General features: G+C 70.1%; 115 protein-coding genes and 2 tRNA genes (2 of these 117 cut by a window edge). 54 read left to right on the forward strand and 63 right to left on the reverse strand.

Going from position 1 to position 110,506, the window contains the following annotated elements; genetic code table 11:
- Positions 1-519 carry the 5' end (the start) of a serine/threonine-protein kinase gene (locus ACIBG4_RS26395; RefSeq protein ID WP_397204091.1) on the reverse strand. It extends 1,074 nt beyond the left edge of the window, so the window shows 519 of its 1,593 coding nt (coding positions 1-519); the start codon lies at positions 517-519; its stop codon lies off the left edge, out of view.
- Between the two features lie 102 nt (positions 520-621).
- On the opposite strand from ACIBG4_RS26395, the gene ACIBG4_RS26400 reads away from it, so the two are divergent.
- Both ACIBG4_RS26400 and ACIBG4_RS26405 read left to right on the forward strand, forming a co-directional pair.
- Complete coding sequence (locus ACIBG4_RS26400; protein ID WP_397204092.1) at positions 622-1,215, forward strand: matrixin family metalloprotease; 594 nt, start codon at positions 622-624, stop codon at positions 1,213-1,215.
- Between the two features lie 9 nt (positions 1,216-1,224).
- Positions 1,225-2,133: a hypothetical protein gene (locus ACIBG4_RS26405; RefSeq protein WP_397204093.1), complete on the forward strand. Its 909-nt coding sequence runs from the start codon at positions 1,225-1,227 to the stop codon at positions 2,131-2,133.
- Positions 2,134-2,179: 46 nt separating this feature from the next.
- Here ACIBG4_RS26405 and ACIBG4_RS26410 read toward each other — a convergent pair whose 3' ends face one another.
- The 6 genes from ACIBG4_RS26410 to ACIBG4_RS26435 all read right to left on the reverse strand — a co-directional run bounded on the left by ACIBG4_RS26410 (position 2,180) and on the right by ACIBG4_RS26435 (position 9,668).
- Positions 2,180-3,193: an NAD(P)-dependent alcohol dehydrogenase gene (locus tag ACIBG4_RS26410; RefSeq protein WP_397204094.1), complete on the reverse strand. Its 1,014-nt coding sequence runs from the start codon at positions 3,191-3,193 to the stop codon at positions 2,180-2,182.
- A gap of 132 nt (positions 3,194-3,325) precedes the next feature.
- Positions 3,326-4,498, reverse strand: coding sequence for an FAD-dependent monooxygenase (locus ACIBG4_RS26415; protein ID WP_397204095.1), 1,173 nt, complete (start codon positions 4,496-4,498; stop codon positions 3,326-3,328).
- 61 nt (positions 4,499-4,559) lie between these two features.
- Positions 4,560-7,652, reverse strand: a complete 3,093-nt coding sequence (locus tag ACIBG4_RS26420) for a BTAD domain-containing putative transcriptional regulator (RefSeq protein WP_397204096.1) — start codon at positions 7,650-7,652, stop codon at positions 4,560-4,562.
- A 69-nt stretch (positions 7,653-7,721) separates the two neighbouring features.
- Positions 7,722-8,657: an alpha/beta fold hydrolase gene (locus tag ACIBG4_RS26425; RefSeq protein WP_397204097.1), complete on the reverse strand. Its 936-nt coding sequence runs from the start codon at positions 8,655-8,657 to the stop codon at positions 7,722-7,724.
- A gap of 61 nt (positions 8,658-8,718) precedes the next feature.
- Complete coding sequence (locus tag ACIBG4_RS26430; protein WP_355434603.1) at positions 8,719-9,207, reverse strand: sigma-70 family RNA polymerase sigma factor; 489 nt, start codon at positions 9,205-9,207, stop codon at positions 8,719-8,721.
- A complete protein-coding gene (locus tag ACIBG4_RS26435; protein ID WP_397204099.1) occupies positions 9,204-9,668 on the reverse strand; it encodes a hypothetical protein in 465 nt (154 codons plus the stop codon). The genes ACIBG4_RS26430 and ACIBG4_RS26435 overlap by 4 nt, the downstream gene beginning before the upstream one ends.
- Positions 9,669-9,740: 72 nt before the next feature.
- On the opposite strand from ACIBG4_RS26435, the gene ACIBG4_RS26440 reads away from it, so the two are divergent.
- The gene (locus tag ACIBG4_RS26440) at positions 9,741-10,214 is read left to right on the forward strand and encodes a hypothetical protein (RefSeq protein WP_397204100.1); all 474 of its coding nucleotides are present in this window, start codon (positions 9,741-9,743) and stop codon (positions 10,212-10,214) included.
- Here ACIBG4_RS26440 and ACIBG4_RS26445 read toward each other — a convergent pair.
- Positions 10,202-12,061, reverse strand: coding sequence for an asparagine synthase-related protein (locus tag ACIBG4_RS26445; protein WP_397204101.1), 1,860 nt, complete (start codon positions 12,059-12,061; stop codon positions 10,202-10,204). The genes ACIBG4_RS26440 and ACIBG4_RS26445 overlap by 13 nt on opposite strands.
- Before the next feature lie 238 nt (positions 12,062-12,299).
- Positions 12,300-12,968: a macro domain-containing protein gene (locus tag ACIBG4_RS26450; protein ID WP_397204102.1), complete on the reverse strand. Its 669-nt coding sequence runs from the start codon at positions 12,966-12,968 to the stop codon at positions 12,300-12,302.
- A gap of 172 nt (positions 12,969-13,140) precedes the next feature.
- Between ACIBG4_RS26450 and ACIBG4_RS26455 the strand changes: the two genes are divergently transcribed.
- Positions 13,141-14,766 carry an ADP-ribosyltransferase domain-containing protein gene (locus ACIBG4_RS26455; RefSeq protein WP_397204103.1) on the forward strand — a complete coding sequence of 542 codons (1,626 nt, stop codon included), beginning with the start codon at positions 13,141-13,143 and terminating at the stop codon, positions 14,764-14,766.
- A 46-nt stretch (positions 14,767-14,812) separates the two neighbouring features.
- Here ACIBG4_RS26455 and ACIBG4_RS26460 read toward each other — a convergent pair whose 3' ends face one another.
- Together ACIBG4_RS26460 and ACIBG4_RS26465 are read right to left on the reverse strand one after the other, a co-directional pair.
- Positions 14,813-15,763, reverse strand: coding sequence for an alpha/beta hydrolase (locus tag ACIBG4_RS26460; RefSeq protein ID WP_397204104.1), 951 nt, complete (start codon positions 15,761-15,763; stop codon positions 14,813-14,815).
- Positions 15,764-15,829: 66 nt separating this feature from the next.
- Entirely contained in the window at positions 15,830-16,459 is a 630-nt protein-coding gene (locus tag ACIBG4_RS26465; RefSeq protein ID WP_397204105.1) for a hypothetical protein, read from the reverse strand.
- A gap of 260 nt (positions 16,460-16,719) precedes the next feature.
- On the opposite strand from ACIBG4_RS26465, the gene ACIBG4_RS26470 reads away from it, so the two are divergent.
- A complete protein-coding gene (locus tag ACIBG4_RS26470) occupies positions 16,720-17,358 on the forward strand; it encodes a hypothetical protein (protein ID WP_397204106.1) in 639 nt (212 codons plus the stop codon).
- On the opposite strand, the gene ACIBG4_RS26475 is transcribed toward ACIBG4_RS26470, so the two are convergent.
- A complete protein-coding gene (locus ACIBG4_RS26475) occupies positions 17,352-18,125 on the reverse strand; it encodes a helix-turn-helix domain-containing protein (protein ID WP_397204248.1) in 774 nt (257 codons plus the stop codon). The two genes, ACIBG4_RS26470 and ACIBG4_RS26475, sit on opposite strands and share 7 nt — an antisense overlap.
- Positions 18,126-18,381: 256 nt before the next feature.
- Between ACIBG4_RS26475 and ACIBG4_RS26480 the strand changes: the two genes are divergently transcribed.
- Positions 18,382-19,047 (forward strand): DUF4097 family beta strand repeat-containing protein, encoded by a 666-nt coding sequence (locus ACIBG4_RS26480; RefSeq protein ID WP_397204107.1) that lies wholly within the window; start codon positions 18,382-18,384, stop codon positions 19,045-19,047.
- Positions 19,048-19,397: 350 nt separating this feature from the next.
- On the opposite strand, the gene ACIBG4_RS26485 is transcribed toward ACIBG4_RS26480, so the two are convergent.
- The 4 genes from ACIBG4_RS26485 to ACIBG4_RS26500 all read right to left on the reverse strand — a co-directional run bounded on the left by ACIBG4_RS26485 (position 19,398) and on the right by ACIBG4_RS26500 (position 22,312).
- Positions 19,398-19,892, reverse strand: a complete 495-nt coding sequence (locus ACIBG4_RS26485) for a hypothetical protein (protein ID WP_397204108.1) — start codon at positions 19,890-19,892, stop codon at positions 19,398-19,400.
- A gap of 219 nt (positions 19,893-20,111) precedes the next feature.
- Positions 20,112-20,612 (reverse strand): MarR family transcriptional regulator, encoded by a 501-nt coding sequence (locus ACIBG4_RS26490; RefSeq protein WP_355434566.1) that lies wholly within the window; start codon positions 20,610-20,612, stop codon positions 20,112-20,114.
- Positions 20,599-21,516 carry an N-acyl homoserine lactonase family protein gene (locus tag ACIBG4_RS26495; RefSeq protein ID WP_397204109.1) on the reverse strand — a complete coding sequence of 306 codons (918 nt, stop codon included), beginning with the start codon at positions 21,514-21,516 and terminating at the stop codon, positions 20,599-20,601. The genes ACIBG4_RS26490 and ACIBG4_RS26495 overlap by 14 nt, the downstream gene beginning before the upstream one ends.
- A gap of 280 nt (positions 21,517-21,796) precedes the next feature.
- Complete coding sequence (locus tag ACIBG4_RS26500) at positions 21,797-22,312, reverse strand: hypothetical protein (protein ID WP_397204110.1); 516 nt, start codon at positions 22,310-22,312, stop codon at positions 21,797-21,799.
- 370 nt (positions 22,313-22,682) lie between these two features.
- On the opposite strand from ACIBG4_RS26500, the gene ACIBG4_RS26505 reads away from it, so the two are divergent.
- The 3 genes from ACIBG4_RS26505 (at position 22,683) to ACIBG4_RS26515 (ending at position 26,210) form a co-directional block, all read left to right on the forward strand.
- Positions 22,683-23,246, forward strand: a complete 564-nt coding sequence (locus ACIBG4_RS26505; RefSeq protein ID WP_397204111.1) for a dihydrofolate reductase family protein — start codon at positions 22,683-22,685, stop codon at positions 23,244-23,246.
- Between the two features lie 859 nt (positions 23,247-24,105).
- The gene (locus tag ACIBG4_RS26510; RefSeq protein WP_397204112.1) at positions 24,106-25,365 is read left to right on the forward strand and encodes an MFS transporter; all 1,260 of its coding nucleotides are present in this window, start codon (positions 24,106-24,108) and stop codon (positions 25,363-25,365) included.
- Positions 25,362-26,210 (forward strand): methyltransferase domain-containing protein, encoded by an 849-nt coding sequence (locus ACIBG4_RS26515; RefSeq protein ID WP_397204113.1) that lies wholly within the window; start codon positions 25,362-25,364, stop codon positions 26,208-26,210. The genes ACIBG4_RS26510 and ACIBG4_RS26515 overlap by 4 nt, the downstream gene beginning before the upstream one ends.
- 224 nt (positions 26,211-26,434) lie before the next feature.
- On the opposite strand, the gene ACIBG4_RS26520 is transcribed toward ACIBG4_RS26515, so the two are convergent.
- Both ACIBG4_RS26520 and ACIBG4_RS26525 read right to left on the reverse strand, forming a co-directional pair.
- Positions 26,435-26,523 (reverse strand) — tRNA-Ser (locus ACIBG4_RS26520).
- 154 nt (positions 26,524-26,677) lie between these two features.
- Positions 26,678-27,238: a YceI family protein gene (locus ACIBG4_RS26525; protein WP_310707479.1), complete on the reverse strand. Its 561-nt coding sequence runs from the start codon at positions 27,236-27,238 to the stop codon at positions 26,678-26,680.
- A 101-nt stretch (positions 27,239-27,339) separates the two neighbouring features.
- Between ACIBG4_RS26525 and ACIBG4_RS26530 the strand changes: the two genes are divergently transcribed.
- Positions 27,340-27,828, forward strand: a complete 489-nt coding sequence (locus ACIBG4_RS26530; RefSeq protein WP_355434536.1) for a MarR family transcriptional regulator — start codon at positions 27,340-27,342, stop codon at positions 27,826-27,828.
- On the opposite strand, the gene ACIBG4_RS26535 is transcribed toward ACIBG4_RS26530, so the two are convergent.
- The gene (locus ACIBG4_RS26535; RefSeq protein ID WP_310707477.1) at positions 27,785-28,321 is read right to left on the reverse strand and encodes a SigE family RNA polymerase sigma factor; all 537 of its coding nucleotides are present in this window, start codon (positions 28,319-28,321) and stop codon (positions 27,785-27,787) included. The genes ACIBG4_RS26530 and ACIBG4_RS26535 overlap by 44 nt on opposite strands.
- Positions 28,322-28,538: 217 nt before the next feature.
- Between ACIBG4_RS26535 and ACIBG4_RS26540 the strand changes: the two genes are divergently transcribed.
- Entirely contained in the window at positions 28,539-29,486 is a 948-nt protein-coding gene (locus ACIBG4_RS26540) for a hypothetical protein (RefSeq protein WP_397204114.1), read from the forward strand.
- A 5-nt stretch (positions 29,487-29,491) separates the two neighbouring features.
- Positions 29,492-30,283 carry a MauE/DoxX family redox-associated membrane protein gene (locus ACIBG4_RS26545; protein WP_397204115.1) on the forward strand — a complete coding sequence of 264 codons (792 nt, stop codon included), beginning with the start codon at positions 29,492-29,494 and terminating at the stop codon, positions 30,281-30,283.
- A 100-nt stretch (positions 30,284-30,383) separates the two neighbouring features.
- Here ACIBG4_RS26545 and ACIBG4_RS26550 read toward each other — a convergent pair whose 3' ends face one another.
- On the reverse strand, positions 30,384-31,565 hold the full coding sequence (locus ACIBG4_RS26550; RefSeq protein ID WP_310707474.1) for an ATP-binding protein: 1,182 nt from the start codon (positions 31,563-31,565) through the stop codon (positions 30,384-30,386).
- A gap of 298 nt (positions 31,566-31,863) precedes the next feature.
- On the opposite strand from ACIBG4_RS26550, the gene ACIBG4_RS26555 reads away from it, so the two are divergent.
- Positions 31,864-32,322: a MaoC family dehydratase gene (locus tag ACIBG4_RS26555; RefSeq protein ID WP_310707473.1), complete on the forward strand. Its 459-nt coding sequence runs from the start codon at positions 31,864-31,866 to the stop codon at positions 32,320-32,322.
- 3 nt (positions 32,323-32,325) lie between these two features.
- Here the strand turns inward: ACIBG4_RS26555 and ACIBG4_RS26560 are convergent, their stop codons facing one another.
- From ACIBG4_RS26560 to ACIBG4_RS26580, 5 genes are all read right to left on the reverse strand, one after another.
- Positions 32,326-32,601: a hypothetical protein gene (locus tag ACIBG4_RS26560; RefSeq protein WP_397204116.1), complete on the reverse strand. Its 276-nt coding sequence runs from the start codon at positions 32,599-32,601 to the stop codon at positions 32,326-32,328.
- On the reverse strand, positions 32,598-34,151 hold the full coding sequence (locus ACIBG4_RS26565; RefSeq protein WP_397204117.1) for a radical SAM protein: 1,554 nt from the start codon (positions 34,149-34,151) through the stop codon (positions 32,598-32,600). The genes ACIBG4_RS26560 and ACIBG4_RS26565 overlap by 4 nt, the downstream gene beginning before the upstream one ends.
- Positions 34,148-34,879, reverse strand: a complete 732-nt coding sequence (locus tag ACIBG4_RS26570) for a prolipoprotein diacylglyceryl transferase (protein ID WP_397204118.1) — start codon at positions 34,877-34,879, stop codon at positions 34,148-34,150. The genes ACIBG4_RS26565 and ACIBG4_RS26570 overlap by 4 nt, the downstream gene beginning before the upstream one ends.
- Before the next feature lies 1 nt (position 34,880).
- Complete coding sequence (locus ACIBG4_RS26575; protein ID WP_397204119.1) at positions 34,881-35,141, reverse strand: hypothetical protein; 261 nt, start codon at positions 35,139-35,141, stop codon at positions 34,881-34,883.
- Between the two features lie 171 nt (positions 35,142-35,312).
- Positions 35,313-35,642, reverse strand: a complete 330-nt coding sequence (locus tag ACIBG4_RS26580) for a hypothetical protein (protein ID WP_397204120.1) — start codon at positions 35,640-35,642, stop codon at positions 35,313-35,315.
- A gap of 153 nt (positions 35,643-35,795) precedes the next feature.
- On the opposite strand from ACIBG4_RS26580, the gene ACIBG4_RS26585 reads away from it, so the two are divergent.
- Positions 35,796-36,266, forward strand: coding sequence for a hypothetical protein (locus ACIBG4_RS26585; protein ID WP_397204121.1), 471 nt, complete (start codon positions 35,796-35,798; stop codon positions 36,264-36,266).
- A 126-nt stretch (positions 36,267-36,392) separates the two neighbouring features.
- Here the strand turns inward: ACIBG4_RS26585 and ACIBG4_RS26590 are convergent, their stop codons facing one another.
- The 3 genes from ACIBG4_RS26590 to ACIBG4_RS26600 are packed head-to-tail and all read right to left on the reverse strand — an operon-like array spanning position 36,393 to position 38,388.
- A complete protein-coding gene (locus tag ACIBG4_RS26590) occupies positions 36,393-37,037 on the reverse strand; it encodes a response regulator (protein WP_397204122.1) in 645 nt (214 codons plus the stop codon).
- Positions 37,034-37,189 carry a hypothetical protein gene (locus ACIBG4_RS26595; RefSeq protein ID WP_397204123.1) on the reverse strand — a complete coding sequence of 52 codons (156 nt, stop codon included), beginning with the start codon at positions 37,187-37,189 and terminating at the stop codon, positions 37,034-37,036. The genes ACIBG4_RS26590 and ACIBG4_RS26595 overlap by 4 nt, the downstream gene beginning before the upstream one ends.
- Complete coding sequence (locus ACIBG4_RS26600; protein ID WP_397204124.1) at positions 37,186-38,388, reverse strand: sensor histidine kinase; 1,203 nt, start codon at positions 38,386-38,388, stop codon at positions 37,186-37,188. Before ACIBG4_RS26600 ends, ACIBG4_RS26595 begins: the two co-directional genes overlap by 4 nt.
- Before the next feature lie 320 nt (positions 38,389-38,708).
- Here ACIBG4_RS26600 and ACIBG4_RS26605 point away from each other — a divergent pair, with 320 nt between their 5' ends.
- Together ACIBG4_RS26605 and ACIBG4_RS26610 are read left to right on the forward strand one after the other, a co-directional pair.
- The gene (locus ACIBG4_RS26605; protein ID WP_397204125.1) at positions 38,709-39,254 is read left to right on the forward strand and encodes a hypothetical protein; all 546 of its coding nucleotides are present in this window, start codon (positions 38,709-38,711) and stop codon (positions 39,252-39,254) included.
- Positions 39,255-39,310: 56 nt separating this feature from the next.
- Positions 39,311-39,383: transfer RNA gene (locus ACIBG4_RS26610), tRNA-Arg, on the forward strand.
- Positions 39,384-39,537: 154 nt separating this feature from the next.
- On the opposite strand, the gene ACIBG4_RS26615 is transcribed toward ACIBG4_RS26610, so the two are convergent.
- From ACIBG4_RS26615 to ACIBG4_RS26660, 10 genes are all read right to left on the reverse strand, one after another.
- Complete coding sequence (locus ACIBG4_RS26615; RefSeq protein ID WP_397204126.1) at positions 39,538-40,206, reverse strand: hypothetical protein; 669 nt, start codon at positions 40,204-40,206, stop codon at positions 39,538-39,540.
- A 311-nt stretch (positions 40,207-40,517) separates the two neighbouring features.
- A complete protein-coding gene (xerC, locus tag ACIBG4_RS26620; protein ID WP_397204127.1) occupies positions 40,518-41,759 on the reverse strand; it encodes a tyrosine recombinase XerC in 1,242 nt (413 codons plus the stop codon).
- Positions 41,759-41,941 carry a helix-turn-helix domain-containing protein gene (locus tag ACIBG4_RS26625; protein WP_253769824.1) on the reverse strand — a complete coding sequence of 61 codons (183 nt, stop codon included), beginning with the start codon at positions 41,939-41,941 and terminating at the stop codon, positions 41,759-41,761. The genes xerC and ACIBG4_RS26625 overlap by 1 nt, the downstream gene beginning before the upstream one ends.
- The gene (locus ACIBG4_RS26630; RefSeq protein ID WP_397204249.1) at positions 41,931-43,271 is read right to left on the reverse strand and encodes a replication initiator; all 1,341 of its coding nucleotides are present in this window, start codon (positions 43,269-43,271) and stop codon (positions 41,931-41,933) included. The genes ACIBG4_RS26625 and ACIBG4_RS26630 overlap by 11 nt, the downstream gene beginning before the upstream one ends.
- Positions 43,272-43,404: 133 nt before the next feature.
- Positions 43,405-43,533, reverse strand: coding sequence for a hypothetical protein (locus ACIBG4_RS26635; RefSeq protein WP_397204128.1), 129 nt, complete (start codon positions 43,531-43,533; stop codon positions 43,405-43,407).
- Positions 43,534-43,538: 5 nt separating this feature from the next.
- Positions 43,539-43,700 carry a hypothetical protein gene (locus ACIBG4_RS26640; RefSeq protein WP_397204129.1) on the reverse strand — a complete coding sequence of 54 codons (162 nt, stop codon included), beginning with the start codon at positions 43,698-43,700 and terminating at the stop codon, positions 43,539-43,541.
- A gap of 22 nt (positions 43,701-43,722) precedes the next feature.
- Complete coding sequence (locus ACIBG4_RS26645; RefSeq protein ID WP_397204130.1) at positions 43,723-44,058, reverse strand: hypothetical protein; 336 nt, start codon at positions 44,056-44,058, stop codon at positions 43,723-43,725.
- Between the two features lie 18 nt (positions 44,059-44,076).
- Positions 44,077-44,736 (reverse strand): DUF2637 domain-containing protein, encoded by a 660-nt coding sequence (locus tag ACIBG4_RS26650; RefSeq protein WP_397204131.1) that lies wholly within the window; start codon positions 44,734-44,736, stop codon positions 44,077-44,079.
- A 19-nt stretch (positions 44,737-44,755) separates the two neighbouring features.
- Complete coding sequence (locus ACIBG4_RS26655; protein ID WP_397204133.1) at positions 44,756-46,090, reverse strand: FtsK/SpoIIIE domain-containing protein; 1,335 nt, start codon at positions 46,088-46,090, stop codon at positions 44,756-44,758.
- On the reverse strand, positions 46,083-46,412 hold the full coding sequence (locus ACIBG4_RS26660) for a hypothetical protein (protein WP_185083445.1): 330 nt from the start codon (positions 46,410-46,412) through the stop codon (positions 46,083-46,085). The genes ACIBG4_RS26655 and ACIBG4_RS26660 overlap by 8 nt, the downstream gene beginning before the upstream one ends.
- Before the next feature lie 99 nt (positions 46,413-46,511).
- Between ACIBG4_RS26660 and ACIBG4_RS26665 the strand changes: the two genes are divergently transcribed.
- Positions 46,512-46,880 (forward strand): GntR family transcriptional regulator, encoded by a 369-nt coding sequence (locus ACIBG4_RS26665; protein WP_397204134.1) that lies wholly within the window; start codon positions 46,512-46,514, stop codon positions 46,878-46,880.
- Here ACIBG4_RS26665 and ACIBG4_RS26670 read toward each other — a convergent pair.
- Together ACIBG4_RS26670 and ACIBG4_RS26675 are read right to left on the reverse strand one after the other, a co-directional pair.
- Positions 46,840-47,031, reverse strand: a complete 192-nt coding sequence (locus ACIBG4_RS26670) for a hypothetical protein (RefSeq protein WP_397204135.1) — start codon at positions 47,029-47,031, stop codon at positions 46,840-46,842. The genes ACIBG4_RS26665 and ACIBG4_RS26670 overlap by 41 nt on opposite strands.
- Positions 47,028-47,240, reverse strand: coding sequence for a hypothetical protein (locus ACIBG4_RS26675; protein WP_397204136.1), 213 nt, complete (start codon positions 47,238-47,240; stop codon positions 47,028-47,030). Before ACIBG4_RS26675 ends, ACIBG4_RS26670 begins: the two co-directional genes overlap by 4 nt.
- Before the next feature lie 154 nt (positions 47,241-47,394).
- Here ACIBG4_RS26675 and ACIBG4_RS26680 point away from each other — a divergent pair, with 154 nt between their 5' ends.
- Entirely contained in the window at positions 47,395-48,135 is a 741-nt protein-coding gene (locus tag ACIBG4_RS26680) for an XRE family transcriptional regulator (protein WP_397204137.1), read from the forward strand.
- 2 nt (positions 48,136-48,137) lie between these two features.
- Positions 48,138-48,614, forward strand: coding sequence for an NUDIX hydrolase (locus tag ACIBG4_RS26685; RefSeq protein ID WP_397204138.1), 477 nt, complete (start codon positions 48,138-48,140; stop codon positions 48,612-48,614).
- Here the strand turns inward: ACIBG4_RS26685 and ACIBG4_RS26690 are convergent.
- From ACIBG4_RS26690 to ACIBG4_RS26705, 4 genes are all read right to left on the reverse strand, one after another.
- Positions 48,611-49,270, reverse strand: a complete 660-nt coding sequence (locus ACIBG4_RS26690; protein WP_397204139.1) for a DUF6000 family protein — start codon at positions 49,268-49,270, stop codon at positions 48,611-48,613. The two genes, ACIBG4_RS26685 and ACIBG4_RS26690, sit on opposite strands and share 4 nt — an antisense overlap.
- A 22-nt stretch (positions 49,271-49,292) precedes the next feature.
- Positions 49,293-49,859, reverse strand: a complete 567-nt coding sequence (locus tag ACIBG4_RS26695) for an HD domain-containing protein (protein WP_397204140.1) — start codon at positions 49,857-49,859, stop codon at positions 49,293-49,295.
- A 67-nt stretch (positions 49,860-49,926) separates the two neighbouring features.
- Positions 49,927-50,427, reverse strand: coding sequence for a GntR family transcriptional regulator (locus tag ACIBG4_RS26700; protein ID WP_397204141.1), 501 nt, complete (start codon positions 50,425-50,427; stop codon positions 49,927-49,929).
- The gene (locus tag ACIBG4_RS26705) at positions 50,411-50,764 is read right to left on the reverse strand and encodes a hypothetical protein (protein WP_397204142.1); all 354 of its coding nucleotides are present in this window, start codon (positions 50,762-50,764) and stop codon (positions 50,411-50,413) included. Before ACIBG4_RS26705 ends, ACIBG4_RS26700 begins: the two co-directional genes overlap by 17 nt.
- Positions 50,765-50,912: 148 nt before the next feature.
- Between ACIBG4_RS26705 and ACIBG4_RS26710 the strand changes: the two genes are divergently transcribed.
- Positions 50,913-51,647, forward strand: coding sequence for a helix-turn-helix transcriptional regulator (locus tag ACIBG4_RS26710; RefSeq protein WP_397204143.1), 735 nt, complete (start codon positions 50,913-50,915; stop codon positions 51,645-51,647).
- 263 nt (positions 51,648-51,910) lie between these two features.
- Here the strand turns inward: ACIBG4_RS26710 and ACIBG4_RS26715 are convergent, their stop codons facing one another.
- Positions 51,911-53,635 (reverse strand): AIPR family protein, encoded by a 1,725-nt coding sequence (locus ACIBG4_RS26715; RefSeq protein WP_397204144.1) that lies wholly within the window; start codon positions 53,633-53,635, stop codon positions 51,911-51,913.
- A 686-nt stretch (positions 53,636-54,321) separates the two neighbouring features.
- Between ACIBG4_RS26715 and ACIBG4_RS26720 the strand changes: the two genes are divergently transcribed.
- Positions 54,322-55,296, forward strand: a complete 975-nt coding sequence (locus ACIBG4_RS26720; RefSeq protein ID WP_397204145.1) for a DUF4365 domain-containing protein — start codon at positions 54,322-54,324, stop codon at positions 55,294-55,296.
- Positions 55,297-56,167: 871 nt separating this feature from the next.
- On the opposite strand, the gene ACIBG4_RS26725 is transcribed toward ACIBG4_RS26720, so the two are convergent.
- From ACIBG4_RS26725 to ACIBG4_RS26745, 5 genes are all read right to left on the reverse strand, one after another.
- Positions 56,168-56,926: a hypothetical protein gene (locus tag ACIBG4_RS26725; protein ID WP_397204146.1), complete on the reverse strand. Its 759-nt coding sequence runs from the start codon at positions 56,924-56,926 to the stop codon at positions 56,168-56,170.
- 788 nt (positions 56,927-57,714) lie between these two features.
- Positions 57,715-58,404: a site-specific integrase gene (locus tag ACIBG4_RS26730; protein WP_397204147.1), complete on the reverse strand. Its 690-nt coding sequence runs from the start codon at positions 58,402-58,404 to the stop codon at positions 57,715-57,717.
- 288 nt (positions 58,405-58,692) lie between these two features.
- Positions 58,693-59,259 carry a hypothetical protein gene (locus ACIBG4_RS26735; protein WP_397204148.1) on the reverse strand — a complete coding sequence of 189 codons (567 nt, stop codon included), beginning with the start codon at positions 59,257-59,259 and terminating at the stop codon, positions 58,693-58,695.
- A 587-nt stretch (positions 59,260-59,846) separates the two neighbouring features.
- Positions 59,847-60,440 (reverse strand): hypothetical protein, encoded by a 594-nt coding sequence (locus ACIBG4_RS26740; RefSeq protein WP_397204149.1) that lies wholly within the window; start codon positions 60,438-60,440, stop codon positions 59,847-59,849.
- A gap of 146 nt (positions 60,441-60,586) precedes the next feature.
- Positions 60,587-60,721, reverse strand: a complete 135-nt coding sequence (locus ACIBG4_RS26745) for a hypothetical protein (RefSeq protein WP_397204150.1) — start codon at positions 60,719-60,721, stop codon at positions 60,587-60,589.
- Between the two features lie 410 nt (positions 60,722-61,131).
- Here ACIBG4_RS26745 and ACIBG4_RS26750 point away from each other — a divergent pair, with 410 nt between their 5' ends.
- The 15 genes from ACIBG4_RS26750 (at position 61,132) to ACIBG4_RS26820 (ending at position 78,142) form a co-directional block, all read left to right on the forward strand.
- Positions 61,132-63,087 (forward strand): glycoside hydrolase family 127 protein, encoded by a 1,956-nt coding sequence (locus ACIBG4_RS26750; protein WP_397204151.1) that lies wholly within the window; start codon positions 61,132-61,134, stop codon positions 63,085-63,087.
- Positions 63,088-63,143: 56 nt separating this feature from the next.
- Positions 63,144-64,826: an ABC transporter substrate-binding protein gene (locus ACIBG4_RS26755; RefSeq protein WP_397204152.1), complete on the forward strand. Its 1,683-nt coding sequence runs from the start codon at positions 63,144-63,146 to the stop codon at positions 64,824-64,826.
- A gap of 7 nt (positions 64,827-64,833) precedes the next feature.
- Positions 64,834-65,790 carry an ABC transporter permease gene (locus tag ACIBG4_RS26760; protein ID WP_355434470.1) on the forward strand — a complete coding sequence of 319 codons (957 nt, stop codon included), beginning with the start codon at positions 64,834-64,836 and terminating at the stop codon, positions 65,788-65,790.
- Positions 65,790-66,779, forward strand: a complete 990-nt coding sequence (locus ACIBG4_RS26765; RefSeq protein WP_397204153.1) for an ABC transporter permease — start codon at positions 65,790-65,792, stop codon at positions 66,777-66,779. Before ACIBG4_RS26760 ends, ACIBG4_RS26765 begins: the two co-directional genes overlap by 1 nt.
- Entirely contained in the window at positions 66,776-67,576 is an 801-nt protein-coding gene (locus ACIBG4_RS26770; protein ID WP_310707452.1) for an ABC transporter ATP-binding protein, read from the forward strand. Before ACIBG4_RS26765 ends, ACIBG4_RS26770 begins: the two co-directional genes overlap by 4 nt.
- Complete coding sequence (locus tag ACIBG4_RS26775; protein WP_310707451.1) at positions 67,573-68,391, forward strand: ATP-binding cassette domain-containing protein; 819 nt, start codon at positions 67,573-67,575, stop codon at positions 68,389-68,391. Before ACIBG4_RS26770 ends, ACIBG4_RS26775 begins: the two co-directional genes overlap by 4 nt.
- Positions 68,388-69,680, forward strand: a complete 1,293-nt coding sequence (locus ACIBG4_RS26780; protein ID WP_397204154.1) for an alpha/beta fold hydrolase — start codon at positions 68,388-68,390, stop codon at positions 69,678-69,680. Before ACIBG4_RS26775 ends, ACIBG4_RS26780 begins: the two co-directional genes overlap by 4 nt.
- Positions 69,673-71,007: an aminopeptidase P family protein gene (locus ACIBG4_RS26785; RefSeq protein WP_397204155.1), complete on the forward strand. Its 1,335-nt coding sequence runs from the start codon at positions 69,673-69,675 to the stop codon at positions 71,005-71,007. The genes ACIBG4_RS26780 and ACIBG4_RS26785 overlap by 8 nt, the downstream gene beginning before the upstream one ends.
- Before the next feature lie 66 nt (positions 71,008-71,073).
- A complete protein-coding gene (locus ACIBG4_RS26790) occupies positions 71,074-71,979 on the forward strand; it encodes a dihydrodipicolinate synthase family protein (protein WP_397204156.1) in 906 nt (301 codons plus the stop codon).
- Positions 71,980-72,023: 44 nt separating this feature from the next.
- Positions 72,024-72,977 carry a proline racemase family protein gene (locus tag ACIBG4_RS26795; protein ID WP_397204250.1) on the forward strand — a complete coding sequence of 318 codons (954 nt, stop codon included), beginning with the start codon at positions 72,024-72,026 and terminating at the stop codon, positions 72,975-72,977.
- Complete coding sequence (locus ACIBG4_RS26800; protein WP_310707446.1) at positions 72,974-73,657, forward strand: GntR family transcriptional regulator; 684 nt, start codon at positions 72,974-72,976, stop codon at positions 73,655-73,657. The genes ACIBG4_RS26795 and ACIBG4_RS26800 overlap by 4 nt, the downstream gene beginning before the upstream one ends.
- Positions 73,654-74,829, forward strand: coding sequence for an NAD(P)/FAD-dependent oxidoreductase (locus tag ACIBG4_RS26805; protein ID WP_397204157.1), 1,176 nt, complete (start codon positions 73,654-73,656; stop codon positions 74,827-74,829). Before ACIBG4_RS26800 ends, ACIBG4_RS26805 begins: the two co-directional genes overlap by 4 nt.
- Entirely contained in the window at positions 74,826-75,110 is a 285-nt protein-coding gene (locus tag ACIBG4_RS26810) for a (2Fe-2S)-binding protein (protein ID WP_397204158.1), read from the forward strand. Before ACIBG4_RS26805 ends, ACIBG4_RS26810 begins: the two co-directional genes overlap by 4 nt.
- On the forward strand, positions 75,094-76,599 hold the full coding sequence (locus tag ACIBG4_RS26815; RefSeq protein ID WP_397204159.1) for an NAD(P)/FAD-dependent oxidoreductase: 1,506 nt from the start codon (positions 75,094-75,096) through the stop codon (positions 76,597-76,599). Before ACIBG4_RS26810 ends, ACIBG4_RS26815 begins: the two co-directional genes overlap by 17 nt.
- 1 nt (position 76,600) lies before the next feature.
- Entirely contained in the window at positions 76,601-78,142 is a 1,542-nt protein-coding gene (locus ACIBG4_RS26820) for an aldehyde dehydrogenase (NADP(+)) (RefSeq protein WP_397204160.1), read from the forward strand.
- A 15-nt stretch (positions 78,143-78,157) separates the two neighbouring features.
- Here the strand turns inward: ACIBG4_RS26820 and ACIBG4_RS26825 are convergent, their stop codons facing one another.
- Positions 78,158-78,352 (reverse strand): alpha/beta hydrolase, encoded by a 195-nt coding sequence (locus ACIBG4_RS26825; RefSeq protein WP_397204161.1) that lies wholly within the window; start codon positions 78,350-78,352, stop codon positions 78,158-78,160.
- Positions 78,353-78,577: 225 nt separating this feature from the next.
- Here ACIBG4_RS26825 and ACIBG4_RS26830 point away from each other — a divergent pair, with 225 nt between their 5' ends.
- The 7 genes from ACIBG4_RS26830 to ACIBG4_RS26860 all read left to right on the forward strand — a co-directional run bounded on the left by ACIBG4_RS26830 (position 78,578) and on the right by ACIBG4_RS26860 (position 86,039).
- The gene (locus ACIBG4_RS26830) at positions 78,578-79,657 is read left to right on the forward strand and encodes a dihydrodipicolinate reductase (protein ID WP_397204162.1); all 1,080 of its coding nucleotides are present in this window, start codon (positions 78,578-78,580) and stop codon (positions 79,655-79,657) included.
- A complete protein-coding gene (locus ACIBG4_RS26835) occupies positions 79,654-80,157 on the forward strand; it encodes a carboxymuconolactone decarboxylase family protein (RefSeq protein WP_310707440.1) in 504 nt (167 codons plus the stop codon). Before ACIBG4_RS26830 ends, ACIBG4_RS26835 begins: the two co-directional genes overlap by 4 nt.
- 70 nt (positions 80,158-80,227) lie before the next feature.
- Positions 80,228-81,850 carry a GMC oxidoreductase gene (locus tag ACIBG4_RS26840; protein WP_397204163.1) on the forward strand — a complete coding sequence of 541 codons (1,623 nt, stop codon included), beginning with the start codon at positions 80,228-80,230 and terminating at the stop codon, positions 81,848-81,850.
- 124 nt (positions 81,851-81,974) lie between these two features.
- Positions 81,975-82,673, forward strand: coding sequence for a DUF4328 domain-containing protein (locus ACIBG4_RS26845; protein ID WP_397204164.1), 699 nt, complete (start codon positions 81,975-81,977; stop codon positions 82,671-82,673).
- A gap of 36 nt (positions 82,674-82,709) precedes the next feature.
- Entirely contained in the window at positions 82,710-83,339 is a 630-nt protein-coding gene (locus ACIBG4_RS26850; protein ID WP_397204165.1) for a TetR/AcrR family transcriptional regulator, read from the forward strand.
- Between the two features lie 120 nt (positions 83,340-83,459).
- Entirely contained in the window at positions 83,460-84,869 is a 1,410-nt protein-coding gene (locus tag ACIBG4_RS26855) for an amino acid permease (protein WP_397204166.1), read from the forward strand.
- Between the two features lie 57 nt (positions 84,870-84,926).
- Positions 84,927-86,039, forward strand: a complete 1,113-nt coding sequence (locus ACIBG4_RS26860) for a hypothetical protein (RefSeq protein WP_397204167.1) — start codon at positions 84,927-84,929, stop codon at positions 86,037-86,039.
- Between the two features lie 10 nt (positions 86,040-86,049).
- On the opposite strand, the gene ACIBG4_RS26865 is transcribed toward ACIBG4_RS26860, so the two are convergent.
- Complete coding sequence (locus ACIBG4_RS26865; RefSeq protein ID WP_397204168.1) at positions 86,050-86,508, reverse strand: MarR family winged helix-turn-helix transcriptional regulator; 459 nt, start codon at positions 86,506-86,508, stop codon at positions 86,050-86,052.
- Between the two features lie 22 nt (positions 86,509-86,530).
- Positions 86,531-86,902, reverse strand: coding sequence for a winged helix-turn-helix transcriptional regulator (locus ACIBG4_RS26870; protein ID WP_397204169.1), 372 nt, complete (start codon positions 86,900-86,902; stop codon positions 86,531-86,533).
- Positions 86,903-87,008: 106 nt separating this feature from the next.
- Here ACIBG4_RS26870 and ACIBG4_RS26875 point away from each other — a divergent pair, with 106 nt between their 5' ends.
- From ACIBG4_RS26875 to ACIBG4_RS26885, 3 genes are all read left to right on the forward strand, one after another.
- Positions 87,009-87,584, forward strand: coding sequence for an NADPH-dependent FMN reductase (locus ACIBG4_RS26875; RefSeq protein ID WP_397204170.1), 576 nt, complete (start codon positions 87,009-87,011; stop codon positions 87,582-87,584).
- A 114-nt stretch (positions 87,585-87,698) separates the two neighbouring features.
- On the forward strand, positions 87,699-88,190 hold the full coding sequence (locus ACIBG4_RS26880; protein WP_397204171.1) for an RNA polymerase sigma factor: 492 nt from the start codon (positions 87,699-87,701) through the stop codon (positions 88,188-88,190).
- Complete coding sequence (locus ACIBG4_RS26885; protein WP_397204172.1) at positions 88,187-89,335, forward strand: CU044_5270 family protein; 1,149 nt, start codon at positions 88,187-88,189, stop codon at positions 89,333-89,335. Before ACIBG4_RS26880 ends, ACIBG4_RS26885 begins: the two co-directional genes overlap by 4 nt.
- Before the next feature lie 64 nt (positions 89,336-89,399).
- Here the strand turns inward: ACIBG4_RS26885 and ACIBG4_RS26890 are convergent, their stop codons facing one another.
- The 3 genes from ACIBG4_RS26890 to ACIBG4_RS26900 all read right to left on the reverse strand — a co-directional run bounded on the left by ACIBG4_RS26890 (position 89,400) and on the right by ACIBG4_RS26900 (position 93,637).
- Entirely contained in the window at positions 89,400-92,597 is a 3,198-nt protein-coding gene (locus ACIBG4_RS26890) for a S8 family serine peptidase (RefSeq protein WP_397204173.1), read from the reverse strand.
- A gap of 147 nt (positions 92,598-92,744) precedes the next feature.
- Entirely contained in the window at positions 92,745-92,990 is a 246-nt protein-coding gene (locus ACIBG4_RS26895) for a hypothetical protein (protein WP_397204174.1), read from the reverse strand.
- Between the two features lie 137 nt (positions 92,991-93,127).
- Positions 93,128-93,637, reverse strand: a complete 510-nt coding sequence (locus ACIBG4_RS26900; RefSeq protein ID WP_397204175.1) for a VOC family protein — start codon at positions 93,635-93,637, stop codon at positions 93,128-93,130.
- 60 nt (positions 93,638-93,697) lie between these two features.
- On the opposite strand from ACIBG4_RS26900, the gene ACIBG4_RS26905 reads away from it, so the two are divergent.
- From ACIBG4_RS26905 to xylB, 3 genes are all read left to right on the forward strand, one after another.
- Positions 93,698-94,147, forward strand: coding sequence for a MarR family winged helix-turn-helix transcriptional regulator (locus tag ACIBG4_RS26905; protein WP_397204176.1), 450 nt, complete (start codon positions 93,698-93,700; stop codon positions 94,145-94,147).
- A 150-nt stretch (positions 94,148-94,297) separates the two neighbouring features.
- Entirely contained in the window at positions 94,298-94,477 is a 180-nt protein-coding gene (locus ACIBG4_RS26910) for a hypothetical protein (RefSeq protein ID WP_397204177.1), read from the forward strand.
- A 269-nt stretch (positions 94,478-94,746) separates the two neighbouring features.
- Complete coding sequence (gene xylB, locus ACIBG4_RS26915) at positions 94,747-96,237, forward strand: xylulokinase (RefSeq protein ID WP_397204178.1); 1,491 nt, start codon at positions 94,747-94,749, stop codon at positions 96,235-96,237.
- 112 nt (positions 96,238-96,349) lie between these two features.
- On the opposite strand, the gene ACIBG4_RS26920 is transcribed toward xylB, so the two are convergent.
- Positions 96,350-97,300 carry an alpha/beta hydrolase gene (locus tag ACIBG4_RS26920; RefSeq protein ID WP_397204179.1) on the reverse strand — a complete coding sequence of 317 codons (951 nt, stop codon included), beginning with the start codon at positions 97,298-97,300 and terminating at the stop codon, positions 96,350-96,352.
- 189 nt (positions 97,301-97,489) lie between these two features.
- Here ACIBG4_RS26920 and ACIBG4_RS26925 point away from each other — a divergent pair, with 189 nt between their 5' ends.
- The 3 genes from ACIBG4_RS26925 (at position 97,490) to ACIBG4_RS26935 (ending at position 100,994) form a co-directional block, all read left to right on the forward strand.
- Complete coding sequence (locus ACIBG4_RS26925) at positions 97,490-98,260, forward strand: DUF998 domain-containing protein (protein WP_397204180.1); 771 nt, start codon at positions 97,490-97,492, stop codon at positions 98,258-98,260.
- 62 nt (positions 98,261-98,322) lie between these two features.
- Entirely contained in the window at positions 98,323-100,623 is a 2,301-nt protein-coding gene (locus ACIBG4_RS26930; RefSeq protein WP_397204181.1) for a nitrate- and nitrite sensing domain-containing protein, read from the forward strand.
- Positions 100,620-100,994, forward strand: a complete 375-nt coding sequence (locus ACIBG4_RS26935; protein ID WP_397204182.1) for a DUF742 domain-containing protein — start codon at positions 100,620-100,622, stop codon at positions 100,992-100,994. Before ACIBG4_RS26930 ends, ACIBG4_RS26935 begins: the two co-directional genes overlap by 4 nt.
- Positions 100,995-101,044: 50 nt before the next feature.
- On the opposite strand, the gene ACIBG4_RS26940 is transcribed toward ACIBG4_RS26935, so the two are convergent.
- The 4 genes from ACIBG4_RS26940 to ACIBG4_RS26955 are packed head-to-tail and all read right to left on the reverse strand — an operon-like array spanning position 101,045 to position 104,532.
- Positions 101,045-101,617, reverse strand: coding sequence for an ATP/GTP-binding protein (locus tag ACIBG4_RS26940; RefSeq protein ID WP_310707420.1), 573 nt, complete (start codon positions 101,615-101,617; stop codon positions 101,045-101,047).
- Positions 101,598-101,972, reverse strand: a complete 375-nt coding sequence (locus ACIBG4_RS26945) for a DUF742 domain-containing protein (RefSeq protein WP_397204183.1) — start codon at positions 101,970-101,972, stop codon at positions 101,598-101,600. The genes ACIBG4_RS26940 and ACIBG4_RS26945 overlap by 20 nt, the downstream gene beginning before the upstream one ends.
- Positions 101,969-102,376 (reverse strand): roadblock/LC7 domain-containing protein, encoded by a 408-nt coding sequence (locus ACIBG4_RS26950; RefSeq protein ID WP_310707418.1) that lies wholly within the window; start codon positions 102,374-102,376, stop codon positions 101,969-101,971. Before ACIBG4_RS26950 ends, ACIBG4_RS26945 begins: the two co-directional genes overlap by 4 nt.
- Positions 102,373-104,532 (reverse strand): nitrate- and nitrite sensing domain-containing protein, encoded by a 2,160-nt coding sequence (locus tag ACIBG4_RS26955; RefSeq protein WP_397204184.1) that lies wholly within the window; start codon positions 104,530-104,532, stop codon positions 102,373-102,375. The genes ACIBG4_RS26950 and ACIBG4_RS26955 overlap by 4 nt, the downstream gene beginning before the upstream one ends.
- Before the next feature lie 153 nt (positions 104,533-104,685).
- Between ACIBG4_RS26955 and ACIBG4_RS26960 the strand changes: the two genes are divergently transcribed.
- Positions 104,686-105,486: an SDR family NAD(P)-dependent oxidoreductase gene (locus tag ACIBG4_RS26960; RefSeq protein WP_397204185.1), complete on the forward strand. Its 801-nt coding sequence runs from the start codon at positions 104,686-104,688 to the stop codon at positions 105,484-105,486.
- Here ACIBG4_RS26960 and ACIBG4_RS26965 read toward each other — a convergent pair.
- Positions 105,467-107,434: an NAD(P)-binding protein gene (locus tag ACIBG4_RS26965; RefSeq protein ID WP_397204186.1), complete on the reverse strand. Its 1,968-nt coding sequence runs from the start codon at positions 107,432-107,434 to the stop codon at positions 105,467-105,469. The two genes, ACIBG4_RS26960 and ACIBG4_RS26965, sit on opposite strands and share 20 nt — an antisense overlap.
- 388 nt (positions 107,435-107,822) lie before the next feature.
- On the opposite strand from ACIBG4_RS26965, the gene ACIBG4_RS26970 reads away from it, so the two are divergent.
- The gene (locus ACIBG4_RS26970) at positions 107,823-108,467 is read left to right on the forward strand and encodes a hypothetical protein (RefSeq protein ID WP_310707414.1); all 645 of its coding nucleotides are present in this window, start codon (positions 107,823-107,825) and stop codon (positions 108,465-108,467) included.
- 77 nt (positions 108,468-108,544) lie between these two features.
- Here ACIBG4_RS26970 and ACIBG4_RS26975 read toward each other — a convergent pair whose 3' ends face one another.
- Positions 108,545-110,506, reverse strand: partial view of a glycosyltransferase gene (locus tag ACIBG4_RS26975; protein WP_397204187.1) — the 3' portion only. The gene runs 75 nt beyond the window's last position; 1,962 of the gene's 2,037 nt are visible here — the last part of the coding sequence; its start codon lies beyond the right edge, outside the window; its stop codon occupies positions 108,545-108,547.

Genomic DNA, 110,506 nt, shown 5'->3' on the forward strand with positions numbered 1-110,506 from the left:
CGTGAGTCCGGGGGAGTCGAGCATGGCCGCGATGCCGAAGTCGGTCAGCACCGGGCTGCCGTCGGGACGCAGCAGGACGTTCGCCGGTTTCACGTCGCGATGGCGGATCCCCGCCTCGTGGGCGGTGCGTAACGCGGCCAGGATCCCGCGCCCCAGCCACGCCGCCTCGGCGGCCGTCATCGGCCCCTGGGCCAGCCGGTCGGCCAGTGACCGGCCGCGTACCAGCTCCATGACGATCCACGGGTGCGCCAGGGCCGGCGTGTCCACGATGTGGTGGATGGTCACCACGTTCGGATGGTCGAGCCGGGCCAGGGCCCGAGCCTCGCGCAGCACCCGTTCGCGCATCATGCGGGCCCGGCTGGAGTCCGGGTCGGGGGAGTCGGACGGGCGGACCTCCTTGAGCGCGACCTCGCGTTGCAGGGCCAGGTCGTAGGCACGCCACACCGTGCCCATGCCGCCGCTGCCCAACCGCCCGACCAGCTCGAAGCGGCCGTCGATGACCGTACGCCCGGATGTCACAGCGCACAGCCTAGGGCCGACAAAGGGGGATACACCGGTTTGATCCCCTCTTATGCACCCGGCAAGATAGCGGACACCCTTCTCCTCCAATTTCTGGATCACATGTCATACCGAAAGCTCCTCCCAGCGATCATCCTCGCGGCCGCGGTCACCACCGTCGCCGCGTCCCCGGCCAGCGCGAACGGCTTCGGCTCCGCCAACGGCTGCTGTCCCTTCGCCGACAACGGCAAGCACTGGTACAACTACGCGTCCCTGGAGACCCGCACCCGCACCGCGGTGAAGGCCGCCCTGCTGAACCTGGACGCCCAGACCGACATGACCGTGGCGGCCGACACCACGCCCGACCCGAGCACCGACGTCGAGTCGTTCGACCGCTACTACGTCGACGCCTGGGACCTCGACTGGGACGGCTCCAGCACGGGCTACAACCTGTTCGCGTACTCGAAGTGCGTCAAGACCATCGCCCCGGCCACCAGCGGCCAGCCGTGGCGCTGCGACCAGTACGAGGTCCGCTACGACCTGCGTGACATCGACTGGATGACCGCGACCCAGCGCCAGGCCCTGGCGTGCCACGAGATCGGGCACACGGTCGGCCTCGACCACTCCACCGAGTCGACGTCCTGCCTGAAGACCGGCGCGCACAAGATCCTCAAGTACAGCGCGCACGACGTCGCCCACATCAACGGCCGCTACTAGGAGACCAGGATGCGAAACCTCAAGCTCCTCACCACCGTCGCAGCCGTCGCCGTCGCCTCCACCGCCGGATGCGCGGCCCAGCAGAGCGCCGCCCAGCGGCAGCCCGAGCGGTCCTTCTGGTCCCAGCTCCACACCGACGCCGGCGGGACAGGTCAGTACCTGTTCGACTCGCTCGACGACATCACGCCCGGCGCCCGGCCGTCCGGCACGTTCCGCCCGGCCGCCGCGCTGGTGGAGGGCACGGTCGTCGGCGTCGAGCCCGGCATCGCCTACGCCTCGGGCGACGACTCGCCGACGCCTCGGGTCGTGCCGTACGAGAGCGCGGAGGCGGCGATCCGCTGGGCCAGCGTCGTGGTCAAGGTCGACAAGGTCCTCGCCGGCAAGCTCGGCCGCGGCTACACCGGCGGGCAGATCCGGCTGCGGGTCGAGCAGCCCACCGGCACCACGCTCGACGGCCTCCGCCAGTCGATCGGCACGGCCGGCCGCGGGCTGTTCTACGTGGACAGCGCCCTGTCCCGGGCCAAGCGCCGGGCCGCGTCGCCGCAGGCGCAGGCGTACCAGGCGTCCGTGCACATCCCGATCGGGCAGGGTGTGTTCATCGAGGAGAAGCCGGGCGCGGCGCTGGTCGCCCCGCTCACGGACGAGAACCGCGCCGCCCAGCTCCTCGGGGACGGCGGCGAGCAGACCGCGCAACCCACGCCCACGTCCACGCCGACGTCCACGTCGCCCACGCCCACGAGCACGGGTGCCTCGCCCTCCGGCCGGCCCAGCTCGACGGCGGCCACGCCGCGGTCCACGGCCACGGGCGCCGCCCCGCAGCTCAGGTCCGCCGGCGACTCGCCGCTGGCCCGGCTCCGCGGCCGCGTCCAGCGCTCCGCCTGCGAGACGGGCACGGCCACGGACCGCTCCGCCTGCTGACGAGCGCATCCGCTGACGAGCTCACGGCTGGGAGCCCCGGTGGCTCTCAGCCGTGGCTGATGACGACCTTGCCGAAGCCGCCGCCCGCCTCGCAGTAGCGGTACGCCTCGTGGACGTCCTCGAACGGGAACACCCGGTCGATCACGGGACGCAGCCGGTGCGTGGCCACCGCGCGACCGACCTGGAGGAAGTGGGCCCGGCTGCCCGTCGCCACCCCGCGCAGCACCGCGCCCGCCCCGAACAGCAGCGCCGGGTCGACCGGCCTGGCCCCCTCGGCGCCGGACAGCCGGTAGCCGACGAACGCCACCTCGCCGCCGAACGCCACCGACTTCAACGACTGCTCCAGCGGCCCCGCCGGATCCACGACGCGGTCGGCGCCCAGGCCGCCGGTGAGCGCGCGGACCTCCTCCGACCACGAGGGGTTCGCCCGGTAGTCGATCACCTCGTCGGCGCCGAGCTTCCGCAGCCGCTCCGCCTTGTCCGGGCCGGACGTCGTCACGATCACCCGGGCGCCGGCCAGCTTGGCGAACATCAGCGTGAACAGCGACACCCCGCCCGAGCCGAGCGTCAGCACGGTCTGGCCCGGCCGCGGGGCGCCGCCGGAGTTCAGCGCGTTCCACGCGGTCACGGCCGCCAGCGGCAGCGCCGCCGCCTCCTCGTACGACAGGTGCTCGGGGACGGGCACCACGCCGTCCTCGCCCAGCACCGCGTACTCGGTCAGCACTCCGTCGGTCATGGTGCCGAGCTGGGCGGCGTTCTCCATCTGGAACGGCCCGTCCAGCCAGCGCGGGAACACGGTGGCCGCCACCCGGTCGCCCGGCCTGACCCGGGTCACGTCCTCGCCGACAGCCACGACGTCGCCCACGCCCTCGCAGCCGGGCACGACGCCGGGAGTGATCGGCAGCGGGTAGTCGTTCGCCAGCACCAACAGGTCGCGGAAGCCCAGCCCGTTCGCGCGGATCCTGACCACGACCTGCCCGCGTCCCGGCGCGGGCTCGTCCCGCTCCTCGATGGTCAGCCCGGCGAGACCGCGTCCCGGCCGCAGGTGATAGCTCCTCATGGCACGTCCTTCCGCAAGCTTCGGCTACGTGGCGATCGTCCCGGCGAGCCATGACATCGGGCAATTCCCCACAGGGAATGGCGGGAGCCCAAAGATCGGAAAAGTCACCATTCGCCGCCCTCGCGGCGCCGGTCACCCGGTCACGTCGCTGAGCAGCGACGAGTAGTCCTTCAGGGTGATGTTCCCGGCGAAGTCGTCCGTCATCTTCATCATGAGCTTGAGCATGAAGCCCACCTTGAACGTCCAGTTGCGCATCCGGATGCGGGCGTTCGACGGGGGCGCCAGCCACGGACCGGCGTTGCCCTTCTCGGAGACCTTGGCGTACTCGCGGAAGCCCTCCTCGTAGCGCCGGAACGCCACCCGATGGTCGCCGCCGGCCACCGCCAGCTCGCCCGCCAGCACGTACGCCCCCACCAGCGCCAGCCCGGACCCGAACCCGCCCAGCGTGTTGGCGTAGGCCGCGTCGCCCAGCAACGCCACCCGTCCCTGGGAGTAGCGGTCGATCTTCACCCGGCTGATCGAGTCGAGGTAGAAGTCGCCGGTGCGGCGCACCGCGTCCAGGACCTCGGGCGTCCGCCAGCCCATCCCGGCGTAGGCGTCGAGGACGATCCGCTTCATCGCCTCGGTGTCGTAGCGGTCGTAGTCGAGGCGCGGAGAGGAGAAGACGAAGAAGGCCGACGCCTTGGGGCCGCCGGCGGCGACCATCCTGCCCGGCTCGTTGTAGATCTGCGCCTCCGCGCCGAACCGCTCGGGCACCTCGGCCAATGCGTAGTAGTGGCCGAGGAACTCGACGTAGTCCGACTCGGGGCCGAAGACCAGGCGCCGGACGTTCGAGTGGATGCCGTCGGCCCCGATCACCAGGTCGAACGTGCGCGGAGCCGAGCGCTCGAACGTGACGTGCACCCCGCCGGGGGTCTCGGTGAGCGAGGTGATCGAGTCGCCGAAGACGTACGCGCAGCCTGCCTCGACGCTCCTGTCGTAGACCAGGCGAGCCAGGTCGCCGCGGGCGATCTCCAGCTCGCCGCCGCTGAACTCGCCGGGCATCACCCCGAGCGCCCGGCCGCGCCTGTCGACGAAGGTCTGGTCGGTGCCGCCGGTCTGCAGGCGGCGCACGTCGTCCAGGATGCCCATGCGGCGCAGGACCGTCAGGTGGACGTCGCCCTTGAAGTCGACGGCCTGGCCGCCGGGGCGCAGGACGGGGGCCTTCTCGACGATCGTGACGCGGAAGCCGTAGCGGGCGAGCCAGTAGCCGAGGGCGGGGCCGCCGATGCTGGCACCGGAGATGAGGACGTTCGTGTTCTGCATGTCCACGACTCTCGCGGAGCGCGCTGACACCCCGGGGACAACCGGCTGACAGTACGACCCCTCAGCCCACGAGGGCTGACAGCGCCTCCTCGCCGCTCAGCGCGGCGCCCTTGGCGAAGTGCGCGGCGAACGCGTCCGCGCCCAGCCGCTCGGTCGCCCCCGCGGCGACCCTGGCGACGTCCCGATCGCCTGTGACGGTCGTTCCGCGCAGCGCCGCACCCACCCCCAGCAGGTACGCCGCCCGCTCGGCCGCACCTTCGAGCAGCGCCAGCCCCGCGTTGCCCTCGGCGATCTCGGCCGCGTCCGCCGGCACCACCGTGCGCGCCAGCTCCAGCGCCTCGCCGTGCCTGCGCCTGACCTCGGCGCGGTCCTCCTCGACCTCGGCCAGCCGGCCGAGCGCGGTGCACGCGAACGGCCTGAGGCCCTCGGTCACGTACGAACCGGGAACGGCGGCCTCCAGCACGGCGGTGTAGCGGGCCCGTGCCTCGTCGTGCTCACCCGAGAACCGGGCCAGGTCGCCCCACGCCAGGTCCAGCGCCGGCACCGCGCGCGACGTGCCCGTCCGGCGGGCCAGCTCGGTGGCGCGTTCGAGGTCGGCGCGGGCCCCGTCCAGGTCGCCCTCCCGCATCAGCCCCGCCGACCTGCGGCAGAGCACGTCCACCAGCTCCTCCGCCGCGCCGAGCTGCTCGTGCAGGTCGACGGCCTGACCCCAGAGCCGCCTGGCGCCCGCCCAGTCGCCGCGCCGGCTCACGATCAGCGCCAGCCATTCGAGGGCCTGCGCCATCCCCCAGCGCTCACCGGCGGCGCGGAAGCGGGCCAGCGTCTCCTCCAGCAGGTGCTCGCTCTCGGCCACCCGGCCGCCGAGCAGGAGGATCAGCGCCTCTCCCAGCATGGACACGGCCTGGCTCCACGGGTCGGAGCCGAGCAGCCGTCCGCGCCGCCGGGTGGTCTCCGCCTCGGCCGGGCCCGCCGTCATCCCCCAGAGCGCGGCCAGGAACGGGTGGCGCAGCTCGCCGTCCACCGTCGTCATGATGTCCGTGGCCCGCGCCCACTGCTCGGGGGACACGTCCGGCACGGCCTGCAGCACGCACAGGACGTACTCCTCCTCCAGCCCCGCGACGGGCTCGCCGCCGATCCGGCCGAGCAGCCGCGCCGCGGACGAGGTGATCTGCCCGCGCCGCCCGCTCAGCCACGAGTACGCCGCCAGGGCCGCGACCAGCCGCGACGCCGTCTCCGGATCGTCCTCGACGGTGTGCCGGAGCGCGGTCCGCAGGTTGTCGTACTCCGCGGAGAGCCTGGCCAGCCAGTCGAGCTGCTCGGCCCGTCGCAGCCACGGGTCGGCCTCCCGGGCCAGGGCGAGGAACCAGGCGGCGTGCGCGTCGCGGGTCCGCCGCTGCTCTCCCGCCTCGGCCAGCCGCTCGGCGCAGAACAGGCGGATGGTGTCGAACATCCGATACCGTCCGCCGTCGGCCTCGACGAGCGACTTGTCGACCAGGTCGGCCAGCACGTCGCCGTCACCGCAGACGGACTCGGCCGCCTCCAGCGACGCGCCCCCCGCGAACACCGAGAACCGCCTCGCCACCTCCTGCTCCTCCGGGGTGAGCAGGCTCCAGCTCCACTCGACCACGGCGTGCAGGGTGCGGTGCCTGGCCGCCGCCGTCCGGTCGCCGCGGGAGAGCAGCGTGAAGCGGCCGTGCTCGTTCAGCCGGGCGGCGATCTCCGCCGGGGTGAACGTGCGCAGCCGCGCCGCCGCCAGCTCGATGGCCAGCGGCAGGCCGTCCAGGGTGGCGCAGATCTCGGCGCAGGCGGCCGCGACCTCGGGGCCGGCCGCGAACCCGGGCCGGACGGCGGCGGCCCGCTCGGCGAACAGCCGTACGGCCGGGTAGGCGAAGGCGTCGGCGGGATCGGTGCCCGGCGGCGGCACGGCGAGCGGCGCGAGGGGGACCAGCATCTCGCCGGTGAGGCCGAGCGGCTCCTGGCTGGTCGCCATGACCGCGACGCCGGGGCAGGCGTCCAGCAGCCGCCGGACCAGCTCGGCGGCCGCGGCCACCACGTGCTCGCAGTTGTCGAGCACGAGCAGCAGCGACTGGTCGGCGAGGGCGGCGACGAGGCGGTCCGCCGGGTCCGGACGGTCCAGTGCGGGCGCCTGCAGCCCGGCCTCGCGCAGCCCGAGCGCGCCCAGCACGGCCGGGGCCACCTGCAGCTCGTCGTCGACCGACGACAGATCGGCGAACACCGCCTCCCGACCCGGAGCCGCCCGGTGGACGGCCTCGACGGCGAGCCGCGTCTTGCCCGTGCCGCCGGGGCCGACGACGGTGACCAGCCTGGCGTCGCCGAGCGCGGCGATCCTGGCCAGCTCCTCCTCCCGGCCGATGAGCCGGTTGAGCGGGGCGGGCACTCGCCGCCGGGGAGTCTGCTCCTTCCGGCCCTCGCCGCGCAGGATCGCCAGGTGCAGCGCCGCCAGCTCCGGCGCCGGGTCGGTCCCCAGCTCGTCGGCCAGCAGCCGGCGTACCTCGTCGTAGACCGCCAGCGCGGCGGCCTGCTGCCCGGACGCGTGCAGCGCCCGCATGAGCTGACCGCGCAGCCGCTCGCGCAGCGGGTGGGCCGCCACCAGCTCGCGCAGCTCGGCGACCGAGGTCCCGCCGGGCAGGGCCAGCTCGGCCTCCGCCAGGTCCTCCCTGGCCGCCAGCCGCGCCTCCTCCAGCCGCGCCGCCTGCGGCGGGGCGAACGGCGCGTCGGCCACGTCGGCCAGCGCGGGCCCGCGCCACAGGGCCAGCGCCTCCTTCAGCACCCGGGCGGCCGGCTCGTGCTGCCCCGCGGCCAGCAGCCTCCGCCCGTCCCTGGCCAGCCGCTCGAACCGGTGCGCGTCCACGTCCTCCGGCTCCACCGCCAGCCGGTACCCGGCGCCGTGGAACTCCACCAGCCCGGCCGGCAGGTTCCGGCGCAGCCGGGAGACGTGGGCCTGGATGGCGTTGGCCGCCCCGGCGGGCGGGTCGTCGCCGTACTGGCCGTCGATGAGCCGCTCCACGCCGACCAGCCGCCCGGCGTCGAGCAGCAGCAACGCGAGCAGCGCCCGAGGGCGCGGCCCACCCACGGCGACCGCCTCACCGGTGGCCGTCCGCACCTCAAGCGACCCGAGGATTCCGAACTGCACGGCACCGATTCTGTCCCATCCGCCCGGTGTGTTCCGACGGAGAGCCGGGTCGCCGCCCCGCGAACGCCCTCACATGGAGGCCAGGAAGTCCGCCAGGAGCCGGTTGACCTGCCGGGGGCAGTCGGTGGTGAGGGCGTGTCCGCAACCGTCCAGCTCGTGGACCCGGGCGCCGGGCATGAGCCGGCGGAACTCGCGCGCCTGGCCGACGGGGTTGACCGTGTCCTGCCGGCCCCAGACCACCAGGGCGGGCGTGGTCGTGCGGGGCATGGCGGCGATGGTCTCGCGCCAGTCGAGGCCGCGTTCGAGCAGGTACTGGCTCTCCAGGTTGTCGTCCAGGGTGCCGGGCGCCCAGAAGGCGTCCACGTCCTCCTTCGTCACCTGGTCCTGGTGGACGTGGATGCGCTTGAGCGCTTCCAGCGAGCTCGACCTGTCCGCGTAGAACCAGTTGTTCCACAGCTCCCCGATGACGGGATATTTCATGATCTCGTAGACCCAGGTGTCGCGGGTGGCCGCGCCCGAGGGCGCCAGCAGGAGCAGGCCGGCCACGCACCCGGGATGCCGCTGCGCGTAGGCCAGCGCCCACCCGCCGCTCCACGACAGACCGCCCAGCGCCGGGCGCTCGATGCCCGCCGCGTCGAGGAAGGCGCCGATCGCCTCGGTCATCCCGTCCAGGTCCCAGGTGAAGCCGCGGTCCTTCAGGGTGGTGAAGCCCTGACCCGGCAGATCCACCACGTAGACGGTGTGCTCGCGGGCCAGCTCGGGCAGTTGCCGGCGCCAGCCGTACACCCAGGAGGCCCCGGGGGACAGCAGCACCACCGGCGATCCGGTGCCCTGCTTGACGTAGTGGAACCGGGCCAGCGGCGTCTCCAGGAACTGCGCGTGCTCGGGGTAGGCGGGCCGGTACCCGCTCTGCCGCGCCGGGCGGTAGCCGTAGGCGCCGTACAGGGCCGCGCAGACGAGCAGCGTGAGAGTCGTGGCCAGGACCACGAGGGTGCGGGTTCGCATCGGTGCCCTCCAATCGGTGGATGTCCGACCGGAAGAGGACGGCGGACCCGCCGAGGTTCCCTCACGACTGCCAGGCCCTGCGGAAGCTCAGCCGGGCCCGCGCCAGCCGGGACTTGACCGTGCCCACCGGCACCTCCAGCAGCCTGGCCGCGGTGGCCTCGTCGAGCCCTTCGACATCGCGGAGCACCAGCACGGCGCGGTGCTCGGGCGTGAGCCGTTCCAGGACGTCGCGGATGTCCACCGCATGCTCCACGTCCTGGCGCGACGGCAGGTCGCCCGGCTCCGCGGGGCCGATCCGGTTGTCGCGCCTGGCGATCCTGACGGCCTCTCTTACGGCTATCGCCCGCGCCCAGCCGTACAGCGCGTCGGGCTCGCGCAGCGCGCGCAGGTTGCGGAAGACGGCGATCAACGCCTCCTGCACCGCGTCCTGCCCGCTGTCCAGCGCGATCGGGCCGCAGATCCGGCCGAGGTACGGCGTCAGCTCGCTGAGCAGGTCGTTCATCGCCATCGCGTCCCCGCGCTGAGCGGCCAGGACGAGCGCCGCGGTCATCGGGCACGCTCGGCGATCCGCGCGGCCAGCCGGGCGAGGGCCTTCTCCCCGGCCGCCCTGACGCCCAGGGGCACCAGCGCGGCACGTCCCGGCACGCGGACGCCGCCGGTCTGCGCCACCAGCGTGCCTTCCGGAACGGCGGTCGCGGCCAGGCCGACGAGCAGGAACCTGCTCTGCATCCAGCACCAGCCGGGCCGCAGGTCCACGTCGAAGCGGGCACGCATGCCGTACCTGCTGCGGGCCTCGGCCACCAGCCGCCCGCCTCCGTCGTCCGCGACGATCCGCAGCCGCCGCATGTCGGGCTCGAAGGTGCCGAACTCGCGTTCCAGGTCGCTCACCACCTCCCAGACCAGCTCGAAGGGGGCGGGAAGCATCCGCTCGGCGACACGCGCGCCGGGGACGCCGGCGGCGAGCACGCGCAGCCGGCGCACCGGGTCCAGGTCGGCAACAGGCCAGTTCATGTCCTTCCAGAGGCGGCGCGGGGGCAGAAGGTTCCATGGAACCATCGGGAAGTTCGCCGCCTCCTGGAGGGCATGAACATCTCACGTCCCGGCGCGTTCGCGGCCGCCGTCCTGCTTCTCGACGCACTGGTCCACCTGTTCTGGCTGATCCGGCCCGTCGCCGACCCCCGCGCGCTGTCGCTGGCCGTCCTCGACGTCGAGGTGCCCTTCACCGCCCGGGTGCTGCTGCCGCTCGTCCTCCTGCTGAGCTTGGCGGCCCTGTCGGTGGCGGCGGCCTCCGGCGGCCGGGGCGGGTGGGTGGCCAGGGCGGTGACGCTGGCCGTGGGCGCCGGTGTGCTGGTGCGCGGGGAGCTCGGGCTGGCATGGGCCTTCGGCCTCGGCACGGACACCGCGAGCGCGTTCCACCGGCTGAACCTGTTCCTCTACACCCCTGTCTGCCTGGCCACGGCGCTCGCGGTCGGCGTCGTCCTGGTGCGCGCACGTCCGGGGCTGGTGCGGGCCCGTCCGGGCCTGGTGGGGGCACGTCCCGGCCGTCACGACCGGTGACGCTCGGGCGGGGAGCCCGGCACGGGAACGTGCACAAGGGGAAGATCGGGAGGAGCGGGCGTGGAGAAGGCGTCCGTCAGCATCACCGAGACCGTGTACAGATGCCACAGGACGTCCATCCGGGACTCCGGCAGCCGCGCCACGGCGTCCTCGTCGACGACGCTCGCGAGCCCGTCGCCCTTCAGCGCTCCACGCGCGTCGAGGATGCCCGCGGACATCAGGTCGACCAGCTCCTGAGAGGGCTTCGTCCGCCAGTTCCAGGGCTTGCCGGCCGGGGCGGGACCGCCGGCCGGCACGGCCTGGGCTCTCGGCGGCCGGAGCCGGTCCATCAGGCCGCGGCGCGGCGCCTCCTCGGTCGTGAACCGCCACGGCCTGCCCTCCACGGGGACGTCCCGTAACCGGGGTGCGAAGGCGCCGATCACCCCGTGGATGAGCGCCTCGGAACGCCGCCACAGCGGATCCATGCTCAGCGCGGTCCGTACGACCAGGTTGTCGAGGAACGGCGGGACGGGGTTCTGGCCGCGCAGCAACGACGCGCGGGACGCGGCGTGCCACCGGCCCACGCGGTACGTCAGGTACAGCCGGTCCAGCACGCTCGCGCCGTCCTCCCGGCAGCGGTCCAGCCACGGGGACGCCAGGGCGCGGCCGTGCTCCCTGGCCTCCCTGGTCAGCAGGTCGGCGTTCCTGCCGAAGAGGCCGTCCACCCTGCGCCTGACGGCCTTGGCGTCCAGGTCCGCCTGGTTCTGCAGGAAGCCGCCCCGCAGGATCTCCCCGCCGTGGCCGGACATCCGGGGCGTGGGGTCGAACCGCGTGCCGCCGGGGATGTTCTCGTACGCCGAGATCAGGCCCTCGCAGGCGAACAGCGCGTTGTGCGTGCGAACGCGGGGATGCGGGACGATCAGCTCCGTGCCGCCCTCGGACCGTTTCGGCCGGGTGACGCGGTGCTGGACGCCGAGCACCTCCGCGACGTGCCCGGCGATCACCACATCGGGGTGGTCGTCGTGCCCCGAGGTCGATGTCACGAACGGGATGTCCGCCTTGTGCAGCAGCGCGGCGAGGAGACGGCTGTCGCGGCCCCCGGTGAGCGACAGACGTACCGGCTCGGTGGTGTTGCGCAGCGGCCGCACGGCGGCGAGCAGCGCGTCGGCGAGCTCGTCGACCTGGGCGCGCGTCGCCCGCCTGGAGGCGGGTGCCGGGCGTGCCTCGGGGAGCGGCGCCTCGGTGACGGCACGGCGACCGGCGGTGATCCTGATCTCGGCGGCGGGCGGCAGCGCGCCGACCCCGTGGAACGGCGTCTCGTCGGACAGGAAGTACCCGGCGCGGACCATCGACTCCAACGCCGGCAGATCCCAGGCGATCTCCGGCCGGCTCGACGCCGTCTCGGCCGCCCTGGCCACCAGGTGGACGAGCAGCGCCCGGCTGCCGACGACATGGACGTCCGAGGTCTCGGCGTAGAAGACGGGGCACGCCCGGGTGAGTCCCGTGGCCGCGCCCACCTCCCCCTCGCCGGCCCGGAAGACCGAGAAGACGCCGCCGGTACGGACCGCCGCCTCCCCCAGCCGGGGAGCGGCCAGCAGCCGCTCCACCTCGGCGGGCTCGGCCAGATGCCCGGTGAGGCCCATCAGCCGGCCGCCGCCCGAGCACACGAGCGGCAGCCCGTGCCCCTCCGGCTCGTTGGACCAGGACAGCAACGCCGTGTCACCGGCGGCCGACCGCCATCCGGCCGACCTGACGGTCTCGGCCGGCACCGGGAAGGCACGCGTGATCGCCTCCCGCGCCGCTTCGAGAGCCACGGACGGCACCGGGACACCCGCGCGCTTGGCCGCGAGCACTAGATGGACGCGCAACCCGGCCTCCCCGCCCGATCCGGCTGCCCGGTGGCCGCTCCGGCAGGAGGCGGAGCCGTTCGACGGGCACGGAATGGTGGGATGGAAGGTTCCGGTGGGGCGGTCATGCGGCGGGTGTCCCTTCGACGGCGTACACCCTTACTCCGCCGAAGCCCGCTTTCGGATTCACGGACGGGGCCGTGCCGAGGGGGCCGCGCCTCAGGACGGCCGGGCGGTCGGACCGCCCGGTCTCACAGCGTCAGCCGCGGGATCGGGGCGGCTCGATCCGCACCCGCTCCTCCTCGGGGCGGCTCTCGATGTCGTCGAGCTGCTCGCGGATCGTCTTACGCAGGTCGTCGAAGTCCTGGAAGGAATAGTCGTTGAACAGGGTGTAGCCCGTCCACATCAGGTTGGCGCACACCCTCGCCGGCACCCGGCCCGTCGCCGCGCCCATGCCGACCAGCGCCACCGACGCGATGCTGCCCGGCTCCTTCTCGTTCTGCATGTGGATGGCCTGGAACGCGGCGGCGCACGCCAGAGCCACGTTCAGCGTCTCACTCACGTCCTGCGACGACTCCTCCATGGTCGGCGTCGAGATCAGGAACTTGGGGTTGACCGCCCCCGACGGAACGCAGACGGCGCTGCCGACCGGCAGGGACCCCCCGAACCGGTCGCGGATCGCCCGCTGGACGCGCAGCTGGATCCCCGCCCCGAGGTACTTCTTGATGACCGCGTCGACCCCGCCGTCCATCCGACCGCGGGAGTTCGTCGGGCTGACCCAGGCGTCGACGTGCTGGTCGAGGATCGATCCCTGGAGGATCTGGATCTCAGGGGTGTCGGCGAAGGCCGAACGCCACGTCTTCACCACCTCCGCGTTGACGTCCGCCAGCACTACTTCGAGCGGCGGCTTCATGGGCTGGACGGTCATGGCTCACTCCGGTCGCGGGGGAAGGATGTCTGCGGCACCTGCGAAGATATCGCCCCTCGGAGGCGAACGAGATCTTGACGACGATCTCGCATACGGGATCTTCACCCGGCACAATTCCCCCACCTCGACCATCCGTGCCGCCGCCGGCACGCCCGCCCAGCCAGGAGCCCCCATGCGCGACACCGACGCCGCCGCCCAGCCGACCCCGCCCGGCCCGGATGACCCGCTGGCCCTCGCCGAGCTGTTCAAGGGCGGCGGCGAGCCGTGGCTGCCGCTCCTGAAGCCGGTCATCGAGGCGCGGCCGGCCGCGGCCACGTTCATCGGCCCGGGCCGCAGCCCGAACGTCGTACCCGTCCGCGAGCTGACCTTCCAGGCGCTCAAGCCCAACCCGCCGCACAAGTGGAAGGTCGTCGTCTTCGGCCAGAACCCGTACCCGCGGGCGGAGAGCGCCACCGGCATCGCCATGTTCGACAACACCTTCCACGACTGGGCCGACAGCCAGTTCGGCAAGGTCATCACCATCCGCTGCATCATCAAGGCGGCGGCGATGTGGAAGCACGGCATCCCCAAGAAGACGCCGATCGCCGACATCCGTGCCCTCCTGAAGAAGCACGACACCGTGCAGCCGCCCGAGTGGTTCCAGGCGATGCTCACGCAGGGCGTGCTGCTGCTGAACGCCGCGCTCACCGCCAGCGGCGACGGGGCGATGGGCACCGACCAGCACACCGCGTTCTGGCGACCGGTCGTCGAGAAGCTGGTCGAGGAGATCCTCAAGGCCAAGCAGAACGCCGACGAGGAGGACAGGGGGGTGGTGTTCGCGTGGTGGGGAGTCCATGCCCGCAGCCTGAAGGCGGTCGTCCTCCGGCTCCAGCAGAAGTACCCCGAGGTGGACGTCCGGCACATCGACCACCCCAACCCCGCGGCACAGGGCGACATCTTCTGCGACGGCGACCACTTCGCCGCGGTGAACACGGCGCTCAGGGAGCTCGGCACCGGCGAGATCGACTGGCTGCCCAGCAAGGGCTGGAACACGCTCACGGCGCGGGCCGCCGGGGCGGACGCGGACACGGCGGACCGGATGGGGGCGTTCATCGCCTCCACGATGGAGCTGCACAAGCTCTACCTGGAACGGCTCGCCGGGGTCAAGGACGAGGGGCTGGTCCTGCCCGCGATCACCGGCGTGTTCGACACCCCGCTCATGGACTTCCGCGAGGCCATCACCCCGGCGGCCGAGCTGCTGCCGGGCCTCGACTGGCACGTGGAGCAGTCGCACCGGTTCGGTGAGAAGCAGGCGGGGGAGGCGGAGGCCGGCCTGTCCGCCGACGAGGTCGCGGCCCTGTACCTCTACACCTGCGAGTCGGCGTTCTACCGGCAGATCAACGCGACCCTGCGCAACCCGGACCGCACCCAGGTCGTCCCCTATCTCCCGTATCTACGGCTGCTGTTCTCGGCCGTGTCGCGTCTGCCCGCCCGCAAGGAGCCGCTGTGGCGCGGGGTGTCGCTCGATCTGCGGGCGCAGTACCCGCTCGGCCGGACCGTTACGTGGTGGGGCGTGTCCTCGTGCACGTCGAAGCTGAGCGTGGCACAGGCGTTCCTCGGCCGCCGGGGGAAGCGGACGCTGTTCGAGGTGCTTCCGGCGCGGGCCGTGGGCATCCGCAGCTTCTCCGCCTTCACCGGCGAGGAGGAGTTCATCCTCGCCCCGGGCACGCAGCTCAAGGTGACCGAGGTGAAGGCCGAGCGCGGCGGCCTCTACACGGTGAAGCTGGCCGAGCTGGCCGAGCAGGGCCTGGTGGCGTGACGGCCAGGGCGTGGCGGACGCTCGGGTGAGCCCGCGGAGATGTCCTTCATGTCCGCCCGCCTCGGTGCCGCGCGGAGCCGGTGCCCGGCTCCGCGGGCGCGTGATCGAGCAGGTGCCGGCGCAGGAATGACAGCTCGACGTCCACGGCCCGCTCGTGCATCTCCATGAACGGCGCGTAGTGCCTGCCGGGCATGCGGACCAGCTCGGCGCGGGGCGCTCGCCGTGCCGCCTCGATGGCGGGCCCGGGGGGAGCGGTCTGATCCTGGTCGCAGGTGAGGACGAGCAGCGGGCACCGTACGCGGGGCGTGTCGCGGCCGGGCCGGTAGAACGCGAGGCGGAGCGCGGAGCGGGCCGCGACCCGCTGCTGCCAGTGCGCGTGCCTGTTGTCGGGATCGAGCGCCTTGGGGCCGTCCCCGACGTCCGGTGTCGTGAGCATCGCGACGGCGCCCGGCTCGCCGGCGAGCGGAACCAGCAAGGGCGGGCGGCCGGCGAGCGCGCCGAGGGCGTCGGCGATGCCCCGGCCGGTGAAGCGCAGCATCCCGAGAGGCTTCTGGAAGCTCGACACGCTGCGCGTGGCGGCCGGGCCGCCGACGTTCGGGGTCTGGGCGATCACCGCGGCGGGCCGCGGGTTGCGCGCCGCGACGCGGATGACGTGACCGCCGGACGCGGAGAAGCCCCACAGGGCGAGCCTGGCCGGATCGACCCCCGGCAGGGTCGCGGCGAACGCGATCGCGGCATCCCAGTCGGCCAGCTGGCTCCTGACAGGCAGGACGAGGCGCGAGCGGCCACCGCTCTCGCCGAGACCCCGGTAGTCGAAGGCGAGGACGCTGAAGCCGGCCTCGTGGAATCGCCGTGCGAACAGGTCGGTGGCCGGCTCCTTGGGCACCGCGAAGCCGCCGGCCATGATCACGCAGGCGCCGTTGGTCCCCGGATAGTGCCAGGCGGCGCACTCGGTGTCACCGTTGGCGAAGCGCACCTTGGCACGCTTCGCAGGCATGTGTTCCATGCGGTAAGTGAACCATGTGGTTCGCATTGCGTCCATGCCCTACGCCGCGCCGGCGGGCTACTCGCCGGCGGCCTCCTCGCGTTCCAACGCCCGGACCAGGGCCGCGAACCCCGCGGCGATCCCCTCGGAGTCCCCGCTGGTCCGCCACTCCACCAGGAAGCCCCGGAGCGCTCCCAGGACCATCTCGGCGACCTCGAACTTGCGCCGGTCCGACCAGCCCGCCGGGCAGAGCGACACCAACGACGGCAGATAGAGCCGCGACGCCTCCCGCCCGAGCCACGCGTAGCGGCCGGGGTCGTACATCGCCAGACCGATGGCCTGGTCGAGCACCCGCAGGCCGGGATCGTCGCCGCCGATCATGGGCCACATGGCGCGCACCCGATCCGCCAGCGTCCGGCCTCCTACGGTGGCGGCGGCCATCGCGTTGACGGTCCGCTTCTCGCGCAGCGCGAGTATCGCCTGCTTGAGCAGGTCGTCGGCGCCTTCGAAGTGGTAGAGCAGCACCTTGTGCGTGGTGCCGGCCGCCCGCGCGGCACGCCGCAGCGAGAAGTCCACGAGCCCGTTGACCGCGATGTCGTCAGTGATCCGATCGAGCAGTTCCCGACGCCTGGCCTCGCCACGCGGCGACCCTGCCGATCGCCGGTAGCCTGCCCGTCCCGATGAGCCGTCGTCGGCGGAGGTGTTCATAGCGAAAGCTTCCACGATCCGGGACCCTCGTGCGCGAGCGGGCGGCGGCGGTGGTGGCCCTTTTCGCTCCAAGATCGGGTGATACGGCGCGGAAGGAGAAACTGTATCTACCTCGGCCCAGGTTATGCGATTCTACGCCCCGGGTATTTCTAGCCGCGGCCGGAATGGCCGGGAATTCATGAGCATGTCACTTTTCCTTGTCGGCATGGTCCCACTCCTGGAGTTCCTCCTCGTCGTCGAACCATCCGAAAGGACCGGTCATGGAAAAACTGATGCAGCGTCGCGGCGAAGTGCTCGCGCGAGTGCACGAACTCCGGGAATCACAGGTCAAGCCGCAGGACAACGGGGAGAAGCTCGACCGGGAGCTGGCCGCCCTCCACCCGACGCTTCCGCTCAAATGGCTGACCTCCTCCCTGTTCGCCACCGGCACGGCCTTCGTCGGCTTCCTGTACAACACCGGGTTCAGCTGCTACGTGTCCGCGGACGGCGACGACAAGTGGCTCTTCGCGGCCAAGAGCACCACGGACGGGGCCGTGCGCTGGACGCTGTACAAGGACTCCGTCGGCAACCTCGTGATCAATGCGACGATCGGCGGGGCCACCTTCTTCTTCAACTGGCGGAACACGACGGGGGCCTGCAAACTGTACGACAGTTACGACAAGATGACCGCGCAGACCTGGGTGCAGAGCGGCGTCTTCGACGGCGACACGTTCCAGATGCAGAATGCCGACAACAAGCAGCTCATCGGGGCCTGGTCCAATTCCGACAACGAGCTGTACAACAGAACGAACATCGTCCGCCGCGAGTTCGGATTCCAGTTCTTCGACAAAGAGGCGTTCTCCGCGGACGACAGGCTGATCTACAGCGCATTCATGAAGGAAAACGGCAGTATTCACTGAGGCGATGCCGCGGCCTTCGGGACGGCTGTCTCCCCGGCGGCGCCGTCCGAGGCCGCTTCGGTGCTGGTGTAGAGGATTTCGCGGGCCTGTTCTGCGGCACGGATGAGGCTCTCGCCGACGAAGTCGAGGTAGCGGGCGACGCTCTCCAGGCGGGTGGCGGCCGGGGTGCCGCGGCCGAGGACGCCGACGCCCTGCCGGGCGAGGTCGACGACCTGCGCGAGCGATCGGCCGCTGGCGATCGTCGACTGGTGCCAGAGGTCGTCGTCGACGACATAGCGCTCGCGCCGGCGCTCGTCGCGTTCGCGGCGGACGAGGTCCTGGCTCTCCAGGTAGGTGATCGCCTTGGAGATGGAGGCCGGGCTGACCTGGAGGCGCTGGACGAGCTCGGAGGCGGTGAGGCTGCCCGTGTCGGTGGTGTAGAGGCAGGCCAGCACCCGGGCCATCATCTTGGGCGTGCCCCCTTGCATGAGGACGGTGGTCCACATCTCCTCGTACTCGCGTACGGCCTCGGCGTCGCGTCCGTACGGCTGCGGGGGCGCCTGCGGCCCTCGGGGGGCGGCCTGCCGGCGTCGCTGGGTGCGCTGCTGGGTGGCGCGGTGGGCCAACTCGGCGCGGTAGCCGGTGGGGCCGCCGTTCCGCGACACCTCACGCGTGATCGTGGAGGTGGGACGGTCGAGGCGGCGGGCGATCTCGGCGTAGGCCAGGCCGTCGGCCAGCCCCACCGCGATCTGCTGGCGCTCCTGCTGGGTGAGCCTGCCTCCCGGCATCCCGTCCTCCTTCATGCCCCATGGGTGCTCCATGGCGCTGCTCGGTGTTCCTCGACACTTGGAGCATAGCGTTCAGCGTCAACACATTGCAATGATCAAGTGGCCGTCATTGCGTTAACCTCGATGACCGTTGCAACAATTTCCTCATGTCTACCTGGTGTTTCGTCGATTCTTCGCAACTCATGTGTTGCATAGTCTTGGAATGCAACGTAGCTTTTGCGATGTCAGAAACAGCGTGGCGCACAAGGAGCACATCATGCAGAAGTTCGACACCTCCGCCCCGATCACCGCCGTCCTGGACATCCCCGCGGGGCGCGTCCAGTTCATCGCCGCCGACCGGGCCGACACCACCGTCGAGGTCCGGCCCGCGGACGCCTCGAAGAGCCGCGACGTGAAGGCGGCGGAGCAGGCCACGGTCGAATACGCCGACGGTGTCCTGCGGATCGAGACCGCCGCGGAGAAGAACCAGTACTTCGGCCCTTCGGGAGCCGTCGAGGTGACGGTCCAGCTGCCCGCCGGTTCGCGGGTCGAGGCCAAGGCGGCCAGCACGGAGCTCCGCGGCGTCGGCCGCCTCGGCGACGTCACCTTCGAAGGCGCGTACCGTCAGATCAAGATCGACGAGGCCGCGAGCCTCAACCTCACCGCGACCGACGGCGACGTCGAGGTCGGCCGGCTGACCGGCCCGGCGGAGATCAGCACCGCACGCGGCGACATCCGGATCGCCGAGGCCGTGAGCGGCAAGGTCGTGCTCCACACCCAGTCCGGCGACATCTCGATCGCCGCCGCCCCCGGCGTCTCGGCCTCCCTGGACGCCGGCACCAGCCACGGCCGCATCACCAACGCCCTCAAGAACGACGGCACGACCGAGCTCGACATCCACGCCACCACCTCGAACGGCGACATCACCGCCCGCAGCCTGTGACCCGCAACCCCCGAAGGGGACGTGGACCGCGTACGGAGGAAAGGGCAGCGTCCCCTTTCCTCCGGGAGCAGCGGGTGGTCAGCGGGTACGTCATGGGGGGCGGGAATACTGCCCTCCAGCACAGCAACGTTCACTGATCCGAGCACACGCGCACCGGACCACGCGGCAGCCATCCACCGTCGCGTCGAACAACGCCTCCAGCCCGTCCCCGGTCTCCAGGCCCGCGCGCCGAGGCCGCTTCACCAGCTCGCCCCGGGTGGAGCGTGCCGCCCTCTGAACCCCCGGCGGGGTTCAGGAGCAACTTCGAGCCTCCCTGCACCTGGGGATCGAAGATCGATGTCGCTTGCAGGTCAGCGGGGCCCGCCGTACAAGGACACCCGTTCGTCCTTGTCGTGGTCGATCTCCTCGGTCAGAAACACGTCGCTTCGCCACGGCTCATGGGCGATGTTGACGGTCCATTGCTCGTAGTACCACGCGGTGCTGTAGCCGCTGAAACGGAAATTGGCCTGGTAACGGGCATGCTCGCCGGGCTGAAGCAGGAACACCTGACCAGGGAAGCGGTTGGTCGGATATGCGGCCCACACCGGGGTCCGCACTACTTCAACCGCTGCTCCGGACAGCTTGAATCGCAGCCCATCGAGCTGCGCCGGAAGGGTGTGGTCGCCGATGACAGCGGTCGGCGTATATCCAGTCCGCTCCTCGGCAAGCAGATCATGGACGACGAGTGGAGCGTCGGGCATCGGCGGCAGCTCGAACGTTGAGGGGATCTCGCGTCGCCGCGTGGCCTCCGCGGCGCCACGCACGTGCTTGGTCCACCGGACCACGATCCGCTGCACGATCACCACGCTGTACCCCTGCCCCTCTCCAGCGTCCACCCGTGGCTGTCCGACCCGGCCGCGCAGTACCGCCTGACCGCCAACTCTTTCATCGCCGACGGCGGCTGCTTCGTGCTGACCGAGGGCATCGACCGGGTGGAGAAGGTACGGACATCGATGCCTTCGAGTCCTCGACGGGCCCCACAGCCCGCTGCCGGTCCCGGCCCTGGGCCGCGTCACCCGCGCGAACTAGCCCTGCACGTCTCTTGGTGCGCGGTCATGGGCGGGCTCCTTCTCGACGGCGATTCGGCGAGCGAGTGCCTGGCCCGCCGGCAGGTCGGCGACGAACGCCCGGAGGAACCCGGTGATCTGATCGACGTCGCGCCCTTCGGCCGCGGCGTCGATGGATCGGTAGAGATCGTGCTCGATGTCGGTGATCTGCCCGGCCAGGCGCATACCCTCCTCGGTGAGGGACAGCTCGATGTGGCGGCGGTCGTGTGCCGACACCTTACGGTCGACGAGGCCCACCGTGGCGAGCCGGTCGACCAGGCGGCTGGGACTGTTGCCGCTCTCGCAGACCAGCAGCTCGCCGAGCCCGGAGAGGGTGAGGGGCCGGTGGTCGGCCAGGATGCGGAGGACCTCGGCCTGTGAGGGCGTGATCCCGAGCGGCTTGAGCGCCTGGCCGAGCAGCCGGTTGCCCTCCCGCTGCGCGGCCAGGATCAGGTAGCGGAGTTCTTCAGCGGCTCGCATGTGCGACCGCCTGCCGCCTCCGGGCGAGAGCCGTGGTCACGGGCGCCAGCCGGGCGGCCGCTCCCGGATCGTGGGCCGGCAGGATCACCAGGCCCGGGTTGTGCTCCCGCAGCGAGTTGATCGCCTTGGTGGTGTCGGCCAGTTGCCGCCTTTCGCCCACTCCCGGCGTGTGGCCCTCCTGCAGCAGATGGGCGTCGTACGTCAGGTCGCCGACCATCAGCAGCGGCGGGTGCCCGGGGCCGCGGACCAGGAGCGACAGTGACCCGGGGGTGTGGCCGGGGGTGGGCAGCAGCACGAGGCTGCCGTCGCCGAACAGGTCGTGGCCGGTCGTGAAGGGCGCGAGCCCGGGATCCCGGACGTCGCCGAACTCGATGTGCCGCCAGCGCAGCCCAGGCAGGTCGATGTGGGAGCGCAGCAGCCCCCGCAGCTCCGGCAGGGCTCCGTCGAGCGTCTGCCACTCCTTGCCGCTGACCACGATCTCGGCGCCGGTCAGCTCCCGCAGCCCGCCGATGTGGTCCTGATGCAGGTGGGAGATCACCACCGTGTGTACGTCCGCTATGTCGTAGCCGCCGGCGGCCAGCCGGGCGGTGAGGGTGTCGGCCGGGCCGATGTCGAAACGGGCCAGCCGGTCGTACATCACTCCCGTGATGCCACCGGGGAAGTAGCCGGGGTCGGTCACCGACGCCCGGTCCTGGCCGGCGTCGAAGAGCACCAGCCCGTCCTCATGCTCGATCACGTAGACGTTGATCGGCAGGGGAGGGGTCCACCGGCGCGAGGTGAACAGCCACCAGTACATCGGCTTGCGGGTGGCGGCCACGTGCTCCGGGTGGATCGACACCGTCCCGGTGCTGACCACCGAGACGTGCTTGATCGGACTCGTCATGTCGGCCATCTCGTCTCTCATGGACATTACATTACACGACATGTATGTCGTGTCAAATATCTATGAGTGGCCCTGGCAGCGGTACTTGCCGGGGGCGATGCCGTACTGGCGCTTGAAGACGCGTCGCCTTCTGTGAGGTGGAGCCGAAGCGCATCAGACTCCTGACATGCTGCTCGCAAAGACGAAGGCCGATCACCGCCCCATCAGGACAAACACAGCTCAGTGCGCTGATCGCGTCCCGGCGGCTCCCCCTTGCTTCCCACCTCATCGGGGCACGCAGCGGGCACGGCCGCCAGGCACCTCAAAAGGAGACCCAGCAGTAGAGCAGCTGATCGTTCTCTCTCGCCCGGCGTGCCAGACCGACAAGCTCCTTGGTGAGCGACAGCATGTAACCGTCGTCATCGTCGGTGAAGTGCGAGAACTCCTCGATGGCTGCCCACTGCTCCGCCAGCATCGGCAGGCGGGCGTCGTCCACACCGGCGAGCATGTCACGAGCCTCCGCCGGCAGCTCCATGATGCAGGACCCTTCCAGGTACGGGGAGTCTTCGGGGAGGGCGTCCCGCTCCTCGTCGCTGCGTGGCGCACCCTCCGGAGGCGGATACAGCACGACCACCTCGACCAGCCGCACGGAATAGTCGACCTGGCCGGCGAACGCTACGAGCTGGCCCAGGACCACTCCGGGGTCGATCCATTTGGTCACCACCACATCGAACTCCGGAAGTCCACACGAGGCATCGGCGGTCTCACGGGGATGCTCAGGTTGAACGATCGCCACGGCACGGTCCGCGGCACGGTAGTACTCGAAGAAGACGCCCACGTAAGCGCTCCTGTCCCGGGTCCATGGCGAGATGGCCCCCTTTGGCACGTCGCGGACACGCTAGGGCATGCGACTGACATCACGAGCAGGGAGCCTCGCTTGAGGCGAACGCGCCCTCCGTCACCGGTGGCGGACATCGGCGCGCACCGGCGGCGGCCTGGTCTTGCCGCGCACTGCTCCAAGACGTCCGGTACCTGAGTGCGCAACCAGCCAGTAGACCGGGCACCGATGACTTTCAGGCGGCAGTGCCGTCTACAGCATCAGCGACAGGCCACAGACGCCCCGGCCACGCGAGCGCTGCGGCCCGGCACACGCACGTGCCCCTGGCAAGCACGGTCCCCAGACGACCCGAGACCACGGAGTTCTGATCATGCGGAAGCTGATAGCGACAGTGTTCAACTACTCCCTCGACGGCCTTCTCGCCGACGAGGGCACCGAGTTCTGGAAGTTCTGCTTCGACCTCCCCGAGAATCGTGAGCCCGACGCCCCGGCGCACCTCGACTTCCTCCAGAGCGCCTACGCGCACGTCATGGGCCGCACCGCCTACGAGGGCATGGCCGGGGCCATGACAACGTCCACCGACCACCCGTTCGCCGACATCCTGAACGCCGGGCGCAAGGTCGTCTTCTCCCGGACCCTGAAGACGGCCGACTGGGCCAACACCACTGTCGCCGCTGGTGACACGGCAGAAGAGATCGACAAGCTCAGGCTGGGCGGCGACGGCCACATCGTGGTCTGGGGCGGCGTCAGTCTCTGGCGGTCGCTCATGCGGCTCGACCTGATCGACGAGCTCCAGGTGAGCATGTTCCCCTACGTTGCCGGCGAGGGCACCCGGCTGTTCGACGGCGTCCCCAAGTCCTACCAGCTCGACCTGGTCTCCAGCACCGCCTCCAGCAGCGGGATCGTATATCTGCAGTACCGGCGACACCGCTGACGCAGCGACCGGATATGTGCAACGAGCGGCAGCCACGCGAGCGCCGCCACCTGTCCGCGGAGTCCACGACCCAACTCAACCAACGAGCAACACCGGCGGTATCGTCAGGCGCTCCTTGAAGACCAACTGCGACCCCGGTGCCCACAGAAGATCAGAAAGGCCCTCTCCCAAATTTGGGAGAGGGCCTTTCACCTGCGGAGGATCGGGGATTTGAACTCCGGATGGTGTTGCCACCAAACCGCATCAGCAGCTCGGGTCTCAGAGGTCCTAACAGAAAGATCAGCGGACGAGGAGCCGCCGACAAATGATCGCGTCAGCAAGCGTCATGTACGTCTCGTGGATGTCGTCGCAAACCCTTCCAGCGGATACGCAGGCGACCGGGCTCGGCCCCGTTTCGGGGCGTCCTTGAGCGCCCGGACGTGGACGCTGTCGATAACCGCTTTGGACCAGTCGAGCTGGCCGGCGGGGTGCACCTCGGCGAGGCAGGGTCGGGAGCGAGGCACTTGCGCCACCACCTCGCCCGACAATTCGAACGTGTCCACCACAACCGCAACCAGGAGGGACATGCCCTCACCGCTTGATCGCGGCCGTCGCCAAGGGCGAGCTACACCTCTATCGTTCGGGGCTTTGGTCACGAGGGCGCAGACATTCGAGGGTTGCCGAAAAGGTGGTGTATATGACTAGATGATCTAGTTGCTGAAGATGCTGAGTTCGTCAGCATGCTGAAGAGCCGAGAGGGAGGTGCCTCATGACCCGCAAGGACACCGTCTGGGATTGATCCAGGATGAGGTGACAGCGGCCGGCACACAGGCTGCGGCGGTGAGCCGGCCCTCTTCATGAAGCGCATTGCGGAGAATGGATGAGGCGTCCGGCGACGGATGAGGAACGGCCGGCGGGCTATCGGGATCTGTTCGTTCTGGTGGAGTACCGTGCAGTCTTCGCCGCGAGCGTGCTCTCCTGGATCGGGGACTATCTGTGCAAAGCCGCGGTAGCGCTGCTGGTCTTCGATCGCACCGGCTCGGTGCTGGCCTCGGCAGCGGCCTTCGCCGTGGGGTATCTGCCGTGGCTCACCGCAGGGCCCTTACTCGCGGCAGTGGCCGAACGGTATCCCTCGCGCTCAGTGATGATCTTCTGCGATCTGGTCAGAGCGGCGCTCATCGGGCTGATCGCGATCCCCGGCGTGCCTGTGGCGGTCCTGCTGGTGCTGCTGTTCGCCAGTGGGTTGTTCGCCCCACCGTTCGAGGCCGCCCGTTCCTCTCAGCTCCCGCACATCCTGGCCGGTGACCTGTACCCGCTCGGCCTCGCCTTCAACAACGCCATCTTCCACCTGGCCCAGGTCTTCGGGTACGCCGCCGGAGGAATGATCGCCGGCTACAACCCGCATGCCGCGCTGCTGCTGAACGCCGGTACCTTCGTCGGCTCGGCGTTCCTGCTGCGCCGTTACGTCAAGCTTCGGCCGGCGACGCTCGGTGCCACCCATCGCCTTGGCCTGTGGCGGGAGACTGGACAAGGGTACGCCGTCGTCTTGGGCGACCCGGTGATGCGGGCCATCGCCCTCATAACCTTCGCAACGGTCACCTTCGTGATCGTTCCGGAGGGCCTGGCGGCGGCCTGGGCGTCCGAAATCGACGGCGGCGGCGCGGCACAGGGGCTCATCATGGCCGCGAACCCGCTCGGTGTCGCCATCGGCGGACTGATACTGACCCGGCTGCTGCGCTCGCGTACCAGGACCCGGCTGATCCGCCCCCTAGCGGTCCTGGCTCCCCTCACGCTGGTCCCCGCGCTGCTCGACCCGCCGCTCGCCGGCGTGCTGCTCCTGGTCACCGCCTCCGGCGTGATCATGTCGCTGCTGCTGCCCGCCGCTCAGGCGCTGTTCAAGAGCGTGCTTCCCACCGAATACCGGGCCCGGGCGTTCGGCGTCATGAACAGCGGCATCCAGATCGCCCAGGGCACCGCGATCCTGGCCACCGGCGCCCTCAGCGAACGCTTCTCCACCTCTACCGTCATCGGAGCATGGTGTGGCGTCGGGGTTGTCCTGATGCTCTTCGTCACATTTCGGCCGCTGGCTCCCCCCGAACCATCGGCTCCTTCACCCGATCCAGCAGAGAGAACACGTTGAACGCTCCCACCGCCCGCGCCCTCGGCGACGTCGCAGACGATAAGGCCGGCAACAAGACAACGGAAGAAGGCCGGCAGGCAGAACGGACGGTATTCGGTCCCCGTAACGGGGACGCGATCGGGGACATGCTGCGCGATGCTTACGACGCATCGCTGGAGTCGGCTGCCACCCCGGTGTTCCATATCGCGGAACGCAGCGACGGGCTGGTGAAGCCCGTGCCCGTCGAACCATGGATCGCGCCGGTCGACCAATGGCCGGACGGTGAGCGCCAAGCGCTGGACTTGCTCAAGGGCAGAGTTCTGGACGTCGGCGCCGGCGGAGGGCGGGCCGCACGCGCGTTGCTCGATCGGGGCCACGCCGTTACAGCGATCGACATCTCACCGGGCGCGCTCGAAGTATGCCGACGGCAAGGGGTACGTTCCGCCGTTCTCGGCACGGTCCACGAGCATGCCGCGACGGGAGAGCTATACGACAGCTTCCTGCTCCTGGGCGCCAACCTCGGTTTGCTGGAGAGCCGGGAAAGGGCGCCGGAATTCCTGCGGGCGCTGGCGGCGATGGCCGCGCCCGGCGCCATCATCGTCGGCCAAGGCCGCAACCTGACGGACTCCGCCGATCCCCTGCACCTGCCCTACAACGAACAGAACCTCCGGGCGGGGCGCATAGCCGGACAACGCACCATGCGGGTCCGCTACCGCGACGTCGCGACGCCCTGGTTCGACTACCTCAGCCTGGCACCACGCGAACTCGCCGAACTCGCCAACGGAACCGGCTGGGAACTCGCCGACATCGTCTACTACGAGAGCTCAACGGCCGTCTACCTCGCGACCCTCCGCCAACGGAAATGACCTGTTGACAGAGCAGGGCGTCCACATCCGCGTCGTCCAGGGGATCTCGGCCACACGCGTGTGACCACCGAGCGCTACACGCACGTCGCCACTCTCCAGATGAGAGACGCCGGCGACCGTATGGACTCGGCCCTCTGGGCTCGCCCTGACGGGGCAACTGCGACCCACAGCCCCTCAGACAACGGAAAGGCCCTTCCCAGAATCTGGGAAGGGCCTTTCACCTGCGGAGGATCGGGGATTTGAACCCCGGATGGTGTTGCCACCAAACCGCATTAGCAGTGCGGCGCCATAGACCTGACTAGGCGAATCCTCCTGGAAGCCAAGCGGCTCAGGACAGCGTACCGGCCTTCTGGCGAGGCGGCAAAGCGGTTGGCCAGCGAGCCTTCCCGTCATGTTATCCACAGCCTGTGGACAGAGACCTGTGGATGGAGCCCGCCCGGTGGGGCGGGCACGCCATGACCTCAACGCTAGGCGGGGTTGGCCTCGCCCTCGATCTCAATCTTGATCTTCTTGCCGACCAGGACGCCGCCGGTCTCCAGGGCCTGGTTCCAGGTCAGGCCGAAGGCCTCGCGGTCGATCTCCGTGGTGATGGAGTAGCCCCACACCGACTGGCCCCACGGGTTCGTGCCGGCGCCGCCGTACTCGACCGTGAGCTCGACCGGCTGGGTGACGTCGCGGATCGTGAGGTCGCCGACGACCGTGAAGCGGTCGTCCGACTGGTGGACGACGCGGGTGCTCCGGAAGGTGATCTCCGGGAACTTGTCGGTGGCCAGGAAGTCGTCGCTGCGCAGGTGGCCGTCACGGTCGGCGACGCCCGTGTTGATGCTGGCGGTCTGGATCGTGAGCTCGGCCGACGACTCGAGCGGGGTCTCGCCGATGGTCACCGAGCCGCTGAACTCGCCGAACGTGCCGCGCACCTTGCTGACCATCATGTGCTTGGTCGAGAAGCCGATGCTGGTGTGGGCGGCGTCCAGGTTGTAGGTGCCGGGGGCGGGGATGGTCAGGCCTTCCCAGGTACGGGTGCTCATGGGGGTTCCTCCAACGAAGCTTGCCTTGCGGATATTTGCGCTAACAATGGTCTACAGGAGGAATATTCCTCACGTCAACTATGTCCAGCTAGAGTGTGAACGTGCACCACATCGACGACCCTCGGCTGACCGCCATGGGGCTGGTGGCCGAGGTCATAGCGGGTCTGAACTCCCGGATGCAGCCCGTGCTGAGCGCGGCCGGGCTGTCCGACATCGATTTCGAGACGATTCTCCGCCTCGGTCGTTCGCCCGGCCAGCGGCTGCGCATGACCGATCTTGCGGCCCAGACCGGCCTGTCCACCAGCGGCGTCACCCGGGTCGTCGACCGTCTGGAACGTGACGGCCTCGTCGAGCGGGTGGCCTGCGCCTCCGACCGGCGGGCCTCCTACGCGGCGCTCACCGACGCCGGCCGCGCGCGGCTCGAAGCCGTGCTGCCGCTGCACCTGTCCGACATCGAGAGCTGTTTCACCGGCCTGCTGGACGACGAGGAGCTCACGGCCTTCCTCGCCACCCTCCGCAAGATCCGCGACGTCGTACGGCCCTGCGCTACAGCGGGGACGGGGGAGGGACCTCCGGATCCGCGACCGTGATGCCCAGCTCGTTCCGGAGCTTGGCCATGGCCCGCGACACCGTGCTCTTCACCGTGCCGACGCTGATGCCGAGCACCCGGGCGACCTCCGGCTCGGTCAGATCCTCGTAGTACCGCAGCACGATCGCGGCCCGCATGCGCTCGGGCAGGTTGCCCAGCGCCTTCTCCAGCCGTTCGTGGACCTCCCCGTAGGCCCCATGGGAGTCGTGCGCCGCGCAGGGCACCTCGGGCAGCTCGTCCGACGGGTACTCCTCGACCTTGCGCCGCCGCCACTGCGAGATGTTGATGTTCACCATGGCCCGCCTGACGTAGCCGTCCAGGGAGCCGCGGTCCTCGATGCGGTTCCAGGCCAGGTACGTCCGGGTCAGCGCGTTCTGCAGCAGATCCTCGGCGTCCAGCGGGTGACCGGTGAGCTGGTGCGCGGTGCGCAGCAGCGACGGCCCGCGGGCGCGCACGTACTCGCGGAACTCCTCTTCGCCCTCGATGATCTGCATCGTCGTCAGAATCGCAGCCGAACGCCCCGTTAGGGCTGAACCAGAATCCAAGATTCGGCCCGCCGACGACAAAGGTCCGTCAAGGTTGGTGGCGGTTTGTACGACCACGGGTGCGAACTCCTTCACCGGGGGGTGCGTTATTTGCTCCCTTATGCGGTGTCACCCCCACACGACCGGCCAAGACGTGTGAATCTATAGGCGACGAGAAGGGGTAGGCATGGGCCATCCGAGCGTTGACAGGCGCAGGCTGCTCGCCGCCGCGGCACTGGGCCGGGAGCCCGGGGTGCCGGGGCCGGCCCCGGACGACGGCGACCCGGTGCACGCGGTCACAGGGGAGATCCGCGACATCAGCCCCCATCTGGTCCTCATCGAGACTCCCGACGGCCAGGAGGAGCGCCTGGTCATCGCGCCCTGGGCCACCGCCTGGAACGGCACCGACACCACGCCCGCCGACCTGCCCATCGGCGCCCGCGTCGTCATGCGGGCGCTGCGCGAGGGCAGGCTCGTCGAGCGGATCTGGGCCGGCATCACCCGCATCACCGGGACGATCCTGTCCGTGGAGGGGCGCGGGGACCTGGCCGTCGAGCTGGCCTGCGGCCCGCACCGGGGCCGCCGGACCATCACCGTCCCGTACCGGGCCATCGGCCGGCTCCAGGTACGCCACCCGCGGCTGGAGCCCGGCTACCTGTTCGACGCGATCGGCGTCCAGCGCGAGGGCGGCTGCCTGGCGCTGCTGCCCGCGACCTCGCAGCCCGCCTACCCGGCACGCGCCGTCCCCGACCCGCCGCCCGTCTACGCCGGCGCCCAGCAGCGCGTCTCCGGCACGGCCACCTGGTCCGACGCGTTCGACGAGGGGGAGCGGGGCCTGGCGTACCCGATGATGGAGCGTTCCGACACGGGCTGCCCGGAGGCCGAGGTGTCCTGCGCGGGCCTGCCGTACCTCGCGATGGGCTCGCTGGTGCAGGTCCGCAACCTGTGCGCCGAGCGCTCGGCCAACGTGCCGGTCGTCGCCTGCGGCTGCGTGGCCGGCCGGTTCTGTGACCGTTGCGTCGAGTGCGGCACGTCGCCCCGCGGGCGCATCGCCGAGCTGTCGCCGACGACGTACGTGGAGCTCGGCGGCGACCTGGTCAAGGGTTGCTTCAACGCTCAGATCGGATTGGGGTGACGCTCGTGCTGGCATCGCAGCAGCCGGTGCTGATCGTACTGCTCGTCCTCGGGACGGTGGCCAAGGTGATCACGGTGCGCTCCGGAGGGGAGCCGGGGGCGCTGTCGCGGCTCGGCCCGGCCGTCCTGGTGCCGGGGCGCATGCAGGCCCCGGCGCTGATCGTCTGCGCCGCCGGCGAGCTGGTGCTCGCCGGCGGGCTGCTGCTGACCGGCCATCCGGTGTTCCGCTGGGGCACGGTGACGTTCTTCACGCTGTCCACGTACGTGCTGCTGGAGCTGCGCAGACGCCGGCCCGACGCGGGCTGCGGCTGCTTCGGCGAGGTCAGCTCGGCGCCCGTGGGACTCCGCTCGGTCGCGAGGACCGTCGTGCTCACCGGCATGGCGGTCATGACGGTGTGGGCGGAGACGCCGGGGTGGGCGGTCTTCGCCCGGCCGTCCTGGCACACCTTCGCCGGCCTCGTCGTGCTGCTCGCGCTGTCACCGGAGCTGGAGGAGATGGTGGACCGGCTGCGTTACCGCGCTCCCTGTGAGCAGCGCCGCGGCCCCGCCGAGAGCGTCACGCTGTCGCGGCTCAGGAGCAGCGGAACGTGGCGGGCCCACCAGGCCGAGCTCGCCGCGGCGGAGCCGTACGACAGCTGGCGGGAGCTGTGCTGGCGCTTCTTCGCCTTCGACGGGCAGGGCGACCGGGACGTGGTCTTCGCGGTGTACCTCAGCGGGCGCCGGCCGGTGGTGCGGGCGGCCGTGGTCAACCGCGAGGACAGCGGCTCCATGCCGGAATATACTCACGTATCGGCCTGACACTAGACAGCCGTAGATTTCCCACGACAGCTTGATGTAGCTCTATTGGGCTGTCTAGCTTCCCCACTAGACAGCCCAATAGAGGATTAGGGGATGCCGCTCAGATCGGCTGAGCCCGCAGGAACCTCCCGAAATGCGGCACCGTGAACGCGATCAGCCCGCGCTCGGCGCTGTAGATCAGGCCCTTCTTGATGAGGCTGTCGCGCGCGGGCGACAGGCTGGACGGCTTGCGGCCGAGGGCGTCGGCGACCTCGGCGGTGGCGACCGGCTCGTCGCCGATCTGCGCCATGGCGTGCATGTAGTCGCGCTCGGCCGGTGTCGCCCGCTCGTAACGGCTGCCGAAGAAGCCCACCGCCAGCTCCTCCTCCGCCTCGGGGGCCGACACCCGCACGTCCTCCACCGTGATGGGGCTGCGCGGCGCCAGGTCCCAGGCGACCTTCCCGTACGCCTGCACGAAGTAGGGGTAGCCGTCGGCCGCCTCGTAGAGCGCGTCGAGGGCGTCCTGGGTGAACTCGACCTCCTCCTCGCGCGCCGGCAGGATCAGCGCCATGTCGGCGGCCTCCCGGTCGAGCCGGTCGATGCGGGCGTAGCGGAACAGCCGCTCGGAGTAGCTCTTGCTGGCCGACAGCACGCTCGGCAGGTGCGGCAGCCCGGCGCCGACCACGATGAGCGGCCCGCCCGACTGGGACAGCTCGTGGCAGGCGGCGCACAGCGCCGAGACGTCGGAGGCCGGCACGTCCTGCATCTCGTCGATGAACAGCGAGATGCCGACGCCCAGGTCGGTGGCCACACTCGCCGCGTCGACGAACAGCTCGGTCAGGTCGATCTCCAGGTCGCCGGAGTCGGCGCGGCCACGGCTGGCCGGCACCTCGATGCCGGGCGACCAGTGCGAGGTGCCCTTGGCCGCGGCCGGGTCACGCATGGCGAACGCCTTCAGCACGCCGAGGAACTCCTCGATGCGCTCCGGCGCGCGGTGGCGCGGTGCCAGCTCGCGGACCGCCATGTGCAGGGCGGCGGCGACGGGACGGCGGATCGACTGCTCGGGCCGGGCCTCGATCTTGCCCGTGCCCCACAGCCGCTGCATCGCCATGGACTTGAAGGTGTTGAGCAGGACCGTCTTGCCGACGCCGCGCAGCCCGGTGACGACCATGCTGCGCTCGGGCCGGCCACGGGCCACCCTCTCCAGCACGACCTCGAACTGCTGGAGCTCACGGTCTCGGCCGGCGAGCTCGGGCGGACGCTGCCCGGCTCCGGGGGCGTAGGGATTGCGTACAGGGTCCACGCTCTCGGACTTTATTGCCGGATATAGCGGCCGTCGTAGATTTGCGCAGAAAGCCGTACGGCGTGTCCGGGCAGGGGCGGTCGCCGTCATCGTCATCGGACAGACCCCCCCTCTCACCTGGCCGAACCCCTGTTCGATTCGACATCCAGAACTGTAGCGCGGACTCGAACGCCCGTGCGATGCTTTCGGGTAAAGATCTTCGCAACAGATCGGCCCGAGGCTCTTCGGCCCGGCGTCCGGGGGCGTACGGACTGTTGGACTTGGCAGCCGTCCCGCCAGCGCAATAGCGTTCACCCCCATGCGGACCTTCGCGAACGTACATGAGCTCAAGGCGGCCGTCGGCGAGACGTTCGGCCCGACCGAGTGGCGCACGGTCACCCAGGAGCAGGTCAACCTGTTCGCCGACGCCACCGACGACCACCAGTGGATCCACGTCGACGTGGAGCGGGCCAAGAGCGGGCCGTTCGGCGGCACGATCGCCCACGGCTACCTGAGCCTGTCGCTGCTGCCGTCGTTCATGTTCGAGCTGGTCAAGGTCGAGGGCATCGCCATGGGCGTCAACTACGGCCTCAACAAGGTCCGTTTCCCCCGCCCGGTGCCGGTCGGCGCGCGGGTGAGGGCCTCGGGCGAGCTCACCGACGTCAAGGGCACGCCCGCCGGCTACCTGTCCAACCTGAAGATGACGATCGAGGTCGAGGGCGAGAAGCGGCCGGCCTGCATCGCGGAGACGCTCAGCCTGTACGTCCCCGCCGAGTAGCCGTCACCGCAGGGACAGGACGATCGCGACGACCGCCACCGCGCCCAGGAGTCCCAGGTAGGCCAGCACGAGCCGGGTGTCCCGCAGCAGGCACTTGCTGCGGGTCAGCCCGGCCCGCCGCGCCTTCCAGTACCCCGCGAACCCCAATCCGGCGAACCCCAGCACCACCCACGGCCCGAGCAGCCACGCCAGCAGCGCGACCGTCGCGTACACGCACAGCCGGAGCGGATCGTACGGCTCCGCCTTCTTCACGCCGGGGTCATCGGCAGCGGCCTTCACGTGAGCACCTCCAGCGGCAGCCGGGTCCGGGGCTGCGACGCCACCGCCGACAGCCGCTGCGCCGAGAGCTGCGGCCACGCCTGCACCGCGCAGAACGGCGCGCACTGGTCCTGCTCGGCCCGCGTGCCCACGTGGACGCAGCACTGCGTGAGCCGTTCCTCGATCATCGTCGAGATGTCCATGAACGGCTTGATCGTCACCCGCACCACCCGCTCGCCCAGCATCCGGCGCAGCTTCGCGCGCCGGCCCGGCAGCGCCGACGAGGCGAGCGTGAGCAGGGTGGCCACGCCGAGGTCGCAGTTCTCGCAGATGTCGCGCCACAGGTCGCCGATCCGCGGGTGCGACAGCGACGACTGCTCCGACAGCAGCCCGAGCAGCGACTCCTGTACGGCCAGCCGCAGCTCGCGCGGGATGTCACTGTCGGCGATCCGGTTGGAGACCAGGCCCAGGTTGGCCTTGAGGCGGTCGTGGCCCATCAGCGCCACCAGCGACTTCCACTGCCGCGAGTCGTCACGGATCAGGTAGCCGACCGAGCAGCAGTGCGGGTGCGAGCAGGGCAGCGCGGTCAGGTCGCGCCACGTCACCAGCCCACGGGTCTGCGGCCCGAGCCGGCTGAGCACGCCGGTGTGGGTGAGCCGGTCCATCGGGTCGATCAGCGCCGAACGGCCGGAGCCGAACTGCGGCTGCAGCGACACCCCGCCCACGAACGGCGTGTCGAGGGCCAGCCGCACCACGTCGCCGATCTCGCCGTCGTTGACGCCGAGCGCCGCGGTCATCACCAGCGTGGTGAAGATCTCACGCTCCGACAGCCGCCGTACGGCCTGCTCCTTGAGCCGCCGCAGGTCACCGCCGCGGTGGTGCCGTGACGCCTCGGCCGAGCTCCCGTCGTACTGGAGGTAGACCTCGACCCGCTCGCGGTGCTCGGTGAGCAGGTCGAGCAGGTCGTCGTCGCGGGCGACGAGCACGCCGTTGGTGTTGATCAGAATGCGGGTGACCGGCCGCTGCGTGAGCTCGCGCAGCAGGAGCGGGAGCTCCGGGTGCAGGGTCGGCTCGCCGCCGCTCAACATGAGCACGTCCAGCCGGCCGTTCTCGCGGGCCAGGCGCTGGTCGACGTTGGCGAGGACGTCCGCGACCGGGACGATTCCGCTCAGGTCGGGCGAGCTGTCGGCGAAGCAGGTCGGGCAGCGCAGGTTGCACGCCTCGGCGATGTCCTCCAGCAGGATGCACGTGTGCTGCGTCTGCATCTCCGGCAGACCCTGGAGGTACGCGGCGGGGATCGGCGCGAAGTTGCCCGACACGTCCGGGACGTGCTGCTTGGTGGGAGCGGTCCACTCCTCCAGGTACGTCAGGATCTCGGGGTCCTCGTCGTACAACGTCCGGACCAGGCCGTGCTCGCGGCACCCGCGCTCCAGCCACACCCGGCCGTCCCGGACCGCGAGGTAACCGCTGAGCCGCTCCACCCGCTCCAGCTCCTGGCCGTGACAGTGCGGGCAGAACGCGTTGACGTACCTGAGGATGCGGTCGCCCCGCAGTCCCATCCCAGTGCTCATGATCTGACCTTCCGCCGGAGAAGCGCATCGTAGCGGCCGCGCCGCCAGCCGTACCCGACCCGTACGGCCACCAGGAGCAGCCCCGGGACGAGGAACCACTGCGGCCGGGTCAGGTCGAGCCACACGGTCTCGTTCGCCCGGGTGAACTCCACCAGGAACCGGAAGACCGCGTAGCCGGCGAGGTACAGCGTGAACAGCTCACCCGGCCGCGTCACCCTGTCCCGCGCCCAGACCAGGGCGCCGTACGCCACGAGCTGGAAGATGATCTCGTAGACGAACGACGGGTGCATGGCCTGGCCGGTCAGGCAGCCGGGACACTCGGGGGTGGTCGGGGGAGCGTGGACGCCCCACGGCAGGTCGGTGGGCCGGCCGGGGGCCTCGGTGAGGTGGCAGCCGATCCGCCCGACGGCCATGCCCAGCGCCACCGCCGGGGCGAACAGGTCGCCGGTGCGCTCCTGATAGCCGATGATCCGCTTGGCGATCAGCACGCCGGCGTACGCCCCGGTCAGGCCGCCCAGGATGCTGCGGGAGCCGTACAGCCACAGATCGTGGAGGTCGAGCGTCTCCATCCAGCCCGCCAGGCGCATCCCGATGGCGCCGCCGACGAGCGCGCCGGTGACGGCCACCAGGGACTGCTCGCTGAGCGCGCCCCGCCGCCGCGCCTCCCGTACGAACACGACGGAGGCGACGAGCACCCCGAGCCCCACGAAGATCTCATGCAGCGGCATGTCAGCCGTACAAACTCGGGTTGAGGCCGGTGCAGTACCCGGCGGACACCATCGACCACAACGCCCAGCCGATCATCAGCCCGAGCCCCAGCCCCGTCGCCCACGGCCGCCGCACGAACAGCAACCCGGCGCCCGCCCCGAGCCCGACGAGAGCCAGCGCGACGGCGCCGACGGCCATCCACGGCGTGCCGCCGTTCCGCCCCATGGCGGCGAAGAACATCAGGAGGCCGAGCACGACGTTGACCAGGCTGTAGAGAGCCACCCCGGCGAACGCCAGCCCGATGACCAGGCCCGGGGACCCTTCCCGGGGCGGCCTCGGGGGAGGCGGCCACGCACCGTACGGCGGCGGCCCGTGCTGGTGCGGTCCGTCCGGCGGCGGCGGCGGTGGCGGTGGTGGCGGTGGTGTTGCGCCCATCCCTCAGAACACTCCCCGCTACGAGTAGAGATCCGGGTTGAGCCCCGTACAGAACCCGGCGGACACGATCGAAGCCGACGCCCACCCGATCATCAGGCCCAGCCCCAGCCCCAACGCCCACGGCTTACGCCGAAGCACCAGCACGACTCCGCCGCCCAACGCCCCGAGAGCCAGGAACGCCGCCCCGACCCCGATCCCGGCCGCGGACTCGAGGCGCAGCACGGCCAGGCCCACGACCACGTTCACGACCCAGTACCCGAAGGCGCCCGCGAAGGCCAGCCCGACGACCTGCCCGGTCTGTGAGGGTGGGGGTTGGCCCGGGGAGGGCGGAAGCGGAGGAGAACTCACGACGGCCAGCCTACGGGCCACTCCCGACAGGAGATAGGCCGTCTGTCCTCCGGCTTCCGGTCCGGCCGTCGAGCGCTCAGTTTCCACTCCCCGAACGGTCAGTACTGGGGCACGCTGATTGCAGCCACCCAAGCGAAAGCCGAGGAGCAAGACATGAACCCGAACCTCCAGCCCGCGCCGGCCCTCCTCGCTCCACTGGCACCCCTCGTCGGCCGCTGGACCGTCCAGACACACGTACCCGGCCTCACCCCCGCCTGGAGCGAGTTCACCTGGGCCGAGAACGGCCTGTTCCTCCGCCAGGTCTCCGACATCGACGAAATACCGGAATCCGCTCCTCAGGAGTGGCGGGAGCACGCACCCTTCCCCACCACGGTCCTGATCGGCCTGGACGACGCCACGGGCGAGTTCACCATGCTGTACGCCGACGCCCGAGGCGTTCACCGCGTCTACCGGATGACCTTCATCGACGGCATCTGGCGCATCTGGCGCAATGCCCCCGGCTTCCACCAACGCTTCACCGGCACCCTCCAGGGCGACACCATCGACGCCCAATGGGAGTTCTCCAAGGACGGCACCACCTGGAACGTCGACTTCACCCTCACCTACACCCGTACAACCACCTGAACCCAAGGGCCTCGGCTTTCGCGGTCCTCGGCTTTCGCGGTCCTCGGCCTTCGCGGTCCCCCGCTTTCACGGTCCCCCGCCCGACCACCGGCCCCCGGAGCCTGCCAGAGAAGAAGAGGTGTGGCGTCAGACAGCCGGCCCTTCCCCCTCATAGGCGGAGTAGTAGATCGCCGCCTGCACCCGGCTCCGCAGCCCCAGCTTGTTGAGCACCCTGCTCACATGCGTCTTCGTCGTGGCCTCCGCCATGTCGAGCTCCTTCGCGATCTCCGCGTTGGACAACCCCCGGGCCACGCAAGCCAGCACCTCCCGCTCCCGAGGCGTCAACCCGGCCACAGCCTGCCGATCCCGAGGCGGAGGCAGCTCCGCGAACGCCGAGATCAACCGCCGAGTGACCGCCGGCGAAATCAGCCCATCCCCCCGAGCCACCACCCGCACGGCCTCCACCAGCCCGTCCGCATCGGTGTTCTTCAACAAGAACCCCGCCGCCCCAGCCCGAAGCGCCCCGAAGACGTACTCATCCACATCGAACGTCGTCAAGATCAGCACATCGGCGACCCCGGCCAACTCCCGAGTAGCCGATATCCCATCCAGCCGGGGCATCCGCACATCCATCAACACGACATCCGGCCGCATCTCCCGAGCGACCGCCACCGCCTGCTCCCCGTCGGCCGCCTCACCCGCGACCTCGATGTCATCCACACCCCCCAGAATCAGCGCAATCCCGGCCCGAACCGCCGCGTGATCATCCGCCACCACCACCCTGATCGTCATCCACCCACCACCCACTCGCCCCAGCTGTCCGGCGCCCACATGACCCACTCGCCCCGGCGGTCCAGCGCCCACACCACCTGCTGGACCCGACCGCTCGGCGCCCGCACCACCTGCTGGACCTGACGGCTCGGCGCCCGCACCCACCCGTTCACGCGGAAACCAACCCGGTCGGCAGCACTGCCTTCACCCGCCACACCCCAGCCGTATCCAGCCCAGCGCCCGCCCTCACAGCCGAGGCACCAGCTCCGACGACAGCCCCGATCTCACAAGATCCACCTACCAGCGCTGCCCTCTCACGCATCCCGACGATCCCCGCCCCCGACCCCGGCAACCACACCTCACCCCGGCGAAGGCCCACCCCATCACCCGGCTCCTGTTCCGTACCTCCACCGACCCCGACCGCAGTCCCCGAACCATTGCCGGTACGGGCGACACCCCCAGCCCCCGAACCGTTGCCGGTTTGGGCGACAACCCCAGCCCCCGAACCATTGCCAGAACGAGCGACACCCCCAGCCGCACTCGACCGACGGACAGGATTGTCGACGATCACCGTCACGCACCCAGCCCCATAACCCAGCACCACCTCAGCCGACCGGTCCCCATGCTTCAGCGCATTGGTCAACGCCTCTTGCAAGATCCGATACCCCGCCAGATCAACCGAGGCCGGCAACTCCCGAGGCTCCCCCGCGACCCGCAACCCGACCTCCATCCCGGCCCGCCGAGCCCGCTCCACCAAACTCTCAGCGTCCGCCAGCCGAGGCCGCACGGCGTCACCATCACCCCCGCCCGCACCTCCACCTGGGCCTTCGCCACTGTCCTGCCGTAACAGCCCGATCATGGCCCGCATCTCAGCCATCCCCTTGACGCTGTTCTCCCGAACCGACTCCATGACCCCCCGCACGGTCATCGAATCCAGATCTTTCCGGGACAGAACGGCCGTGGCCTGAATGGCAATGGCGCTGAAGTGGTTGGCCACCATGTCATGCAGCTCCCGCGCCATCGCAGCACGCTCACTCGCGATGGCAGCCTGCCGATCCAACTCCGCGAGGCGCGCCACCTGCTCCGCGCGAGCCCGTTCGGCGGCGGCCTGCTCCCGTTGCTGCCGCAGCACCATCGCCGTCGTAACCGGCGAAATGAGCACCAGCCCTGCCTGAACCGCATAAACGGCCGGCAACCGCCAGTCCTCAGTCACAAACCACGTCAACGCCCCGACCAGCACGGCGAGACAGCACGCAATCCCCAGCAACCACCGCGAGAACCTCGCCGGCCCATACAGCGCCGCAGCGTAGATGTTGTCCGTATAGATCAACAACGTGGGCAGCGAAGGCCCCACGAAGAGGTCCACCACCACCCCCAACGTCCCCAGCCCCAACGCCCCCAGTGGCGTCCGCCACCGCACGGCGACGCCGGCGCACGTCAACGCCAGCGGAACAAGGAGCGCCCACTCATCCGCCCCACGGCGAAAATAGGCGCCACCCGCGACAAGCAGCGCCCCACACAGGAACGCCGCCACGGCCCACAGCCCCGCTCTCCGCATGCCCCCCATCCCACCACCTCGGGCCGCCGAGCCCCTCCCCCCTCGGGCCACCTGTGGATACACCCTTCGATGTATCCACAGGCTCCTATCCACCGACGATGTACGACGCCCTCGCCCCCGCCACCATGGAACCCGTGATTGTCGCCATCCTCATCGGCTGCGAAATCGGCTTCTGGCTCCTGCTCGCCCTGGGCCTGGCGTCCCGCTACCTGTGGAAGCGCCGCACCGTCAGCACCGCCCTGCTCCTGTGCGTACCGCTCCTGGACGTGATCCTGCTCACGGCAGCCGTCATCGACATGAGAGGCGGCGCCGTGGCGGACATCAGACACGGCCTCGCGACCGCCTACCTGTCGTACTCGATCGTCTTCGGCCACCGCACGATCCGCTGGGCCGACGCCAAGTTCCACCACCGCTTCGCCGGCGGTCCCCCGCCCCCACGCCCACCAGCGGGCGGCATGCCCCGAGCCCGCTACGAATGGGCCCTATGGCTCCGCATAGTCCTCGCCTACGCCCTCACCTGGGCCATCGTCCAAGCCCTCATCTGGCTGGTAGCCGACCCGACACGCACGGACCCCCTACTCGCCTTCGTCGGCGGCCTCCTCAAGATCCCCCTCATCGCCCTGATCTGGCCGGTCAGCTACACCCTCTGGCCCCGCAAACCCGAGTCCGCCAGATCCTGACCCCAAAACCGGTTCGAGGCACAGCCGAAGGTCCGCTATGCTTGCTTACGCAGCGAGCGGCCGTAGCTCAATGGATAGAGCATCTGACTACGGATCAGAAGGTTGGGGTTTCGAGTACCTCCGGCCGCACAGCAGATCAAAGGCCCTTCGGGATCATCCCGGAGGGCCTTTTTCGTGGCCGTACAGCAGCGTTGTACAGCAACGTCGCCACACACAGTCGGAGTCCGACGCACGCAGCAGGCCCTGCGCCCTGACCTCCAGGGGCGGCCACCGACGACCCTGCTCAGGCGCCGCCGAGGCCTTCCCGGAGGCGGCGAACCCACTCCGCGGGGAAGACCAGCTCAAGCCGCTCTCTGCTGATTTCCAACATCCCCTCCTTCGCCAACGGAAGGAGAGCGCTGTCCTGAACGGCCTTGTGATTCTCGGGGGCCGGACAGATCAGGACGGCGAGGATACGGCACGTCCGTTGCAGATCCTCGATCCCGGTGGCTTGGATCATGCTCTTGATGGGCTCCCACGCCGTCCGTACGGCAAGCCCCACCAGCGGTTCTAGGAGAGGGCTGCGTCGATCGGTCTTTCGGGACTGCATGATGGCCGTCGTCACGTACTCCGGTATTTGGTCCATGGTTTTCGAGAACTTCTCGATGGCCTCGGCCAGGCTGGCGAGGAGGTCGCACCAGAAGTGATCGGCAAGTCGTCTTCTGGCCTCTCGTGGCTTGCTGCCGCCGAACCTCTTATCGAGTTCCTCGATTACGGGGCCGGTTAGGACGTCTCCGACTTTCTGGATGCGTTCGATCGTGTCAGGGTTTTCGGCTAGCCAGTCGACGAGATCGGCTGTGGCGCTATCGGTGGCGGCTGCCTTTCTCCGGCTGGATGGCTGTCGTCGTCCGATGGGCGGTGGTGCCGCCGCCCATCTGCAGTCGCTGTCGTCTCTCGCCTCTTGACGAGCCACGGGGGAGGGGTCACGAGCCAGCAAGAGGCTGTGGGTCCAGCCATGCTGTGCCCCACCGCACGCGGAACATCCACATTGATGCCCTTTGGCCCGTTCACAACTCACAGGGTGCGTCATTCGCCCTCCGCTACGTTCGGGAAAGTGAACTGGCGACTCGCTGGAAGCCCTATTCCTTTGAACCACATACGCCGAAAAGTGAAATGGTCGCCGTAGTCAGTCCGGCATGCCTATTCGGCTATGAGAAGAGGTCGAGAACGAACAAAGCCCCTTTAGGGTGATCCCAAAGGGGCTTTGCGGTAGCGGAAGATTTGTTATGTCTCGCTTGAGCGGTCGAGGCTCTGATCGAGCCGGTCGAGTGCCTTGCGGGTTTCCGGGCTGGGGATCTGGGTGTAAACGTCCATGGTCATCGAGATCTGCGAGTGCCGCAGGATACGCATAGCCACGCGCGGGTGGACGTCGAGGGCGGCCAGGAGCGAGGCGCAGGTGTGGCGGGTGTCGTGTACGCGGATGCGCGGGACGCCCGCGTTGCGGCAGTGGGTTTCGAAGGCGCGGTTGAAGTTGCGCGGTTCGATCGGTGTGCCGGTTCGGGTGGTGAAGGTCAGGTCTGAGGGCTTCCATCCGTCCCCGGCCGCCTTGCGGGCCGCCTCCTGGACGCGCCGGCGGTGACGGAGTGCGGAGACACAGAGGCCGAACAGGGGGAGGGAGGCCGTCGAGTCGTCTGTCTTGGTCGTCTCGCGGTGGAGAAGCCGGCCACCGACCCTGGTGAGCTGGCGGGAGATCCAGAGTTGTTCGCCACCGAGGTCAACGCAGTCCCAGGCCAGGCCGAGGACTTCCCCGCGGCGCAGGCCCAGGACGAGAATTAGCACGTACGCCGCGTAGAGCGGGTCATCAACCTCCCGCAGGTGTACGAGGAACTTGCGGGCCTCGTCGACCGTCCACGCCGCGTGCTGGCGCTTCTTCTTGGTCGTGCTCGGGCTTGGCAGCGTGGTCAGCGATGCGACGTTCTTCGAGATCAGTTCCTCCCGCAGGGCGTGACCAAGGGCGGACCGCAGGACGCGACGGATGCCCGCGATGGTGCTGCGGGACGGGTAGCCCTTGCAGCACTTGCCGAGCGAGCAGCACCGCCGCTTGTGTTCGGGCCGCTTGTGGTCCTTCTTCTGATCACAGCAGGTGCATAGGGTGGGCAGGCTGTTCAACCAGGCTTGTACGTCGCGAACGGTCAGCTTGTCCAGGCGCTTCTTGCCCAGACCGGGGACGATGTAGAGCCGGACGAGTGGCTCGTAGGCGACATAGGTCGTCGGCTCGCGGTTGGGCCTGATCACTTCTTCCAGCCAGCGGGACAGGTAGGCGGTCATGGTGGGGTTCTTCGTCGGCACCGGTCCCTTGCGGGACTGCTCGTGCAGGTTGAGCCACTTCTCGTGGGTCTCCTCGCGGGTCTTGCCGTACGCCCACTTACGGGTGCGCTTGCCCTCCGGGGTGGTGACCCAGACGTAGCCCGCCCAGCCGTCCTTGTAGGGGAAGATCGAGCCTTCCCCGTTCGAGCGCTTTCCCATCAAGCGACCTCCTCACAGAGCCGGGCGACGTAGGTGTCGAGGGCTGAGACCGGGATGCGGCGGCAGCGTTCGCCGACGATGATCGAGGTGATCTCCTCAGAGCGGATGAGGTTGTAGAGGGTCCAGCGGCTGACCTTGAGGATGGCCATCGCCTCGGGGACCGTCAGAAGCTCACAGCTCATGAGGACTCCGTTCGAGGCGAGCTCCGGTGATGGCGGCGGCGAGGAGCTGGTCTCCGACTGAGTGGCCCTTGCCTGCGTACTCCCATTCGCTGATGACGAGGACGGTGTCTTCGTCGAACAGGGGGAGGCGGCCGGTGATGATCTGGTGTTCGTGGATGTGCTGTTCGCGGGCTGCACGGAGGGCGCCGAGGGTGGTGGAGTAGCGGCGGGAGCGGGTGGAGAAGTGGCCGCGGAATCCCAGCATGTGGGCCCACTCTGCGAGCCGGAGTTCGGCCAGCTCTGTCAGGGTGCCTAGGTGCATGCAGGTGGTGATGAGGCGGCGGGCGTGCTCGCGCAGGTTGAAGGCGTCGAGGTTGTCGAGGGGGTTGATGCGGCGGTCGAGGGTGCCGACGCATTCTGCGGCTTTGGTGGCGTACTTGGCGATGTAGCCGGCGACGGCTTGTTCGGTGAGGTCGCCGGTCAGGGTGATGGGGCGGATGTCGAGTTGGGTGCCCCACTTGAACAGGCGGGCGGGTTGGCCGTCGTAGGCGGGGGCCAGGGCGCTGACGACGCGGGCGGCGTGCTCTACAGCCTGCGTCAGGATGTCGGCCGTCGCCCAGGTCGGTGGCGGTGCCGTCGGCCCGCCGGGGCCGTCGAGGCGGATGACGGCGTGGAAGTGGACGACGCCGCGCCGCTGATATTCGGCGACCTTGGCGAACGACACCGTCAGGTGGTGGCGCAGCTCCTTGAGGACCAGGCCGCCGAGCTTGGCCAGGTGGCGGCGTAGGGAGTCGGCGAAGCGCTTCCACAGCAGTGGGGCCAGGGCGTTGAACAGGACTGAGCCGGTGTAGTCGTAGCAGTGCGGGCAGAGCGGTTCGCCGAGGCGAGGGTCGTCGGGGCTGTGCTTGGTGGTGCAGGACATGACGCGGCCGTGCGGGCAGGTGGCGGCGTCGCGCCGAGGGTGGCAGGGCTGGACCTTGCTGCGCTGTTCACGCCGGGCGTGTACCGGGCCGAAGGACGGGGCCGTGAGGGTGATGAACAGCGTGGGGTGTGTGGTCACCGTCTCTGGGACGCCCTTGCCGCCGGTGAGGCCGGCGCGGATGAGGTGGTACGTGTCGGCGCGGTAGACCTCGGCGCAGGCGGGGCAGCGGGAGGCGCGGCGGGTCTTGCAGGGCAGGCGCAGGACGCCGTCGGGTTCGGTTCGGGTGGTGTAGCGGTGCAGGAGCCGGCCAGTGGCGCGGTCGAAGTGGTCGACCTTGCCGCGCAGGTGGATGGGCTGGCGGCAGCCGCTGGTGCGGTGGATCTGAGCGGCCCAGCGGTCGTAGTCGGGGCTGTTGAGCCGGGCGATCATGCCCGCTTTGGCGTGCGCGTGAGTGTGGGTTGCAGGCAAGATGGAGACCTCCTTTCACTCGTTCGGGTGAGGGGACGGCCCCCGACCTGGCGTGTGTCTTGGCGGATGTGCGGCCAGGCCGGGGGCGCTGCGCTTATGGGGCGCCGTGGTTGTCGATGCCGGTGCCGTCGCAGTCGAGGCAGCGGTTGCGGTCGTCGTCGATGCCGGTGCCGTTGCAGGTGCAGCAGCGGTAGTGCGCGATCGCCAGTTCGTGTTCGTCCATGGCGGTCAGGTCCGCTCGCGCGGGTAGGTGGTGACGTAGATGCGCCAGTGGCGGGGCTTGGCGCGGTCGGGGTAGGCGCGCGAGACGCCGGAGACGGTGAAGTTCAGGCGGAGCCGGAATAGGGCGTCGGTGAGTTCGGCGCGGGTGCCGTCGAGGCGGATACGCATGGCCGGTTTCTCCTTTCGTCGGTCAGGTGGCGGGTGTGGGGTCGGGTTGGACGCAGCCGTGGTAGCTGGCGGCTGCCGCGTGGCGGGCGCGGGCTTCGGTGGTGATGGCAATGGCGCGGTACTCGATGGGGCCGAAGCTGATCGCGGTGGTGTAGTGGCCGTAGTCGGTCTCGTCTTTGACGGGGGAGCCCAGGCGGGCTGCGATCTGGTCGATCTCGGCGCGCTGGCCGGTGTCGCTGCCGTCGCGGGTGAAGTGGTAGAGCGGGGCGGTCGCGGAGACGGGGATGTCGGGGTGGGTGTCGAGGAAGTCGGCCAGGCGGCGCAGGCCGGTGATGATGGCGGTTCGGTCGTGGGTCATGGTGGGTCTCCTTCGTGATCAGGCGGTGTGCAGGGTGTGGAGCAGGTCTGTGGCGAGTTGGTTGGAGATGCCGAGGCGGGTGCGCAGGGCGTCGCGGGTGATGGGCTTGCCATGGCGGGTGTGGTGCTCGTCGGCGATGCGGCGGGCGTAGTCGACGAGCGCCGGGGCGGGGCCGCCCTTGAGGACGTCCTGGTCGGCTTCGGTGTCCTGGCGGGACAGGACGGGAGCCGGGGCGCACGACGAGGCAGAGACGAGCGCTGTGGACGGCTCGGAGGCCGGGGTGGGTTCGGCACGCGTGCCGGTGGTCCGGCGTTCGAGCATGGAGACGGCGATGAGGAACGCGCCGGCCGGGGTGGCGGCGGTGATCCAGCCCCACACGGTTGGGTCGGCTTGTTGCAGGTTGGCCGCCAATGAGAGGGCGATGCCGCCGGTCAGGACCAGAACGGGCCACGACAACCGACCGCGCCGTACACGACCGGTCTTTTTGTCGCGTTGGCGTTCGCGGGCGGCCATGACGCAGGTGAGGTCGATGCAGATGGCGACGGCCCAGGACATCCAGCCGGTCTGGCCGTGTTCGGTGGCGGTGTCGCGGATGTGGGTGAACGATCCGGCGCCGGCGATGGCGGCCAGGACGAGCACGGGGCCGGTGTCGAGGAGCCAGCAGGTGATGCGTCGCATCGTTCCTCCCTTCATGGGTTCAGGCGTCGAGCAGTTCGGACGGGTCGGGCTGCGTCAGGTGGGTGGTGATCTCGTCCCAGGGCGGGGTGACATGGGCGTGGGTATGGGCGGCGTGTTCGGCGCTCTGCTCGCTGACGTAGAAGGAGCGGGCTCGGTACCACTGGCCGTCTTGACTGGCGACGATGGCGACACCGGGTGTCTCGGCCGGAATGGCGCGGGCTGAGGCGAGCGCGGCCGGGTCGAGGTCGCCGAGCGTCATGGTTGCGGTCTCTGGATCGTTCACGCGGTGGCAAATCCGTCCCGAGCACTGGGCACGTAGGGCGGTGACGCCGGGACCGAGGTCAGAGCCGATTCGTTGGCCGCAGCAGAACAGGTAGATGCCGAACGCTCGGCCGAGCTGAGCCACCCGCAGCAGCGCGGTCGAAGTCTTGGCGATCTCGTCCTTCTCGCTCTTGTCGGCCATCAGGTACAGCTCGGCTAGCTCGTCGACCAGGACCACGACGGGCACCGGCCGTAGGGCGGGCGGGAGTTGCCAGATGTTGCGGGCAGAGGCTTGGCGGCAGACGCCCATTCGGTCGAGCATGAGCGCGACCAGGTCGTCCAGGAGTCGCCCCGCCTCCTCGCGGCAGGTAGCTAGAGCCGACAGGCGGGGCGCGTACGGTGTGAACTCCACGCCACCTTTGAGGTCGATGCCGACCAAGGCGACGGGTTGTGGAGCGAGGCCGACGATGAGGGCGTTGGCGAGGTTGGACTTGCCGGATTGCGTCGCTCCAGCGTTCAGCCAGTGCGGCACGGTGCGAAAGTCGATCACCCAGGGCTTGCCGGTTTCCAATCGGCCGACGGTGACCTTGAGCAGGTCTGTCGATGGCGGGAGCTGGTCGACGGTGACCAGCGGGTCCCGCATGGTCGCCGCCAGCACGACCCGCCCAGGCCCGGGTGAGGACACGCGGATCGCATGGACACCCCAGGAGTGAGCAAGGCGTTCGGCGGCGTCGGCGTAGTCGCCAGGTGTCTGGCCCTCCAAGGTGTGGACGGTGACGCGCCAGCCGTGCCGCGTCGGCAAGGGCAGCCACATGAACGGCTTGGTGTCGACGGCGACCCGCTGGAAGCGCCGCTTGACCTTGACGATCCCGGTCGAAGCGACCAGGCCGGGCACGGTGGTGAACCACCAGCGCTGCCGCTTCTTGGTCAGCCCGCACCCGAGTGCGATGCGCCGCCAGGACGTACGGACCGAGACAGCGGTGATGGGGAAGCCGACGAGCAGCCAGTACGACGGGTAGTGGAAGCGGCGCCAGGCCCACAGCCCTACCCCGATCAGGGGCAGGACTGCGAGCCAGAGCGGCAGGTTAGACACCGGCGGCCTCCCGGGCCGGGAGCAGCGCCGAGGCGCGGTAGGAGATGCCCCATCGCCCGGACATCTCCCAGACGTAGCCGACCAGGCCGACGGCGTTGACCGGGTCGCCGGCGGTGATGGGCGGCTCGCCGGTGATGCCGATCTTGACGAGTTCGATGCGGCCGAACTCGTCCTCGACCGAGACGGTGACCTCGTAGACGGTGTTGCCGTTCTTGTCGGTCTTGATCTCGCCGGTGTCCCGGTTGAGGACGCGCGGCCGGGGTGCCTTGACGCAGGTGATGGTGAGCTTGCCGGTGTCGACCGGGATCGGGATGGTGCGCATGGCGTGTGACCTCCTCATTCGTCGTAGCCAACATAGTTAACCTAGTTGGCTCAGTTGTCAATGTTGGCGTGGCTGTCTTGCTGTGGTGAGATTGACGCGATGGTCAAGCACACCGGGCGGCCCGGCTACCTCCAGATCGCAGACGATCTCCGCGCCCAGATCCGCGGCGGCGCCCTCGCGCCCGGAACCCCACTCCCGTCCACCGCCCAGCTCGCCGAGGAGTACGACGCCTCCCTGTCGGTGGTGAAGATGGCCGTCGGCATCCTGCGCAACGAGGGCCTGGTCATCGGCCAGCAGGGCAAGGGCGTCTTCGTCCGCGACCAGACCGACACCCCGGCCGCCGGCGACCTGGCCGGCGAGGTCGCCGAACTGCGCACCGCCGTACAAGACCTCTCGGCGCGCCTGGCGAAGGTCGAGGAGCAGTTGGCTACGTCCACTGCACGCCGTCCCTCACGTGGCAGCCGGTGACCCGGCGCGCCAGCGACGCCGACACGCCGGACACCTCACGCCGTAGCGTCATGGCCTTGTCCTGACGGCGGATGCCGACCAGGACCGTGATGTAACCCACCAGCAGCGACACGCCGAGCAGCCCGGCGACGATCAGCGGAAGCCAGCTCACGTCCAGCTCACCCCCGCCGCGGCGACGGTGCGGGGACCGCGTGGGGGACGCCGGGACTCGGCCCGCCGCCGCTCGCGCCGGTTCCTCGCCTGCTGCTTGCGGGTCCAGCGCTCTCGCGCCAGGCACTTGGAGCACTGCACCTGACCGTGGGTCAGCGCGTTGCCGCACTCGCACGAGGGCGTCTCGTCCAGGAAGCTGATCATGTTCATTGGGGCATCTCCTCCTTCGGTTGGGGGCCGTTGTGGCGTTGTGCAACCGAGGATGCGACGCAGAGTCAGGACGAGATCACTACACGACGGGACATGTTCAAGACGTCCGGCCTACGATGTGCAGGTCCCCGGACGTCCTCACTGGGCAGGTGCGATGGCGAACGAACGGCTACGCGCGGCGCTTCTCCAGAAAGGCGTGACCATCGCCGACCTGGCCGACGCGATCGAAGTCGACCCCAAGACCGTCGAACGCTGGATCACCAAAGGACGCGAACCGTACCGAAAGCACCGTTTCGCGACGGCCTCCTACCTCGGCGTCGACGAGACGTACCTCTGGCCCGAAGCCCTCACCCGCGACCAGGTCGCCGCGGCCTCGCAGAGCGAGGTCCTCACGATCTACCCGCACCGATGGGCGGTCCCGCGGGACATCTGGGGACGCCTCTTCTCAGGCGCGTCCGAGGAGATCGACGTCCTCGTCTACAGCGGCCTGTTCCTCGCCGACGACGCCGGCCTGATGCGCATGTTCGGCGCCAAGGCCCGCTCAGGGGTACGCGTCCGAGTCCTGCTCGGCGACCCTGACAGCCACGAGGTCGCCCAGCGCGGCGCCGACGAAGGCATCGGCGACAGCATGGCCGCCCAGATCCGCAGCGCCCTCGTCTTCTACCGCCCCATCATCGGCCTGGACAACTTCGAGCTCAGGCTGCACGACACGATCCTGTACAACTCGATCTACCGCGCCGACGACGAGTACCTGATCAACACCCACGTGTACGGCACCCGCGCCGGCAACGCCCCCGTCCTGCACCTACGCCGCGTGGCCGGAGGCGACATGGTCGCCACCTACGCCGAGAGCTACGAGAAGGTCTGGGCCAAAGCCACCCCGGTAGAGTCCTGACCATGGGCCAGCGCATCGACTTCCACCACGACCCCGACGCGCCCAAACCCAACAGCCTGGTCCCGTCCGTCAACGTCATCGTCACCAACGACGCCGGCGACCTGCTGATGATCCACCGCACCGACAACGACAACTGGGCCCCGCCCGGCGGCGCCATCGACCTGGGGGAGTCAATCCCGCAGGCAGCCGTGCGCGAAACCCTCGAAGAGACCGGTATCACCTGCGAGATCACCGGCCTCGTAGGGACCTACAGCGACCCTGGCCACGTGATCCTCTACACCTCCAACGGCGAGGCCCGCCAAGAGTTCTCCATCGTCCTCACCGCACGAGCCGTCAGCGGTAAGCCGACCCCAAGCGACGAATCCCGCGAGGTCCGATGGATGCCTCGCGGACAGGTCCTCTCCTTGCGCATGGATCGATCGATGAGGATGCGGATCGAGCGCTATCTCTCGGAGGCGTCGTCGCCGTACGTCGGCTAAGCCCCGCGCTCATCCAAGAAGCGTCGCCTACGGGGCAACCACTCATTCACCGCGCCGGTCATGCAACTCTCGGCGAACGCGCACAGCTCGTCCATGTACGCCTTCTTCTCAGCGGGATCGACCTCTCGTGTGGCCGAGCTCTCCCACAGGCCTCCTGGGGCGAGGAATCGAGCGGCGTAATTCGTCCCACGGCGCTCATCAAGGTGGAGGAGAGCCCCCATCGCGTCGTCCTGGTCGTAGCGACAGTCCAGCTGAGGGAGATACCGATCCAGATAGGCGCCCAGGAGCGCGGCGTCCTGCTCTTCAGCGAACCTCGCCAGCGCGAAGCAGTACGCCCCACCCACGTAGACCATCTCACTCTCCAACAGCAGCGTTCCGAGCCGTTCCCGGAACCGCGTCCGCCGGTCGAGGCCGATCAGCCAGGCGGCGGTCGACCGAGAGCGCCATTCGAAGTCCAGCAGCATCTCAAGACCATCATCTGTGATCCTTCGCGCATCTCTGGCCAGCAACCGCCCGAACCGGATCAGCTTTCGGTCAGGCAGCATCATGAAGGAGCCCATGAGATGCATGGACCGCGGTCTCCCGCCTGTCTTCGCGCCGACGTAACGTCGGACGACGGCGACCTGCTTGAGCTCGGACAGGGTCGGTAACCACATGAGGTCATCATGCCGGGACCCTTCAGCCAGGAACATCCCCGGTCTTCGCGGCCAGTGCGCTCTCGACGGCCTGGACGGCAGCCAGGATGCACGGCGTGGAGGCCTCGATCGAGCGTGAGACAAGATGCTCGGGGCCGTAGCGCGAGTGGATCTCGGCCAGCCGGTCCCGCACATCCAGGTGCCGGCCATCCGGGTCGGTGGTCATGTCGCAGTAGGTCAGCGCCCGAGCCAGGTCAGGCCGTTCGGCGTCGAACTCCGCGGCCAGGACGTCCAACAGGCCGCGCTCCCGCGCCTCGTTGTCCGCACACGAGTGGTAGGCCACCAGCCGACACAACCGATCCTCGGCGCCGGCCACGTCGCGCAGATACCGGGCCCCGTCGAGCTGATGCATCCCGGTGGCGACCAGATCGGGGGCGTATCCGATGTCATGCAGCAGCGCGGCGGCAATCAACGTGTCCGTGTCCGCGCCGAGGATCGGAGCCAGCGTCTCCGCCCGCTCGGCAACCCCCTGCGTGTGCGCCCAGCGCCTGGGCAACGCGCTTGCCAGCAGGTCTTTGGTCAGCCCGTACGCCCACTCAACATCTCCCACGAGCCTCACGATAGGCATCCTGGGCCTAGCCGGATCTAGTGGGCGAGATGAGACGTCCCGGGACGTCTTACTCTTCCCGGTGTCGGTCGGCTTCTGCATGGACGAACCGGCCGCGGCCATGCTCGGCCACGACCAGGCCCTCCCGCTCCAGCACCGCCAACGCCTGCCTGACCGTGTTGCGCGAGGCGGTGAAGCATCGCCGCAGCTCGGCCTCGCTCGGTACGGCGGCACCCGCAGCAAGCTCCCCACGCTCGATCTGCCCGCGCAGCTCAGCGGCGATCGCCTGATACCGATACGGCGACACTGCCGGCCCCGCCCCGCACACCACCCGCCCCTTGGACGGAACGGTGACCAGCAACCCTTCGCCCTCCAGCATCGCCAGCCCCCGCCGGACCGTGTTCCGAGCCACCCCGAAGAAGCGGCCCAAAGCCGTCTCCGACGGCAGCACACTGCCCGGCGGGAACTCACCCGAGACGATCCGCTCCCGAAGCCGGTCGGCGACCTGCGGGTAGACACGCCCACCAGTCAGCCACCGCCCCGAGGACACCGGATCAGCCGCGGTAAGCATCGAGCATCTTGTTGAAGTCGATGCTGAGCTCTTGCTGCTCGCCGTCGTGCCATCCGTCGCGAGCGGCCTGCTCAATCCGATCCACCGCGGCGGGCATCTGGAGGAACGAGACCCGCTCGTCGCCCTGGTCGCCCCAGTAGAACGAGCAGAACGGCAGCTGCACGAACACCCGCCGCATCCTGCACCGGCTGTCGGTGACGTCCAGCGCCGGCCGCCCGTCCCGCGCCACGATCAGCACCGCCGTGACCTCCCGTCGCGCCAGCTCCTTGCCCAGCGCGGTCAACAAGCGCTCCGCGTACGCCCGCTGCTGCTCCTTGACGCTCTTGCTTGTCTGCATCCTCGTCCTCCCTGACGCTCCACTTCGGTGTACGCGTCGAGGGTCGCCCGAAGGTCAGGGGCGGGAACACCACAACTTAGGGACGTCTAGGGACGTCTGATGTATCGTCGCAGGACAAGACCGTTTCGCGAGAAGCAGGCGGGTCCCCATGAACAACAACCTCCGCTACGCCCTGGCCGCCGCCCGACTCACCACCACCGACGTCGCCGCCGCGTTAGCTGTCGACCCGAAGACCGTCGCCCGCTGGCTTGCCGGCCGCACCCCCTACCCGCGCCACCGCTGGGCCATCGCCGACCTCCTCCACATCGACGAAGCCGACCTATGGCCCGAAGCCGCCCAGCGACACCGAGCACTCGCCGACGGAGTCGAAGCCATCTACCCCCACCGCTGGAGCGTCCCTCAAAGGGTGTGGCACAACTTGTTTCGAGGAGCGAACGAGGAGATCGGCATCCTCGCCTACAGCGCGCTCTTCCTCGCCGAAGACCGCGGCCTCATCAACATCCTCGCCACCCGCGCCAACGCAGGCGTCAAGACCCGCATCCTGCTGGGCGCGCCCGACAGCGTCGAAGTCGCCGGCCGAGGAACAGACGAAGGAATCGGCGCCACCGTGATGGCCGCCCGGATCCAGAACGCGCTCACGCTTTACAGCCCGCTCCTTGGCCTTGAAGCCGTCGAGATCCGGTTGCACAGCACGGTGCTCTACAACTCCATCTACCGCGCCGATGACGAGCTACTGGTCAACACCCATGCCTACGCCACACCAGCATCCGACGCACCCGTCATGCACCTACGCCGTACCGACGAACACGGACCAGCCGTCGCCTACCTCACCAGCTTCGAACGCGCATGGGACACCGGCCAGCCCTACCGTCACAACGCTTGAACTGCCATCGCGATCAGGAGCAGCAAGATCAGAAAGCAACTTCTCTGTACGTCATCAAGGGCAGCCCGCCTGCGGCGGCCTGCCGCGCGTTGGGCGGTCGCTGGCCGCGCTGCGGCTCTCCGGCCGGTCGCGGCCAGCACCGCAACGCGCTCAACCACCGCAGTCACAGTGGGTAGGCGCACGATCGTGGATTCTCATGAACGCGAGCGGACTACCCTACGCTCCACAGTCGTATATGCCTAGAGCGGATCGTAGGCCCACTGTTAATTGCTGTTTGCAGCCTCGCCCTTCAGCCTCTGAATAAGCTCGGTAGTGAAGCCCGGCCGCTTCAATCGATCCCGAGTAGGGATCGATCCCCCCGCCGAGGTTTCAATGAACTCAGCTGCTCTCTTAAATAGTTCCACGTGTTGCGGAGCGCGAAGCTCGGCAATAATGTTGTTTGCCTGTTTTTCGCTCGTGGGCGTGTGTAGCTGGGCAGGCGGCTCGCCCAGAATTTGATACGCAACGACCATAAGTATGTGGTATCTGATCACCTTGAAGCGTGAGTCGAGTCCACCTCTGAAGGCATTCTCTAGTCGATACGCCGCATAGGCGGCGACCACGTAGGGGAGGATCTTGTGCTCGTCTCGGAAAACAGAGTCGCCCGCCTCGGCGTAAAGCTTACTGGGATATCTTGATGCGAGATGGGGGCGGTTGAGTAGCATTGCAGATACAGACTTGAGTTGGTCGGCGACGCTGACCAGGCGAGTTTTAGTTACAGTTAGTCCATAGAACTGGCCTGCGCGGCGCTCGTAAGTGAGGCCAATCTCGGCCGAGTCCATGCGGTAAAACTCTTCCAGTCGCTTCTGAAACTTGCTCAGAGCAACTAGGTCGTCCTCTTTAACTTCGGTTTGAGAATTAGTTGCTCTGATGATGCTGATTGCGACATCATCGTCATCTGTTATGACTAGACGAAGTGGGACAAAGACGTTCTCGGCATCGGCGCCGAGTTCGTCCTTCGCTATATAGGCACAATGGCTTGTCTGGCACCCATTGACTATTTGATAGCCCTCAACGAGAAAGTGGTCCGCGGGCAACGGAGTGTAGCTCTGGGCCACGACAGTGACCCCATTATTCAGGACAGGAAGCAGGCTCCTAGCATCCGATCCTAGCGTCTCAACGATTTTTCTATTTACGGGATTAGCGTCTCCTTGGAAGCCGCGTACATTATCGAAGAAGACCTGTTCGTCGAGAGAGCCGTCTGGTCGACATATCATCTTCAGAAGCTCGGCGACGGATATCAGCCCCACGAACGCCTGCTTAATTCCAGGCATGGCTGGAAGGGAAACGCTTTTAGGAATTAGAAGGTCAACCTTGTTCGCATGAAACTGCCTTACGTGGAGATCGTGTAGGTCATCCGCACCGAAACAGCGCGCTGTGACTTCGCCAACGAAACCCACACTCTTAACCAGCTCCTTGGCGGATTCCAGTCGTTGGGTTACCGTCTTATCTGTGATCGTCTTATGCGGTGCTGTAGTAACAAAAGACATGTGCACAGATGGTTGGGATCGAAGTTTTTGTGCGTTGGTGCTGAAAAGGTGATGAAGGGCTTCGGAGAGACTTTCAAGTTTTGGCGAATCTGCGAGGCCCTCCTTTAGGAGAAAGCGCTTCACAGCCTCTCCGAGCGCCAATATGTCGGTAGAGTTTATGTGTTCCGACTGCTTGGCCTGCAAGGTATGAATTGATACTTCTATATGGGCCGCGCCATCACATACGTCATCCACATCATCTCGGTCCCATACGAGCTGGCCGTTGACTTCGATGGCTGCGACATCGAGCCCAACCGTGTGCTTGTCAAGGAGGAGATCCGTGAGTTCCACTTGGCTTAGAAGCTGATCGCCGAGAACTAGCGAGGCGGCAAATAGCTCAAAGACGTCACTACTGGACAGATCGCCTATCTCGTTGCTTGCACGGAAGCCTTTGACCAGGCCGTCAATCAAGGGATTCACGTTGCAAACGTAGCACCGCCGGAAGCTGGGAGGGAGGGGGAAGACGTGAGCGGTCCTACTGGTCCACGCAGTGCATGCTGGGGCAAGGTTGTAGCCACGCAGTAACGACAGCGAAGCCTGCCAGCAGCGATCGCGGTCCTACACGTGGCGTTCCTGATCTTGTTCGAGAGGCTGAGCAGGTTGCTTGCTCAAAGCGAAGCGAGGCTGCCGCGCCGCTTCCGGTGCTCGGGCCTGGCGGCCCTGCGCTCCGGGTCGGCTTGCCACCGGAGACGCGGGTTGCTGTGGTCTGCTGTACAGCAGGGAAGTACAGCAACGCCGCCTCACGCAGCCTGATCGTCCCGTACGGCGTCACACGGTTGAGCAGGAGCGCCGGCTCTCGACCACGGCCCTCCGCTTCACTCGTAATGAAGTGCTCTGGGCGTAGATGCCGTTTCGGAGCGGGGATCTGCGTTGTTGTGCTTCTACTGGGTCGGTGTGAAGGACGAGACGATCAGCCAGACGGCGCTGGCCGCGATCACAATCGCGACGGTGAGATTCCTCGTCCGTCTAAGGAAGTCTGCGACAAGGAGCCGCGGAGTGAAGCAGTGTCCGCCATGGCTGGAAGACTTAACACGACGTGCCAGCGATCTACGCACCAACTGGGACGCAGCGGATGCAAAGATGCCTTGCGAGGAGATTCGTGCGCTATGCGGGATCCAGACTCTGCCAAGACGGGACGAATCGGGCTGGCGCGCGTTCAGCTTGCTGTGGTCGAAAAGCTTGGCTGGCTATTTCGCAACCAGCCGACAGACGACTACGGCATCGACGCCCTGATCGAGATCGTGGACGGCCATGAGGTCGTCCCGAAGCTCCTTGCACTGCAAATCAAGGGTGGCGAGAGTTGGTTCCGTGAGCCGACGCCTGGTGGCTGGTGGTACCGTCCGGACACCCCGCACGTGCAGTACTGGACCGACCACTCTCTGCCGGTCATGGTCGTCCTGCATGACGAGCAAACCAAGATCACATACTGGCAACTCGTCAACCGGAAAACCCTCACCAGATCGTCACGGGGTGGCTGGAAGCTGCTCGTGCCACGCAGCAACGTCCTGGACGCCAGAGCACGGGATCAGCTTCGAGAAGCTGCTGCGGGCGATCCCTATGTGCTACGCATTCGCGAACTGCAGCTGGCACGGCCGTGGATGGAGATGCTGCAGGAGGGCCGACGGCTCGTCGTAGACATTGAGGAGTGGATCAACAAGTCGTCCGGGCGAGGCTGGATTACGCTTGGGGTGGACAACGAGGATGGCAACGATCCGACTGAGATCGCGAGCTGGGGCGTCATGCGCGGATTCGCCAGCTACGCCGAGGTAGTGCCCAAGCTGTTCGCTTGGGCGGACGTCGATGTGCATGAAGAGACCTACGACGACGCCGAGTATGACGCCTACGAAGCGGAGTGCGTGATCTACGACGAAGGCGACCGGTTCGTTACCGAGGACTTCGATGAGTGGCGACAGGCACTACGGGGCATGGGCTTACGCCCGTACGCTAACCTCGCCGGCGAGGTGGACTACTGGCGACTGGAGCTGACGCTCAACGAGCTCGGTAGGTCGTTCTTGATTGTCGATCAGTTCGCAACCAGCGGGGGTCCTCAGTTCACACCAGAGCCGACCGATTCAGTGTGACTGAAAGTTGTTTACGAAGATGTTTGTCCCGCCGTCCTGATCGCTGGCGATACCCGGGCCATCTGCCGACCGAGGGCTGGCGTTAAAGATTAGGCTTGAGGTTGCTCATCGACCAGGGCCGTTACCAGGACCGATACACCCTCACCGCTTGACAGAGCTCCCTGCGGAAGAGTCGCATTGAGCGGAGATGAGATCGTCACGGGGTCACGTCTACAGGATGTGGCCGGTGGGAGTTGCAGGTTTGCGGACGACCTGGATCGATCGCGGTACATCGTCGAGCGACGATCACAGTGCGGATCACGTCGTCTCTGACGTCCTCGAAGCTTGGGAAGATATTAAGTTCGTGGCGGTAGTCGTAGGCCGTGGCATGTCTGCTCGGATGACTGCTGTACAGCAGCGCCATACAGCAACACAGCCTTACACGATCACACGCCACCGGATCGCATCTGCCACGTGACCAGCGTGAGGAGCTCTACGTCGTGACTGGCTCCCGTTTGCAAACAGGAAGTCAGGAGATCGAAATCTCCAAGGCTCCCATCATCCAGAGGATTGAGCAGTGGGGCGAGGCTTGCTCACCCGTTGCCCGTATACGTGCTTCCCTGACGGCATCCTGCCCCGATCGGCGAGCCTCACTCCACCGCCCCCTGGGATCCGTTCGACGCCCTCCGGCCGACATTTCGGAATAGAGGAGCAAATCCCGATTCTAGTGCATTTGGAGCTCGAAGGACTTGAGCAAAGGCCTTGAAGAGAGTCACCCTGTCACGGGACGGGCTGCGCCTGAGCGTTATCGCCAATCCAATAAGCGCCACGATGTAGCGCCCAATGATCGCTGCACTTCCAGCCACTAGTACTGGGATAAGGTCGCTGAAAGTCATGACACGAATTCCCGCGGTCCCCCAGGGTGTCCCAGGTCTATACGTCGAACGATGATCCTTGGACGCTTATCCTCCCATCCAATCTGATGGCTGAGTGGTCGAAACGTTACGCTACCTAGATCGTCTGGTGCTGTGCCATTTATGCCATTGGAGGAGTCACGTCTCGCCAAGAGGCATGACTTTTGTAGTTTGGTGGCGAGCTGGGACAGGGATGAGCCGCAGCACCACTCGATGACGATGTCGGAATGGGCGTGATCGTAGAGATTCGCTCCGCCGTGAGTAGCGCCAACCGCGTTGAGCAGCATCGCCCGCCGCATCAAGCTGCTGAGCATGCGGTCTCTTTCTTTACGCCGGCGATCCAGGCCGGAGCCCCAGAAGCGCAGTGTGTCCTCCTCAACATCGGTCAGCCGATCCGGACTCGTTTTCCACAGGAGGCGGGACTTGGGTTTCAGCTGATAAACCGATGCGGGATCTTCGTGGCCAGAGCCCACCACGTGGACCGAGGCGCCCGTGACAATATCGGATAGCTGCCAGAGCTGCCGCCCCACCCGATAAAGGCGTACGCCCGGACAGCCCCATACACCGCCATAATCCGCATCATAAATTGGAAGAATGGAGGCGACGACACGAGCGGTGAGGGTAGGGACAGGAACGAGCACAAGGTTTTCTTCGTCTGGTCTTATCGCGCTAAGCCCGAGCACGTTGCCTTTCAGCCCATCGTCGTCGCGGAAGGCATCGCAGAGCGCGTACAGCACCTGTGTCTCCAGCCATTGCTGAGCACGAGTTCGCGCCTCTGGGATCGGATGCTCACGCGTGATGACGCCTCTTCGGGCGAGTGGAAGGCACACAGCCTGGTACGGAAGGCCGGTTGCCAGGTGGAAAATCTTGGCTGTGCGCTTGAGCTGAGGACTGTGAGACACGCAGGCTCCCTCATGCTGCCCGGCTCAGCACTACAGGTCTGCGAGTGAATCAGCTGCGAGGCTGGAATGCCGCGGGTGACTTCGATGAGCCCCTCATCCCATATGGGTCCGCCGGGCACCCAAAGAGATCGACGTCCGCGTACGTCTGATTGCCAGATACTAGGCTATCGACGTCCGGTGTGCCATGGTTTCCTGTCATCTTTTGATGGCGGTGTGGTTTCGGCCGGCAGAATGCACACCGCTCTCCTCAGACGGATGCCAGATCGCTGCCGCGCGGCTTTCGCTCCTTGGGGTCTGGCAGCCCTGCTGTTCAGGTCCACGGCTGTTGGGCATGTGTGCGGCGACCACACTCGCTTGCTGTACAGCAGCCGCATACAGCAACACCACCTACCGCGCCCAGACTCCACCGACCTATATCCACCACTTCACCAGGACGGAAGGTTGCCCACGAAGCATCCGCCGTTCCCTACGGATCAGAAGGTTGGGGTTTCGAGTACCTCCGGCCGCACACAGCATCAAGGCCCGTTACCAGGGAAAACCTGGAACGGGCCTTCGTGTTTGTCAGGACGATTTGGGGATCTTGCTAACACCTCTGCTAACAAGGTGACCCCCGGTGGCTCCCGCTACTCGCCGATCGCCTGAGCGAAGATCTCCGCCGCCGACGCTTCAGCCGAGCGGATCACGTGAGCGTAGACGCGGAGCGTGATCGACGGATCGGCATGGCCGAGGCGAGCCGCGACGACGTGCACCGGTACGCCGGCCAGCAACAGCGTGGTCGCGTGGACGTGCCGGAGGTCGTGCAGCCGGGCATGCGGTAATGGCGCGTCCGGGTGAGCTTTGTTGTAACGCTTGATCAGGATCGGGAAAAGCGAGCTGACGGTGTCCGGATGGACGGGTTCTCCCCAGACGGTCGTGAACACGTAGTCGCCTCCACCACGCCACTCAGGGCCGACCTGGAGCTTGTCGGCGGCCTGCATCTTGTGTTGATCGCGGAGAACCCGGATCGTGCCGTCGTCGAGACTGACGGTGCGCTTCCTGCCGCTCTTGGTGGTGCCCTCGATACGCTCGCCGTCGACGAACGAGGCCGAACCCGCGATGACAAACTGTTTCCCGTCGAGGTCCACGTCCGACCAGCGCAGGTGGAGAAGCTCGCCGCGGCGTGCGCCGGTGTAGGCCGCGACATGGAGAAATGTCCAGAGCCGGTGCTCACGTGCATACCGGAGGAAAACCTTGAGCTGATCCTTTGTCCAAACAGCATTTACGAGGTGTGCGGCCTTCATCACCATGTATCGATCGAGGATCCAGCAGGCCACGCTGAGACGTTACACGGCTCTCGCCATGGAAGGTCTAGCTGTTTTTGGATAGTTTTTCTAGGCGCCGAGATAGATGGAATATGAGTGCCGATGCCGCGAAGGCCTTCTGTTCCTCCTGGCCAAAGAAGGCGGGGCATTGTTACGGCTGGGAAAGCAACACTATCCTGGCAGCGCAGAGCGCTTTCGAAGTTCGTTTTTTCTGTTCGGCCGGCACATTCCCGGAGAGGATGCAGCCGTACACGGGGATGGCGAGATGTAGACCTCCAAATTGGAGTGGAGTGTCACGGGTCATGATGTTCGGGAGTCGGATTGCCGGGATATCAGGCGATCGATCTCCTTCGCCACCTGCGCTATGAGTAGCCCCACATCAGCACCGTCGTAGCCAGTCTTACGAATGGACCACGAAAAGCGCTTGTTGAACATGTCGTCGGTGGCAATTGGCACACCTCGGCCCTCCAGATATTCGATGACGAGCTTCAGATATTCGTCTACTTCATCTTTCTTTGCGCTAACGCTGAATCGCCGAGGCCGCAAGTCGCTATTGTTTATCATCGCTACAATGTTCTGAATATCTCGAGCGTACCGACTGCGAGTCTCATCGCTCAAGATGGAGTTTACCGGCGGGGGAACCCCGGACGGATCCACGTAGGCGATGCGCCAGAGGGTGTGGAAGACAGGGATGAGGGCGACGATGAGTAGCGTCGACCACCAGCTAAGGTCCAGCAGTCCCTCGATAACGGCGGCGACACCGGCTGCGGGGATGAAGCACAGAAGGGTCAGAGCCACTCGTGCTGTATGCACCTTTTCATGCAATTGCGCTTCGCCTAGTCTTTCCCGTATCGTTCGATTGCCCATGTCAGGCCAAAGATGATCGCAGCCGCTGCGAATATCGAGGATTGGCCTTCCGGTCCAAAGAAGAGCGGATAGACCAGGCCGGATGCAAATGAGAATACGCCGACAAAGAACCATGTCAGCGAATCTCTTTTGGGGTTTCTTTTTTGAAGCATCCTCTAAGCGGCCCGTTTCTCGAGAAATGACACCTGAGTTGTTGTATCGCCGGTCCTGGTCCCTGGTGGTGCGGCATCTGCATGTCCGCACCACCAGGGACCACAGAGTTGCAAGGGGACTACTTTCTTCGTTTCGGCTTGTAGGTCTTAGGCTTCACAACCTTGGCATGTTTCGCGCTCGAGGGGAACATTTTTTGCGCGCCTTTCACAAGCGATGGACGCCGAACCCGGTCGTGCCCCATGTGAGCTTGGCGGCGTCGCACCCAGCGCGGGCCTGCGGTGACGTCGAAGCGAGCCGGTGAAAGTAACAGGTCTTGGTGCCCCGAGCGTGTCATCGGCGACCGCCGAGGGGCCTCCGCCTGCGCCCGCACGGTCACGAAGCGATGGGACCAACCGATCATCAACTGGGTGCCGTGCCGGGCGCTGGAGTGATGGTCAGCTCCAGGTGGCGCGTTTGAGGACGCCTGACAGCCCGTGCGTGTTCCAGGCGTCGACCACCAGGATCTGGGAGGTGGGCAGGAGCCACTCCCGCTGGGTCCATTTCGCCGTCGTGCGGCCCGTGTCGTTCGTCACGCACCTGTTCGGCCAGGCGGTGTACTGCGCCTTGTGGCCGGGGCCGACCTGGCGCAGGTCCCTGGAGGTGGCCTTCTCGCCCGGGTACCAGCTCAGCTTGGAGTTGAACGGGCAGGGGATCACGCCGCTGAAGGGGTGGAACTGTCGCTTGCCGGTGTAGGTGATGGAACCACCCCCGACCGGGACGTTCTTGTACGCCTTCGGGCCGAAGATCCAGAAGCTCTCGCAGCCGGGGGCGAACGGCTCCGGCTTCTTGCAGAGTGAGCCGGTCACCACCACGACCGTGTCCCCCTTGCGGTGCACCTGCCAGTCGGCGGGGATCTTCAGTGTCATCCCGCGGAAGGACAGGGTCCTGGCCTGCTCGGCGGACGAGCCCGGGGCGGCCCACGCGGCCGAGGTCCCGGCGAGTACGGCGGTGGCCGACAGGAGGGCGAGGGCGGAGAGTCGCTTTCTCATGCCGGGCAGGCTATGCGCCCGTACTTGGAGCCCGCTGGCCGTCCGCTTGCAGCCCTGCCCTTCGGCGACCACCAGGCCGGGCCCGTGATCGCTCCGGCGGCCGGCTGTGCGTCATGGTGATCGGCGGGCGACCGCCCCGCCCTTGCTCAGAACAGGTCGAAGACGGTGTTCACCCAGTCGGCGACCATGGCGGGCCTGGTGAGGATGACGAAGGCGGAGATGAGGAAAGCCAGGACGGAGGGTCGAGCTGTCAGGATCCTCCGGTTCGCTTCACCGATCAAGGGTCCTGCTGCGACGGCTCAGTCCCGGTGGTCGAACAGACAGGTCGAGCGATCCGAGGGCTCTCCTCCTCGTCAGGAGCCGCGGGCTTCCGTGAGTCGCCGGTCTCGAAGGGCGCCGCCCCGGGGATCGGGTACGGCCGCACCGGCGTGACCTCACATCGGGAAAGTCCGCCTGTGCAATTGCTCTGCGAGAGGATCCTGGGTGCGGGGACGTCGTCCCAGGTCGCGGCGTGCGGAAGCGGGTCCGGCCGCCAGCCGCTTCCGCCCCTCCCAGCGCGAGAAAACGTGCAGGTAGATCACCGTCTGGGGTTTTTATAACGAATCGTGCATCTTCCCGTTCACCTCTTGGCGATGACCGTACGCAGTCTTAGGGTGCAGTGCAATGCCACACAGCACTAGGAGACGGATGGATGTCTGAGGAGATCGAGCAGCAGGCCGGAGCCGTACGGACCCGGGCCGGAGCCGTCGTCCCGGTCGCCGGCGTGCGCATCACCGGGGGTCTGCTCCGTCAGTGGCAGGACCGCAACCGGCGCGCGACCATCCCGCACACCGTCGAGCAGTTGCGGGCCGCGGGCAACGTCGACAACCTCCGGAGGCTCGTCGCGGACGACGCGCCGCCGCCCTACCGGGGCCGCTACCCCTTCCTCGACACCGACCTGTACAAGACCCTCGAAGGGCTCGCGTACGAGATCGGCCGCGGCGAGGCCGGCGAGAGTGAGCGGGAGTTCTTCGACGAGGTCGTGGACCTGCTGGAGCGGGTGCAGGCCGAGGACGGTTACCTGAACTCGTTCTTCCAGGACCCCGACGCGGCCAAGAAGCCGTGGGAGGACCTGGCCTGGGGGCATGAGCTGTACAACCTGGGCCACCTCATCCAGGCCGCCGTCGCGGCGTCGCGGCGGATGGGTGACGACCGGCTGCTCGGCGTGGCGGTCAGGTTCGCCGACCTGGTGGTGCGGCGCTTCGGCGAGGGCCGTGAGGAGGCCGTCTGCGGCCATCCGCAGGTGGAGATGGCGCTCGTCGAGCTCTACCGGGAGACCGGCGAGCGCGACTACCTGACGCAGGCCCGGCTCTTCGTCGACCGCCGCGGCCAGGGCAAGCTCAAGCACAGCATCTTCCCGCCGGAGTACTTCCAGGACCACCTGCCGTTCCGCGAGCTGCCGTCGGTCACCGGACACGCGGTGCGGATGGCCTATCTCGCCGCCGGGGCGGCCGACGTCTTCATCGAGACGGGTGACCGGACGCTCTTCGAGGCCCTGGAGCGCCTCTGGGACGACATGGTCGCCGCCAAGCTGTACATCACCGGCGGGCTCGGCAGCCGGCACTCGGACGAGGCCATCGGCGACCGGTACGAGCTGCCGTCCGAGCGGGCGTACAGCGAGACCTGCGCGGCCATCGCCACGATGCAGTGGGGCTGGCGCATGTTCCTGGCCACGGGGGGCGCGAAGTACCTCGACGTGTTCGAGCGCGTCCTCTACAACGCCTACGCGGTCGGGCTGTCCGCCGACGGCAAGGCGTTCTTCTACGACAACCCGCTGCAGCGCCGCCCCGACCACGAGCAGCGCAGCGGCGCCGAGACCGGTGGCGAGGAGCTGCGCCGGTCGTGGTTCGGCTGCCCGTGCTGCCCGCCGAACATCGTCCGGTGGATGGCCCAGCTCGGCGACTACGCGGCGGCCGAGCGCGACGGCGCGCTCTTCCTCGCCCAGTACGCCGACGCCCGCGTCGAGACGGACGCCGTCGCGCTGACCGTCGAGACGGCCTACCCGTGGGACGGCGACGTCCGGATCACGATCGAGCGGGCCCCGGCGCATCCGTACGCGCTCAAGCTGCGGATTCCGGCCTGGGCGCGTGGCGTGACGCTGGACGGCGAGCCGGTCACGGCCGAGGACGGCTGGCTTACCGTCGAGCGCCGGTGGGCGGAGGGCGACGTCCTGCGCCTGGCGCTGCCGATGCCGGTACGCGCGCACGGGGCGCACCTGTACGTGGACGCGGCCCGCGGCGCGGTGGCCGTCGCCCGTGGGCCGCTGGTCTACTGCGTCGAGCAGCCGGACGTCCCGGCCGAGGTGGACGACCTCGTGCTCTCTCCGGCCGACATTGTTAGCGCGAACATCTCCAGCGCGAACATCTCCGGCGCGAACATCTCCGGCGCGAACATCTCCGGCGCGAACATCTCCGAGGAGCCGGCAGGCGCCGTCGTTCTCCGGGTCCCGGCGAGCGTCGTCACCCCCGCGTCCGCGGAGCTCTACCCCGAGCTCGGCACGGACGCCGGCACCAGCGGGACGGCGGACGTCTCCGCCGCCCTCCTCCCCTACTTCCTGTGGGGCAATCGCAGGCCCGAGGCCATGCGCGTGTGGATCAGGACACAGTGACGGCGGCCCCCCGGCGTCGCTTCGGTAAACGGAAAGCCAGCTCGAAAGAAGGCACAATGAGGAGATCGGCCACGCTCGCCAGCGTCGCGGTGCTCACCACGTTGGCAGTCACGGCATGTGGCGGCGGAGGCGGGGAGAAGCAAGCGTCCGCCTCCGGTGACGGGGCCCCGGCCGCCACCTCCGGCGGCACCGTCCACGTCCTGCAGACCGCCGACTTCTCCCACCTGGACCCGGCCCGGGGCTGGGACGGCGGGGTCAACAACTTCTACCGGCTCATCTACCGGGGTCTGACGACGTTCGGCGCGGGCCCGGGTACCGAGGGCACGAAGGTGGTCCCCGACCTCGCCACCAGCACGGGCACCCCGTCCGACGGCAACAAGACGTGGACGTTCACCCTCAAGGACGACATCTTCTTCGAGGACGGCAAGCCGATCACCAGCGAGGCGGTGAAGTTCGGCTTCGAGCGCGCCTGGGACCCGGAGGCCGGCATCGGCTCGCCCTACGCGAAGCTGCTCATCGACGCGCCCAAGGACTACAAGGGCCCGTACGTCTCGGGAGACCTGGACACGATCGAGACCCCGGACCCCAAGACGGTCGTCTTCCACCTGAAGAAGCCGTTCGCCGACTTCGCTAGCGCGCTCGTGCAGCCCAACTTCGTGCCGTTCCCCAAGGGCACGGGCGCTGCCGCCGCGTTCGACGCCAAGCCGATCGCGTCGGGTCCGTACAAGGTGGAGAGCTACCAGCGTGGCTCGAAGCTGAAGCTGGTGCGCAACCCGCACTGGAAGGCCGCGACGGACACGGTTCGCGCCGCCAAGCCGGACGCGTTCGAGTTCAGCTTCGGGATCGACGGCGCGACCATCGACGAGCGCATGCTCGCCGGGCAGGGCGCGGACGCCAGCGCGATCGCGGGCGCGATCCAGCCGGCCACCGTGGCCCGCATCCAGGACCCGCGCTACAAGGCGCGCACGCTGTCCGGCTACATGGGCTGCACCACGTACATGAGCCTGAACACCACCAAGAAGCCGCTCGACGACGTGCGGGTCCGCCAGGCGATCAACTACGCGATCAACAAGGACAACGTGGTCGCCGGTGACGGCGGCACGACGCTGGCCACCAAGGGCGGAGCGATCCAGCCGCCGACGATCGTCGGCCGGCTGGACTACGACCCGTACCCGACGGACCCGGCCAAGGCGAAGCAGCTGCTGGCCGAGGCGGGCCAGGACAAGGGCTTCGACCTGACCCTGGACGTGCGCCCGGTGCCGCGCCAGCAGGGCATGGCGGTGGCCATCCAGGAGTCGCTGAAGCCGCTGGGCGTCAACGTCAAGATCAACAACATGGACACGTCCACCTTCTACGAGGTGATCGGCACGCCCGCCCGCCAGCACGACGCCGCCCTCACCGGCTGGTGCCCGGACTGGTCGTCCGGTGCCACCTTCCTGCCTCCGCTGTTCGACGGCCGCAACATCTTCGACAAGGGCAACAGCAACCTCGCCCAGATCGACGACGAGGCCATCAACAAGAAGATCGACGAGATCGCCGCGATGACCGACGTCAGCGCCGCCAACGCGGCCTACGGCGAGCTCGACAAGCAGATCATGGAGAAGGCTCCGATCGTGCCCCTGCTCTACGAGAAGAACGTGACGGTCATCGGCGAGAACATCGCGGGTGCCTACCTCAACGACTCGTACTCCGCCGGGATCGACCTGGTCTCGGTCGGGCTCAAGGACCCGAGCAAGTAGGACGGCCATGACCACCGCCGCAACCTCGCACGACGCGATGGCGGACCCCCTGGCGGGCGCGGGCAGCGCGCCCGCCACGGAGGGGCGCCGGATCGCGGGCGCCCTGCTGCGCGACCGGGGCGCCGTCCTCAGCACGGCGTTCCTCGTCCTGGTCGTGCTGATGGCGATCTGCGCGCCGCTGATCTCCGCCGTCACCGGGCACGGGCCGAACGACTTCGACCCCGCCGCCGTGGACACCAACCTCGGCGGGCTGCCTCGCGGCTCGTTCGGCGGTGTCAGCGCCGACCACCTGCTCGGGGTGGAGCCGCAGAACGGCCGCGACATCCTGGCCCGCATCGCCTACGGCGCCCGCGTGTCGTTCCTGATCGCGATCTCGGCGACCGTGCTGACCACCCTGCTCGGCGTGGTGTTCGGCCTGCTGGCCGGGTTCTACCAGGGCTGGGTGGACCAGGCGATCTCGCGCGTCATGGACTTCCTGATGGCCTTCCCCGCGCTGATCTTCATGATCGCGATCCTGTCGTCCCTGCCGACGGGCAACCGCTCGGTCCTGCTGGTCACGGTGATCACCGTGTTCGGCTGGCCGTACCTGGCGCGGGTGGTGCGCGGGCAGACGCTCACGCTGGTGAACCGGGAGTTCGTCGAGGCCGCCCGCGCCTCCGGCGCGTCCACCCGGGCCATCGTGTTCAAGGAGATCCTGCCGAACCTCCGCAACTCCCTCATCGTCATGACGACCCTGGCCGTCCCCGGCTACATCGGCACCGAGGCCGGCCTGTCGTTCCTCGGGGTCGGCGTCACCCCGCCGACTCCCTCGTGGGGCCAGATGATCTCCAGTGCGGTGAGCTGGTACGCGACCGACCCGATGTACTTCGCGGTGCCCGGACTCTTCCTCTTCCTCACGGTGCTCTCGCTGACCGTGCTCGGGGACCGGGTCCGCGCCGCCACCGACGCGGGGGAGGCGTCCTGATGGCCCGCTACGTCGCCGGCCGGATCGCCGGGCTCGTCGTCCTGCTCTTCCTGGTCTGCCTGTTCACGTACCTGATCTTCTTCAAGCTGTCGCCGGACCCGGCGCTGATGATCTGCGGCAAGACCTGCACCCCCGACCGCGTCGCGCAGATCCGCACCTCGCTGGGGCTCGACCAGCCGTTCGTCACCCAGTTCTGGGACTACGTGAGCGGGATCGTCGCCGGTCGCGACTACGGCAGCGGGGCGAACCTCATCCACTGCCCGGCGCCCTGCCTCGGCTACTCCTTCCAGAGCAGCCAGTCGGTCACGCAGATGATCGTGGACCGGCTCCCGGTCAGCGCCACGGTCGCGGTGGGCGCGGCGGTCCTCTGGCTGATCGTCGGCATCGCCGCCGGCCTGCTGAGCGCGGTCAAGGAGGGCTCCTGGTGGGACCGGGCCGCCATGGGCCTCGCCCTCGGCGGCGCCAGCATCCCCAACTACGTGCTCGCGCTGACCCTGCAGTACGTCCTCGTGGTCAAGCTGCAGATCCTGCCGTTCCCCTCGGCCGTGCCGTTCTCGGACGACCCGGTCCTGTGGTTCCAGTCGTACCTCATGCCGTGGCTGGTGCTCGCCACCGGTTACGCCTGCCTGTACGCCCGCCTGACCAGGGCGAACGTGATCGACACGCTGGCGCAGAACTTCATGCGCACCGCCCGGTCCAAGGGCATGAGCCCGGTGCTCACCATGCGCCGGCACGCGCTGCGGCCCGCGCTGACCCCGATCGTCACCATCTTCGGCATGGACTTCGCCGCGCTCATGGGCGGCGCGCTGATCACCGAGACCGTCTTCGGCCTCAACGGCATCGGCAAGATGGCGGCCGACTCGATCGCCAAGAACGACCAGCCGGTGATCATGGCGGTCACCCTCCTGGCCGCGTTCTTCGTGATGGCCGGCAACGTCGTGGTTGACCTGCTCTACACCGGTCTCGACCCGAGAGTGAGGGTGTCATGAGCGAGCTGCTCGTCGTCGAGGACCTCACGGTGACCTTCCCGACCACGCGCGGCCCCGTGGACGTGGTCAAGGACGTGTCGTTCACGGTGGGGCGGAACGAGACCGTCGGCATCGTGGGCGAGTCCGGCTCCGGCAAGTCGATGACCAGCCTGGCCGTCATGGGCCTGCTGCCGTCCGGGGCCCTCACGCGGGGGAGCATCCGGCTGGACGGCGTCGAGCTGCTGGGCCGGACGGACAGGGAGATGCGCCGCATCCGGGGCGAACAGGCTTCGATGATCTTCCAGGACCCGCTGTCGTCCCTGAATCCGTACTACACGGTCGGCCTGCAGATCGAGGAGATGTACCGGGCCCACAGGAAGAGCTCGCAGCGGGCGGCCAGGAAGGTCGCCGTCGAGGCCCTGACCCAGGTGGGCATCCCCGAGCCCGAGCGGCGGGCCGGCTACTACCCCCACCAGTTCTCCGGCGGGCAGCGGCAGCGCATCATGATCGCGATGGCGCTGGTCTGCTCGCCCGCGCTGCTCATCGCGGACGAGCCGACCACCGCTCTGGACGTGACCGTGCAGGCGCAGATCCTGCGCCTGCTGGCCGGCCTCCAGCAGGAGACCGGCACCGGCATGGTGTTCGTCACCCACGACCTGGCCGTGATCAGCTCGATCGCCACCCGCGTGCTGGTCATGTGCCGTGGCGAGCAGGTCGAGTACGGCGACGCCGAGCAAGTCTTCTCCGCGCCCCGGCACGACTACACGCGGATGCTGCTGGAGAGCATCCCGCGTATCGACGACGAGGTGGTCCTGTGAGTGACGTGCTGCTCCGCGCCCGCGACCTGACCAAGCGGTTCGCGGTGCGCGGACCGTACCGGCGCAGGACCGAGTTCACCGCGGTGGACGAGGTCAGCTTCGACGTGCGGCTCGGGGAGACCCTCGCCGTCGTCGGCGAGTCCGGGTGCGGCAAGTCGACCAGCGCGCGGATCGTCGCCAAGCTGATGGAGCCGACCTCCGGCACCCTGGAGTTCGAGGGCGAGGACATCACCCGCGCCACCGGCGCCCGGCTCGCCCGCTACCGCGCCGACGTGCAGGTCGTCTTCCAGGATCCGTTCTCCTCGCTCAACCCCCGGCACACCGTGGAGCGCATCCTCATGGCGCCGCTGGACTACCAGGGCATCGCCCCGAAGGGCGGCCGCCGGGCGTACACCAGGGAGCTGATGGAGCGGGTCGGCCTCAACCCCGACCACGCGCAGCGCTACCCCGCCCAGTTCTCCGGCGGGCAGGCGCAGCGGATCGGCATCGCGCGGGCGCTGGCCGTCAACCCCAAGCTGGTGATCTGCGACGAGGCCGTGTCCGCCCTGGACGTCTCCGTCCAGGCCCAGGTCATCGAGCTGCTGCGGCGGCTGCAGCGGGAGAGCGGGTTCAGCTACATCTTCATCGCCCACGACCTGGCCGTGGTCCGGCAGCTCGCGCAGCGGGTGGCCGTCATGAACAAGGGCAAGATCGTGGAGGAGGGTCCCTGCGAGGAGGTCTTCCGGTCTCCGCGTGACGAGTACACCCGAACGTTGCTGGCCGCGATCCCCCGGATCAACCCCGAATGGGACCGCAGAAGGAGGGCCGCCCAGTGAGCGTCACCGCCACGTACACCATCCCGGGCATGCTCGTGCGCGACCACGTCACGCCCGTGCCGCTCGACTGGTCCGACCCGGCGCGCGGCCGGATCGACCTCTTCTTCCGCGAGCTCGTCGACCCGGGACGGGCCCGCGAGGACCTGCCGTGCCTGGTCTACCTGCAGGGCGGCCCCGGCGGGAAGGGACCGCGCCCGCTCAACGCCGACGGGTGGATCGGCCAGGCGCTGAAGACGCACCGGGTCATCGTGATGGACCAGCGCGGCACCGGCCGCAGCAGCCGGATCGACGGCCGCCGGATGAGCGCGTTCGCGACCGCCGAGGAGGGCGCCGAGTTCCTCGCGTGCTTCCGCGCCGACGCGATCGTGGCCGACCACGAGCACGTGCGCAGGACGTTCTTCGGCGGCCGGCGCTGGAGCACGATCGGGCAGTCGTACGGCGGCTTCCTCACGCTGACGTACCTGTCGGTGGCGCCGGAGGGGCTCAGCTCGTGCCGGGTCACGGGCGGCCTGGCCGGCCTGGACCCGTCGGCGGCCGAGGTCTACCGGCGCACGTACCCGCGGGTCGAGGCCAAGAACAAGGAGTTCTACCGGCGCTACCCGCAGCACGTCGAGCAGGTGGGCCGCATCGCCGACCGGCTGGCGGGCGGCGACGTGCTGCTGCCCGACGGCGATGTGCTCACGGTCCGGCGGCTCCAGTCGCTCGGCATCGACTTCGGCATGAAGCCCGGCTACGAGCGCATGCACTACCTGCTCGACGAGGCGTTCAACGGGGACGAGCTGTCGGCGGTGTTCCTGCACCAGGTGCTGGCACGCAGCTCCTACAGCGACAACCCGCTGTTCGCGGCGCTGCAGGAGAGCATCTACGGCCACGGCGCGGGCGCGACCGCGTGGGCGGCGCAGGAGGAGCGGGCCCGGCATCCGCAGTTCGCGGAGGAGGCCAGGCCGTTGCTGTTCACCGGCGAGATGATCTACCCCTGGATGTTCGAGGAGATCGCCGAGCTGCGCCCGTTCCGGGGCGCCGTCGAGGCGATGGCCGCCCGCGCGGAGTGGCCCCCGCTGTACGACCTCGACCGGCTGGCCGCCAACGAGGTCCCGGTCGCCGCCGCCGTCTACTACGACGACATGTACGTGGACGCCGGCCTGCAACTGGACACCGCCTCCCGGGTGGGGAACACCCGGTGCTGGGTCACCAACGAGTACGAGCACGACGGCATCAGCGACCCCAGGGTCTTCGACCGGCTGGGCGAGCTGATCCGCGACATGGGAGGAGAGATCACCGGTGCGTGAAGGCAGGCCCCCCAAGCTTTCCGAGATCCCCGCGTTCACCGCGTACATGAACACCGGCTGGGCCACGCCCGACCGGACCCCGCCGGTCGTGCCGGGCGCGGCCCGGGCGGCGGCGGCCCACCGGGCCAGGCTGGCCGAGGCGCTCCCCGGCCGGACCGTCGTGCTGGGCGCGGGCGAGGCGCCGACCCGCAGCAACGACACGGCCTACGACTTCCGGCCGGACAGCGACTTCTTCTGGCTGACGGGCTGCGCGGTGGAGAACGCCGTCGTGGTGCTGCGCGGCGCCGACGCCACCCTTTACCTGCCGCCCCCCGCCTACCCGGGTGAGCCCGGGTTCTGGACGGACGCCAGGTACGGCGAGCTCTGGGTGGGGGCCGCGCCGGGCCTGGAGGACTGGGCGGCGGCGCTGGAGGTCCCGGTCCGGCCGCACGCCGAGCTCGCGGAGCTCGGCGTGGACCCGGCCGCGCCCCTGGACGAGGAGGTCGGCCGGACGCTGGCCGAGCTGCGCATGTTCAAGGACGACTGGGAGATCGGCCAGCTCCGCGAGGCGGTGGACCGTACGGTCGAGGGCTTCGCCGCCGTCGTCCGCGAGATCCCCGCCGCGGTGGCCGGGCCCGGCGAGCGGTGGCTCCAGGGCACGTTCGACCGTTACGCCCGTGCCTACGGCAACGGCCCCGGCTACGCCTCGATCGTGGGCAGCGGCCGGCACGCGCCGACGCTGCACTGGGTGCGCTGCGACGGCCCGGTGCTGCCGGACGAGCTGGTCCTCCTGGACATGGGCGTGGAGACCCACGCGTACTACACGGCCGACGTGACGAGGACGTTCCCCGCGTCGGGGACGTTCTCCCCGGCGCAGCGGCAGGCCCACGACCTGGTGGAGCGGGCGCACCGGGCCGGCCTCGCGGCGGTGGGCCCGGGCCGGCGCTTCACGGACTTCCACCACGCGGCCATGGAGGTCATCGCGCACGGCCTGGCCGACTGGGGACTGCTGCCCGTCTCGGTGGACGAGGCGCTGTCCGACACCGGGCAGCACCACCGCCGCTACCTGGTGTGCGGCATCGGCCACCACCTCGGCCTGGACGTGCACGACTGCGCCAGGGCGCCCGAGGAGTCCTACCACGGCGCCGTCATGGCGCCCGGCATGGTGCTCACCGTGGAGCCCGGACTGTACTTCCACGCGCACGACCTGACCGTGCCCCCGGAGCTGCGCGGGATCGGCGTCCGCATCGAGGACGACCTCCTGGTCACCGCCGAGGGCGCCGAGGTCCTGTCCGCCGCGCTGCCCCTCGACGCACCTGGGCTGGAGAAATGGATGGCCGCCGTGTAGTCAGCCATGTAGTCGATGTGACATTGCACCAGTAATCTCGGACACCCTGACAGAGGAGACCTCAGCATGACCACCGCCGCCACGCCCTGGCGCGGCATCCACGTCGCGTCGGCCCTGCCCTTCAACGACGACCTGTCCGTCGACTACGACGCGTTCGCCGACCACGTGCGCTTCCTCGCCGCGGGCGGCTGCGACGGCGTGACGCCCAACGGGTCGCTGGGCGAGTACCAGACGCTCACCCCGGAGGAGCGGGCCCGCGTCGTCGAGACGGCCGTCCAGGCCGCCCCCGCCGGGTTCGGCGTCATGCCGGGCGTCGCCGCCTACGGCGCGCAGGAGGCCCGCCGCTGGGCCGAGCAGGCGGCCGAGGCCGGAGCCTCGTCCGTGCTCCTGCTCCCGCCGAACGCCTACCGCGCCGAGCGGGAGGCCGTGGTCCAGCACTACCGCGAGGTGGCCAAGGCCGGGCTGCCCGTCGTCGCCTACAACAACCCGATCGACACCAAGGTGGACCTGACCCCGGACCTGCTCGCCGAGCTGTTCGGCGAGGGGCTCATCGTCGGGGTCAAGGAGTTCACCGGCGACGTGCGCAGGGCGTACCAGATCGCCGAGCTGGCGCCCGGCCTGGACCTGCTCATCGGCGCCGACGACGTGCTGCTCGAACTGGGCATCGCCGGAGCGGTAGGCTGGATCGCCGGCTACCCGAACATGATTCCCGAGGCCACGGTCCGCCTCTACAAGCTGGCCACCTCGGGCGACCCGGCCGACCTGGCGGAGGCGTCGCGGATCTACCGCGACCTGCACCCGCTGCTGCGCTGGGACTCCCGGACCGAGTTCGTCCAGTCGATCAAGCTGTCGATGGACCTCGCGGGGCTCAAGGGCGGCGCCTGCCGGCCGCCGCGCCTGCCGCTCTCGCCCGAGCTGACCGCCCGCATCACCGCCGACACCGAAGCCGTCATCCGCAAGGGTTACAAGTGAGATCACGCCGCACCTTCCACGCCGTCGACTCCCACACCGAGGGCATGCCCACCCGGGTGATCGTCGGCGGCGTGGGCGTCATCCCCGGCGCCACCATGGCCGAGCGCCGGCAGTGGTTCATGGACAACAGCGACGACGTCCGGACGCTGCTCATGTACGAGCCGCGCGGCCACTCCGCGATGAGCGGCGCGATCCTGCAGCCGCCGACCCGTCCCGACGCCGACTACGGCGTGCTGTTCATCGAGGTCTCCGGGCTGCTGCCGATGTGCGGGCACGGCACCATCGGTGTCGCCACCGTCCTCGTGGAGACCGGGATGGTGCCCGTGGTGGAGCCGGTGACCACGATCAGGCTCGACACGCCCGCCGGGCTCGTGGTCGCGTCCGTGGCGGTCGAGGACGGTGCGGCGACCTCGGTCACGATCGAGAACGTTCCCTCGTTCTCGTACGCGCTGGACCAGAAGGTCGAGGTGCCCGGCTTCGGCGAGGTGGGCTACGACCTCGCCTTCGGCGGCAACTTCTACGCCGTCGTCGAGCTGGCGGAGCTCGGGCTGCCCTTCGACCGCTCGCGCGCCGGCGACCTGCTGAGCGCGGGGCTCGCCATCATGGACGCCGTCAACGAGCACGACCGCCCCGTCCACCCCGAACGCGCCGACATCAACGGCTGCCACCACGTCTACCTGAAGGCGCCCGGCTCGACCGCCAAGCTGTCGAGGCACGCCATGGCCATCCACCCCGGCTGGTTCGACCGCTCGCCGTGCGGCACCGGGACGAGCGCCCGGATGGCGCAGCTCCACGCCCGCGGCGAGCTGGCGATCGGGGAGGACTTCGTGAACGAGTCCTTCATCGGCACGCGCTTCACCGGGCGGCTGCTCGGCGAGACGACGGTGGGCGCGCTCCCCGCGGTGCTGCCGTCGATCACCGGCCGCGCCTGGGTCACCGGCACCTCGCAGTTCCACCTGGACCCCACCGACCCGTTCCCCGCGGGGTTCCTGCTGTGAGCCTCTCACCGGTCCCGGAGCTGCCCGAGATCGGTCCCAGGGAGAACCTGCGCGACCGGATCAGGGCCGCCCTGCGCGCCGCCATCATCTCCGGCGAGCTGGAGCCCGGCGTCGTGTACTCGGCGCCGGCGCTCGGCACCCAGTTCGGCGTCTCGGCCACGCCCGTGCGCGAGGCCATGCTGGACCTGGTGAAGGAGGGCCTGGTCGTCCCGCAGCCGAACAAGGGTTTCCGGGTCACGGTGGTTTCCGAGGAGGACCTCGACAACCTGGCCGCCGTACGGCTGCTGATCGAGCCGCCGGCCGTGCGGGAGAGCGTGGCCGTGATCCCGGAGGAGGACTTCCCCGAGCTGCGGCGGCTGGCCCAGGCCATCGTCGACGCCGCCGAGGGGGGCGACCTCGTCGGGTACGTCGAGGCGGACCACGTCTTCCACCTGACCCTGCTCGGGTACAGCCGCAACCGGTTCCTGGTGGACGTCGTGTCCAACCTGCGCTCCCAGACGCGGCTGCTCGGCCTGACCCCGCTGCTGCAGAGCGGCAGGCTGGCCCGCTCGGCCGCCGAGCACCACGAGCTGCTCGACCTCGTCCAGGCCCGCGACCCCGTCGGAGCCGAGCTCCTGATGCACCGCCACATCGGCCACGTGCGCGGTCTGTGGGCGGGTGGCGCCAAGGGGGCGACATGAGCGCCCGTAGCGCCGGCGGCGCCGACCTGGTCGTGGTCGGCGCCGGCGTGGTGGGGGCGGCGAGCGCGTACTTCGCGTCGCTCGCCGGCCTGCGGGTGGTCGTCGTCGAGCGCGGACCCATCGCCGGAGGGACCTCCAGCGCCGGCGAGGGCAACCTGCTCGTCTCCGACAAGGAGGCCGGTCCCGAGCTGGACCTGGCCCTGTACTCGCAGCGGGTGTGGCGTGAGGATCTGGCCGAGCACGCCGGGCTGTGGGAGTTCGAGGCCAAGGGCGGCCTGGTCGTCGCGGGCTCGGAGGCGAGCGTGGCGTCGCTGCGCGAGCTGGGCGCCCACCAGCGCCGGCACGGCGTCGAGGTCCGCGACGTCGGGCGGGACGAGCTGCCCGGCTACGAGCCGCACCTGTCGCCGGAGCTCGCCGGGGCGGCCTTCTACCCGCAGGACGCCCAGGTCCAGCCGATGCTGGTGGTCGCCCATCTGCTCCGGCTGGCCCGGGGGCTCGGCGCGGAGGTGCGTACCCGTACCGAGGTGACGGGTTTCCTGCGCGACGGCGACCGGGTGACGGGCGTGCGCACGACCGGCGGCGACCTCCCCGCCGGAGCGGTGCTCAACGCGGCGGGCACGTGGGCGGGCGGCCTGGCGGGACTCGCCGGGGTGTCCCTGCCGGTGCTGCCCCGGCGCGGGTTCGTGCTGGTCACCCAGCCCATGCCGCCCCGCACGATCCGGCACAAGGTCTACGCCGCCGAGTACGTGGGCGACGTGGCCAGCTCCGACGCGGCCCTGCAGACCTCACCCGTCGTGGAGGGCACCGACAGCGGCACGATCCTCATCGGCGCCTCCCGGGAGCGCGTCGGCTTCGACCGCACGCCGTCCGTCGAGGCGATCGCCGCCCTGGCCGCCAAGGCGATCGCGCTGTTCCCGATGCTGCGCGAGGTCCGCGCCATGCGCACCTACCTGGGCTTCCGGCCCTACTGCCCGGACCACCTGCCGGTCATCGGCCCCGACCCGCGCGCGCCCGGCCTGTGGCACGCCTGTGGCCACGAGGGCGCCGGCATCGGCCTGTCCGCGGGCACCGGCAAGCTCGTCGCCCAGGCCCTCACGGGGCGAAGCCCGGACCTGGACCTCAAGCCGTTCGCCCCCGACCGCTTCCCCGACATGGAAGAAGTGCTCCCGTGACCCACCGGATGACCTTCCGCGGCGCCGCCGTTCCCGCGGAGCCCGGTCAGAGCGTCGGCGCCGCCCTGGTCGCGGCCGGCATCCTCGACTGGCGCGTCACCCGTAAGGCGGGCCGGCCGCGCGGCCTGTTCTGCGGCATCGGCGTCTGCTTCGACTGCCTGATCACCATCGACGGCGTCCCGGACCGCCGCGCCTGCCTCGTCCCGGCCGCCGACGGCATGCGCCTCGGCGACGACCCGCACGAAGCTTCGGGAGGGGACGGCCATGACGGACACGCATGACGTCGCCGTGGTCGGGGCCGGCCCGGCCGGGCTCGCCGCCGCCGTCGAGGCCGCCGAGGCCGGGCTCCGGGTCGCCGTCGTGGACGGCGCCGGACAGCCCGGCGGCCAGTTCTGGCGGCACTACGACGAGAGGCACGCCCGGCCCGGCGACCGCGCCGGCCACCACGGCTGGCCGCTGTTCGTCAGGCTCCGCGACCGCCTGTACGCCCTCGGCGCCGCCGGCCGGATCCGCTACCTGCCCGGCCGCCAGGTCTACCTCGTCACGCGGGACGAGACGGGCGCGTTCACCCTCCGCACCACGCCGTCCGCCTCCCTCGGGCAGCCCGGAAGGGAGTCCGGAGCGGACGGGGCCGGTGACGTCGTCGCGCGCGCGCTCGTCCTCTGCACGGGGGGATACGACCGGCAACTGCCCGTCCCCGGCTGGGACCTGCCGGGCGTGATGACGGCCGGGGGAGTGCAGGCCCTGCTCAAGGGGCATCGCACGCTCGCGGGCGGCCGGGCCGTGGTCGCCGGCACCGGGCCGTTCCTGCTCCCGGTGGCCACCGGGCTCGCGCAGGCCGGGGCGTCCGTGGTGGCCGTCGCCGAGGCCAACGGCACGCTCGGCTGGCTGCGCGACCCCGTGGGGGCCGCCTCCGTCCCCGGCAAGGCCGTCGAGGCGCTGCAGTACGCCGCGCTCCTGGCCCGCCACCGCATCCCGTACCGCACCAGGACCGTCGTGAGCCGCATCCTCGGGGAGGACAGGGTCGAGGCGGTCCGGCTGACCGGGGTCGACCGGGACGGCCGCCCGGCCGGTCCCGTCAGGGAGGTCGCCGCCGACCTCGTCGCCCTCGGCTGGGGCTTCACCCCCTCCCTCGAACTGGCGCTCATGCTCGGCGCCGGCACGAGGAAGGACGTCGACGGCTCCCTCGTCGTGACCGTGGACGCCTTCCAGCGCAGCAGCGTCGAAGGCGTGTACGTCGCGGGAGAGGCGACCGGGGTGGGCGGCGCGGTGCTGGCCACGCAGGAGGGCCGCCTGAGCGGTCTCGCCGTCGCCCGCTCGCTCGGCCGCCCGGTCAGTCCCGCCGTGATGACCCGGCTGCGCGGGGCGATCGGACGCGGGCGGCGGTTCGCCGCGGCCATGCACCGGACGTACCCCGTACCGCGTGCCTGGACGGAGTGGCTGCGGGACGAGACGCTCGTCTGCCGCTGCGAGGAGGTCTCCTACGGCGACCTGCGACGGGCGCACGACGACCTCGGCGCGGACGACCCGCGCACCCTGAAGATGCTGGCCAGGCCCGGCATGGGCTGGTGCCAGGGACGGGTGTGCGGCTTCGCGACCGCGGGCGTCGCGGCCTGCCTGAGCCGCCGCGAGACCACGGCCGAGGACCTGCGCCCGCTGTCCACCCGCAGCCTGGCGGCGCCCGTGACCCTGGGCGAGCTGGCCGCCCTCGACCGGCACCCGACCGCCGGCGACCCGACCGTCAGTGACCCCACCGAAGAAAGAGGATGAGATGGCGAACGCCGTGCTGAGCGTCGATCCGCGTACCGGGGAGACCCGCGAGCGCGTCGCGACGGAGTCGACGCCGTCGGACGTCGACCGGGCCGTGCGGGCCGCGGCCGCCGCCACGGAGGCCCTCGCGGACCGCGCGGTGCGCGCCGACCTGCTCCGCACGGCCGCCGCGCTGCTGGAGGAGGGCGGCGAGGAGATCACCGCGACCGCCGACGCGGAGTCCGCGCTGGGCCGGGTACGGCTGACGGGCGAGCTGGCGCGCACGTGCTACCAGCTGCGGGCCTTCGCCGACGTGGCGGAGTCCGGCGCCTACCTGGACGTGATCATCGACCACGCGGACCCGGGAGCCCGGCCGGCGCCCCGGCCGGACCTGCGGCGTTACAAGGTGCCGCTGGGCGTGGTCGCGGTCTTCTCGGCGAGCAACTTCCCCCTGGCCTTCAGCGTGCCCGGCGGCGACACCGCGAGCGCGCTGGCCGCGGGCTGCCCGGTCGTGGTCAAGGCGCACCCCGACCACCCGGCCACCAGCGTCCTGTGCGCCCGTGCCCTGCGCGCGGCGGCGGTCAAGGTCGGGCTGCCGGAGGACGTGGTCGGACTGGTCCACGGCTTCGAGGCGGGTCCCGAGCTGGTACGCCATCCGCTGACGGCGGCGGTGGGCTTCACCGGGTCGGTGCGCGGGGGCCGGGCCCTGTACGACATCGCCTCCGCCCGGCCGCGGCCGATCCCGTTCCACGGCGAGCTGGGCAGCCTCAACCCGGTGGTGGTGACGGAGCGCGCCGCCGAGACCCGGGCCGCGGAGATCGGCGCGGGGCTGGCCGCCTCCTACACCCAGGGGCTCGGCCAGTTCTGCGTCAAGCCCGGCCTCGTGCTCCTGCCCGAGGGCCCGGCGGGCGACGCCGTCGTCGAGGCGGCCGTCTCGGCCACGGTGCCCTCCGGGCCGCTGCTCGACCCGCGCATGCGGGAGGCGTTCCTGGCCGGGGTGCGCGCCCGCGCCGAGCTTCCCGGCGTGCGTGAGGTCCTCGCGGCCGGCGAGGCGGGCGACGGCGACGCGCCGCTCGCGGTCCGGCCGGGCATGCTGACCGTGGCGGCGTCGGGCCTGGCGGCCGGCGGGGCGCACGGCGAGCTGCTGGAGGAGTGCTTCGGGCCCGTCACCGTCCTGGCCCGCTACGGGTCGCGGGCCGAGCGGGACGCGGTGCTGGACGCCCTGCCCGGCAATCTCACGGCGACGGCGCAGATCGCGGCCGACGAGAGCGGCGAGGCGGACGGCGGGGCGGCAGAGCTGGTGGCCCGGCTGACCGGGCTGGCCGGGCGTGTCGTCGTGAACGGCTGGCCCACGGGGGTGACGGTCGCCCCCGCCATGCAGCACGGCGGGCCGTACCCGGCCTCCACCAGCGGCTCCACCTCGGTGGGGAGTACCGCGATCGAGCGCTGGCTGCGGCCGGTGTGCTTCCAGGACACCCCGGAGGCCCTGCTGCCCCCGGAGCTGCGCGAGGCCAACCCGCTCGGCGTCCCCCGCACGGTGGACGGCGTTCCGCAGGCGCTGTAGCAGGGCGTCGTCCGGTCAGCGGCAGATCGTGCCGTCGGCCGGGCGGCGGCCGGTGACGAGGAAGTCGGTCACCCCGCGGTCACCGCAGGCGTTGCCGCTGTTGACGTACGAGCCGTGACCGCCCGCGTCCACGACCAGCATCCTGGCCCGGTCGCCGAGCGCCTGCCGCATCTTCCTCGCGCCGCTCAACGGCGTGGAGGGGTCGCGCATGTTCTGCATCCCCTCCGCAGGCCCGGCTCGGCCGACCGGACCCGGGAGATCGCCAGCTCGAACGTGCCCTTCGAGGCGTCCCCGTAGTCGATCGGCAGCTTCAGGGTGGCGCACTCCTGGCCCTGGCCACAGGCCGCCCACTGCGGCCCCGTCCTGGGCATGGGCGGCGGTGGCCGGACACCGGGGGCCCTATACACCTAACCAAGCGCTTGTTACGCTCCGCCCATGGTGTCCACGATCGTCTGGGGTACCGGGAACGTGGGCCGGGCGGCCATCCGCGCCGTCGAGGCCCATCCGGCGCTGGAGCTCGCCGCCGTGCTCGTCCACGACCCCGGCAAGGCCGGCCGCGACGCGGGCGAGCTGGCCGGTCTCGGCCACGGGCTGGGGGTCACGGCGACGGACGACGTGGACGCGGTGCTCGCCACCCGGCCCCGCGCCGTGGTCTACGCGGCGTCCGGTGAGATCCGCCCCGACGAGGCGCTGGCCGACGTCATCCGGGCGATCCGGGGCGGGGCGGTGGTCGTCACCCCCTCGCTGTACGCGCTCTACGACCAGCGCAACGCGCCGCCCGAGACGCGGCTGAGCGTGCTGAGGGCCGTGGCGGAGGGCGGCGGGTCGCTGTTCGTGTCCGGGGTCGATCCCGGGTGGGGGAACGACGTGCTGCCTCTCCTGATCAGCGGGCTGGCCACCACCGTGGACGCCATCCGCTGCCAGGAGATCTTCGACTACTCCGCCTACGACCAGGAGGACTCCGTCCGCTACCTGGTCGGGATGGGGCAGCCCATGGACTACGAGCCACCCATGATCGCCCCGACCGTCCCGACCATGGTGTGGGGCGGGCAGGTACGGCTGATCGCCCGGGGCCTCGGGGTCCAGGTCGAGGAGATCCGCGAGAGCGTGGAGCGGCGCCCCCTCGGCGCCACCGTCGCCACGGAGGCCATGGGGGAGTTCAAGGCCGGCACGCAGGGCGCGCTGCGGTTCGAGGTCCAGGGCATCGTGGGCGGCGAGCCGCGGATCGTGGTCGAGCACGTGACGCGGATCCACCCGTCCTGCGCCCCGGACTGGCCCGCGACGCCCGGCCGCGCGGGGGCGCACCGCGTGGTCATCGAGGGCAGACCGCGGATCGAGGTCACGGTCGAGGCGAGCGACGAGGGCGGCAACCCGGCCGCCGGCGGGAACGCCACCGCCGTCGGACGCCTGGTCAACGCCGTCGAGTGGCTGGCCGAGGCGGAGCCGGGACTGTACGACGCGCTCGACGTCCCCCTGCGCCCGGCGACGGGCAAGCTCGGAAGGAGCCGCTGGTGAGAGTCGACATTCCCGCGGGCAAGGACCCGATCACGTACGTGTGGGGCGAGCTGGTCCCCGGCATCGGGCCCGCCGCCTCCCACTTCTCCCTCGCCGTGTACGCCCACACGACCCTCGGGCTGCGCGAGTTCGAGGCCGCGCGGCTGCGGATCGCGCAGATCAACGGCTGCGCCTTCTGCCTCGACTGGCGTACCGAACGGGACGGGCAGAAGGTGGAGGACGAGTTCGCCGAGGCGGTGGCCGAGTGGCGCACCACCGCGGCCTTCGACGTGCGGACCCGGCTGGCGGCCGAGTACGCCGAGCGGTACGCCGTCGACCACCACGGCATCGACGACGAGTTCTGGGCGCGGATGACCGCGCACTACAGCCAGCTCCAGATCGTGGAGCTGAGCATGTGCATCGGATCGTGGCTGGCGTTCGGCCGGCTCAACCGGGTGCTGGGGCTGGACACCGTGTGCGTGCTGCCCACCGGTGGTCCCTCGCCGGCCGGTGACCGGTAGACGCATTCACCAGGCAGTGACTCAGGCGCGAGCAACTCCGTACAACTCCCTCAAAAGTGAGGAACGCCGCATGAGTGAGAAGACCTCTGGCATCTCGCGTCGTGGGTTCATCGCCGGGACCGGAACCCTGCTCGGGGTCGCGGCCCTCGCCGGCCGCGAGCCGGCGCAGGCCACGGCACAGGCGATCACCGGCCCGATCGCGAACGGGGCGAGCGTCTCGGCGCTGGTCATCGGCACCGGGTACGGCGGGTCCGTCGCCGCCCTGCGCCTGGCCCAGGCGGGCGTGGACGTGCACATGATCGAGATGGGCATGGCCTGGGACACCCCGGGCTCCGACGGCAAGATCTTCTGCAGCACGCTGGAGCCGGACAACCGGTCGTACTGGCTGCGCACCAGGACCAAGGCGCCGCTCAACTACTTCCTCGGCTTCCCCATCGACCGGAACATCAGCCGCTACACCGGGGTCCTGGACGCCGAGGAGTTCAGCGGCATCACGGTCTACCAGGGCCGCGGGGTCGGCGGCGGCTCGCTCGTCAACGGCGGCATGGCGGTCACCCCCAAGCGCGAGAACTTCCCCGCCATCCTGCCCTCGGTCAGCCCCGACGAGATGTACGACGTCTACTACCCGCGCGCCAACGCCGGGCTCGGGGTCGGCACGGTGAACCCGGCCTGGTTCGACTCGACGGAGTGGTACCAGTTCTCGCGGGTCGGCCGCAAGCACGCCGAGCGCTCCGGGTTCCCGTTCGTCTTCGTCCCCGACGTGTACGACTGGAGCTACATGGAGCAGGAGGCGGCCGGCACCGCCACCAGGTCGGCCCTGGCCGGCGAGATCCTCTACGGCAACAACCACGGCAAGAAGTCGCTCCAGAAGACGTACCTCGCCCGGGCCAGGGCCACCGGCCGGGTCGCCGTCTCGCCGCTGCACAAGGTCACCTCGGTGACCCCGGCGGCCGGGGGTCGCTACACGGTCGTCATCGAGCAGATCAACACCAACGGCGACACCACGGCCACCAAGACCGTGACCGCGGACCGGGTCTTCTTCGCGGCCGGCAGCGTCGGCACCAGCAAGCTGCTGGTCAAGCTGAAGGCCACCGGCGCGCTGCCCAACCTGAACGGCGAGGTCGGCAAGGGCTGGGGCGACAACGGCAACGTCATGTGCGGCCGCGCCAACCACCTCTGGGACCCGACCGGCTCCCACCAGTCGACCATCCCGTGCAGCGGCATCGACAACTGGGCCGCGGGCGGGGCGTTCGCCGAGATCGCGCCGCTTCCGACCGGGATCGAGACGTTCGCCTCGTTCTACCTGTCGATCACCAAGAACCCGAACCGCGCCCAGTTCACCTGGAACGCCGCGACGGGCGCGGTCGAGCTGAGCTGGCAGACCGCCTGGAAGCAGCCGGCCATCGACATGGCCAAGAGCATCTTCGACAAGATCAACTCCAAGGAGGGGACGATCTACCGGACCGACCTCTTCGGCACGTACAAGATCTGGGGCGACCACCTCACGTACCACCCGCTCGGGGGCGCGGTCCTCAACAGGGCCACCGACAACTACGGCCGCCTCACCGGACACCCCGGCCTGTACGTGATCGACGGCTCGCTGATCCCGGGCAACACCAGCGTGAACCCGTTCGTCACGATCACGGCCCTCGCCGAGCGGAACATCGAGAAGATCATCGCCACCGACCTCTGAAAGCGCGACTCCGTCGTCGTCGATCAGCCGTCGATCACAGGAGCGTTGCGACGCCCGGAATCGGGGCTTCGGTGCGTGGAAGTTGGCGATACTGCGCTTCTGGGTGTCTACGCGAGGAGTTCTCATGCATCCGGCGGTGCCTGCCGTGACCCTGCGGCCGGTGCGGGGGATGGCGTCAGTGGCCGTGGTGACGCTGGCGGCGCACTCCCTGGTGAAGATCGTGGGAGCCGGGATGAACGCGTGGCAGGCCGTGATCATCCAGCGGATGCTCGTCGACTCGGACTCCGTCCGGCCGCTGGAGGTGGACGTCAACGGCGCCCTGGCCATCGGGAACGGGGTCGCGGAGGTCGCGGTGTTCGTGCTGGCCGCCGGGGCGTTCCTGGTGTGGCTGCGCCGGGTGCGGGCGAACGCCGAGGCGCTGCTGCCGGGGCCGCACCGGCGGGCGAGGCCGTGGGTGATCATGGGCTGGTTCGTGCCGGTCGTCAATCTGTGGTTCCCCAAGCAGGTCGTCGAGGACGTGTGGAACGCCTCCAGGCCGGGCGCGCCCGCGGGCCCGCTGCCGCTGGCGCGCCCCTCCGTGCTGGTCTGGGCCTGGTGGAGCGCCTTCCTGATCGGCGTCTGGGTGTTCGACGTGGTGGCCGTGCTGCTGTGGCGGTCGGACCTGGAGGCGCAGAGGGAGGCGGCGTGGGTGGACGTGGTCGGCTGCGCCTGGTGGACGGCCACGGCGGCGCTGGCGGCGTTCGTCATCATGAAGATCACCCGCTTCCAGGAAGATCGGCGCGACGCTTTGCCGGAACTTGGCCGGAATCTGTCCGTCAACTGATTGAGGGAGGCGATAGGCGGACCTATCGTCTCCTGGGTGATTTCAGGGGACACGAGCCAGCGGGAGATGATTCTCCGGGTCGCGACGAAACTGTTCGCCGGACTCGGGTACGACGGCACCTCCACCCGGCAGATAGCCGAGGCGGTGGGGTTGAACGTGGCCACCATCAGCTACCACGTCGGCAGCAAGCGCGAGCTGTACCTCGCGGTCATGGCCCGCGCCAACAACGCGCACCGCGCCATGCTGGAGACGGCGGTCGAGGATCTGGTGGCGGCCCCGCAGGAGGACAAGCTCGCCACGGCGCACCGGCTGATCGACCTCTACATCGACTTCTGCGCCGAGCACCCCGAGTTCCCCGCCCTGTGGACGCACCGGTGGCTCGCCGACGCCAGCGACGTCACCGGGCTCGAACCCGAGTACGTCCAGCCGCTGGCCCAGCTCGTCATCGACACCATCAAGGCCACCCTGGACGTGGACCCCGACGCGGACGTGGACTACACGGTCAACACACTGATCTGGTGCTCCCACAGCTTCGTGCTGAGCGGGGTGTTCGACAAGGCCGGTGAACGGCACGGCGCCGACGACCCGCGGGCGCTGCGCCGCTTCCGCGCGCACATGCACCACCTGCTCCACCGCGCCCTGGGCCTGCCCGGCGACCCTCCCTGAGCCAACGCCGCGTTCGTCCTGCCGTACCCGGGAAAAGGTGGTTCGACCTGGGGGAACGGCATAGGAGCCGACGCGGCGGGAAGGGTCACTCTGGGCCGAACCCTGGTCAGGAGGATCGTCATGGTGTCTTCTCGCGGGATCTTCCGGCGCAAACCCGTGGAACAGATCGCCCAGGAGCACGAGGGTGAGCTGTCCCGGACGCTGGGACTGTGGCAGCTCACCGCCATCGGCGTCGGCGGCATCATCGGGGCCGGCATCTTCGCCCTGGCCGGGGCCGTCGCCCACGAGACAGCCGGACCGGCCGTCCTCGTCTCGTTCCTCATCGCGGGTGTCGCGAGCGCGGCGGCGGCCTTGTCCTACGCCGAGTTCGCCGGGCTCATCCCGAAGGCCGGGTCGGCCTACACGTACGGCTACGCGGTGCTGGGCGAGATCGTCGGCTGGTTCATCGGCTGGGACCTGCTGCTGGAGTACACCGCCATCGTCGCCGTCGTGGCCATCGGCATCTCCGGCTACTTCGGCTTCCTGGTCCTGCAGTTCGGCGTGCACCTGCCCGCCTGGATGCTCGGCGCGCCGGGCACGGGGAGCGGGCACGTGGTGGACCTGTTCGCGGTCATCCTGTGCCTGTTGATCGCGTTCCTGCTCAACCTCGGCATCCGCGCCGCCGCCCGCTTCGAGACGATCGTGGTCGGCATCAAGGTGGCCGTGGTGCTGCTGGTCATCGTGGTCGGCTTCTTCTTCATCAACACGGCCAACTACACGCCGTTCTTCCCGTTCGGGATCAGTGGGGCGATCACCGGCGCCGCGACCGTGTTCTTCGCCGTGTTCGGCTACGACGCGATGAGCACCGCCGCCGAGGAGTCCAAGGACGCGCAGCGGCACATGCCCAAGGCCATCATCTACTCGCTGATCATCTCCATGATCCTCTACGTGCTGGCGACGCTCGTGCTCACCGGCATGCAGAACTACAAGGAGATCGACCCCGAGAGCGGCTTCTCCTCGGCGTTCGCCTCGGTCGGGCTGTCGGGGCTGGCGTCGCTGATCGCGGTCGGGGCCATCATCGGCATCCTGACCGTCATGTTCACGTTCATGCTGGGCGTGACGCGCGTGTGGTTCTCCATGAGCCGCGACGGGCTGCTGCCGCAGTGGTTCGCCAAGCTGCACCCGGTGCGCCGGGTGCCGACCCGCGTCACCTGGATCGTGGGCGCCGCCTCGGCGCTGATCGCCGGGTTCCTCCCGATCCGGGAGGCGGCCGAGCTGACCAACATCGGGATCCTGCTCGCGTTCGTGGTGGTCTGCGTGGCGGTCATCGTGCTCCGGTACCGCCAGCCGGACCTGCCCAGGACGTTCCGGACGCCGGCCATGCCGTTCGTGCCGGCCATCGGGGTGGTCTTCTCGATCTGGCTGATCACGTTCCTGGACCCGCTGACGTGGCTGCGGTTCGCCGTCTGGTTCGTGATCGGGATGATCATCTACTTCACCTACGGCCGCCGGCACTCCGTGCTGGAGTCACAGGCCGCCGGGGAGCGGTAGGGCACGAGTTGCCCGAACGGCCCGCGTGAGCGCACTGTCACCGGTTAGCCTCACTCCGTGAGCAAGCTTGCGCGGGCCGTGGAGCTGAAGGCCGAGCTGATCCACTTCGCCACCTCGGGCCGGTTCGGCGCCGAGCTGGGCGCCGTGCTCGACCGGTTCTACGCCGGCGGGCCGCCGGCCGACGAGGCGGCCGCCTTCCTGCCGGTCGACTTCTTCGCCCACCAGCACGCGCTGCCCAGCGGCGACACGGTCGTGGACCGCTTCCTCGCCGAGACGCCGGGGCTCGACCGCACCGACGTGGAGCTGGTGGCGGGCTGGAAGATCGTGGTCGAGGGAGTGTTCGAGGTGCGGGCCGTGGACGAGGCGGCCGTGCTGCTGTTCAATCTCGTCGACGAGCTGGTCTACCGGGCCTTCTCCAACCTGGGCGAGGGGGCGTTCGGGGCGCTGGCGCCCGGCATGTTCGTCGTGGGGCGGCTGATCCCGCTCGGCGCCGACTGGCTGATCAGCGCGCCCCCGGCCGTGCACACCGCCGAGGCGCGGGGCACGCTCGTGGAGGTCGCCGCCCGGCTCGCGCTCGGCCACCCGGCATGGGTCCTCCGCAACCCCGTCCTGCTCGCCCAGGCCAAGGAGACGCAGCGGGCGCAGCGGCGCTGCTTCACCGAGTACTTCGGGGCCGACCTGATCGTGCTGCCGGGCGTCGACCTCGCCGACCTGGTCCGGGGCTACCTCGCCCACCAGGCGGCGCGGCTCGGCGGTCCGCCGTCCGGGGAGTTCGAGCCGCCCGAGCACCTGGTCGCGGCGCGCACGGTCGGCCTGATCTTCGACGAGGCGGCAGGGCTGGGGTATTACGCGGAGTTCGGGATGCTGGAGGAATTGTTCAACGATCCTCCGCTCGTGGTCCGGGCCGCGTACCGCGATCTGCTGTCCGCCTATCTCCGGGGCGACGCCGTCTCCCCGGTGCCGCTCCTGCGCCTGGCCGAGCGTGACCCGGCCAGGGCGAGCGAGGTGTTCGCCGGGCTGCTCGGGCGCAAGGGGTTCGACTGGGAGCGCAGCGGCGAGCTGCTGCTGCGGGCGCACAAGCCGGGACACTACGCCGGGCCGCCGCTGCCCACGGTCACCCCGGTGACCGCCGCGATCGCCGAGCACCTGGGCCTGCCCGCACAGACCTGACCCGAGGTGTTCAGTCCCGGTCCTGGGCGGCGGTCACGCGGTCGTGGAAGGGGCGGCGGCGCAGCGCCTCCACCGTGGCCTCCAGGACGGCGGTGAGCGGCGCCGGCAGCTCCTTCTCCAGCTCCGCCACCGCCCGCGTCGTGGCGGCCCACTCCGCCTCGATGGCGGGCAGCGCCGCCCGGGTGCGCTCGGTCAGATGGACGACGCGCTGGCGGCCGTCCGTGCCGCGTTCGAGGGTGACGAAGCCCGCTTTGCTCATCTGGTGGACGGTCTGGCTGGCCGCCGAGTGGGTGACGCCGATGGCGACGGCCAGGTCGCGGATGGCCAGCGGTCCCTCGGCGGCCAGGGTGCGCACGGCCGGGGAGAAGCGCGGCCGGTAGTCGGGCATGCCGAGATCGGTGTAGATCCGGGCGATCGCGCCGTCCATGACCTCATGGACATGCCGCAGCAGCGTCCCCAGGGATGCCATGCCGTCCAACGTAACAGTCGTGTCAGATCGCGGCGTTCTCCCGGGAGACGTGCTCGGGCGCCTCGTGGCTGGAGTCGCCGGGCAGCGGGATCCACTTGTGGGCCCAGGTGACCAGCTCGTCCAGGACGGGGCGCAGGTCCTCGCCCATCTCGGTGAGGTGGTACTCGACGCGGACCGGCGAGGTGCTCAGCACGCGCCGCTCGACGAGCCCGGCTGCCTCCAGCTCGCGCAGCCGCCGGGCCAGCATCGTGTCGTTGAGGCCGGGGATGGCGGCCTTGAGGTCGGCGTAGCGGTGCGCGCCCTTGAAGATCATGTGGATCACCGCGCCGGACCACCGCGCTCCGATCAGCTCCAGGGCGATGTGGAAGCGGGTGCAGACGGTCTTGAGGCTCACATCACGAGCGTACCGGATCGGGCGGCCATTTACTAAGGAATGTGTAGTTCCTCAATAATGTTTAGTAAGCTGAGCGTCACCACACCAGCGCCATGAGGAGCCGTACATGTCCCAGCCCGTTCTTCAGATCGTCGTCGCCAGCACCCGGCCCGGCCGCGTGGGCCGGTCGATCGCCGAGTGGTTCCGGGACCGCGCCGTGGCGGCCGGCGGCTTCGACGTCGAGCTCATCGACCTCGCCGAAGTGGGGCTGCCCTTCCTCGACGAGCCCAACCACCCCCGGCTCAAGCAGTACGAGCACGCGCACACCAAGGCGTGGAGCGCCACCGTCGAGCGTGGCGACGCCTTCGTCTTCGTGACCCCCGAGTACAACCACAGCTTCAACGCCGTGCTCAAGAACGCCCTCGACTACCTGCACCAGGAGTGGCAGCACAAGGCGGCCGGCTTCGTCAGCTACGGAGGCGTCTCCGGCGGGACCCGCGCGGTCAACGGCCTGCGCCAGGTCACCAGCTCGCTGAAGATGGTGCCCGTGGTGGAGTCCGTCACCATCCCGTTCTTCCCCCAGGTCGTCGGCGAGGACGGCGTGGTGCGGCCCAACGAGGTGATGAACGCCGCCGCCGACGCCCTGATCGCCGAGCTGGCCAAGCTCACCGGCGCGCTGCGTCCCATGCGCCTGGCGGCCTGATTCCCGATCCCTGCCTGTAACACTGGGGCGCCCCAGACCACTACCTGGTGCCAGGGAATCACCCGAGGCGAAGGGAGGGTGGTCGTGTCGGATGATGAGCAAAAACTCATCCGCATGTACGACGAATGCCGACAATCCGTATGGGCCTACGTGGTCAGCCGCTCCGGCCGGCAGGTGGCCGACGAGGTGGTGAGCCAGACGTTCGCCATCGCCTGGCGGCGACTGGACGACGTGGCGGAGCCGGCGCTGCCATGGCTGCTCGGCGTGGCCCGCAACGTCCTGCGCGACCACGTCCGGGCAGAGGGCCGCCGGGAGTCGCTCATGGCCGAGCTGCGGGCCTGGGACGAGGAAGACATCGCCGACCAGATCGCCGAGCGGATGAGTGTGCGAAAGGCACTGGCCAAGCTGTCGGAGGACGACAGGGAGATCCTCGTCCTCGTCGCGTGGCACGGGCTCTCGCCAGGGGAGGCCGCGCGTGTCATCGGCTGTTCGGGCGCCGCGTTCCGTGTGCGGCTGCACCGGGCCCGCAAGCGGCTGCGAGCGGCGATGGAGAGCACCACATGGTCGGCGCCCCAGGCGATGAATCTCAGCAGGGAGTTGTCATGAACGTCCTCGATCAGCTGCGGCAGGCGCGTCCCGAGGTTCTGTCCGACTCGCCGGTGGACGCGCGGACCAGAGCGGCCGAACTGTCCCACGCCATGGCGCAGCCGCGCCCGAGCCGGAGAAGGCGCAAGACGGTCCGGCCGGTCTGGGGACTCGGCCTCCTGGGCGCCGCCGCGGCCGCGACCGCCGTCACCGTCATGCTCACCGGCGCGGGGGGTACGGCTCCGCGTGCGCCCTCGGCCACGACCGCGGCTCCGCAGCCGGCTTCCGGCCGGCAGATCCACCTGTCCGCCCGCGAGATCCTGCTGACCGCCGCTCAGCGGGCGGAGAGCCGGCGTGAGGCGACGGGCGCCTACTGGCACACGGTCGGCGTGCAGAGGACGCTGTTCAAGGTCGACGGGGCCGGCTACACGGTCGTGAACAGTCAGCGCAGCGAGTCCTGGACGCCGTCGGCGCCCGGTGGCGAGCAGTGGAGCCGGGCGTCGTCGCTCGGCGCGCAGCCCGCGACCCCACAGGACGCGGAGGCGTGGAGACAGGCCGGCTCACCGGCCGAGATCCGCGTCAAGGTGCCGGGGAAGGGGACGGTGGAGCTGTCCACCGAGCCGCGAGCCGCCGAGGTCGGTCATGCTCCCCTGGTCGACGGGGACAAGGTGTTCTGGCTCGGCAGGAACGTCAGCATGAAGGATCTGCGCTCCCTGCCCTCCACGCCGGCCGGGCTCAGGAAATGGCTGCTGCGCTCGTACGGCGGGCACGGCACCGAGTCCGGCGACCCGATGTCGTCGGACGACTGGCTGTTCGCCGTCACGGCCGGATTGATCAGGGACATGCCGGTCACGCCGCAGGTGCGCGGCGCGGCCTTCCGGATGCTCGCCGACCTGCAGAACATCGAGGTCATCGACGACGTCAAGGACGCCGAAGGCCGCACCGGAACCGCGATCGCGGTCAAGCAGCGGGTCGGGGCGAAGGGCGGCGACCACGCCGTCCTGCAGTCGCGTCTGATCATGGACGAGACGACCGGCCAGGCGCTCGCCCAGGAGAGCGTCGTGGTGGAACCGGGCGGGCTGCAGGCCGGCCTCGAACCAGGCGCCGTGTCGGATTCGTACACCATCCTCGAATCGGGCTGGACCGACTCCGGGCCCGCCTCCTGACCGCTGTCCTCCGTGGTCAGGTGAGGAGCGGCCGGCCCGGCCGCCCGCTCCTCACGGGTTCCGGCTACCGGATCGGGTAGGCCCGGATGACCGTCTGCTTCACCGTGTTGCCCGCCTCGTCCACCGCCCGGGCGCGCAGGGACACGAACCCCGCGCCGGCCGGATGGCGCAGGACGACCGCCGACCCGTGGACCGCGGCCCTGCTCCAGGTGGCCCCGTCGTCATAGGACACGTCCACCGCCGGCCGCCGGACGGGGCGGGCGGCGCTGCCCTCCAGCGGCTGAACGGTCACCGGCACGGTGAAGCGCCGCCCGGACGGGGCGGAGTTGGCGGCGTCGAGGGCGGGGCTGAAGCGCACGACCGACACCGGCAGCCGCGCAGGCGTGTCACCCGCGACGTGCCCGGACCGGAACGTCCACACACAGGACACGCGCGTGGACAGCGTCGCGGGCGCTCCGCGCTCGGTCTCGACGACGAGGCGGTAGGCGGCCTCCGACGCGGGCACGGTGAAGCTCGTCACGATCTCCGGCTGCTCGCCCACCAGGGTGCCGTCACGGTAGAGGGCGGTCCGCTGCGTCGCCCGGGAGGAGTAGCCGAGCGATCCTCTCGCGTCGCCGTACATGAGTAGGCTGGTCGAGATGACGTCGCCGGTGCGGCTGACGCCGTCGGAGTCCGGGTGCCCCGCCCAGGGCAGGGCGGGCGCGAAGACGCCACGGTTCCACGCCTCCGTGTACGCCCGCCCGGACCGGTAGACCGCGAAGGGCGACTCGAACTTGTTGAGCCGGCCGTCGGGGGCGTACTCGAACAGGTAGCGCTGCCAGCGGATGCCGTCGTCGGTGTTGACGTACTCGGTCTGCCGGAACGGCGTGCCGAACGTGGTGGGGGACAGGTACCCGAAGAAGCCCCCGTCGCGCGGCCAGGCCCGGCTGGAGGCGTCGGCCTCCGCGTCGGGCAGGTGGCGGGCGTAGCCGGTGTGGATGGCGGCCAGGTCGCGCTGGGCCACGCGCCGCTCGAATCCGTTGACCATGCCTCCGGAGTGGAACCAGGTCAGGCGGTAGGCGTACGGGCTCCCGGCCCGGGCGGCGGCCCACTGCCCGGCGACCTTGGTACGCACACCCGGATAGGCGCGGTCGGGACCGAGCTGGGCGGTGAACGCACCGTCATAGGAGTCGGCGAGCCAGCCCCAGCTGCGCGACCTGCCGTCGGCCTCCTGCCACTGGTAGCCGATCTCGGCCAGCAGCGAGGTGGCGTCGGCGCGGGGCAGCGTCAGCGAGATCGGCCGGCCCAGCCGCGCGTCGGCCTCCACGGTCTGCGACCGGTCCAGGACGAGGTCCGGGTGGACGAGGAGCGTCCTGCTCCGGTCGTCGCTGACGGCGCTCCTGATCTGCCATCTGCCCTTCGGCAGTCGCAGGGTGACCGGCCCCTCGGGCTCCTCCACATCGATGGGGTCCTGGTGGGCGTCGAGCCGGTACAGCGTCGTGTAGGCCCTGGTGGCCGGTCGGCCGTCCCTGCCGGTGTGCCTGAGGGTGAGGTCGTAGCTCTCGGTCTCCTTGTCCACCCCGACCGGCGTGCTGAGAACCAGGCCGTCGTCGCCGGTGGCGACGACGTATCCGCCGAGCAGGCCGTCCGGCCCGCCGGTGCGAGTGTCGGCGGTGACGGTGGCCTCAGCCTCACCGCCCGCGGGGACGGTCAGCGTGGCGGGTGTGACGCCGAAGGTCTTGTCGCCGCGCACCTCCAGGCGGAGGGTCACCGGCTGCTGCTCGCGGTTGCGGTACACGATCTTCTTGCCGACCGGCTGGTCGTCGTCGTGCGGCCACGCCTGCCGTCCGAAGCCGAGACCGGGCGGTTCGGCCGTGACGGCCTGGCTCGTGCCCCGGTCGGCGTCGACCAGCCCCGCGCCCTGTGCGAAGACCCCGATCCCCGGCAGCGGCCGGGCGGTGCCCATGAGGGCCGCCTTGAGCGTGTCGCCCTTCCAATCGGGGTGCGCCCCGGCCAGCAGCGCGGCGACGCCCGCGACGTGCGGGGCGGCCATGGAGGTGCCGGACATGGAGACGTAGGAGCCGCCGCCGGGACTGTCCTTGCCGCGGGCCGCGGTGATGTCCACACCAGGGGCGGTGATGTCCGGCTTGAGGCCCTCATCACCGGCGCGCGGCCCGCGGCTGGCGAAGCCGGCCTGCTCGCCGGACTTGCTGACGGCGCCGACCGCGAGCGCGGCGTCGGCGGTGGCGGGCGAGTTGAGCGTGCGGTCGCCGCCGGAGTTGCCGGCCGCCACCACGAACAGGGTGCCGTAGCGCTCGGTGAGCGTCTGCACGGCCTCCTCCAGCGGGTCGAGCCCGGGGGTGTCGGGAGCCCCGAGGCTCATGTTGACGACTCTCGCGCCCTGCTCGGCCGCCCACTGCATGCCCGCCAGGATGGCCGAGTCCGAGCACCACTCCGACTCGCACACCTTGCCGTCCATCAGCGTCACGCCGGGCGCGACGCCACGGTACGTGCCGCCTGAGGCGGCGCCACTGCCCGCGATGGTGGAGGCCACGTGCGTGCCGTGCCCGATCACGTCGCGTTCGTCCTGGGCCTCGGTGAAGTCGGCCCGGGCCGCGACCCGTCCGGCGAGGTCGGGGTGGGTCGCGTCGATCCCGGTGTCGAGCACCGCCACCTTGACGCCGCTGCCGGTGTGCCCGCGCTCCCACGCCCGCGGCGCGCCGACCTGCTTGACGCTCACGTCGAGCGAGACGCGCCGGCGCCCGTCGAGCCAGACCTTGCCCTTGCCGTCCGCGAGTGCCCGCCACGTCCGCGCGGCGCCGTCCCTGCGCTGCCGTACGGCGAAGCCCCGCACCGCGCTCAGCGACCTGAACCCGGCCATCGCGCGGACGGACGGCCCGGGACCGGAGAGCCCGGTCACGACCAGGGGCAACTCCTCGCGGCTGTCGTCGTACCCGAGCTCCAGCAGCCCCGTCACGTCGAACAGCCGGGGATCGAGCCGTCCGGCGTGGACCAGCGGCGCGGCGTCGCTCGGTAAGACGCGGAGCCGCCCCTGCGCTTCGTCGGTGAAGAAGGTGACCTTCTCCCTGCCCTCGCCCGGCTCGACGATCGCGCTCGTCCGGCCGGTCACCGTCACTTTGTCGCCGGTCACCAGCGTGACCGTCCGCGCGCCGGTCGCCGGCTGGTCGGCGGCCTGCGCGGCCCCATGTGCGACCGCCTGCCATGGGGCGGCCACGGCCATGGCGAGCACGGCGACGCCGGCCCACCTTGTCGTTCTGTGCACGTAGTTATCCGATCATCCGGAAATGTCACTACGTATTGGCCGGTGATCGGCAGGTGTTTCAGCTGCGCCCACGTCCATCGCTTCCCGGCCGGCAGGCTGGTGCGGCGCACCGCGAAGCCGGCGGCACGGCGGATCACCTTGACGACCTCAGCGGTCGTCGTCGTCATCGCCGCCCGCGATGCCGTCCAGCAGGCGCGTCACGGCGTCGCCCAGCGGACGGAACGCCTCCGTGAGGGCGTTGGCGAGCGGAGCGAGGATGTCGGTCACCTCGCTCACCACGCCCACCTGTTTCTGCTCGGGTGGCGCCCAGCGCATCGCGTCGGCGCTCAGCGCCTCCCATTCGTCGACGACGCCGTCGATGGCGTCGAGCACGTGGTCAGGATCGCTCGACATGACCGTTCTCCAAGGCGCGGGAGTCGGACAAGGCCACGGTACCTCTCCGAGCTTGATCACTTCCTCCCGCGCCTGCGTTCCGGCTGCCAGGCCGTGCGTGTCAGCCGTGTGTGTCAGGGCGTTTGTCAGGGCGTTTGTCAGGCGGGGATGGACACGCCCACGCCGCCGCGCGTCGTCCCGCCGTACCGCTGCTTGGCGGCGGCGAGGTCGAGCGGCCGGACCGAGCTGCGCGCGGCGAGCAGCTCCTCGTCGATGAGCGAGGCCGGCACCAGCCAGGACACCTCGAACTCCAGCCCGTCCGGGTCCTGGGCGTACAGGGCCTTGGTGGTGGCGTGGTCGGAGGCGCCGACCAGCGCCCCCATCTCGCCGAGCCTGGCCGCGATGCGCTCCAGCTCGTCGAGCGTGTCCACCTCCCAGGCCAGGTGGTAGAGCCCCACCGACGAGCGCCCGGCCGGCGACGGAGCCGCGCCGGCGCCGATCTCGAACAGGCCGAGGTCGTGGTCGTTGTTCGAGCCCGGAGCCTGGAGGAAGGCGGCGCCCCGCATGCCCATGACCACCTCGAAGCCGAGGGCTTCGCGGTAGAAGGCGACGCTCCGCTCCACGTCACGGACGTACAGGACCGCGTGGTTGAGCCGCTGGACCGGCATGGTGTTCCCCTTTCAGCAGGACACGATTTAAGTATATGAGAGTTCAAGTAAAATGCCCCCATGACCCGATGGCTGGACGACGACGAGCAGCGTGCCTGGCGCAACTTCGTGGCCGCCACCCAGCTCCTGTACGCGACGCTCGACCGCCAGTTGCAGCGCGACGCGGGGATGCCGCACGCCTACTACGTGATCCTCGTGGGGCTGTCGGAGGCGCCGGAGCGCCGCATGCGGATGAGCGAGCTCGCCACCTGGGCGCAGTCCTCGCAGAGCCGCCTGTCGCACGCGGTCGCGCGTCTCGAAGAGCGCGGCTGGGTGCGCCGCGAGCGCTGCCCGGACGACGGGCGCGGCAGCTTCGCCGTGCTCACCGACGAGGGCTTCGCCGCGCTGGCCGGCGCCGCCCCCGGCCACGTCGAGGAGGTACGGCGGAGCCTGTTCGACGTGCTCGGCCCCGAGCGGATACGGGCGCTCGACGACATCTGCGCCACGGTCCGGGACACGCTGGAGCGCTAGCGCGGAACGGTCCGGGACACGCTGGAGCGCTAGCGCGGAAACTGTCGGTGGCACGTCGTAGCGTTGCGCGGGTGGCCGGGGTGTGGCCTCGGCCGGCGGGGGAGCGGACGACGCTCCGCACGCCCGGACGTGAGCGGGGGGATGCACGACATGGACGATGCGCTGTTCATAGCGGTCCACGGGATCGCCGGGCGGCTGGCGGGAGAGCCGGTGCCCGTGGTGCTCGACGCGCTGGTGCGCCAGCTTCCCAAGGCACCGGGTCTCGACGGCCCCGAGCTACGCAAGATCGCCGAAGAGATCAGCGTGGGCCGCGACCCGTCGGGTCTGTGACGCCCGTCCACGGCGGGGGGCCGTGGCACAGGGTCCGCGACGCCCGTTCACGGCGCGGGGGCCACGGCGCAGGGTCCGCGACGGGGGGTCTCCGGCGCGGGGGCCGTGGCGCCGGGCGACGGGGCCTCCGGCGTTCCGCCGGTGGCGCCCGGTGTGGGGGAATGGGGTGCCCGGGGTTGTGGTGTCCGGGCAGGTTCGTGCAGCATCAGGGCCATGGGTAGCGCTAACATTCACCTTCCTCTCCCGTGCGGCCTGCCGGGCGTGACCGCATGACGCTCGTCGCCGGGGTCGACTCCTCGACCCAGAGCTGCAAGGTCGTCATCCGCGACGCCGCCACCGGCCGGCTCGTCCGGCAGGGCAGGGCCGCCCACCCCGAGGGCACCGAGATCCACCCGTCCCACTGGTGGGCCGCCCTGCTGCGGGCCGTCGAGGAGGCCGGCGGGCTCGACGACGTGGCCGCCGTGAGCGTGGCGGGACAACAGCACGGCATGGTCTGCCTCGACGAGGCCGGCCAGGTCGTGCGCGAGGCGCTGCTCTGGAACGACACGCGCTCCGCGGACGCCGCCGCGGCCCTCGTGGCCGAGCTCGGCGGCCCCGCCGCCTGGGCCGAGGCGGTGGGCAGCGTGCCGGTGGCGTCGTTCACGATCACCAAGCTGCGCTGGCTGGCCGAGCACGAGCCGGACAACGCCCGCCGGGTGGCCGCCGTGTGCCTGCCGCACGACTGGCTCACCTGGCGGCTCGCGGGAGTCCTCGGCCTGCCCTTCGCCGCGTGGGCCGACGCGCCGCCGCCGCCGCTCGACCACCTGACCACCGACCGCGGCGACGCCTCCGGCACCGGCTACTGGTCACCGGCCACCGGGACGTACCGGACGGATCTGCTCAAGGCTGCCTTCGGCGCGGTGCCACTGCTGCCCCGCGTCCTCGGGCCGGTGGCCGACGCCGCCACCGCGCCGGGCGGGGAGGCCGGCTCCGGCGGGACGCGCACCGCGCCGGGCGGGGACCTGGGCTCCGGGGGCGAGGCGGGGCGCACGCGCATCGCGCCGGGCACCGGCGACAACATGGCCGCCGCGCTCGGCGTGGGCGCGCGGCCCGGCGACGTCGTGGTGTCCCTCGGCACCTCCGGCACCGTGTTCGCCGTCTCCGACGCGCCGAGTGCCGACCCGAGCGGCCAGGTGGCGGGGTTCGCCGACGCCACGGGCCGCTTCCTCCCGCTGGTCTGCACGCTGAACGCGGCCCGGGTCATGGACGCGACGGCCCGGCTCACGGGCGTCGGCCTCGACCGGCTCGGCGAGCTGGCGCTCCAGGCCCCGCCAGGAGCCGGTGGGCTCACGCTGGTGCCGTACCTGGAGGGCGAGCGCACCCCCAACCAGCCCAACGCCACGGGAGCGGTCCACGGCCTCACCCTGGCCACCTCCACCCCGGCCCACCTGGCCCGGGCGGCGATCGAAGGCATGCTGTGCGGCCTGGCCGACGGCCTCGACGCGCTCGGCCACGTCCCGGAGCGTGTCCTGCTGATCGGCGGAGGGGCCCGCTCGGAGGCGGTCCGCCGCATCGCGCCGACCGTCTTCGGCCGGCCCGTCCTGGCTCCGCCGCCGGGTGAGTACGTCGCCGACGGCGCGGCCTACCAGGCGGCCCGGCTGCTGGACGCGGAGGTGGACTGGTCGTCGCAGGACGCCGCGGTCTACGAGGCAGACCCGGTGCCGGACATCCGTCACCGCTACGCCGCCGCCCGCCCCCACGTCCTCGACCGCCCGCTCTAGAAGAACGCCCCGTCCGGGCGGCCGCCCGATGCGGACGGACGCCCCCGTCCGCACGGCCGCCCGGTGCGGACGAACGGCCGGTCCAGGCGGCGGGTGATCCTGCCGGGTGGCGTCAGGAGGTGCCGAGTGCCTTGCGCAGCACGCGGACGGCCTGCTCGACGGCGCCCGTCGAGGCGGCCGAGCTCCTGACGGGGTTGAGCATCATGAAGTCGTGGATGATGCCGTTGTAGCGGACGCACGTCGTCCGCACCCCGGCCGCGACCAGCTTGCGCGCGTACGCCTCCCCCTCGTCGCGCAGCACGTCGTTCTCGTCCACGATCACCAGCGCCTCCGGCAGGCCGGCGAGGTCCTCCACGCTCGCCCGCAGCGGCGAGACGGTGATCTCTCCGCGCCTGCCGTGGTCGGGCAGGTACGCGTCCCAGAACCAGGCCATGGCCTTGGCGGTCAGGAAGGGCCCGTTGGCGAACTCCCGGTAGCTGCCGGTGTCCTGGGCGGCGTCGGTGACCGGGTAGTAGAGCGACTGGTGGACGAAGGTCACGTCGCCGCGCTGCTTGGCCAGGATGGCCAGGGCGGTGGCCATGTTGCCGCCGACGGAGTCGCCCGCGACCGCGAGGCGAGAGGTGTCCAGCCCCTCCGAGCCGCCGTCCCGGGTGATCCAGCGCGCGGTGGCGTACGCCTGCTCGATCGCGACCGGGTACTGCGCCTCGGGGGAGCGCTCGTACTCGACGAAGACGAGGGCGGCGTTCGCGCCGACGGCCAGCTCGCGGACGAGCCGGTCGTGCGTCCCGGCGTTGCCGAGGATCCAGCCGCCACCGTGGACGTACAGGACGGCGGGCAGCGGGCCGCCGGCGCCGGCGGGCTTGACGATGCGGACCCGCACGTCCCCCACCTCGGCCGGCACGGTGATCCACTTCTCGTCGACGTCCGGCTTGTCGATCGGGGCGGCCTGGATGTCGTCGAGGACCTTCCGGGCGCCCTCGGGGCCCAGCTCGTACAGGAACGGGGGCTTGGAGGTCGCGTCCGCGATCTCCTGTGCCTCAGGCTCCAGGATGTGCTCACTCATGAGGTACGTCCCTCTCGTCGGGTGTTCGCCTGTGTGTCATGTGAGCCCTCGGGCTGACGTACCCCCTGATACCTGCCCTGACCCCGGCCGATCCCCGACGGCCCCCTAGGGGACCCCGGGAAGGGATCAGGGGCGCGTTCGGGGTGTGGCCTGATGCCCGGGGCCCGGCCGGGACGGGAAGGTTGGGGCATGACAGCAGTGAAGGACAGGACCCCCGCGACCACGAGCCGCGCCACGGCCGCGCCGGAGGGGACGGCGCGGCCGTCGGCCGGGAGCCGGTCCAAAGGGTTCGGCGGGGCGCGGGCGGGGGTCTACGCCCTCGTCGCGTGCCTGTCCATCGCGTTCGCCGTCGTCGCGGTCGTGGCCGGCCAGCTCGGTCCCGACCCGTATCTCGACCCCTTGAACGTGACCATCAGCGAGTACGCCGTGTCCGACCGCGGGGGCGTCACGGAGGTCGCGATGGCCGTCATGGGGCTGGGGTCGCTGGCGCTGCTGGGCGGGCTGCGGGCGGTGGGGGCGCCGGTCCGCGGCACGCCCGAGCGGCTGCTGCTGGTGTGGTCGGTGGCGCTGGTGGTCTCGGCGGTGGTGCCGACCACGCCCATCGGCCACGACCTGACGCTGACCGCGCAGATCCACCGGTACGTGTCGGTGGCGGCGTTCGTGAGCCTGCCCGCGGCGGCGGCGCTCATGGTGCCGAGGCTGGCGGCCGACGCGGCGTGGAAGCCGGTGGCGCGGGTGGTGGAGTGGCTGGCGCTCGCCGGGGGGCTGGGGCTGCTGGCGATCACCTACGTGGCGCTGCCCGGCGGGCGGGTGATGATCGGGCTGGTGGAGCGGCTGTTGCTGGGCGCCGAGGTGGCGTTGCTGCTGGTCCTGGCCGGGTGGCTGGCCCGGCTGGCCTGGGCCCGGACGATCGGAAAAGACGCAAATTTCCTGACTTACCACAGATTTATCGCTAGTTGATCTTAAACCCACCCGTATCGGTGCTATTCTCTCCCGCGATCTTCTATCCGGGAGCAGGTACCATGGCATCGGGCAGATCCATAAGATTCAAGATCTCGACACTGCTCGTCATCCCCCTGGTCTCTCTCGTCGCGCTCTGGGCGTTCGCCGCCAGCACCACCATCGGCGAGGCCGTCAACCTCCTCAAGGCGCAGACCCTCTGGACCGGAGTGATCAACTACGCCGACGGTGTGGTCGGCAATCTCCAGCAGGAGCGGCTGGCCTCCGCCGAGCGGCTCGCGGGCACCGCCACCGACCCCGCCGCGCTGACCGAGGCCCGCGCCAAGGTCGACCGGGTGCGCGCCAAGCTCGTCGAGAACGGCGCCGCCCCGGGCACCCAGTCGGCCATGACGCCGGAGATGCGCGACCGGCTGAAGAAGGCGTACCAGGCGATCGAGCGCCTGCCGGAGGTGCGGCGCCAGGTCGACGGCGGCAGGATGACCCCCTCGGCCCTGATCGAGCAGTACTCCGAGATCTCCGATGCCGTCCACCTCATGTACGCCACCTTCACCGTGAGCACCGACGTGGAGCTGGCCCGGCAGAGCCACGGCCTGATCGCCGCCGACGAGGTCCGCGAGCTGCTCAGCCGCGAGAACGCCCTCATCGTGGCCGCGAACGGCAAGCCGTCCATGTCCGACCTGCACATGCTGGCCCGCATCGACGGCGCCCGGCAGAACCTCTTCCCGACGGCCATGGCCAACATGGACGCCGACCTGAGCGCCGGGGTGCGGAAGGTGGCCGGCTCCTCCCGCTTCGCGACGATGGAGCGGGCGCTGGAGTCGTACGTCATGGGCGAGCCCGTGAACATGCAGATGTGGCGCGAGCTGGCCGACCCGGTGCTGAAGGAGTACACCGAGGCCATCTGGCGCACCGGTGACGCGCTGTTCGCGCGGATCGAGCCGGCCGGCATCACGATCATCGTCCGCGCCGCCATCGCGGGCGCGCTCGGGCTGCTCGCCGTCATCTTCTCCCTCGTCGTCTCCATCCGGGCCGGCCGGCGCATCGCCCACGACCTCGGGACGCTGCGCCGCAGCGCGCTCGACCTGGCGGAGATCAAGCTGCCCGACGTGGTCACCCGGCTGCGCCAGGGCGACAACGTGGACGTGGACGCCGAGGCGCCGCCCATCACGGTGGCCGACAAGACCACGAGTGAGGTCCAGGACCTCGCGGCGGCCTTCGACAGCGTCCAGCGGACCGCCGTCGACGCCGCCGTCGAGCAGGCCAGGCTCCGCCAGGGCGTCTCCGAGGCGCTGCGCAACCTGGCCAGGCGCAGCCAGACGCTGCTCCAGCGCCAGCTCAGGCTGCTCGACGACATGCAGCGCCAGACCGAGGAGCCGGAGGCGCTGGAGAGGCTGTTCAAGCTCGACCACCTCACCACCCGCATGCGCCGCCACGCGGAGGGCCTGGTGCTGCTGTCGGGCGGCTCGGCCGGCCGCCGCTGGCGCGGCACCATCCCGGTCGAGGACGTGCTGAACGGCGCCGCCGCCCAGGTCGAGGAGTACACCCGCGTCCGCGTCTACCCGATGCCCGAGGCCGGCTTCTCCGGCTCGGCGGTGGCGGACCTCATGCACCTGTTCGCCGAGCTGATCGAGAACGCGGCCACGTTCTCCTCCCCCGACAACGAGGTGTCGGTGCGCGGCGAGATGGTCGGCCGCGGTTTCGCGGTCGAGGTGGAGGACCGGGGCCTCGGCATGCCGCCGGAGCAGCGCGACGCGATCAACCTGCGGCTGGCGAGCCCGCCCGACTTCGACCCGTCGCAGACCGAGCAGCTCGGCTTCGCCGTGGTCGGCATGCTCGCCGCCCGCCACGGCATCTCGGTGACGCTCAAGCCGTCACCCTACGGCGGGACCACGGCGATCGTGCTCGTCCCGTCGATGCTGGTGGAGCTGCTGCCGCCGCCGCTGGACATGCCGGAGTTCGAGCCGGTGTCGGTGCCGATGGCCAGGCACGACGGCGACGGGGCCGAGCGGCTCTCCGGGGCCCTGGAAGGCGGCACGGGCACCACGGGGCCGGGAGCGCTGCCGCGCCGCGTCCGCACGTCCCGCCGCGCCTCGGCACCGCAGCAGCAGCCCCAGGACTCCGGGCTGCCCCGCCGCGTCCGGCAGACCAACCTGCCGCCCCAGCTCCAGCAGCAGGGCGCCGGCCTGCCCGCCCAGGGCGGCCAGCAGGAGTCCGCACTGCCGTCCCGTACCCGCACGCAGCAGCCCGCCCGGCCCGCCGACGAGCGCTCGCCCGAGGAGGCCAGGGCCCTGCTGTCCTCCCTCCAGTCGGGCTGGCGGCGCGGGCGCCAGGACAGCGACCAGGATGGGGGAACTCGATCGTGAGCCGCGAGCCCGAATGGGTGGATGAGGAGGCCGGGCCGGTCGTGCGACCTTACGCGGTCGCCCGCGGACGCACCAGGTCCTCCGCCCCGGAGATCGACCTGCTGGCGAACGTCGTCGCCAGCGGCCTGCCCGCGCCGGCCAAGGCGGAGCTGAGCGGCCAGCACCGGCGGCTGATCGGCTGCGTCGCCGGGCAGGCCAAACCCGTGGTGGAGCTCGCCGCGGAGCTCGAACTGCCCGTGGGGGTGGTACGGGTGCTCCTCGGCGACCTGCTGCACTACGGGCTGGTCTCGGTGCGCCCGCCGCTGGCCAAGGGCACGGGGGCGACGGAGAACCTGCTCAGAGAGGTCATCAACGGCCTGCGGGCGCTGTAGCGCCCGCCAGGGCCGGACGGGCGCCTCGCCGGGGGGCGGGCGCCGGGACGCTAGCCTGTCGCGGTCAGGGTCCGCAGGGAGTGCTCCACCAGCGTGACCATGACCTCCTTCGCCGAGGTGCGCCGGCGCACGTCGCACAGCAGCACCGGCACGTCCGGGTCCAGGTCGAGCGCGATCCGCACGTCTTCCACGCTGTGCTGTTCGGCGTCCTCGAAGCAGTTGACGGCCACCACGAACGGCGTGCCGCGCTGCTCGAAGTAGTCCACGGACGGGAAGCAGTCGGTCAGCCGCCGGGTGTCGGCGATGACGACGGCTCCCAGCGCGCCGTAGGACAGCTCGTCCCACATGAACCAGAACCGTTCCTGTCCCGGCGTGCCGAACAGGTAGACGACCAGCCCCTCGCGGATGGTGATGCGGCCGAAGTCCATGGCGACGGTGGTGGTGGTCTTGGCCTCCACGCCGTCGATGTCGTCCACGCCGATCCCGCGCTCGGACAGCACCTCCTCGGTGCGCAGCGGCTTGATCTCGCTGATGGCGCCCACCAGGGTGGTCTTGCCGACGCCGAAGCCCCCCGCGATGAGGATCTTCAGCGCCACGGGGTCGTCAGAGAGCCCGGAGTCCATTGATCACTTCCTTGAGAATGCCCTCGCTCGGACGCGGCCTGGCCGCTGAGGGGGATGTCACCGAGATGAGGCCGTTGTCACGCAGATCGCCGAGCAGCACCCGCACGACCCCGATGGGCAGGTCGAGCTCGACGGCCACGTCGGCCACCGAGATCGGGTCGCGCGCCACCCGCAGAATGAGCCGCTGCTCCGGCCCGAGCTCATCGGCCGCCTCGCCGGAGGGCTCTCCGACGACGCTCACGGTGGCGATGAGGTCGAAGGCGTCCCCCGACGACCTGGTCCTGCCGCGGATGAGCGCGTAGGGCCGGACGATCGGCCCCGCCGCCTCGTCCAGCCATTGGGGGGTCTCCGTCATGGCGCCGTCGCTCGCGGGTTGGTCGAGATGTGCTGGCCCACCCGCTTGACCAGCATCGCCATCTCGTAGGCGATGTGCCCGACGTCGACGTTCGCCTCGGCCAGCACGGCCAGGCAGGTGCCCTTGCCGGCCGCGGTCACGAAGAGGAACGCCGACTCCATCTCGACGATGGTCTGGCGGACGTCCCCGCCTCCGAAGTGGCGTCCGGTGCCGCGGGCGAGGCTCTGGAACCCGGCCGCCACGGCGGACAGGTGCTCGGCGTCCTCCCGGCTCAGGCCCTTGGAGTAGCCCACCGCGAGGCCGTCGGTCGACAGGATCACCGCCTGCCGGACCGCGGCGACCCTGGTCGTCAGGTCGTCGAGCAGCCAGTTCAGTTCACCGGTGTTGGTCGTGGGCGCGCTCATGCCTCCCCCTCCTCTGTTGCTTCTTCTCGGGCACGTTGGGTTCCCCGTTGGAACGCGGAGAACAGATCGCGTACCTCGTCGGGAGAGCGTTCCGTCTTCTGCTCCGGCTCCGGCTCCGGCGGAGGGTCCGGCCGGAGCTGGGGTGCCAGGTTTGCCTGCCGGACCCGCGTGGGCAGGCCGGCATGGGTCCCGCCGTTCACGACGGCGAGGGCCTTCTTCTTCCTCGTACGGCTGGGCAGCGTGGTGGCGGTGCCCCGGCCGCTGCCGCCCGTGTCCTTGCCCGTCTCGCGGGCCGCTTCACGGTCGTCGTCGCCGGCCGTCAGCGCCGCCTGCTCGCTGACCAGCGTGCGCGGCACCAGGACGATCGCCGTGGTGCCGCCGAAGGGCGAGCGGCGCATCAGCACCTGGATGCCGTGCCGCTCGGCCAGCTTGCCGACCACGAACAGGCCGAGCCTGTCGCTGTCGGCCAGGTCGAACTCCGGCGGCCGGGCCAGCCGCGCGTTGACCGCGGCGTACTCGGTCTGCGAGAGCCCGAGGCCCCTGTCCTCCACCTCGATCGCGTACCCGTTGCTCACCAGGTCGCCGCGGATGTGGACGACGGTGTCGGGCGGCGAGTACAGGGTGGCGTTCTCGACCAGCTCGGCCACGAGGTGGGTCAGGTCGGCCGCGGTGGCGCCGTCGATGGCGCTGGCCGGCATGGCGTCGACCGTGACCCGGGTGTACTCCTCGACCTCGGCGACGGCGGCCCGCACGATGTCGAGCACGGACACCGGCTTGCGCCAGGCCCGGCCGGGCGCGGAGCCGGACAGGATGATGAGGCTCTCGGCGTGCCGCCGCATGCGGGTGGTGAGGTGGTCGACGCGGAAGAGCTCTTCCAGGCGGTCGGGGTCGTGGGTGCGGCGCTGCATGCTGTCGAGCAGCGCGAGCTGGCGGTGCAGCAGGCCCTGCTTGCGCCGGGCGAGGTTGAGGAAGACCTGGCTCACGCCGCGGCGCAGCTCCGCCTGCCCCACGGCGGCCCGTACGGCGGTGGACTGCACGGAGGCGAACGCGCGGGCCACGTCGGTGATCTCGGCGGAGCCGCTGACCTTGAGCGGCTTGGTCTCCTTGGCGGCGTCCACGGTCTCGCCGCGGCGCAGGCGCTCGACGAGGGCGGGCAGCCGCTCGTCCGACAGCTCGACCGCGGCGGCGCGCAGCCCGGACAGCTCGGCGCCCAGCCGGCGGCCGAGGCGCACGGAGATGATGATCGAGGCGAGGACGGCGATCAGGCCGAGGACGCCGGCGACGGCGATGCGGAGCAGGATGACGGTGGCGGCGCTGGTGGCGCGCTCGGCGAGGACGGCGGTGGAGTCGGCGTTGATCCGGTCGAGCTGGGTCATCACCTGACCGGCGGCGGCGTTCCAGGCGTCGCCGTCGGGGGGCGGCGCGCCGGTGGTGACCACGCGCGTCTCCATCCGGGCGAAGTCGCGGAAGGTCTGGTCGTCGAACACCTTCTCGTACGGCCCGCGCAGCGCGACGTCGAGCCCGGCCATGCCGCGGGCGTGCAGGAACTTGCGGGCGGCGGCGTACTCGGTGAACGCGGCGGCCTCGGGGTCGGTGAGCTGCCCGTCGATGAGGGCGCCGCTGATCAGGGCGTGCTCCCGGGCGATGACCTCACGGGCGTTGCCCATCGCCTGCATGGCCGTGGCCACCTGGAAGAGGGGGAGGTCGGGCACGGAGACCATGTGGTCGTAGAAGCGGAAGAGCGCGTCGAGGACGGCGTTGTAGGCGTCGATGCCCATGAGGCGGGAGCTGAGGCCGGCGTCGATGTCGGCGCGGATGGAGCCGAGCCGGGACAGGGCGCGGTCGAGCCCGTCGATGGGGCCGCGCAGCTCGCCTTCGACGGCGTCGCCGGCCTCGACGGTGGAGCGGCGGAAGTCGGCGACGGCCTTGTCGGTGCGGGCTCGCTGGGCGCCGAGGTCCTGGGTGAGCTTACGGGTGGTGACGGCCACGGCGGAGCGGGCGCGCTCGGCCTGGAGCTGGAGGCCCAGCTCGGTCGAGGTGAGGCCGACCGTCTGGTACACGGTGTTGCTCCGCAGGAGGGCCTGGCCGTCGCCCACGGTGAGGTTCAGTGCGAACCCCCAGAGCGCGCTCAGAGACAGGAGGGGTAGCAGCAGCAATAAGAAGATCTTGAACCGAATTGACCGGTTACGCGAGCCCATGTCCCAACCTCGGAGTCGAGGGGCATTTCCACCTTTTGTGTAAATACACCTCCGGAAGATCGCACAGGAGACTAGCACCGTTTAAGGTTCCGGCGCAGTGGGAGGAACAGGATGATTAGCGTGATTACTGGGGCAAGCTCCGGGATCGGGGCCGCCGCGGCGGCCGGGCTTTCCCGCCGGGGGCACCGGGTGGTGCTCGTGGGCCGTGACCGGCGGCGGCTCGACGAGGTGGCGGGCGGGCTGCCCGGCCCCAAGGCCGACGTGCTGACGTGCGACTACACCTCGCTCGACGACGTGCGGGCGCTGGCCGACCGGCTCGCCGAGCGCTACGAGCGCATCGCGGTGCTCGCCAACAACGCCGGGGTGATGAGCACGGAGCGGAAGGTGACGCCCGACGGGCACGAGCTCATGGTTCAGGTCAACCACCTGGCCCCCTTCGTGCTGACCCGGGCGCTGACGGGCCGGGTGGACCGGGTGGTGACCACCTCGTCGCGGGCCGGCAGGACCGGCCGGCTCGACCCCTCCGACCTGTCGCGGGAGCGGCGGCGGTGGAACGGCTGGCTCCAGTACGGCGACACCAAGCAGGCCAACGCGCTGTTCACGGTCGCGCTGGCGGCGCGCGGGGTGGCGGCGACCTGCTTCCACCCGGGCGTGATCCGCACCGGGTTCGCCTCCGGCTCGCTGCTCATGCGGATCTTCCTTGCCATGCCGGGGTACGCCAAACCACCGGAGCACGGCGCGCGGTCGCTCGTCCACCTCGCCACGCACGCCGACGGGGCGGAGCGCGCGGGCCGCTACTTCGCCGGCGGGGCGCCCCGGCGGGTGCCGGCCGCCATGGCCGACCCGGCCCTGGCCGAGCGCCTCTGGGAGGCCAGCCTGGCGGCCGTGGGGGTCAACGGGACAGTTCGCTGACGGCCCGGTGGGCGGCGGTCACCGCGGCGTCGAACCCCGCGCCCGGCACCGCGTCGGCGTTCGCGATCGCGATCCGCCCGAACGGCCGCCGGGCGGCCTCGGCCGGGAACGGCCCGTCCGGGTAGAAGTCGTGCCACGGCCTGCGGTACTCGGGCGCGTACCCGTGTCCCCACCGGTTGACCGTGACGGCCTCGATGTCGGCGGCCGGGTCGAACCCGTGCGGCTCCAGCAGCCGGGTGAGCTGATCCCGCACGGTGAACTCCAGATGCTCGTACGAGGTCTTGAGCAGCGCCTGACGGCCCGCTGCGGCCCCACGGACGGGCCCGAGCTCCGACCGGCACGGCGCGGCCACCAGATGCGCCAGGATCGGCTCTGAGGGGTCCCTGGGGCTCTGGTAGCCGGGAGTGCTCACCGGCCTCCCCAGCTCCGTCTGACACCAGTACGCGCCCGTCCAGCGGACCGCCCGCAGCCCCGCCGCGTGCCATGCCCGCCAGTCGCGCAGCCGTACGGTGGCGTGCAGCACGGGCGTCTTGACCGCGGCCCGCAGCGCGCGCAGCTGGTCCTCGGGCAGCTCGGGAACGAGGTACGGGATGACGGTGTGCCAGCAGGCGAGCACCACGGCCCCCGCGCTGACGGTCCGGAGCCGGTAGCCGTCGAAGTAGCCGACCGTCGCCGTGGAGGCGGCCTCCGGATCCGCGCCGCGCGGATCGCCGTCGTTGCGCACCGAGACGACCGGGCTCGACAGCCGGAAGCGCACCCGGTTGCCGGGCCGGTCCAGCCGGTCGTAGTCGTAGGAGGCCGCCGTGACGCCGTCCGCGGAGGTGGACCCCGCGAAGCCGGGGATCATCCGGCCCACCAGCATCCGCACCAGCGCCTGGTTGCCCTCGGGGAAGCGGAGCGGGGCCCCCGCGTCCCACTCCTTGCGGACCGTGGGCGAGTTGAACCGCGACGGCTTGCCCCTGCCGAGCCCGAGCCCCTGGAAGCCCGGATAGTCCCAGTGGCGGGCGGTGCCCCAGGCGTCGATCGCGCCGAAGGAGTCGGCCCCGTACCCCCACCGGGCGCTGGGCATCGTGCGGCAGAACCGCTCCACGTCCGGGTGGACCCCGCACACCTCCAGCAGGAACGCCGAGTACGTCAGCTCCGCCAGCCGCCCCTCCTTCTCCTCCCGCGACAGGCCCGCGAGCCAGTCGGGCGGGTCGGTGTAGAGCATGACCAGGTCCTGGCGGGCCCGCTCGTCGATCGGCAGCCGGCTCACCCACTCCTCGGCCTGCACGCCGGCCTCGAACCGCACCAGCCGGTCGTGCCCGAACGTCTCCTTGTCGCACATCACGCCCCTGCGCAGCCCGAGACCCGGGTAGAGCGTCCGGTCGGTGTAGCCGGCGAGCGTGTCCGGCTCGACGCCGAGGAGCGCGAGCAGCTCCTTGCCCTCGGGCGTCCACGCCTCGGGAGACCCGAGCGACGGCGAGCCGCCCGGCCCGATCAGCGGCCCCGGCCGCCCGCCGCCCCGGAACTCGTTGCGCCGCGCGTGCCCGCCGATCTCGTCGTGGTTGTCGAGGATGAGCACCCGGGCGCCGGGGTCGCGCCGCAGCCACTCGTGGGCCGCGGCCACCCCGCTGACGCCGCCGCCCACGACCACCAGGTCGTAGGCCTCACCCGTGGGGTGGGGCGCGCCCGCGTGCTCCCAGAAGCGGCCGTCGCGCAGCGCGTGCGGCACGCTGAGCGCGTCGGGGTCGTCTCCCCTCAGCCCGGTGAGCGCCGGCGGGTAGGGGATCTCCGCGGGCCTTTCCGGGCCGCCCCCGCCGTGCCCGCCGCGCAGGAGCGGGATCCCGGTGACCGCGCCCACCGCAGCCGCGCCCGCGGTCACGGCGACTCCGTCGAAGAAGTCGCGGCGCGAAATCAGCCGGTCCATCCCGAGGTCGCGCGCCCGGCGCGGGTCGATGTCGCCCATGTGCTGGATGATGATGACGCCGGGCAAATGCGGCGCTACGCCGCGCAGCGCCCCGAGAAACATTTTGCGCGACCTGTCACGGTGAATTGCCGCTTTGCGGGGCGTGCACCCGTTCCGGCCCGGTGAGGGGAAGAGGCGCCGGTCGTCGCTGGTGGCGACCGTACGGTGACGCCCCCGCCCGGAACTCGCCCGGAACTCGCCCGGGAAGTCGCCCGGAACTCGCCCCGGAATGGGGGTGAATGCATATGGCCGCCATGAAACCGCGCGATTCCGTGAATAGCGCTGTTGCCCGGCCCCGCCCGAGCCCTTTCCTCTAGCGTTCGGAAATATGCTGGGAGAGTCGAATCGTCAGTCCACCTTCAAGGTGTTCTCAGGGATATGCGCGGGCGTGACGCTCGTGGCGGGATGCGCCGCGGGGGAGAGCGCCGGGGCGTCCGGGTCCAATCCGGCGCGGGTCGCCGCCGCCACCGCCGAGGCGGGCAGGCTCCGCGCCATCCTGCTGCCGCCGCCGCAGGGCATGCGGGTGGTCCACGGGCCCGAGACCGGGTTCTTCGGCTCCCTGGAGTCGACCCGCAAGGGGCTGGCCGCGGTCCGCGCCGCGAGCGCGGACCGGCCGGAGTGCGCCAAGGCGGCGCAGCTCGACGCCACCGAGCCGACCGTGGCGAGCGCCCCCGCCGCGGTCGTCGCGTTCGCCTCCGACAAGGGCTCGATCACCGAGGCCATCGTGTCGATGCCCACGCCCGGGTTCCCGGCGCCGCTGCCGAAGCAGTGCACCTCCTACACGGCGGCCGTCAACGGCACGAAGGTGACCTACCGCACGCGGGAGCTGTCCATGCCGCGGCGCGGCGACCAGTCGCGCGCCTACCTCACCACCGCCGCGGGCGGCGGCCAGGACGTCCAGGTGGGCACCGTGCTGGTCCGCCGGGGCAAGGCCGTCATGAGCCTGCTCGTGGTGGGCCACAAGGTCAAACGCGAGGGCCTGTACGAGCTCGGCCGGCTCGCCGACGAACGTCTGGCGAAACTGCACGGCTGAGCCGCCCGCCGGCCCCCGCCACCGCACAGCCGGGGCCGGCCGCGCGGCTTCGGGCTTCGGGCTTCGGGCTTGGGGCTTCAGATGAGGACGTGGTCGTCCGGGCGGCCGACGAAGGAGAACTGGGCGTTGCGGGTCAGCTTGATGTGGTCGGCCTGCCAGGTGTGCATGCTCGCGTCGGCGCTGCGCCAGTAGACGAAGTTGAACCGGTCGGCCGAGTAGATCTTGACGCGGTCCTCCTTCAGCCGCCGCACGAGGTGGGTGTCCTCGCCCCGCGTGATGTCGGCGAAGCCGTACGAGCGGAACATGTCCGCCTTGCCGAGGAACGTGCCGCCCTGCACGAGGAACGAGTAGCGGTGCTCCAGGCCGGGCAGGCGCAGCATGGTGGTGTTGCTGCCCTCGAAGTAGGAGTAGTGGGCGCCCTTGCCGGTCAGCTCGGCGTCGGTGTAGTCGAAGGCGCGCACCAGGTCCGACAGGTAGTGCTCGCCGTACAGGTTGTCGTCGTCCATCTTGGCGATCAGCTCGCCCTCGGCGGCGGCGATGCCGAGGTTCATGCAGGCGCCGAGCGACAGCTCGGGCGCCGCCGGCAGGACCACGACGTCCGTGATGCCCGCCATGCGCGCCTTGTCCGCCACCACGACCGGGTCGATGTCGAGACCGTGCAGGACCATGACGAGCTGGAGCGGCCGGTGGATCTGCCGGGCCACCGAGGAGATGGCGTGCTCGATCTGCGAGGCGCGGTTGGTCGGCAGCACCACCGAGATCGAGCGCGACCGCGACGGCACCGGCCGGCCGAGGAAGCCCAGGATCTGGTCCACCCGGTGCGAGAACAGGTGCTTGTCGAACACCTCCCGCATGGCCAGGTGCCCCATCCGGGCGCGCAGCTCGGGGCTGTTGATCAGGTGCAGCACCTGGTTGTACGACTCGATCGGCTCGCGGGCGATGGGCACCAGGTCGCCGAAGGTCTCCTCGATGGCCCGTGACCAGCCGGAGACGACCGGGGTGGAGCAGGCCGACAGCTCGAAGACCCGGCGCGCGCACATGGTCGGCGAGTCCAGCACGGAGTTGACGTTGAGGAAGACCTTGTACATCCGGTACGCGGCGAGCATCCGGTCGTAGGGCAGCTCGCCGACGATGTGCGGACGGTACTTCTCCGGCCAGGCGTACTTCTCGTCCACCTCGCCGTTGCGGGCGAAGATGTGCAGGCCCAGCTCGCGGACCGGGTCGAGCACGACCTCCATCTGCTCGCGCCGCTCGGGGTGCTTGTCGCGGAAGTACATGCCGGCGAAGACCACGTCGTGCAGCCGCCCCTCCTTCTGCTGGATGGGGTTGTGCACGCGCGGCTGGGCGGCGAACTGCAGGACGTCCACCCGGTCGTGGCCGAGCACCTCGCGGTACTTCGGCACCATGTCGCCGTCGCAGGTGAAGACGTAGTCGAACAGCTTGGCCGTGTCGATGAAGAAGTCGAAGTTGGGCGGGTCCTCCTTGTTCCAGAAGACCGTGGGGATGCCCTCCGCCCTGCACCAGGCCACGAGGTCGCGCAGCGGCTCCTTGGGCGCGTTGGTGCCGGTCATCTGGTAGCGCCAGCGGCCCTGGTTGCCGTGCCAGGCCGACTCGCAGAACAGCACGTCGGGCCGCTTCTCGGCGAAGATCTCCGGCCAGTCCTTGAGCCCGAACTCGATCTGGTCCCACTCGTAGCGGAACGCCATCCGGGAGAAGTCGTCCAGGATGACCGCGACCTTCAGGTCGGGCCGGTTGACGGGGCCGGAGGGCCACTTGACGGCGGGCACGTCGACGAGCGGAGGCCGGTGGTTGGCGGTCTCGATCGCCTCGCTGACCGGGACGGGCGGCTTGGGGGCGCGGTCCTTGGACCTGACCGCCTCCAGCACCTTGCCGGGCCGCTTGGTCCCGATCGCCTCGCCCAGCTTGAACGTCCGCTTGGCCTGGGTGGCCTCCAGCTTCCACGTGGCGTAGGCGGCCCTGGCCTCGGCGATCTCCAGGCGCCGGCGCAGCTCCGTCAGCTCGGTCTCGTAGCGCTCGAC

The sequence above is a fragment of the Nonomuraea sp. NPDC050383 genome, assembly GCF_044459125.1.
In the GTDB taxonomy this organism is placed as follows: Bacteria; Actinomycetota; Actinomycetes; order Streptosporangiales; family Streptosporangiaceae; genus Nonomuraea.

Bases quoted from the DNA above. Each gene is read 5' to 3' on its own strand.
- ACIBG4_RS26400 (WP_397204092.1), top strand. From the start codon at position 622: ATGTCATACCGAAAGCTCCTCCCAGCGATCATCCTCGCGGCCGCGGTC.
- ACIBG4_RS26405 (WP_397204093.1), top strand. From the start codon at position 1,225: ATGCGAAACCTCAAGCTCCTCACCACCGTCGCAGCCGTCGCCGTCGCC.
- ACIBG4_RS26410 (WP_397204094.1), bottom strand. From the start codon at position 3,193: ATGAGGAGCTATCACCTGCGGCCGGGACGCGGTCTCGCCGGGCTGACC.
- ACIBG4_RS26415 (WP_397204095.1), bottom strand. From the start codon at position 4,498: ATGCAGAACACGAACGTCCTCATCTCCGGTGCCAGCATCGGCGGCCCC.
- ACIBG4_RS26425 (WP_397204097.1), bottom strand. From the start codon at position 8,657: ATGCGAACCCGCACCCTCGTGGTCCTGGCCACGACTCTCACGCTGCTC.
- ACIBG4_RS26430 (WP_355434603.1), bottom strand. From the start codon at position 9,207: ATGACCGCGGCGCTCGTCCTGGCCGCTCAGCGCGGGGACGCGATGGCG.
- ACIBG4_RS26435 (WP_397204099.1), bottom strand. From the start codon at position 9,668: ATGAACTGGCCTGTTGCCGACCTGGACCCGGTGCGCCGGCTGCGCGTG.
- ACIBG4_RS26440 (WP_397204100.1), top strand. From the start codon at position 9,741: ATGAACATCTCACGTCCCGGCGCGTTCGCGGCCGCCGTCCTGCTTCTC.
- ACIBG4_RS26450 (WP_397204102.1), bottom strand. From the start codon at position 12,968: ATGACCGTCCAGCCCATGAAGCCGCCGCTCGAAGTAGTGCTGGCGGAC.
- ACIBG4_RS26455 (WP_397204103.1), top strand. From the start codon at position 13,141: ATGCGCGACACCGACGCCGCCGCCCAGCCGACCCCGCCCGGCCCGGAT.
- ACIBG4_RS26460 (WP_397204104.1), bottom strand. From the start codon at position 15,763: ATGCCTGCGAAGCGTGCCAAGGTGCGCTTCGCCAACGGTGACACCGAG.
- ACIBG4_RS26465 (WP_397204105.1), bottom strand. From the start codon at position 16,459: ATGAACACCTCCGCCGACGACGGCTCATCGGGACGGGCAGGCTACCGG.
- ACIBG4_RS26470 (WP_397204106.1), top strand. From the start codon at position 16,720: ATGGAAAAACTGATGCAGCGTCGCGGCGAAGTGCTCGCGCGAGTGCAC.
- ACIBG4_RS26475 (WP_397204248.1), bottom strand. From the start codon at position 18,125: ATGCCGGGAGGCAGGCTCACCCAGCAGGAGCGCCAGCAGATCGCGGTG.
- ACIBG4_RS26480 (WP_397204107.1), top strand. From the start codon at position 18,382: ATGCAGAAGTTCGACACCTCCGCCCCGATCACCGCCGTCCTGGACATC.
- ACIBG4_RS26490 (WP_355434566.1), bottom strand. From the start codon at position 20,612: ATGCGAGCCGCTGAAGAACTCCGCTACCTGATCCTGGCCGCGCAGCGG.
- ACIBG4_RS26495 (WP_397204109.1), bottom strand. From the start codon at position 21,516: ATGAGAGACGAGATGGCCGACATGACGAGTCCGATCAAGCACGTCTCG.
- ACIBG4_RS26505 (WP_397204111.1), top strand. From the start codon at position 22,683: ATGCGGAAGCTGATAGCGACAGTGTTCAACTACTCCCTCGACGGCCTT.
- ACIBG4_RS26510 (WP_397204112.1), top strand. From the start codon at position 24,106: ATGAGGCGTCCGGCGACGGATGAGGAACGGCCGGCGGGCTATCGGGAT.
- ACIBG4_RS26525 (WP_310707479.1), bottom strand. From the start codon at position 27,238: ATGAGCACCCGTACCTGGGAAGGCCTGACCATCCCCGCCCCCGGCACC.
- ACIBG4_RS26535 (WP_310707477.1), bottom strand. From the start codon at position 28,321: ATGCAGATCATCGAGGGCGAAGAGGAGTTCCGCGAGTACGTGCGCGCC.
- ACIBG4_RS26540 (WP_397204114.1), top strand. From the start codon at position 28,539: ATGGGCCATCCGAGCGTTGACAGGCGCAGGCTGCTCGCCGCCGCGGCA.
- ACIBG4_RS26555 (WP_310707473.1), top strand. From the start codon at position 31,864: ATGCGGACCTTCGCGAACGTACATGAGCTCAAGGCGGCCGTCGGCGAG.
- ACIBG4_RS26565 (WP_397204117.1), bottom strand. From the start codon at position 34,151: ATGAGCACTGGGATGGGACTGCGGGGCGACCGCATCCTCAGGTACGTC.
- ACIBG4_RS26570 (WP_397204118.1), bottom strand. From the start codon at position 34,879: ATGCCGCTGCATGAGATCTTCGTGGGGCTCGGGGTGCTCGTCGCCTCC.
- ACIBG4_RS26585 (WP_397204121.1), top strand. From the start codon at position 35,796: ATGAACCCGAACCTCCAGCCCGCGCCGGCCCTCCTCGCTCCACTGGCA.
- ACIBG4_RS26590 (WP_397204122.1), bottom strand. From the start codon at position 37,037: ATGACGATCAGGGTGGTGGTGGCGGATGATCACGCGGCGGTTCGGGCC.
- xerC (WP_397204127.1), bottom strand. From the start codon at position 41,759: ATGGGAAAGCGCTCGAACGGGGAAGGCTCGATCTTCCCCTACAAGGAC.
- ACIBG4_RS26625 (WP_253769824.1), bottom strand. From the start codon at position 41,941: ATGAGCTGTGAGCTTCTGACGGTCCCCGAGGCGATGGCCATCCTCAAG.
- ACIBG4_RS26630 (WP_397204249.1), bottom strand. From the start codon at position 43,271: ATGATCGCCCGGCTCAACAGCCCCGACTACGACCGCTGGGCCGCTCAG.
- ACIBG4_RS26635 (WP_397204128.1), bottom strand. From the start codon at position 43,533: ATGGACGAACACGAACTGGCGATCGCGCACTACCGCTGCTGCACCTGC.
- ACIBG4_RS26640 (WP_397204129.1), bottom strand. From the start codon at position 43,700: ATGCGTATCCGCCTCGACGGCACCCGCGCCGAACTCACCGACGCCCTA.
- ACIBG4_RS26645 (WP_397204130.1), bottom strand. From the start codon at position 44,058: ATGACCCACGACCGAACCGCCATCATCACCGGCCTGCGCCGCCTGGCC.
- ACIBG4_RS26650 (WP_397204131.1), bottom strand. From the start codon at position 44,736: ATGCGACGCATCACCTGCTGGCTCCTCGACACCGGCCCCGTGCTCGTC.
- ACIBG4_RS26660 (WP_185083445.1), bottom strand. From the start codon at position 46,412: ATGCGCACCATCCCGATCCCGGTCGACACCGGCAAGCTCACCATCACC.
- ACIBG4_RS26665 (WP_397204134.1), top strand. From the start codon at position 46,512: ATGGTCAAGCACACCGGGCGGCCCGGCTACCTCCAGATCGCAGACGAT.
- ACIBG4_RS26675 (WP_397204136.1), bottom strand. From the start codon at position 47,240: ATGAACATGATCAGCTTCCTGGACGAGACGCCCTCGTGCGAGTGCGGC.
- ACIBG4_RS26680 (WP_397204137.1), top strand. From the start codon at position 47,395: ATGGCGAACGAACGGCTACGCGCGGCGCTTCTCCAGAAAGGCGTGACC.
- ACIBG4_RS26685 (WP_397204138.1), top strand. From the start codon at position 48,138: ATGGGCCAGCGCATCGACTTCCACCACGACCCCGACGCGCCCAAACCC.
- ACIBG4_RS26690 (WP_397204139.1), bottom strand. From the start codon at position 49,270: ATGTGGTTACCGACCCTGTCCGAGCTCAAGCAGGTCGCCGTCGTCCGA.
- ACIBG4_RS26700 (WP_397204141.1), bottom strand. From the start codon at position 50,427: ATGCTTACCGCGGCTGATCCGGTGTCCTCGGGGCGGTGGCTGACTGGT.
- ACIBG4_RS26705 (WP_397204142.1), bottom strand. From the start codon at position 50,764: ATGCAGACAAGCAAGAGCGTCAAGGAGCAGCAGCGGGCGTACGCGGAG.
- ACIBG4_RS26710 (WP_397204143.1), top strand. From the start codon at position 50,913: ATGAACAACAACCTCCGCTACGCCCTGGCCGCCGCCCGACTCACCACC.
- ACIBG4_RS26720 (WP_397204145.1), top strand. From the start codon at position 54,322: ATGCGGGATCCAGACTCTGCCAAGACGGGACGAATCGGGCTGGCGCGC.
- ACIBG4_RS26735 (WP_397204148.1), bottom strand. From the start codon at position 59,259: ATGGGCAATCGAACGATACGGGAAAGACTAGGCGAAGCGCAATTGCAT.
- ACIBG4_RS26740 (WP_397204149.1), bottom strand. From the start codon at position 60,440: ATGAGAAAGCGACTCTCCGCCCTCGCCCTCCTGTCGGCCACCGCCGTA.
- ACIBG4_RS26750 (WP_397204151.1), top strand. From the start codon at position 61,132: ATGTCTGAGGAGATCGAGCAGCAGGCCGGAGCCGTACGGACCCGGGCC.
- ACIBG4_RS26755 (WP_397204152.1), top strand. From the start codon at position 63,144: ATGAGGAGATCGGCCACGCTCGCCAGCGTCGCGGTGCTCACCACGTTG.
- ACIBG4_RS26760 (WP_355434470.1), top strand. From the start codon at position 64,834: ATGACCACCGCCGCAACCTCGCACGACGCGATGGCGGACCCCCTGGCG.
- ACIBG4_RS26765 (WP_397204153.1), top strand. From the start codon at position 65,790: ATGGCCCGCTACGTCGCCGGCCGGATCGCCGGGCTCGTCGTCCTGCTC.
- ACIBG4_RS26770 (WP_310707452.1), top strand. From the start codon at position 66,776: ATGAGCGAGCTGCTCGTCGTCGAGGACCTCACGGTGACCTTCCCGACC.
- ACIBG4_RS26790 (WP_397204156.1), top strand. From the start codon at position 71,074: ATGACCACCGCCGCCACGCCCTGGCGCGGCATCCACGTCGCGTCGGCC.
- ACIBG4_RS26795 (WP_397204250.1), top strand. From the start codon at position 72,024: ATGCCCACCCGGGTGATCGTCGGCGGCGTGGGCGTCATCCCCGGCGCC.
- ACIBG4_RS26805 (WP_397204157.1), top strand. From the start codon at position 73,654: ATGAGCGCCCGTAGCGCCGGCGGCGCCGACCTGGTCGTGGTCGGCGCC.
- ACIBG4_RS26815 (WP_397204159.1), top strand. From the start codon at position 75,094: ATGACGGACACGCATGACGTCGCCGTGGTCGGGGCCGGCCCGGCCGGG.
- ACIBG4_RS26820 (WP_397204160.1), top strand. From the start codon at position 76,601: ATGGCGAACGCCGTGCTGAGCGTCGATCCGCGTACCGGGGAGACCCGC.
- ACIBG4_RS26825 (WP_397204161.1), bottom strand. From the start codon at position 78,352: ATGCGCGACCCCTCCACGCCGTTGAGCGGCGCGAGGAAGATGCGGCAG.
- ACIBG4_RS26830 (WP_397204162.1), top strand. From the start codon at position 78,578: ATGGTGTCCACGATCGTCTGGGGTACCGGGAACGTGGGCCGGGCGGCC.
- ACIBG4_RS26840 (WP_397204163.1), top strand. From the start codon at position 80,228: ATGAGTGAGAAGACCTCTGGCATCTCGCGTCGTGGGTTCATCGCCGGG.
- ACIBG4_RS26845 (WP_397204164.1), top strand. From the start codon at position 81,975: ATGCATCCGGCGGTGCCTGCCGTGACCCTGCGGCCGGTGCGGGGGATG.
- ACIBG4_RS26855 (WP_397204166.1), top strand. From the start codon at position 83,460: ATGGTGTCTTCTCGCGGGATCTTCCGGCGCAAACCCGTGGAACAGATC.
- ACIBG4_RS26865 (WP_397204168.1), bottom strand. From the start codon at position 86,508: ATGGCATCCCTGGGGACGCTGCTGCGGCATGTCCATGAGGTCATGGAC.
- ACIBG4_RS26875 (WP_397204170.1), top strand. From the start codon at position 87,009: ATGTCCCAGCCCGTTCTTCAGATCGTCGTCGCCAGCACCCGGCCCGGC.
- ACIBG4_RS26880 (WP_397204171.1), top strand. From the start codon at position 87,699: ATGTACGACGAATGCCGACAATCCGTATGGGCCTACGTGGTCAGCCGC.
- ACIBG4_RS26885 (WP_397204172.1), top strand. From the start codon at position 88,187: ATGAACGTCCTCGATCAGCTGCGGCAGGCGCGTCCCGAGGTTCTGTCC.
- ACIBG4_RS26895 (WP_397204174.1), bottom strand. From the start codon at position 92,990: ATGTCGAGCGATCCTGACCACGTGCTCGACGCCATCGACGGCGTCGTC.
- ACIBG4_RS26900 (WP_397204175.1), bottom strand. From the start codon at position 93,637: ATGCCGGTCCAGCGGCTCAACCACGCGGTCCTGTACGTCCGTGACGTG.
- ACIBG4_RS26905 (WP_397204176.1), top strand. From the start codon at position 93,698: ATGACCCGATGGCTGGACGACGACGAGCAGCGTGCCTGGCGCAACTTC.
- ACIBG4_RS26910 (WP_397204177.1), top strand. From the start codon at position 94,298: ATGGACGATGCGCTGTTCATAGCGGTCCACGGGATCGCCGGGCGGCTG.
- xylB (WP_397204178.1), top strand. From the start codon at position 94,747: ATGACGCTCGTCGCCGGGGTCGACTCCTCGACCCAGAGCTGCAAGGTC.
- ACIBG4_RS26920 (WP_397204179.1), bottom strand. From the start codon at position 97,300: ATGAGTGAGCACATCCTGGAGCCTGAGGCACAGGAGATCGCGGACGCG.
- ACIBG4_RS26925 (WP_397204180.1), top strand. From the start codon at position 97,490: ATGACAGCAGTGAAGGACAGGACCCCCGCGACCACGAGCCGCGCCACG.
- ACIBG4_RS26930 (WP_397204181.1), top strand. From the start codon at position 98,323: ATGGCATCGGGCAGATCCATAAGATTCAAGATCTCGACACTGCTCGTC.
- ACIBG4_RS26940 (WP_310707420.1), bottom strand. From the start codon at position 101,617: ATGGACTCCGGGCTCTCTGACGACCCCGTGGCGCTGAAGATCCTCATC.
- ACIBG4_RS26945 (WP_397204183.1), bottom strand. From the start codon at position 101,972: ATGACGGAGACCCCCCAATGGCTGGACGAGGCGGCGGGGCCGATCGTC.
- ACIBG4_RS26950 (WP_310707418.1), bottom strand. From the start codon at position 102,376: ATGAGCGCGCCCACGACCAACACCGGTGAACTGAACTGGCTGCTCGAC.
- ACIBG4_RS26960 (WP_397204185.1), top strand. From the start codon at position 104,686: ATGATTAGCGTGATTACTGGGGCAAGCTCCGGGATCGGGGCCGCCGCG.
- ACIBG4_RS26965 (WP_397204186.1), bottom strand. From the start codon at position 107,434: ATGGGCGACATCGACCCGCGCCGGGCGCGCGACCTCGGGATGGACCGG.